Raw genomic sequence first — 110,640 nt, 5'->3', positions numbered from 1 at the left:
CGGCATGCGCGAGACGCTGGAGGAGTCGGGCGTCGAGGCGGTGTCCGTCGGCACGCTGCGCCGCGACGACGGCGGCCTGCGCCGGTTGTGGTCCAGCGCGGCCGAGTTGTGGGTGCGCGGCGTCGACGTCGACTGGGCCCAGGCCTACGCCCCCGCGCGTCCCCGCCGGGTCGACCTGCCCACCTACGCCTTCGAGCGGGAGCCGTACTGGCCGAAGAACATCCAGTCGAACGCCGACCTCACCCAGCTCGGCATGGGCCAGGCCGGACACCCCCTGCTGGCGGCCACCGTGTCGCTGGCCGACGGCGAAGGCGTGCTGCTCACCGGCCGGCTGTCGCTGAAGACCCACCCGTGGCTTGCCGACCACATGGTCAGCGGGCAGGTGCTGCTGCCCGGCACCGCCTTCGTGGAGCTGGCCGTCAGGGCCGGCGACGAGGCCGGCTGCGACCTGCTGGAGGAGCTGACCCTGCAGGCCCCGCTGGTCCTGCCCGAGCGCGGCGGCGTCCAGGTGCAGGTGGCCGTCGGCGCGCCCGACGAGGACGGGCGGCGGGCGCTGACCATCCACTCCCGGCTCGACGACGAGCCGTGGACCCGGCACGCCACCGGCTTCCTCGCCAGGGACACCGGGGCGGCCGCCTTCGCAGAGGCGTCGTGGCCGCCCGCCGGAGCGACCGCCGTCGGCGCCGACGGCGTGTACGAGCTGCTGTCGGGCATCGGCGTCGACTACGGCCCCGCCTTCCGCGGCGTGCGGGCCGTGTGGCGGCGCGACCGGGAGCTGTTCGCCGAGGTCGCCCTGCCGGAAGGCACCGAGACCGGCGGCTTCGGGCTGCACCCCGCGCTGCTCGACGCGGCACTGCAGCCGCTCGCCGTGGGCGACCTATTCCCCGCCCAGGCCACCGGCGGCCCCGTGCTGCCGTTCGCCTGGACCGGCGTGCGCCTGGCCGCGACCGGCGCCGCCACGCTGCGGGTCCGGCTCGCGCCCGAGGGCGCGAACGCGGTGCGGATCGAGGTCGCCGACGCCACCGGCGCGCCCGTCGCCTCCGTGGACTCGCTGGTCGTCCGCGCGATGGCCGCCGCCGACCTCAAGGCCGCCACCGACCCGCTGCGTGACGCCCTGTTCGCCCTCGACTGGGTGCCCGCTGCGCCAGCCTCTGGGCCGGCCGCCGGGCTCGACGGCGCGCGCTACGCGATCGCCGGCGGCGACGGCAGCCGGCTCAGGGCCGCGCTGGAGGCGGCAGGAGCGCAGGTGGACGCGCTCGACCAGGACGGCGCCACGCCGCACCTGGCGTTCTGGGTGTGCGCCCCCGACCCGGCGGGCGATCCGGCGACGGGAGCGCGCAGCGCGACCAGCGAGGTGCTGGCCGCCGCCCAGTCCTGGCTCGCCGAGGAGCGGTACGCCGACGTGCCCCTCGTCATCGTCACCCAGGGCACGATGGCTCAGGGCGGCGACCTGCCGGCCGCCGCGGTGTGGGGGCTGATCCGTTCGGCGCAGTCGGAGAACCCGGGCCGTTTCGTCCTGCTCGACCTCGACGGCACGGACGAGTCGTGGCAGGCGCTGCCCGCCGCGGTCGCGTCCGGTGAACCCCAGATCGCGCTCGCCGGGGGCGAGGCCCTGGTGCCGCGGCTGTCCCGCCAGCGCGCCGCCGCACCCGCGGAAGCGGGGGCGGGCTCCGAGGCGCCCGTGGCAACGCGACCGGCCGCCGCCTCGTGGGATCAGGACGGAACCGTGCTGATCACCGGCGGCACCGGCACCCTCGGCGGGATCGTCGCCCGCCACCTGGTGACCGAGCACGGGATCCGCCACCTGCTGCTGATCAGCCGCCGCGGCCCCGCCGCCGCGGGCGCGGCCGAGCTGATGTCCGAGCTGACCGCGCTCGGCGCGGACGTGACCGTCACCGCCTGCGACGCCGCCGACCGGCAGGCCCTGGCCGACGTGCTGGCGGGTATCCCCGCCGAGCGTCCGCTCACCGGTGTCGTGCACACGGCGGGCGCACTGGACGACGGCGTCCTCGCCGCGCTGACGCCCGAGCGGATCGACACCGTGCTGCGGGCCAAGGCCGACGCCGTGCTGAACCTGCACGAGCTGACCGAGGACCTGCCGCTGACCGCGTTCGTGCTGTTCTCCTCGGCGGCCGGCGTCTTCGGCGGGCCCGGCCAGGGCAACTACGCGGCCGCCAACGCGTTCGTCGACGCGCTCGCCGAGCGGCGCGGAAGGCTCGGCCTGCCCGCGCTGTCGCTGGCGTGGGGTTTGTGGGAGCAGGACAGCGGGCTCACCGGGACGCTCAGCGAGACCGACAGGGCACGGCTGGCCCGCACCGGGGTCGCGCCGCTGTCCACCGCCGACGGGCTCGCGCTGCTGGACGCCGCCTGCGCCGCGGACCGGGCGGCGCTGGTGCCGATCCGGCTGGAGTTCGCCGCGCTGCGGATGGCGGCCCAGTTCGGGGCGCTCCCCACGATCCTGCAGGAACTGGTCCCCACGTCGAAGCGGCGGGTGGTGGGCAACGACCCGGCCACCGCGTCGGAGCTGCGCGAGCGCCTGGCCCGCATGCCGGAGTCCGAGCACGCCAGGGTGCTGCTCGACCTCGTGCTCGGCCAGGTGGCGACCGTTCTCGGCTACCGGGACCCCAGCGCCGTCGAGCAGGACCGCCCGTTCAACGAGGCCGGGTTCGACTCGCTGACCGCCGTCGAATTCCGCAACCGCATGAACGCGGCCACCGGCCTGCGGCTGCCCGCCACCCTCGTCTTCGACTACCCGACACCCGCCGGCCTGGTCGAATATCTGCGGACCCGGCTGCTCGACGGGCCACGGTCGGCCGCCTCGGCCAGGACGCAGTCCGGCGAGGAGGAGCCGATCGTCATCGTCGGCATGAGCTGCCGGCTGCCCGGCGGCGTCACCGACCCGGACGGGCTGTGGAACCTGGTGGCCGAGGGCGGCGACGCGATGTCGATGTTCCCCGCCGACCGCAACTGGAACCTGGACGAGCTCTACCACCCGGACCCGGAGCACCCGGGCACCACGTACACCCGCGAGGGGGGCTTCGTCTACGACGCCACCACGTTCGACCCGGCGTTCTTCAGCATCTCGCCGCGCGAGGCCGTGGCCATGGATCCCCAGCAGCGGCTGCTGCTCGAGGGCTCGTGGGAGGCGATGGAGAACGCCGGCATCGACCCGGGCACGCTGCGCGGCAGCCGGACCGGCGTGTACGTCGGCCTGATGTACCACGACTACGGCTTCCACCTGCAGAACCCGACGAGCGACCTGGAGGGCCTGGTCGGCACCGGCATCTCGGCGGGCGTCGCCTCCGGGCGCGTGTCGTACACCTTCGGCTTCGAGGGCCCGTCGGTCACCATCGACACGGCCTGCTCGTCGTCGCTGGTGGCCCTGCACATGGCGATCCAGGCGCTGCGGCGCGGCGAGTGCTCGCTCGCCCTGGCCGGCGGCGTCACCGTGCTCTCCACGCCCAGCGTGTTCGTCGACTTCAGCCGCCAGCGCGGCCTCGCCCCCGACGGCCGCTGCAAGTCGTTCGCCACGGGCGCCGACGGCACCGGCTGGGCGGAGGGCGTGGGCCTGCTGCTGGTCGAGCGGCTCTCCGACGCCCGGCGCAACGGCCACCCGATCCTGGCCGTGGTGCGCGGCACCGCGATCAACCAGGACGGCGCCAGCTACGGCCTGACCGCGCCCAACGGCCCCTCGCAGCAGCGGCTCATCGAGGAGGCGCTGGCCGACGCGCGGCTGACCACCGCCGACGTCGACGCCGTCGAGGGCCACGGCACCGGCACCACGCTGGGCGACCCGATCGAGGCGCAGGCCGTCGTCGCGACGTACGGCCAGGACCGTCCGGAGGACCGGCCGCTCTGGCTCGGCTCGGTGAAGTCGAACCTCGGCCACACCCAGGCCGCGGCCGGCGTCGCGGGCATCATCAAGATGGTGATGGCCATGCGGCACGGCGTGCTGCCGCGGACGCTGCACGTGGACGAGCCCACCACCCACGTCGCGTGGGACGCGGGCGCGGTCAAGGTGCTCACCGAGGCCGTCCCGTGGCCGGAGACGGGCAGGCCGCGCCGCGCGGGCGTCTCCTCGTTCGGCATCAGCGGCACCAACGCCCACGTCATCATCGAGCAGGCCCCGGAGCGGGACGAACCCGCCGAGGCCGAGGAGACCCCGCGCCCGGTCATCCCGTGGGTGTTGTCGGCCAAGAGCGCGGAGGCGCTGAAGGCGCAGGCCCGCAGGCTCCGCGACCACCTGGGCGCCGACCGGCGGGCCGCGGACGTCGCCTGGTCGCTGGCCACGACGCGGGCCTCGTTCAAGCGGCGGACGGTCGTCCTGGGCGCCACCCGCGACGAGCTCGTCGCCGGGCTGGAGTCCGCGCTCGCCGGCACTCCCGCCGACAACGTGATCTCCGGCTCGGCCGCCCGTGGACGGACGGCGTACCTCTTCACCGGCCAGGGCAGCCAGCGGCCGGGCATGGGAGAGGAGCTGTACGCGGCCTACCCCGAGTACGCCGCGGCCTTCGACGAGGTCTGCGCCCGCTTCGACCGGCACCTCGACCGGCCCCTGCGCGAGGTCATCACCGGCGACGCCGACCTGCTCGCCCAGACCCGGTACACCCAGGCCGCGCTGTTCGCCGTCGAGGTCGCCCTGTTCCGCTGCCTGGAGGCGTGGGGCGTGCGGCCCGACTTCCTGGCCGGACACTCGATCGGCGAGATCGCCGCCGCGCACGTCGCCGGCGTGTTGTCGCTGGACGACGCGGTCACGCTCGTGGCCGCCAGGGGCGGCCTCATGCAGGCGCTGCCGCCCGGCGGCGCCATGGTCTCGGTGCGCGGCGCGACCGAGGAGGACGTGCTGCCGCTGCTGGCCGGGCACGAGGGGCGCGTCGGCATCGCCTCCGTCAACGGCCCGTCGTCGCTGGTCCTGTCCGGCGACGAGGCGAGCGTGCTGGAGCTGGCCGAGCGGCTGGCCTCGCGCGGCTGCAAGACCAGGCGGCTGACCGTCAGCCACGCGTTCCACTCGCCGCTGATGGAGCCGGTGATCGAGGAGTTCGTGAACGTCGCCCGCGGGCTGGCCTTCCAGCCGCCGGAGATCCCCGTCGTCTCCAACGTCACCGGCGAGCTCGCCACCGTCGAGGAGCTGACCTCGCCGGAGTACTGGGCTCGCCACCTGCGCCAGGCCGTGCGCTTCTGCGACGGCGTACGGACCCTGCGCGACCAGGGCGTGTCCACCTTCATCGAGCTCGGCCCCGACGCGGTGCTGTCCGCCATGGTGAAGGACTGCCTGGACGGCTGGACCGGGGTGGCCGCTCCGGCGCTGCGCCGCGACCGGGCCGAGACCGGCACCCTGATCGAGGCCCTGGCCCAGGCGTACACGCACGGGGTCGGCGTCGACTGGGCCGCCGTGATCGGCTCAGGGCGGGCCGTGCCGCTGCCCACCTACCCCTTCCAGCGCCAGCGGTACTGGCCCGACCCTCCTCGCCAGGAGGAGGACGTACGGCCCGACCAGGGGCTCTGGGACGCCGTCGGCCGCGACGACCTCGACGGCCTGCTCGCGGTGCTCGGCCTGGAGAGCGGCGCCACGGTCGCCGACCTGCTGCCCGCGCTGGCCCGGCTGCGCGGCCAGGACGGCGCCGGCCACGGGGACGTGCGTTACCAGCTCGGCTGGCGCCCCCTCACGGATTTGCCCGCCCCCGCGCTCTCCGGTACCTGGCTGGTGGTGGGGGACGACGCCGCACCGGTGGAGGCACTGGCAGCGGGGCTGGCCGCCCACGGGGCGGACACGGTGGTGCTGCCCCAGATGCCCGGCTCTTCCGGCGGAGGCGCGGCTGACACCGTCGTGCTGCCTGGTACCTCCGACGGTGGCGTGGCGGGCATCGTGTGCCTGCTGCCGGACGGCGTGCGGGCTCCGGCGGTCCCCGAGGGTTCGGCGCCGGTCTGGTTCCTCACCCGCGGCGCGATCCAGGTGGTGCCGTCCGACCGCGTGGCCGGACCCGAGACGGCCGCGGGCTGGGGCGGCCTCCGGAGCGCGGCCGGCGAGGGGCTGCTGCGGCGCGGCGGGCTGATCGATCTGCCGGTCAGGCTCGACGACCAGGCCATCCGCCGGTTGTGCGGGGTCCTGTCCGGGCTGACGGGCGAGGCCGAGGTGGCCGTACGCTCCGGCGGGGTCTTCGCCCGCAGGCTGCGGCCCGCGCCGCCGCGCGGCACCCCGGTCGGTCGCGAGTGGCGGCCCGGCGGCACGGTCCTGCTGGCGGGCCACCTCGACGAGACCGCCACGGAACTGGCCAGATGGGCCGCCCGCAACGGCGCGGAACGGGTCGTCCTCACCGAACCGGCCGCCGGCCTCGAAGGCGAGCTGGGCGTGACCGTCCTCACCGGACCGGCCGCCGGCCCTCCGGGGGAGCCGGGCATGACCGGCCTCGCCGCGGCCATGGGCGTCCTGACCCCGGCCGCCGGGCTGAACGGGCACGTGGCCGGCGGCTCCGGGGTGAACGGGCATGCCGGCGGCGGGCCCGGGGTGAACGGGCAGGCAGGCGGCGGGCCCGGGGTGAACGGGCAGGCAGGCGCCGGAGGGGTGTCGGCGGTCGTGTGCACGACGGCGGAGGCGGCTCGCGTGTTGGACGAGCCGGCCAGAGCCGCCGGCGTGGGAATCTTCGTCATGCTGGCCCCCGCGCGGGCCGCCTGGGGCGGGGACGGCGCCGAGGCGTACGAGTTCTTCGCCGCGCTGGCGGACGAGCGGCTGGCCGCGGGACAGCCCGCGCTGGCCGTGGCCGCCGGGCTGAAGGAGCCCGGGGACGCCGCGTCGGCCATCCGCCACGCGCTGCACCAGGGCGACAGGACGCTCGTGCTCGCCGACACCGACTGGGCCGCGCTCAACGCGTCCGGCCACGTCCGGCTGCTGGAGGAGATCCCGCAGGCGGCCGGGGAGGATGACGGCTCCGGCGAGGCCGTCGACGACGCGGCGGCCTTCCGCCGGCTGCTGTCCGGCAGCCCGGCCGAGGAGCACCGGGACATCGTGCTCGGCGTGGTGCGCGGCGAGGCGGCGGCGATCCTGCAGCTGCCCATGCCCGACGCGGTCGAGCAGGACGCGGAGTTCTTCGAGCTCGGCTTCTCCTCGATGGCCGCGGTGGAGCTGCGCAACCGGCTCGTCGAGCTGACCGGCATCGAGGTGGCGGCCGACGCGATCTACGACTACCCGACCCCGGCCGAGCTGGCCGAGCACCTGCTCGCCGAGGCCATGAGCTGAGCCATCCCGGCTGAGATCGCGGTCGGCCCGCGAGGCCCCCGCCGAGGAAAGGACGGACACGTGCTGGATGGATGCACCCCCTGGCCTGAGGAGTTCGCCGAGCGGTACCGTTCGGCCGGCTACTGGCGCGACGAGACCCTGGGCGAGCTCCTGCGCGGGCTGGCCCGCTCGCACCCCGGCAAGACCGCCCTCGTGGCGGGCGGGGAGCGGTGGAGCTATGCCGAGCTGGACGCCAGGACCGACCGGATGGCGGCCGGCCTGCACCGGATCGGCATCGGCGCCGGCGACCGCGTGGTCGTGCAGCTGCCGAACATCCCGGAGCTGGTCACGCTGATGTTCGCGCTGTTCAGGATCGGCGCCCAGCCGGTCCTGGCGCTGCCGGCCCACCGCAGCAGCGAGATCACGTACTTCTGCGAGTTCACCGACGCGGTGGCGTACGTCATTCCCGACGTGCACGTCGGCTTCGACTACCGAGGGCTGGCCGCCGAGGTGACGGCGCGGGTGCCCACGCTCAAGCACGTGCTCGTCGCGGGGGATCCGGGGGACTTCGCCGCGCTTCCCCTGGACGGCGATCCGGTCGACCTGCCGAGGCCCGACCCCGCCGGCGTGGCGCTCTTCCTGCTGTCGGGCGGGACGACCGGCGTTCCCAAGCTGGTGCCGCGCGCCCACCAGGAATGGTCGTACAGCGGGCGCGCGGTGGCCGAGGCGTGCGACTACGGCGAGGAGACCGTTCACCTGGTGAGCCTGCCGCTGAGCCACAACTGGCCGCTGACCCACGGGCTGCTGGCCACCTTCCACGCGGCCGGGACCCTCGTGCTGGCCCCGGGCCCCAGCCCGGACGAGGCTTTCCCGCTCATCGAACGGGAAAGAGTGACCGAGACCGGGCTGATCCCTGGCGCGGCGCTGCTGTGGATGGAGGCGGCGGAGTGGGACGAGTACGACCTGTCCAGCCTGCGGCGGGTCACGATCGGCGGGACGAAGCTCCAGCCCGAGATGGCCCGCCGGGTGGAGCCCGCGCTGGGCTGCCGGCTCCAGCAGGCCTTCGGCATGGCCGAGGGGTTGTGCGGGTTCCACCGGTGGGACGACCCGCAGGACGTGGTCCTCGTCAGCCAGGGGCTGCCCGTCTCCCCGGCGGACGAGGTCCGGGTCGTGGACGAGGACGACAACGACGTCGCTCCCGGCGAGGTGGGCCGGCTCCTGGCGCGCGGCCCGTACACGGTGCGGGGGTACTACCGGGCGCCCGAGCACAACGCCAGGACGTTCACCGCAGACGGCTTCTACCGGACCGGAGATCTGGTACGGCTGCTGCCGACCGGGCATGTGATCTTCGAAGGACGCGTCAAGGACCAGATCAACAGGGGGGCGGAGAAGATCGCGGCCGAGGAGGTGGAGAACCACCTGCTCGCCCATCCCGGTGTCAGGGAGGTCGCCCTGGTCGGCCTGCCTGACGAGGTGCTCGGCGAGCGGACCTGCGCCTGCGTGGTGCCTCGCGGCACGGCGCCGACGCTGGCGGAGCTCGCCGCCTTCCTGCGCGACCGCGGTGTCGCGGCCTTCAAGTTCCCCGACCGCCTGGAGATCGTTCCCCGACTCCCGCTCACCCCGCTCGGCAAGGTCAGTAAGAAGACGCTCGCCGGCATGTTCCACTGACCCCACGCACGCAGAGGACGATCGCCGATGCACGTCGTAGACATCGACCTGCAGGGTTTCCGGGAAGTGCACGCCAAAGCGACCATCGAGGCGCGCAACAACGCGTGCCCCGCCCTGGCGATCTGGCGCCAGGACATCGGCCCCTTCGATCCGGCCGGGCTGCTCAGACCGCTGTTCGAGCGGTCCACGCGCACCTTCGTCTGGGTGTCGCCCGAGACCAGCGTCATCGCCATGGGCAGCGCCACGGACTTCACGCATCTCGGCCGCGACAGGTTCGCCGGCATCCGGCGCGGCTGGGAGAAGGCGGCCAGGACAGCCGTGGCCGACGGTCCCGGAGCGCGTGGCGTTCCTGCGCTGGTCGGCGGCTTCGCCTTCGCGCCGCGTCCCGGTTCGTTGCCGGAGGCCCTGATGTGGGTGCCGCGCGTGCTGATCACGCAGGACCGGGACGGCAGGGCCACGCTGGCGCTCAGCGTGTGCGTCGACCCGCGCGGCACCACGGCCGACGGTCCCGCGCGGACGGCCGCGGACGCCGCCGCCCTGCTCGGCTCCGCCGGGGTGCGGCCATGCCCCAGCCCGCAGCTCGCGGGCACGAACATGATCGAGGTCCCGTCGGCGTCGGAGTGGAAGGCGCTGGTCGCGCACACCGTCGAGCAGATCCGGCGCGGCCGGTTCGACAAGGCGGTGCTGGCCCGGCAGTTGCGGGTCACCTCGCCCTGCGGCTACGACCTGCCCTCGGTCATGGGGACGCTGCTCGACACGCAGCCGGGCAGCACCGCGTTCGCCGTGGCGGCGTACGGGCAGGCTTTTGTCGGCGCGACGCCGGAGCGGCTGGTCAGCCTGCGCGGCGGGCGGGCCGAGTCGATGAGCCTGGCGGCGTCCATGCCCCGCGGCGCGACCCCGGCGGAGGACGCGTGCCTGCGCGCGGCCCTGCTGGAGGACGACAAATCCCGGCGCGAGCAGAAGATCGTCACCGCGACGTTGCGGCGCGCGTTCGAGCAGGTCTGCGGCACTGTCACGGTGCCGGACGAGCCGCACGTGCTCGACCTGCCCAACCTGCGGCACCTGCACACCCGCATCGTCGGCGAGGTAGCCGACCCGGAGTCGGCCAGCGTGCTCGACCTCGTCGAGCGGCTGCACCCGACGCCCGCCGTCGGCGGGCAGCCGCGGCGCGCGGCTCTCGAGTGGCTGGGCGAGGCCGAGCCCTTCGACCGCGGTTGGTACGCCGGCCCTGTCGGGTGGATGAACGACGACCAGGAGGGCGACTTCGCGGTGGCCATCCGCTCGGCCCACCTGGAGGAGGGGACCGCCACGTTGTACGCGGGGTGCGGGATCGTGGCGGGTTCCGACCCGGACGCGGAGCTTGAGGAGACCCGGTTGAAGTTCCGTCCCATGCTTAATGCCCTGGCGGTTCCTTTATCGGAAAGGGCACCCTATAGACGGGTCGAGTGCAAAGATCTTGACTGATGGTGTGGAAGCAGCGCTCCATCTCCCGTCTGTGGAGGGACTGGAAAAATGATCGAAATAACCGATTTGACCAAGCGTTATGGCAATAAGACGGCAGTGGATGGTTTGTCATTCAATGTCCATCCTGGGCGGGTCACCGGTTTTCTCGGACCCAACGGGGCGGGCAAATCGACCACCATGCGGGCGATCCTCGGCCTCGACCGTCCCCATGCCGGGAGCGTGACGGTCAACGGCCGCGCCTACGTCGGCCTGCCCCGGCCGATGCGCGAGGTGGGCGCCCTGCTCGACGCCCGCGCCGTGCACCCCCGGCGCACGGCACGCAACCACCTGCTCTGCATCGCCCAGACCAACGGGATCCCCGCCAAGCGCGTGGACGAGGTCCTGCAGGTGGTCGGGCTGGAGTCGGTGGCGCGCAAGCGCGCTGGAGGCTTCTCGCTGGGCATGGGGCAGCGGCTCGGCATCGCGGTGGCGCTGCTCGGAGACCCGAAGGTGCTGTTATTCGACGAACCCGTCAACGGGCTCGACCCCGAGGGCATCAAGTGGATCCGCGAGCTGATGCGCGGACTGGCCGCCGAGGGCCGCACCGTCCTCGTCTCCAGCCACCTGATGAGCGAGATGGCGCAGACCGCCGACCACCTCATCGTCATCGGCAAGGGAAAGCTGATCGCCGACATCGGGATCGCCGAGTTCATCCGGCAGGGCTCCAACGTGCTCGTACGCGCCGACGACCAGGAGCGGCTCGCCACCAAGCTGACCGAGGCCGGCGGCACCGTGCTCCCCGGCGCCGACGGGGCGCTCATCGTCACCGGCCTGGAGGCCAGGGAAGTCGGCAAGGCCGCGCTCGACGCCAAGGTGGTGCTGACGGAGCTGACGCCGCAACGTTCCCTGGAACAGGCGTACATGGATCTGACCCGTGACAGCATCGAGTTCCAGGCGAGTGTGGCATGAGCGTGGCGTTCGCGGACACCGTCCGCTCCGAATGGACCAAGTTCCGGACGATCCCGTCCAACATCCCCACCATGCTGACCGCCGTCGCGCTCATGGTGTTCCCCGGCGCCCTGACCGCCAACGGCGCCAGCGAGAACTACCAGGCCGCCTCCGAGGCCACCAGGGCGGTGTTCGACCCCGCCTACATCAGCATGTACGGCGGGTTCCTGTTCGCCCAGATCACCGTGGGAGCGCTGGGCGTGCTCGTGGTGACCCACGAGTACGCCACCGGCCTGATCCGCACCAGCACGACCGTGGTGCCGCGGCGCGGCCGGCTGCTGGGCGCCAAGGTGGCCACGTTCGCGCTGATCGCCCTGCTGATGGGCTGGGTGTCCAGCTTCGGCTCGTTCTTCCTCGGGCAGGCCGTGCTCGGCTCCGGCGGCGCCCCCACCGCCTCCCTCGGCGAGCCGGGCGTCCTGCGCGCCGTCGTCGGCATGGGGCTCCTCTGGGTGCTGGTCGGCCTGTCGGGCGTGGCGCTGGGCGGCCTGCTGCGCTCCACCATGAGCGCCACGACCGTGCTGGTCGCGGTCAACTTCATCATCCCGATCATCGGGCCCAGGCTGCTGCCCGACGGGGTCGGCGCCTGGGTGCAGACGTACTGGCCCATCCAGGCCGGCCTGCAGATCACCACCACCGTGCAGAACGCCGAGCGCATGCTCCCGTGGCCGGGGTTCGGGGTGATGGCCGCCTTCACCGCCGTGCTGCTGATCGCGGCGTTCGCCCTGTTCCGCTCCCGCGACGCCTGAGCCGCGTCCATTCCCGCGTCGCCTGAGCCGCTCCCGCTCTCGCCTCGCCTGAGCCGCCTCACCCGGCACCCGGCGCGCCACCCCGCGCGCCGGGTCCGCGGCATGCCCGCGCCCTCCCGCACTGGGGCCGACCGGCCGATTTAGTGGGCTGCTAGGGGTTACCCGCCTTATCCCGTCTCGCAAATACTGATGTCGCTTGACCGGGAAATCCTGGCGGGGAGGAGCGTTAAACAATGGCGCCGAATTTCGCGAACGGTCAGTGCCGGTCCTTTCGGGGCGACGGGCTGCCGGATCTGCTGGTACGTGACACGGAAACCGGCGAGCTCTTCGTTCACCCGCACAGCGGTGAGTTCAACGGGACCGATACGTTCCGCGCGCCGGTGAAGATCGGGGACGGATTCGGCTGGTGGCGGTTCTTCTTCGTCCGCGCCGTGGATGCGTCCGGCGACGGACGCGCCGACATATGCGCTTTCAGCACCAGCGAATACGACATCAATCCCGGCGAGAACGGCGAATTCGGTTTCTTCCTGCTGCGCAACCTCGGCGGGCCCGGCGAGATCGGCCCGTTCGCCGAACCGCTCCGCGTGTCCAGCAAGCGCGACGACGGCCGCGAATGGGAGACCATCGGCTTCGCCGACGTGACGGGCACCGGCACCGACGACACGTTCGGCCGGGGCAAGAACGCCGGCAACATCGACCTCTTCCCGCACCGCGACCAGGGCGTCGTCAGGAACGACACCTACGACAAGGAGCCGGTGCGGCTCGTCGACGTCGACGTCGACGACTTCCCCGTCGCGATGGCCGACTTCACCGGCAACGGCACGCCCGACCTGCTGGTCCGCCGCGCCAACGGCGACATGGACCTGTTCGAGTTCGCCGGCAAGCCGGGCACGACGGCCGAGGGCACGTGGTACACCGTCGCCCGCGGCTGGCAGGACATGCGCATCATGACGCTCACGGACATCGACCTCGACGGGCGGCCCGACCTGCTCGGCCTGCGCCCCGACGGCACGCTCGACGCGTACGCGCACTCCGGCGCCTTCAACCCCTCAGCTCCGCTCGACCTCTTTCGTGAGCCGGTGACCGTGGCCACCGGATTCGGCAAGTACGACGTCGTCAGCTGACCACGCAAGAGCGTTTCCCCGCCCTGTTCCCGCTCCGTCGGAATTTGGATTGGTTCAATGTCCTACGAACTCTCCTCTCGTAGTTTTTCCGACGACGCGGTGGCGATCGTCGGAATTTCGTGCCGGCTCCCCCAGGCTCCGGACCCGCGATCCTTCTGGCGGCTGCTGCGCGACGGCCGCGACGCGATCACCGACGTGCCCAGCGGGCGGTGGAACGCGCCGGAGACGAGTTCCCTGCGCGGCGGCTTCATCGACGGGATAGCGGAATTCGACGCCGACTTCTTCGGCGTCTCCCCGAACGAAGCCGCGATGATCGACCCGCAGCAGCGGCTGCTCATGGAGCTGAGCTGGGAGGCGCTCGAAGACGCCGGCATCGTCCCGGCGAGCCTGCGCGACAGCGCCGCCTCCGTCTTCATCGGCGCCATGGCCGGCGACTACGCCCAGCTGCTCCAGGGCAACGGGCGCGCGGCGCTGACCCGGCACAGCCTCACCGGCATCAGCCGGGCCCTGCTCGCCAACCGCATCTCGTACACGCTGGGGCTCAACGGGCCCAGCATGACCGTCGACTCCGCGCAGTCGGCCTCGCTGACCGCCGTGCACCTGGCGTGCGAGAGCCTGCGCAACGGCGAGACCGGCCTGGCCATCGTCGGCGGCGTGAACCTCAACCTGACCGCCGACAGCACGCTCGCCGCGCTGCGGTTCGGCGCCCTGTCACCCGACGGCAGGTGCTTCACCTTCGACGCCCGCGCCAACGGCTACGTCCGCGGCGAGGGCGGCGGCGTCGTCGTGCTGAAGCCGCTGGCCCGCGCTCTCGCCGACGGCGACCGGGTGTACTGCGTGATCGCCGGCAGCGCCATCAACAACGACGGGGGCGGCGACGGGCTCACCGTGCCCGACCAGCGCGCCCAGGAGGAGGTCATCCGGCTGGCCTGCGGGCGGGCCGGCGTGGAGGCCGCCGACGTGCAGTTCGTCGAGCTGCACGGCACGGGGACCCGCGTCGGCGACCCGATCGAGGCCCGCGCGCTCGGCGCGGCCATCGGCACCGCCAAGGACTCCGGCACGCCGCTGGTCGTCGGCTCCGCCAAGACCAACGTCGGCCACCTCGAAGGCGCTGCGGGCATCGTCGGCCTGCTGAAGACGGTGCTGGCCATCAGGCACCGCACGCTGCCGCCGTCGCTGAACTTCGAGACGCCCAACCCGCAGATCCCGTTCGACGAGCTCAACCTGCGCGTCAACACCGAGACGTCCGCGTGGCCGCGCGAGGACGCGCCGCTGGTGGCCGGCGTCAGCTCCTTCGGCATGGGCGGCGCCAACTGCCACGTGGTGCTCGCCGAACCCCCGCAGGCGGCCCCCGCCGCCTCCTCCACGCACCAGGACAAGCCGCTGGCCGTGTCGCTGGACGCGCCGTCGGACGGGCGGGCGGACCGGCCGTCCGACGGGTCGCAGGTAGGGCCGGTGGCCGTGCCGGTGGTCGTGCCGGTGGCTGGGCAGAGCGAGGCCGCGCTGCGCGCCCAGGCGGGCCGGCTGCGTGACCACCTGCTCGACGGACTGCTCGACGAGCCGGGTGCCGGCCTCGCCGACCTGGCGTACTCGCTGGCCACGACCCGTACGGCCTTCGACCGGCGGGCGGCGCTCGTCGTGGACGAGCCGTCAGCGCCGGCCGACGTGCCGGTCGACGTGCTGGCCGGTGTGCTGGACCGGCTGGCCAAGGGCGAGCCGGCCGCCGGGATCGTGACCGGCCGGCCGAGCACCGGCGACATCGCCTTCCTCTACTCGGGGCAGGGCAGCCAGCGGCCCGGCATGGGCCGCGAGCTGTACGCGGCGCACCCGGTCTTCGCACGGGCGCTCGACGAGATCGCCGCCTGCTTCGACGGCACGCTCGACCGTCCGCTCCTCGACGTGATGTTCGCCGACGAGGGCTCCCATGAGGCCGGCCTGCTCGACCAGACCGGGTTCGCCCAGCCCGCGCTCTTCGCCTTCGAGGTCGCCCTCACCCGCCTGTACGAGCACTGGGGCGTGCGCCCCGCCCGGCTCATCGGCCACTCCATCGGCGAGATCTCGGCCGCCCACGTCGCCGGCGTGTTGTCGCTGGCCGACGCCTGCGCCCTGGTCGCGGCGCGCGGCAGGCTGATGCAGAGCCTCCCGGCCGGCGGCGCGATGGTCGCCGTGCAGGCCACCGAGGAGGAGGTACTGCCCTTCCTGGACACCACGGTCAGCATCGCCGCGATCAACGGCCCGGACTCCACCGTGGTCTCCGGCTCGGAGAGCCGCGTCATGGAGATCGCCGAGGAGTTCCGCGGCCGCGGCCGCAAGACCCACCGCCTGCGGGTCAGCCACGCCTTCCACTCCCCGCTGATGGACCCGATGCTGGCGGAGTTCAGGGAGGTGGCCGAGTCGCTCACCTACCGCGAGCCGGCCATCCCCATCGTCTCCAACCTCACCGGGGCCGTCGCGTCCGCCGAGGACCTGTGCTCGCCGGGACACTGGGTGTGGCACGTCCGCGAGGCCGTACGGTTCTGCGACGGCATCCGCGCCCTGGCCGACACGGGCGTCACCACGTTCGTCGAGGTGGGGCCCGGGTCGGTGCTGGCCGCCATGGGGCAGCACTGCCTGCCCGCCAGCCCGTACACGCAGTTCGTCGCCACGCTGCGCGACCCCGGGGCGGAATGCCGCAGCGCCGCGCTGGCGCTGGCCGGGCTGCAGGTCAGGGGCGCCACGCTCGACTGGGACGCCGTGCTGCCGGGCGCGCGCCGCGTCCCGCTGCCCACCTACGCCTTCCAGCGCACCTACCACTGGCTTCCCGAGGCGGACGGCTCCGCGCCGCCCCCGCCCCCGCACGCGGCTCCGGAGCCGTCCGCCTCGGGAGAGGAGACGCAGTCGCTCGCCGACCGGCTGCGCGGCCTGCCGGAGGCCGAGCAGGAGCAGGCGATCCTCGAACTCGTACGCACCTGCATCGCGCTCGTCCTCGGCCACGCCAACGCCGCTACCGTGGACACCGGCACCGCCTTCAAGGCGCTCGGCTTCGACTCCTTCAGCGCCGTCGAGCTGCGGAACCGGCTCAACACCGCCACCGGGCTCCAGCTGCCCAGCTCGCTGCTGTTCGACTACCCGTCGCCGCAGGCGCTGGCCGGCTTCCTGCGCGCCGAACTGGCCGGCGAGCACGTCACCCAGGCCGTGGTGGCCGCCAGGCCCGTGGCGGACGAGCCGATCGCGATCGTCGGCATGGCCTGCCGTTTCCCCGGCGGCGTGAGCTCCCCTGACGACCTGTGGAACGTCGTGATCCGCGAGCAGGACACGATCCGGGAGTTCCCCGTGGACCGGGGCTGGGATCTGGCGGCGCTGTACGACCCCGATCCGGACAGTCACGGGACCACGTATGCGCGGCATGGCGGGTTCCTGTACGAGGCGGGGGAGTTCGATCCGGCGTTCTTCGGGATCTCGCCGCGTGAGGCGTTGGCGATGGATCCGCAGCAGCGGTTGTTGCTGGAGGCGTCGTGGGAGGCGATGGAGCGGGCCGGGATCGATCCGGCGGGGTTGCGGGGCAGCAGGACCGGCGTGTTCGCCGGCGCCACGGCGCAGGACTACGGGCCGCGCCTGCACGAGGCCACCGGCAGCGCCGAAGGGTACGTGCTGACCGGCACCACGGCCAGCGTCATCTCCGGGCGGGTCGCGTTCACGTTCGGGTTCGAGGGCCCGGCGGTGACCGTGGACACCGCGTGCTCCTCGTCCCTGGTTGCCCTGCACCTGGCCGCGCAGTCGCTGCGGACCGGCGAGTGCGACCTGGCCCTGGCCGGCGGCGCCACCGTGATGGCCTCACCTGGCATGTTCGTGGAGTTCTCGCGGCAGCGGGGTCTGTCGCCTGATGGTCGTTGTAAGGCGTTCTCGGCTGGTGCTGATGGCACGGGGTGGGCTGAGGGTGTCGGGATGTTGCTGGTGGAGCGGTTGTCGGATGCGCGGCGGCTCGGTCATCGGGTGCTGGCGGTGGTGCGTGGTTCGGCGATCAATCAGGACGGTGCGAGTAACGGGTTGACGGCGCCGAACGGTCCGTCGCAGCAGCGGGTGATCCGGCAGGCGTTGGCGAATGCGGGGTTGTCGGCGGCTGAGGTGGATGTGGTGGAGGCGCATGGGACGGGGACGTCGCTGGGTGATCCGATCGAGGCTCAGGCGCTGATCGCTGCTTACGGTCAGGATCGGGATCGGCCGTTGTGGTTGGGGTCGTTGAAGTCGAACATCGGTCATGCGCAGGCGGCTGCGGGTGTGGGCGGTGTGATCAAGATGGTGATGGCGCTGCGGCACGGTATGTTGCCGAAGACGCTGCATGTGGACGAGCCGTCGCCGCATGTGGACTGGTCGGCGGGTGCGGTGGAGTTGCTGACCGAGGCCCGCTCGTGGGACGAGCTCGACCGCCCGCGCCGCGCCGCCGTCTCCTCCTTCGGGATCAGCGGCACCAACGCCCACGTGATCATCGAGCAGGGCGACCCGGTCGTACCCGCCCCCGACGAGGAGTTCGACCTCCCCGCGGTGCCCTGGATCCTGTCCGCCAAGACCCCCGAGGCGCTGGCCGGGCAGGCCGGACGGCTCGCCGCCTGGGCGACGCCCGACATCCCGATCACCGCCGCCGGCGCCGCTCTGGCCGCCGGCCGGGCCGCACTCGACCACCGGGCGGTGATCGTCGGCAGCGAGCGCGACGACCTGCTGGCCGGCCTGCGGGCGCTGGCCGGCGGCTCCGACGCGCCCGGCGTGCTCACCGGCAGCGGCCAGGCCGGCCGGCTCGCCCTGCTCTTCACCGGGCAGGGCAGCCAGCGGCCTGGCATGGGCAGGGAGCTCGCCGAGACGTTCCCCGTGTTCGCCGAGGCGCTGGAGGAGGCGTGCGCCCTCCTCGATCCGCAGCTGCCGTACCCGCTGCGCGAGGTGATGTTCACCGACCCCGGCGGTGTGCTGAACGAGACCGGGATGACGCAGCCCGCCCTGTTCGCCTTCGAGGTGGCGCTGTACCGGCTGCTGGAGTCGTTCGGCGTGCGGCCGGACGTGCTGATCGGCCACTCGGTGGGCGAGATCGCCGCCGCCCACGTGGCCGGGGTCTTCTCCCTCGCCGACGCCTGCACGCTGATCGCCACGCGGGCCCGGCTCATGGACGCGCTCCCCAAGGACGGCGCGATGCTGGCCGTCGCCGCCCCGGAGGCGGACGTCCTGCCGCTGCTCGACGGGTACGAGGACCGCGCCGGCATCGCGGCGGTGAACGGTCCGGCTGCGGTGGTGGTGTCCGGTGACGAGTCCGCGATCGCGGAGATCGAGGGCCAGGTGGAGGCGAGGACGCGCCGGTTGCGGGTGTCGCATGCGTTCCATTCGCCGTTGATGGAGCCGATGCTGGCCGAGTTCGCGGAGGCGATCAGCGGGATCGGCTTCCACGAGCCGGCGATTCCGGTCGTCTCGAACGTGACGGGTCGCCTGGCCGAGCCCGGCCAGCTGACCGACCCGTCGTACTGGGTCGAGCACGTGCGCGTGGCGGTGCGGTTCGCCGACGGCGTGGCCGCCGCCGACGCGGCCGTCCTCCTGGAGGTCGGGCCCGACGGCATCCTCACCGGCATGGCCCAGCAGGCGCTCGCCGACGGTGTCTTCATCCCCGCCGCGCGCAGGGACCGCGAGGAGGCCGGCACCTTCGTCCAGGCCCTCGGACGGCTCCACGCCAGCGGCGTCACCGTCGACTGGGACGCCTACTTCGGCGCCGCCCCCGCGCTCCACGTCGACCTGCCCACCTACGCCTTCCAGCGGCAGCGGTACTGGCTGGAGGCGCCCGGCCCCGCCGAACGGCCCACCGAGCACGTCGGGCTGTTCGAGGTCGACTGGGTCCCGGTGCCCGCCGCCGGAGCCGCGCCTGCTCCTGGGCCCGCGACCGGGTCCGGCGACGTGGTGTTGCCCTGGGAGAGCCCTGCCGACGACGGTGACGAGCCCGCCCGCGCCCGCGCTGCCGTACTGCGCGTGCTGGCCGCCGTCCAGGAGCGGCTCAGCGGGAACCGGTCCGCGTCCGGCCGCCTCGTGATCGTCACCGAGGGCGCGACCGGCGACACCCCCGACCTTGCCGCCACGGCCGTGTGGGGGCTGGTCCGGTCGGTCCAGACCGAGTACCCGGACCGGTTCGTGCTCCTCGACCTCGACGGGCCCATCGACAGCGCCACCGACGGCTCCACCGTAAGGGCCGCCGATGGCATCGTCGCCGCCGCGCTCGCCTACGACGAGCCCCAGCTGGCGATCAGAGCCGGCACGATCCACGTTCCGAGACTGGCCCGCCGGGACCGGCCGGCGGGCGACTCGCCCTGGAACCCCGACGGCACGGTGCTGGTCACCGGCGGCACCGGCGCGCTGGGCCGTACCGTGACCCGGCATCTCGTGGCCACGCACGGCGTACGGAACCTCGTGCTCGTCACCCGCGACCCGCGGTCGTCCGGCGCGGTGGCGCTGGCCGCCGAGCTGGCCGAGCTCGGCGCGCACGCCGAGCTGGTCGCCTGCGACGTCACCGACAGGGACGCGCTGGCCGGGCTCGTCGGCTCCTGCGAGAGCCTGACCGGCGTCGTGCACATCGCCGGCGTCCTCGACGACGGCGTCGTGCCCGCGCTGACCCCTGAACGGCTCGACACCGTGTGGCGTACCAAGGCCGAGACGGCCTGGCTCCTGCACGAGCTGACCCGCGACCGCGACCTGTCCGCGTTCGTGCTGTTCTCGTCGGTCGCCGCCACCGTCGGCAGCGCCGGCCAGGCCAACTACGCCGCCGCCAACGCCTTCCTCGACGCCCTCGCCCGGCACCGCCGCGCGCTGGACCTGCCCGCGACCGCCCTGGCCTGGGGACTGTGGGACAACTCCGCCGGCGGCATGGCCGGCACGCTAGCCACCGCCGACCTCGCCCGGTGGGCCCGGCTCGGCGTCGCCCCGATGCCGCAGGACAAGGCGCTGGAACTCCTCGACTCCGCGCTCGCCGGGAACGCCGTCACGACGGTGCCCGCCCGCCTCAGCCTGGCGGGCGTCGCCGACCCCGCCCCGGTCATGCTGCGCGCGATGTTGCGCAAGCCGATCGAGCGCCGCGCGGCCGGCGGGCCGGACGAGGTGCCGCTGGCGCAGGCCCTGCGCGGGCAGAGCCCCGAGGAGCAGGAACGCACGCTGCTCGACCTCGTACGCGGCCAGGCGGCCCTGGTGCTCGGGCACGTGACGCCGAACGTCATCAGCGCCACGGGCGCGTTCAAGGAGGCGGGCTTCGACTCGCTGACCGCCGTCGAGCTGCGCAACCGGCTCAACACCGCCACAGGCCTGCACCTGCCCAGCTCCCTGCTGTTCGACTACCCGTCGCCGCAGGCGCTGACCGAGCACCTGCGCACCGAGCTGCTCGGCGGCTCCGCCACCGCCGCCACGGCGGTCCGCACGACCGGGCACGACGAGCCGATCGCGATCGTCGGCATGGCCTGCCGCTACCCCGGCGGCGTGCGCTCGCCCGAGGACCTGTGGGAGCTGGTGGCGCAGGCCCGCGACGCGGTGGGCGAGTTCCCGACCGACCGCGGCTGGGACCTGGACCGGCTCTTCGACCCCGACCCCGGCAAGCGCGGCACCACCTACACCCGGCACGGCGGCTTCCTCTACGACGCCGCCGACTTCGACGCGGCGTTCTTCGGGATCTCGCCGCGCGAGGCGCTGGCGATGGATCCGCAGCAGCGGTTGTTGCTGGAGGCCTCGTGGGAGGCCCTCGAAGACGCCGGCATCGACCCCGCCACGCTGCGCGGCAGCCAGACCGGGGTGTTCACCGGCATCGCGCCCATGGAGTACGGCCCCCGCCGGTACGAGGGCGCCGACCACGTGGAGGGTTATCTCCTCACCGGCGGCCTGGCCAGCGTCGCCTCCGGGCGGGTGTCGTACACGCTGGGGTTCGAGGGCCCGGCGGTGACCGTGGACACCGCGTGCTCGTCGTCGCTGGTGGCGCTGCACCTGGCGGCGCAGGCCCTGCGGTCGGGCGAGTGCGACCTGGCGATGGCCGGCGGCGCGATGGTGATGGCCTCGCCGGGCACGTTCGTGGAGTTCTCGCGGCAGCGCGGCCTGTCCCCCGACGGCCGGTGCAGGGCGTTCTCCGCCGACGCCGACGGCACCGGCTGGAGCGAGGGTGTCGGCGTGCTGCTCGTCGAGCGGCTGTCCGACGCGCGCCGCAACGGCCACCAGGTCCTCGCGGTCATCCGGGGCAGCGCGATCAACCAGGACGGCGCCAGCAACGGCCTGGCCGCCCCCAACGGCCCGTCGCAGCAGCGGGTGATCCGGCAGGCGCTGGCCAACGCGGGACTGTCGGCGGCGGACGTCGACGCGGTCGAGGCGCACGGCACCGGCACGAAGCTCGGCGACCCGATCGAGGCTCAGGCGCTCATCGCCACCTACGGCCAGGAGCGGCAGGACCAGCCGCTCTGGCTGGGCTCGCTGAAGTCCAACCTCGGGCACGCCCAGGCCGCCGCCGGTGTCGCGGGGGTCATCAAGATGGTGATGGCCATGCGGCACGGGGTGCTTCCCCAGACGCTTCACGTGGGTGAGCCTTCTCCGCACGTGGACTGGACGGCCGGCGCGGTCGAGCTGCTGACCGAGGCCCGCCCGTGGGACCAGGCAGACCGCCCCCGCCGCGCCGCCGTCTCCTCCTTCGGCGTGAGCGGCACGAACGCTCACGTGATCATCGAGCAGGGCGATCCCGTCGGCGAGACCGTCCACGAGGACCGGCGGCTGCCGGTGGTGCCGTGGCTGGTGTCGGCGAAGGATGTGCGGGCGTTGCGGGCGCAGGCCGGTCGGCTCGCGTCGTGGGTGGAGCCGCGGTCGTCGGTGCCGGTGTCGGATGTGGCGTGGTCGCTGGCGACGGGCCGGGCGGTGCTGGAACAGCGTGCGGTCGTCGTGGGCGGCGATCGGGACGAGTTGGTGGCCGGGTTGCGGGCGCTGGCCGGCGATCCCTCCGCTGCGATCTCGGGTAGCGGTTCTGGCGGGAAGCTGGCGTTGTTGTTCGCGGGTCAGGGTAGCCAGCGGGTCGGGATGGGGGCTTCCCTCATCGAGGCGTTCCCGGTGTTCGCGGAGGCGCTGGAGGAGATCTGCGCTCGGTTCGAGGTGTTGTTGCCGCATTCGCTGCGTGAGGTGATGTTCGCCGACCCGGACGGTGTGCTCAACGAAACCGGGATGACGCAGCCTGCGTTGTTCGCTTTCGAGGTGGCGCTGTACAGGTTGCTGGCTTCGTTGGGTGTGCGGGCGGATGTGTTGGTGGGGCATTCGATCGGGGAGATTGCTGCTGCTCATGTGGCGGGGGTGTTCTCGTTGGAGGATGCCTGCACGTTGGTGGCTGCTCGTGCGCGGTTGATGCAGGCGTTGCCTTCTGGTGGGGCGATGCTGGCGGTGGCTGCCCCGGAGGTCGATGTCCTGCCGTTGCTGGCTGGTCGTGAGGACCGGGTGGGGATCGCGGCGGTGAACGGTCCGGCTGCGGTGGTGGTGTCCGGTGACGAGGCGGCGATCGCGGAGATCGAGGGCCAGGCGCTGGTGCGGACGCGCCGGTTGCGGGTGTCGCATGCGTTCCATTCGCCGTTGATGGAGCCGATGCTGGCCGAGTTCGCGGAGGCGATCAGCGGGATCGGCTTCCACGAGCCGGTGATTCCGGTCGTCTCGAACGTGACGGGTCGTCTGGCCGAGCCCGGCCAGCTGACCGACCCCTCGTACTGGGTCGAGCACGTACGTGGTGCGGTGCGGTTCGCGGATGGGGTGACGGCTTGCGGGGCGGCTCATTTCTTGGAGGTGGGTCCGGATGGGGTGCTGACGGGGCTGGCGCAGCAGAGCGTGGATGCGGTGTTCGTGCCGGCTGTGCGTAAGGACCGGGATGAGGTCCGGGCGCTGGTCGAAGCGCTGGGCCGGCTGCACGTCGAGGGCGTCACCGTGGACTGGACGGCCGCGCTGGCCCCGGGCCGGCTGGTCGATCTGCCGACCTACGCCTTCCAGCATGAGCGGTTCTGGCTGGAGTCGGGCAGGTCGGTCGGTGACGTGACGGCCGCCGGGCTGAGCGCGGTGGAGCATCCGATCCTCAGCGCCGCCGTGCCCGCGCCCGACTCCGACTCCATCACCCTCACCGGGCGGCTCTCGCTGGCCGCGCTGCCCTGGCTCGCCGACCACGTGGTCAACGGCACGGTCATCCTGCCCGGCACCGCCTTCCTCGAGATCGTGTTGCGGGCCGCCGCGGAGACCGAGGACTGCGAGACGCTCTCCGAGCTGGCCATCCAGGCTCCGCTCGTCATCACGCACGAGCACTCCGTACAACTCCAGGTGGTCATCGACGGCCCGGACGACGGCGGGCGGCGCGGCGTCGCCGTGTACTCCCGTACGGAAGGCGACCCCGCATGGCAGCGGCACGCCCAGGGAACCCTCGGCCCGGTCGCCGCCGAGCCCGCTTTCGATCTCGCGCAGTGGCCGCCGCCCGGCGCGCGGCCCATCGACGTCGGCGCCCTCTACGACGACTTCGCGGTGACGGGCCTGGAGTACGGCGACGCGTTCCAGGGACTGGCGGGCGCCTGGCAGCACGACGGCACGGTCTACGCCGAGATCGTGCTGCCCGAGCAGGCACAGGCGGGCGCGGAGCGGTTCGGTTTCCACCCGGCGCTGCTCGACGCCGTGCTGCATTCCATCACGCTGGGTGACCTGCTGCCGCGTACCGAGCCGGGCCAGCCCTACCTGCCCTTCGCCTGGTCCGGCGTCTCCCCGCACGCGGCGGGCGGGACGGCGGCACGTGTCCGTACGACGGTGAAGGGGCCGGGCGAGCTGGCGCTGAGCGTCGCGGACCACACCGGCGCGCCCATCCTCACGGTGGACTCGCTGGTGGTCCGGCCTGTCACGACCGCCCTGCGGGCCGGGAGCACCCCGTACACGCTGGACTGGGTGACCTCGACCGCCGCCGGGCCGGTGCCGGAGCGGGTGCTGATGCTCGACGACCTGTCGTCACTGGGCGATGCGGTCGGATCTGACCAGGCGGTTCCCGACCTGGTCCTGGCGCCGGTCGGGTCCGGCGACGGCCGCGACAGGACGTACGAGGTGCTCGCGCTCCTCCAGGAGTGGCTGGCCGAGGAGCGGTTCGCGCGGTCCCGGCTGGCGCTGGTGACCATCGGCGCGGTGAGCGTGACGGAAGGCGAGGCGCCGGACCTGTCCACCGCGCCCGTCTGGGGGCTGGTGCGCTCAGCCCAGTCCGAGCACGCCGGCCGCTTCGTCATCGTCGACACCGACGAGCACCCCGATTCGGCGGACGCGATGCTGCGTGCCTGCGCGTCCGGCGAGCCGCAGACCGCCCTGCGGCAGGGGCAGATCCACGTGCCCCGCATCGTCCCCGTGACGAGCCCGCCCGCGACCGAGCGTCCGGGTGCGGCGGCGGGTGGAACGGTGCTGCTGACCGGCGGCACAGGAGATCTCGGCGCGCTGGCCGCGCGGCGGCTGGTCACCGAGCACGGCGTACGTCACCTGCTGCTGGCCGGCCGGCGCGGTCCCGCGGCGCCCGGCGCCGGCGACCTGGTGAGCGAGCTGACAGAGCTCGGCGCGCAGGTCACCGTGGCCGCCTGCGACGTGGCGGACCGCGACGAGCTCGCCGCCCTGCTGGCGGGCATCCCCGCCGAACATCCCCTGACGGGCGTCGTGCACCTGGCCGGGATCGTGGCCGACGGCGCCGTGACCTCGCTGACGCCCGACCACGTCGACCGGGTCTTCGGGCCGAAGGCGGACGCGGCCTGGCACCTGCACGAGCTCACCCAGGACCTCGACCTGTCGTTCTTCGTGTTGTACTCGTCGGTCGCCGCCACCGTCGGCAGCGCGGGGCAGGCCAACTACGCGGCCGCCAACGCGTACCTGGACGCCCTGGCCCTGCACCGCCGGGCCCGGGGACTGCCGGCCGTCTCCCTCCAGTGGGGGCTGTGGGAGTCCGACAACGGCATGGCCGGCGCGCTCAGCCAGCTCGACGTGGCGCGGCTCAGCAGGGTCGGGCTCGCGCCACTCCCCGTGGCGGAGGGCATGTCCCTGTTCGACGCGGCGATCGCCCTCGACAAGCCCGTGCAGATCGTGGCCCGCCTGGACACGGCCGCGCTGCGCCGCCAGGACGAGATCCCCGCCGTCTTCCGCGCCCTGGTCAAGGCGCCGGCGGGGAAGACGGCCGCGCCCAGGTCCGCGAGCGCGCGGGCCGACAGGGGCGCGCTGCTGTCCCTCATCCGGACGAACGTCGCGCACGTGCTCGGCCACGCCAACGCCGACACGGTGGACACCGGCACCGCGTTCAAGGACCTCGGCTTCGACTCGCTGAGCTCCGTCGAGCTGCGCAACCGGCTCAACACCGCCACCGGCCTGAGACTGCCCGCCACGCTGCTGTTCAACTTCCCCACCCCCGGCGAGCTGGCCGAGCACCTGTACGCGGAGCTCAGCGGCGCCTCCAGGGCCGAGCAGGCAGCCGTGCGGACCGCGCCCGCCGACGAGCCCATCGCGATCGTCGGCATGGCCTGCCGCTATCCCGGCGGTGTGGCCTCCCCCGAGGACCTCTGGCGGCTGCTCACCCAGGCGGGCGACGCGATCAGCACCTTCCCCGACAACCGTGGCTGGGACCTGGAGGGCCTGTACGATCCCGACCCCGGCCACCACGGCACCAGCTACGCCCGCGAGGGCGGCTTCCTGCACGACGCCGACCGGTTCGACCCCGGGCTCTTCGGCATCTCGCCACGCGAGGCGACCGCGATGGACCCGCAGCAGCGGTTGCTGCTGGAGACGTCGTGGGAGGCGATCGAGCGGGCCGGGATCAGCCCGAAGGCCATGCGGGGCAGCCGCACCGGCGTGTTCGCCGGCGTGATGTACCACGACTACGGCACCCGCCTGCCGCAGGCGCCGGACGGATTCGAAGGGTTCGTGCTCAACGGCAGCGCGGGCAGCATCGCCTCCGGCCGGGTCGCGTACACGTTCGGCCTCGAAGGGCCGGCGGTGACCGTGGACACGGCCTGCTCGTCGTCGCTGGTGGCGCTGCACCTGGCGGCGCAGTCCCTGCGGTCGGGCGAATGCGACCTCGCCCTCGCCGGCGGCGTGACGGTGATGGCCACGCCCAACGTCTTCGTGGAGTTCTCCCGGCAGCGCGGCCTGTCGGCCGACGGCCGGTGCAGGGCGTTCTCCGCTGACGCCGACGGCACCGGCTGGGGTGAGGGCGCGGGCATGCTCCTGGTGGAGCGGCTGTCGGACGCCCAGCGCAACGGGCACCACATCCTCGCCGTCGTACGCGGGACCGCGATCAACCAGGACGGCGCCAGCAACGGCCTGACCGCCCCGAACGGGCCCTCCCAGGAACGCGTGATCCGGCAGGCGCTGGCCAACGCCGGCCTGTCGGTGGCTGACGTGGACGCGGTCGAGGCGCACGGCACCGGTACGAAGCTCGGTGACCCGATCGAGGCGCAGGCCATTCTGGCCACGTACGGGCAGGACCGCGAGCAGCCGCTCTGGCTCGGCTCGCTGAAGTCGAACATCGGTCACACACAGGCCGCCGCCGGTGTGGGCGGTGTGATCAAGATGGTCATGGCCATGCGGCACGGGGTGCTGCCCCAGACGCTGCACGCCGACGAGCCTTCTCCGCACGTGGACTGGACGGCCGGCGCGGTCGAGCTGCTGACCGAGGCCCGCCCGTGGGACCAGGCAGACCGGCCGCGCCGCGCCGGCGTCTCGTCGTTCGGCGTCAGCGGCACCAACGCCCATGTGATCGTCGAGCAGGGCCCGGCCGTTCCCGAGCCCGCCGACGCTCCCGTCCTGCCCGCCGTGCCGTGGTTGGTCTCGGCCAACGACGCCGGCGCGCTGCACGAACAGGCGGGCAGGCTCGCCGCCTGGGCTTCGGCGAACGACGTCGAACCCGCCGTCGCCGGTAAGGCGCTGATCTCCGCGCGGTCCATGCTGGAGCAGCGCGCGGTGGTCGTGGGTGCTGATCGGGACGAGTTGGTGGCCGGGTTGCGGGCGCTGGCCGACGAGGACGCGTCCGGAGTGATTTCCGGAGGTGGTTCCGGTGGGAAGCTGGCGTTGTTGTTCGCGGGTCAGGGTAGCCAGCGGGTCGGGATGGGGTCGGTGCTGGTTGAGCACTTCCCGGTGTTCGCGGAGGCGTTGGACGAGATCTGCGCTCGGTTCGAGGTGTTGTTGCCGCATTCGCTGCGTGAGGTGATGTTCGCCGACCCGGACGGTGTGCTCAACGAAACCGGGATGACGCAGCCTGCGTTGTTCGCTTTCGAGGTGGCGCTGTATCGGTTGCTGGCTTCTCTGGGTGTGCGGGCGGATGTGTTGGTGGGGCATTCGATCGGGGAGATTGCTGCTGCTCATGTGGCGGGGGTGTTCTCGTTGGAGGATGCCTGCACGCTGGTCGCGGCCCGGGCGCGGTTGATGCAGGCGCTGCCTTCTGGTGGCGCGATGTTGGCCGTCGCCGCGCCTGAGGAGCAGGTGCTGGCGTTGCTGGCTGGTCGTGAGGACCGGGTGGGGATCGCGGCGGTGAACGGTCCGGCTGCGGTGGTGGTGTCCGGTGACGAGGCGGCGATCGCGGAGATCGAGGGCCAGGCGCTGGTGCGGACGCGCCGGTTGCGGGTGTCGCACGCTTTTCATTCGCCGTTGATGGAGCCGATGCTGGCCGAGTTCGCGGAGGCGATCAGCGGGATCGGCTTCCACGAGCCGGTGATTCCGGTCGTCTCGAACGTGACGGGTCGCCTGGCCGAGCCCGGCCAGCTGACCGACCCGTCGTACTGGGTCGAGCATGTGCGTGGTGCGGTGCGGTTCGCGGATGGGGTGACGGCTTGCGGGGCGGCTCATTTCTTGGAGGTGGGTCCGGATGGGGTGCTGACGGGGTTGGCGCAGCAGAGCGTGGATGCGGTGTTCGTGCCGGCTGTGCGTAAGGACCGGGATGAGGTCCGGGCGCTGGTCGAAGCGCTGGGCCGGCTGCACGTCGAAGGCGTCACCGTGGACTGGGACGCCTACTTCGCCGGCGTCCCCACCCGATTCGTCGACCTGCCCACCTACGCCTTCCAGCGCCGCCGGTACTGGCTCGACGCCGGTTACGCCACCGGCGACGTCGCCTCGGGCGGCGGGCTGGCGGCCGTGAACCACCCGCTGCTGACCGCCACCGTGCCCGCCCCCGGAACGGGCACCCTCACGCTCATCGGCCGCCTGTCGCTGGCGGAACAGCCGTGGCTGGCCGATCACGTGGTGGCCGGTCAGGTGATCGTGCCGGGGACGGCGCAGGTGGAGCTCGCCGTACGGGCCGGCGACGAGACCGGCTGCTCGATGCTCGACGAACTCACCCTCCAGGCGCCGATGGTCCTGCCGGAGCGGGGGAGCCTGCATCTCCAGGTGGTGGTGACGGAGCCCGGCGAATCCGGCAGCCGCCAGGTGACCATCTACTCCAGGGCGGAGGAGAGCGCCGACTGGCGGCAGAACGCCCAGGGCGTGCTCACCCAGGCCGTCCCCGCGCCGGGCCTCGACCTCGCGCAGTGGCCGCCGCCCGGCGCTCAGCCCGTCGACACCGGCGGCGTCTATGACGACCTGGCCGCGACCGGCATGGAGTACGGCGACACCTTCCGGTGCCTCCAGAACGTCTGGCAGCGGGACGGCGCCGTCTACGCCGAACTCGCCCTGCCGGAGACGGCCCAGGCCGAGGCCCGGCGCTTCGGGCTGCACCCGGCGCTCCTGGACGCGTCCCTCCACGCCATTCCCATGGCCGGTCTGCTGCCGCGGGCCGAGCCAGGACGGCCGTACGTCCCGTTCTCCTGGAACCAGGTGACGCTGCACGCGGATGGCGCGACGGTCCTGCGGGTCAGGATCGCGCCCACGGGCAACGACGGTGTGGTCGCCCTGACCATGGCCGACACCGCCGGGGCGCCCGTCATGGAGGTCGGCTCGGTGACGCTCCGCCCGAGCTCCGCCGTACAGGAGACGGCCCGTCACGACAGCCTGTTCACGGTCGGCTGGGTACGGCCCGCCGGCCGCGCCGCTCGGTCCGAGCCGCCGTACGAGATCTTCGACGTGCCGGTGTCCGAGACGCCGGCCCCGGACACGACCAGGCGGGCCACGCACGACGTGCTGGCCGCGCTGCAGGAGTTCGGCGCCGCCGACGAGCCGGGGCGGCGGCTGGTCGTCGTCACGCGCGGGGCCTTCGCGGTGGGACAGGACGATGTCCCGAACCCGGCGCAGGCGGCGGCGTGGGGCCTGGTGCGGGCCGCGCAGTCCGAGCAGCCGGACCGGTTCGTGCTGCTGGACCTGGACGCGGACACCGACGCCGCGGAAGTGGTGACCCAGGCGCTGGCGACCGGCGAGTCGCAGGTCGCGGTGCGGGACGGTCAGCTGCTGGTGCCGCGTGTGACCCGGGTCGCCGATCCGGCCGATCGCGACCCGGTGTTCGGACCCGACGGCACGGTGCTGGTCACCGGTGGCACGGGTGGGCTGGGCGCGCTGGTGGCCCGCCACCTGGTGGCCAAGCACGACGTACGGCATTTGCTGCTGGTCAGCCGGCGCGGCCCGGACGCGCCAGGCGCGGCCGAGCTGGCGACCGAGCTGTCGGAGCTGGGCGCCCGGGTGGACGTGGCCGCCTGCGACGTGGCCGACCGTGACGCGCTCGCCCAGGTGCTGGAGGGCGTGGACGAGCTGGCGGGCGTGGTGCACACGGCTGGCGTCCTGGACGACGGCGTCATCGCCGCCCAGACCGCCGACCGCCTGGACGCCGTGCTCAAGCCCAAAACCGACGCCGCCTGGCACCTGCACGAACTCACGCAGCACCTCGATCTGAAGGCGTTCGTGCTGTTCTCCTCCATCTCCGGGGTGCTCGGCAGCGCCGGCCAGGGCAACTACGCCGCCGCCAACACCTCGCTGGACGCGCTCGCCCAGCTGCGGCAGGCCCAGGGGCTTCCGGCCACCTCGCTGGCCTGGGGTCTGTGGGCGACCGGCGGCATGGCGGGCGAGCTCGACGCGTCCGACCTGCGCCGCCTCGAACGCGGCGGCATCATGCCCATGCCCGTCGCCGACGGGCTCGCCCTGTTCGACGTCGCAGTACGCGCACAACACCCCGTCCTGGTCCCGGCCGTGCTGAGCATCCCGGCTCTCCAGGCCCAAGCACAGGCGGGTACGCTGCCCGCGCTCCTGCACGGGTTGGTCCGCGTGCCCGCGCGCAGGACGAGCACGGTGGGCACGAACCCGACCGACCTCCTCCAGCTGGTCCGCACCCATGCGGCAACCGTGCTCGGCTTCGACGGCGCGGAGGCGGTCGAGCCGGCCAAACGGTTCCAGGAACTCGGCTTCGACTCCCTCACGGCCGTCGAGTTCCGCAACCAGCTGAACGCGGCCACCGGGCTGCGCCTGCCGGCCACCCTCGTCTTCGACTGCCCGACGGCCGAGGCCGTGGCACAATTCCTGGCCGGCGAGCTGGCCGGTGGGCAGGCCGCCCAGGCCGCCGTGACCGCCACGAAGGTGGTCGACGAGCCGATCGCGATCGTGGGGATGGCGTGCCGCTATCCGGGTGGTGTGCTGTCGCCGGAGGATCTGTGGGAGCTGGTGGCGCAGGCCCGCGACGGGGTGGGGGAGTTCCCCTCCGACCGTGGCTGGGACCTGGACAAGCTCTACGACCCCGACCCCGACAGCCGCGGCACCTCGTACGCGCGGCACGGCGGGTTCCTCTACGACGCCGCCCAGTTCGATCCGGGGTTTTTCGGGATCTCGCCGCGTGAGGCCCTCGCCATGGATCCGCAGCAGCGGCTGCTGCTGGAGACGTCGTGGGAGGCCATCGAGCGGGCCGGGATCAGCCCGACCCGGTTGCGCGGCAGCCGGACCGGCGTGTTCGCCGGAGTCATGTACCACGACTACGCGCCCCAGCTGTCGGCCGTGCCGGGCGAGCTCGAAGGGCTCATCGGCACGGGCAGCTCGGGCAGCATCGCCTCCGGCCGGGTGTCCTACAGCCTGGGCCTGGAAGGCCCCGCCGTCACGGTCGACACGGCCTGCTCCTCCTCGCTGGTGGCCCTGCACCTGGCAGTCCAGGCGTTGCGGTCGGGCGAGTGCGATCTGGCGCTGGCCGGCGGCGTGACCGTGATGGCCACGCCCGGCACCTTCGTGGAGTTCTCGCGGCAGCGCGGCCTGTCCCCCGACGGCCGGTGCAAGGCGTTCTCCGCCGACGCCGACGGCACCGGCTGGGGCGAGGGCGTCGGCATGCTCCTGGTGGAGCGGCTGTCCGACGCGGAACGTAACGGGCATCAGGTGCTCGCCGTGGTGCGGGGCAGCGCGATCAACCAGGACGGCGCCAGCAACGGCCTGACCGCCCCGAACGGGCCCTCGCAGCAGCGGGTGATCCGGCAGGCGCTGGCCAACGCGGGACTGTCGGCGGCGGACGTCGACGCGGTCGAGGCGCACGGCACCGGTACGAAGCTCGGTGACCCGATCGAGGCTCAGGCGCTCATCGCCACGTATGGGCAGGATCGGCAGGAGCCGCTCTGGCTCGGGTCGGTGAAGTCGAACATCGGTCACACGCAGGCCGCCGCCGGTGTGGGCGGTGTGATCAAGATGGTGATGGCGCTGCGCAACGGCATGCTGCCCCAGACCTTGCACGCCGACGAGCCTTCTCCGCATGTGGACTGGTCGGCGGGCGCGGTGAAGCTGTTGACGGAGCCGCAGCCGTGGCAGGAGAACGGGCATGCTCGCCGGGCCGCGGTGTCGTCGTTCGGGATCAGTGGCACGAACGCTCATGTGATCATCGAGCAGGGCCCGGTCGCGGAGCCGGAGCCTGAGCCGGTGGGACAGCTGCCGGTGGTGCCGTGGCTGGTGTCGGCGAAGGATGTGCGGGCGTTGCGGGCGCAGGCCGGTCGGCTCGCGTCGTGGGTGGAGTCGCGGTCGTCGGTGCCGGTGTCGGATGTGGCGTGGTCGCTGGCGACGGGCCGGGCGGTGCTGGAGCAGCGTGCGGTCGTCGTGGGTGCTGATCGGGACGAGTTGGTGGCAGGCCTGCGGGCGCTGGCCGACGAGGACGCGTCCGGAGTGATTTCCGGAGGTGGTTCCGGTGGGAAGCTGGCGTTGTTGTTCGCGGGTCAGGGTAGCCAGCGGGTCGGGATGGGGTCGGTGCTGGTTGAGCACTTCCCGGTGTTCGCGGAGGCGTTGGACGAGATCTGCGCTCGGTTCGAGGTGTTGTTGCCGCATTCGCTGCGTGAGGTGATGTTCGCCGACCCGGACGGTGTGCTCAACGAAACCGGGATGACGCAGCCTGCGTTGTTCGCCTTTGAGGTGGCGCTGTATCGGTTGCTGGCTTCTCTGGGTGTGCGGGCGGATGTGTTGGTGGGGCATTCGATCGGGGAGATTGCTGCTGCTCATGTGGCGGGGGTGTTCTCGTTGGAGGATGCCTGCACGTTGGTGGCTGCTCGTGCGCGGTTGATGCAGGCGTTGCCTTCTGGTGGGGCGATGCTGGCGGTGGCTGCCCCGGAGGTCGATGTCCTGCCGTTGCTGGCTGGTCGTGAGGACCGGGTGGGGATCGCGGCGGTGAACGGTCCGGCTGCGGTGGTGGTGTCCGGTGACGAATCCGCGATCGCGGAGATCGAGGGCCAGGCGCTGGTGCGGACGCGCCGGTTGCGGGTGTCGCATGCGTTCCATTCGCCGTTGATGGAGCCGATGCTGGCCGAGTTCGCGGAGGCGATCAGCGGGATCGGCTTCCACGAGCCGGTGATTCCGGTCGTCTCGAACGTGACGGGTCGTCTGGCCGAGCCCGGCCAGCTGACCGACCCCTCGTACTGGGTCGAGCACGTACGTGGTGCGGTGCGGTTCGCGGATGGGGTGACGGCTTGCGGGGCGACCCATTTCCTGGAGGTGGGTCCGGATGGGGTGCTGACGGGGCTGGCGCAGCAGAGCGTGGATGCGGTGTTCGTGCCGGCTGTGCGTAAGGACCGGGATGAGGTCCGGGCGCTGGTCGAAGCGCTGGGACGGCTGCATGTTCACGGCATCGGCGTGGACTGGGAAGCGGTCCTCGCTTCGGGTCGGTTCGTGGACCTGCCGACGTATGCGTTCCAGCATGAGCGGTTCTGGGTGCCGGTCAGCCCTGACTCCGGTGATGTGGGCGCGGCCGGGCTGGGCGCCATCGACCATCCCATGCTTCGTGCCGCCATTTCCGCACCGGACTCCGACACCCACACCTTCACGGGCCGGTTGTCGCTCGCCGCGCAGCCGTGGCTGGCCGATCACCAGGTCAACGGCCGGGTGGTGGTGCCGGGCGCGGCGCTGGTGGAGCTGGCGCTCCGCGTCGGCCAGGAACTGGACTCCCCGCACCTGCTCGAACTGACCCTCCAGGCGCCCCTTCTGGTGCCGGCCGACGGCGGAGTACACGTCCAGTTGGTGGCCGGGCCATGCGATGAGTCGGGTGGCCGCCAGGTGAGCATCCACTCCCGCAACGCCGGCGCGGGCGAGTGGGTCCAGCACGGGCAGGGCATCCTGGCCGGACAGACGGAGCAGCCGCTGCTCGGGCTGGCGCAGTGGCCGCCGGCCGGTGCCCGGCCGGTTGATGTCGAGCACCTGTATGACGACATGGCGGCGATCGGTCTGGAGTATGGGCCGTTGTTCCAGGGTTTGGTGGCTGCCTGGCAGGACGGGGACGCGGTGTTCGCCGAGATCGCCCTGCCCGAGCAGGGGCACGCCGATGCGGGACGGTTCGGGTTGCATCCGGCGTTGCTGGACGCGTCGCTGCACGCCGCGGCCCTGGGCGGTCTGGTGCCGAGAGCGGAAGGGCGGCCGTATCTGCCGTTCGCCTGGAGCGGCGTGTCGTTGCACGCGGCGGGCGCGACCGGCCTGCGGGTCAAGGTCACCCGCGGCTCCTCCGAGACCAGCATCACGTTGAGCATCGCGGACGAGACCGGCGCCCCGGTGGCCGAGATCGACGCCCTCACCCTGAGGCCCGTGTCGACGGCCGAGCTCAGCGCGGCTGAAAGCCAGGGCCTGCTGCACCAGCTCGAGTGGGCGGCGGCCCCGGCCGCCGCCGAGCAGGACGCGGCCCGGTGGGTCGTGCTGGGGACCGACGACCTGGGCACCGGGGCAGAGATCCACCCGGATCTGGCCTCCATCGACGCGGCGGACGTCCCGGACGCGGTCGTGGCCCGCTGCGCGGGCGCGGACCTGCACGCCACGACCCGCGCGGCGCTGGCCCTGGTACAGGAGTGGCTCGCCGACGAGCGCCTGGCATCGTCGCAGCTGGTGATCGTCACCCGTGGCGGGGTGGCCGTGCAGGCGGACGAGGACGTGGACCTCGGCCTGGCACCCGTGTGGGGCCTAGTACGGGCCACGCAGTCCGAGCAGCCCGGCCGGTTCGTGCTGCTGGACGCCGACACCGAGCTGCTGGACGCCGAGACGGTCGGCCATGCGCTCGCGACCGGCGAGCCGCAGGTCGCGGTGCGGGATGGCCGGCTGCTGGTGCCGCGTGTGGGCCGGGTCGCGGAGCTGGCCGATCGTGCGCCGGTGTTCGGCCCCGACGGCACGGTGCTGGTCACCGGTGGCACGGCCGGGCTCGGCGCGCTGGTGGCGCGTCACCTGGTGGCCGAGCACGACGTACGGCACCTGCTGCTGGTCAGCCGGCGCGGGCTGGACGCGCCTGGCGCGGCCGACCTGGCCGCGGAGCTGTCCGAACTGGGTGCCGAGGTGGACGTGGCGGCCTGCGACGTGGCCGACCGTGACGCGCTCGCCCAGCTGCTGGAGAACGTGGACGGGCTGGCTGGGGTGGTGCACACGGCCGGCGTCCTGGACGACGGCGTCATCGCCTCTCTCACTCCCGAGCGCATGGACGGGGTGTTGAGGCCCAAGGCCGACGCCGCCCACCACCTGCACGAGCTCACCCGGCACCTCGACCTGAAAGCGTTCGTGCTCTTCTCCTCGCTGGCCGGGGTGCTCGGCAGCGCGGGCCAGGCCAACTACGCCGCCGCCAACACCTATTTGGACGCCCTGGCCCACCACCGTCAGGTGCACGGCCTGCCGGCGACCTCGCTGGCCTGGGGGTTGTGGGCGACCGGCGGCATGGCAGGTGAGCTCGACGAGTCCGACCTGCGCCGCATGGAGCGCGCGGGGGTGAAGCCGCTGTCCATCGACGACGGGCTGGCCCTCTTCGACACCGCCGTGTCCTCGGGCAGGGCCGCGCTGATCCCCGCACGGTTCGTCCAGACCCAGGCCGGCAGCCGCGCTGCGGTGCGCCGCGCGGGTTCGTCCGGCGGGCTCGCACAGCGACTGGCCGCGCTGAGCCCGGCAGAACGCCTGGCGGCGCTCTCGGACGTCGTACGCGGCACCGCGGCCACGGTCCTCGGCTTCGCGGACGGGTCGGCGATCGACCGGCAACGCCAGTTCCAGGAACTCGGCTTCGACTCCCTGACGGCCGTCGAGTTCCGCAACCAGCTCACGGCGGCCACCGGGCTGCCGCTTCCGGCCACGCTCATCTTCGACTACCCGACCGCTGAGACGGTGGCGGAGTTCCTGGCGGACGAACTGTTCGGCGGGCAGTCGGCGCAGGCCGTCGTGGCGGCCACCGCGGTCGACGAGCCGATCGCGATCGTGGGGATGGCCTGTCGCTACCCCGGCGGCGTGCTGTCGCCGGAGGATCTGTGGGCGCTGGTCGCACAGGCTCAGGACGCCATCGGAGACTTCCCCGCCGACCGCGGCTGGGACGTCGAAGGAGTGTACGGGCCGGAGCCCGGCACGCCGGGGAAGACCTACACCCGCCAGGGTGGCTTCCTGTATGACGCGGCTGAGTTCGATCCGGGGTTTTTCGGGATCTCGCCGCGTGAGGCGCTCGCCATGGATCCGCAGCAGCGGTTGTTGCTGGAGGCGTCGTGGGAGGCGGTTGAGCGGGCGGGGATTGATCCGGTGGGGTTGCGGGGGAGTCGGACGGGTGTGTTCGCGGGGGTGATGTATCACGACTATGGGTTGGGGACGCCGGCGAATACCAGTGGTGGGAGTTTGGTGTCGGGCCGGGTGTCGTACACGTTGGGGTTGGAGGGCCCGGCGGTGACGGTGGATACGGCGTGTTCGTCGTCGTTGGTGGCGTTGCATTGGGCGGCGCAGGCGTTGCGGTCGGGTGAGTGTGATCTGGCGTTGGCCGGTGGTGTGACGGTGATGTCGACGCCGGGGATGTTCATCGAGTTTTCGCGGCAGCGGGGGTTGGCTGCGGATGGGCGGTGTAAGGCGTTTTCGGCTGGTGCTGATGGCACGGGGTGGGGTGAGGGCGTTGGTGTGTTGCTGGTGGAGCGGTTGTCGGATGCTCGCCGTAACGGTCATCGGGTGCTGGCGGTGGTGCGGGGGAGTGCGGTCAATCAGGATGGTGCGAGTAACGGGATCACGGCTCCGAATGGTCCGTCGCAGCAGCGGGTGATCCGGCAGGCTTTGGCGAACGCGGGTCTGTCGGTCGCCGACGTGGACGCGGTGGAGGCGCACGGCACCGGTACGAAGCTCGGTGACCCGATCGAGGCGCAGGCCATTCTCGCCACGTACGGGCAGGACCGGGAGCAGCCGCTCTGGCTGGGCTCGCTGAAGTCGAACATCGGTCACACGCAGGCCGCCGCCGGTGTGGGCGGTGTGATCAAGATGGTCATGGCGCTGCGTAACGGCATGCTTCCCCAAACCCTGCACGCCGACGAGCCTTCTCCGCATGTGGACTGGTCGGCGGGTGCGGTGAAGCTGCTGACCGAGGCGCAGCCGTGGCAGGAGAACGGGCATGCTCGCCGGGCCGCTGTGTCGTCGTTCGGGATCAGTGGCACGAACGCTCACGTGATCATCGAGCAGGGCCCGGTCACGGAGCCGGAATCGGAACGTCCTGGCGAGCGGCCGGTCGTGCCGCTGCTGGTGTCGGCGAAGAGCCCGGAGGCGCTTGAGGCGCAGGCCGACCGGCTCGCGTCGTGGATCACGGCGCGGCCGGAGCTGGACCCGGCGGATGTGGCGTGGTCGCTGGCGACGGGCCGGGCGGTGCTGGAACAGCGTGCGGTCGTTGTGGGCGGCGATCGGGACGAGTTGGTGGCCGGGTTGCGGGCGCTGGCCGGCGATCCCTCCGCTGCGATCTCGGGTGGTGGTTCCGGTGGGAAGCTGGCGTTGTTGTTCGCTGGCCAGGGCAGTCAGCGGGTCGGGATGGGGTCGGTGCTGGTTGAGCACTTCCCGGTGTTCGCGGAGGCGCTGGAGGAGATCTGCGCTCGGTTCGAGGTGTTGTTGCCGCATTCGTTGCGTGAGGTGATGTTCGCCGATCCGGACGGTGTGTTGAATGAGACGGGGATGACGCAGCCTGCTCTGTTCGCCTTCGAGGTGGCGTTGTATCGGTTGCTGGCTTCGTTGGGTGTGCGGGCGGATGTGCTGGTGGGGCATTCGATCGGGGAGATCGCCGCTGCTCATGTGGCGGGGGTGTTCTCGCTGGAGGATGCGTGCACGCTGGTGGCTGCTCGTGCTCGGTTGATGCAGGCGCTTCCTTCCGGTGGGGCGATGGTGGCCGTCGCCGCCCCGGAGACGGACGTCCTGCCGCTTTTGGCTGGTTGTGAGGACCGGGTGGGGATTGCGGCGGTGAACGGTCCGGCTGCGGTGGTGGTCTCTGGTGATGAGGCGGCGATCGCGGAGATCGAGAGCCAGGTGGAGGCGCGGACGCGCAGGTTGCGGGTGTCGCATGCGTTCCATTCGCCGTTGATGGAGCCGATGCTGGCCGACTTCGCGGAGGTGATCAGCGGGATCACCTTCCACGAGCCCACGATTGCGGTCGTTTCGAACGTGACGGGTCGTCTGGCCGAGCCTGGTCAGCTGACGGATCCCTCGTACTGGGTGGAGCATGTGCGTGGCGCGGTGCGGTTCGCGGATGGGGTGACGGCTTGCGGGGCGACCTGCTTCTTGGAGGTGGGTCCGGATGGGGTGCTGACGGGGCTGGCGCAGCAGAGCGTGGATGCGGTGTTCGTGCCGGCTGTCCGTAAGGACCGGGATGAGGTTCGGGCGCTGGTGGAAGGGCTGGGCCGGCTGCACGTTGAGGGTGTCGCCGTGGACTGGACGGCGGCGCTGGCCCCGGGCCGGTTCGTGGATCTGCCGACGTATGCGTTCCAGCATGAGCGGTTCTGGGTGCCGGCGGCTCTGGAGTCGCAGGATGTGGGCGCGGCCGGATTGGGCGCCATCGACCATCCCATGCTTCGTGCCGCCATTTCCGCACCGGACTCCGACACCCATACCTTCACGGGCCGGTTGTCGCTCGATGGGCAGTCGTGGCTGGTTGATCATCAGGTGGATGGCCGGGTGGTGGTGCCGGGGGCGGCGCTGGTGGAGCTGGCGTTGCGTGCGGGTCTGGAGCTGGGGTGTGCGCGGCTGGTCGAGTTGACGATGCAGGCGCCGTTGGTGGTGGCGGCCGGAGCCGGGGTGGATGTCCAGCTGGTGGCCGGTCCGTGTGATGACGCTGGTGGCCGCCCGGTGGGGTTGTACTCGCGTGAGGGTCAGGCGGAGTGGACGCTGCACGCGCAGGGGTTGCTGGCTGAGGAGGGTGAGCAGCCGGTCGGGGTTGCGGGGCAGTGGCCGCCGGCGGGTGCCCGGCCGGTTGATGTCGAGCACCTGTATGACGACATGGCGGCGATCGGTCTGGAGTATGGGCCGTTGTTCCAGGGTTTGGTGGCTGCCTGGCAGGACGGGGACGCGGTGTTCGCCGAGATCGCCCTGCCCGAGCAGGGGCACGCCGATGCGGGACGGTTCGGGTTGCATCCGGCGTTGCTGGACGCGTCGCTGCACGCCGCGGCGTTGGGTGATCTGGTGCCGAGAGCGGAAGGGCGGCCGTATCTGCCGTTCGCCTGGAACGGCGTGTCGTTGCACGCGGCGGGCGCGACCGGCCTGCGGGTCAAGGTCACCCGCGGCTCCTCCGAGACCAGCATCAGGTTGAGCATCGCGGACGAGACCGGCGCCCCGGTGGCCGAGATCGACGCGCTGACCCTGCGCGCCCTGTCCACCGAACTCACGGCGGGCAATCTGACGTCCCTGCACCAGCTCGAGTGGACCGCGGTCCCGGCCGCCACCGAGCAGGACACGGCCCGGTGGGTCGTGCTGGGGACCGACGACCTGGGCACGGGGGCGGGGGTCCACCCGGATCTGGCCTCCATCGACGCGGCGGACGTCCCGGACGCGGTCGTGGCCCGCTGCGCGGGTGCGGACCTGCACGCCACGACCCGCGCGGCGCTGGCCCTGGTGCAGGAGTGGCTGGCTGACGAGCGCCTGGCGTCGTCGCAGCTGGTGATCGTCACCCGCCAGGCCGTCGCGGCGGCCGGGGACGACGTTCCCGACCCGGCGCAGGCGGCGGTGTGGGGCCTGGTTCGGGCCGTGCAGTCGGAGCAGCCCGGCCGGGTCGTGCTCCTGGACGCCGACGCCGAGCGGCCGGACGCCGACAGCGAGCGGCTGGACGCCGAGACGGTGGGCCGGGCGCTGGCGACCGGCGAATCCGAGATCGCCGTCCGGGACGGCAGGCTCCTGACACCGAAGTTGAGTCGCGCGACGGACCTGGAGCAGCACGAGCCGGTGTTCGGCGCGGACGGCACGGTGCTGATCACGGGCGGCACGGGCGGGCTGGGCGCGCTGGTGGCCCGTCACCTGGTGACCGAGCACGACGTACGGCATTTGCTGCTGGTCAGCCGGCGCGGCCCGGACGCGCCAGGCGCGGCCGAGCTGGCGACCGAGCTGTCCGAACTGGGCGCCGAGGTGAACGTGGCCGCCTGCGACGTGGCCGACCGGGAGGCGCTCGCCCGGGTGCTGGAGAGTGTGGACGAGCTGGTGGGCGTGGTGCACACGGCTGGTGTCCTGGACGACGGCGTCATCGCCGCCCAGACCGCCGACCGCCTGGACGCCGTGCTCAAGCCCAAGGCCGATGCCGCCTGGCACCTGCACGAGCTCACGCAGCACCTCGATCTGAGAGCGTTCGTGTTGTTCTCCTCGCTGGCCGGGGTGCTGGGCAGCGCGGGCCAGGCCAACTACGCCGCGGCCAACGCCTACCTGGACGCCCTGGCCCACCACCGCCAGGTGCATGGCCTGCCGGCGACCTCGCTGGCCTGGGGCCTCTGGACGACCAGCGGCATGGCGGGCGAGCTCAACGCGGCGGACCTGCGCCGCATGGAGCGCGGGGGCGTGAGACCGCTGTCCACCGAGGAGGGGTTGGCGCTCTTCGACCTCGGCGTCCGCTCCGGCCGCCCCGTGCTGGTCCCGGCGAAGTTCACCAAGGCCAGGAACCGCACCAGACCCCGCCGTACCCGGCCTGGCCAAGGGCTGGCGGAACGGCTCGCCACGATGGAACCGGACAGGATCGAGGCCACCCTGTCGGAGGTCGTCAGGGGCCAGGTGGCCGCGGTGCTCGGGTTCGCCGACGAGTCGGCGATCGAGCCGCAGCGCCAGTTCCAGGAGCTCGGCTTCGACTCGCTGACCGCGGTGGAACTGCGCAACCAGCTCAACACGGCCACCGGCCTGCAACTCCCGGCCACGCTCATCTTCGACTATCCGACTCCCCACGACCTGACGCGGTTCGTCCTGGAACAGCTCTTCCCAGCCGTCGCGGCGGGCACGGCCGAACCCGCCGACGCCCGCAGCGACGCCGAGGTGCGGCAGCTCCTGATGACCATCCCGATCGAACGACTGCGTGCGGCCGGACTGCTGGACAGCCTCTTCCGCCTGGCCGGCCCGGAGGACGAGGAGACGAACGGCAGGACCGAGGAGATCGACAGCATGGACGCCGACCTCCTGATTCAGCTCGCCCTTGAAGGCGGGAGTTCCTAGTCAAAGGAAATGATCATGACTCTGGTTACCACTTGGACGACGCTCAAAGAATCCGGCTCGGGAAACCTCGTCCTCTGCGTCGACTTCACGGAGACCGGCCGGGCGGAGGCCGGCTTCCCTGACCTGCTGGCGAAGATGGACTACGACGGGACGTTCTGGCATGTCTCCCCGCCCGCCGTGACACCTGGCTCGGGTGTCGACGGCGCCGCCTACGTGCGTTCGTGGATGGAACCTCTCAAGGCGAGCGGCCGGAAGGTGCACGCGGTGATGGGCTACTGCATCGGCGCCGTCTACGCGGCCGAGCTCGTGGACCTGCTGGAGAAGGAGCAGGGTGAGGCGCCCCGGCTGATCGTCTTCGACCCGGAGCCCACCAGCCTGGAGAACATCTACTTCCAGTTCGGCAAGGTCTTCGGCATCCTCTCCTCGATCCTCAGCGAGGAGGACGTCGCCGAGACCCGCGAGGCGATGGACCGTCCGCTGCAGCAGGAGGGCGTCACGGTCGAGGGCTACGCCGCCCAGCTGTACGCGAAGTTCCGCGACGTCGGGCAGCGCGCGTTCGAAAGAGCCGGGCTCGACCCGGAGTACTCGGAAGAGATGTGGGGCACGTTCAGCGCCTTCCTGTCCTTCCTCACCTACGCCGACACCCTGGATCCCTGGGAGGGGTGGCAGCGCGCCACCGCGGTGAGCTCGAACAACCCGAACAACGGCCTGAACCGGCTGCGCGAGTCGGGCCGCGGCCCCGTCGTGGCCGAGGAGCTCAGGTTCGACAAGGGCCACGACGTGTTGCTCACCGACGACGAGATCGCCAGGGCCGTTACCAAGCTGCTGGAGAGATGATCATGGAGCAGATGCTGGGCCAGCGCGCCACCCGCAAGGAGCAGGCGCTGTGGTTGCTGGAAGAGCTCGTCCCCGGCGCCGGGGTGAACAACCTGGCCGTGGCGTTCAGCGTGACGGGCCGGGCGCGGCGCGACCTCATGCTGGAAGCGGTCAACCGCGTGGTGCACCGCCACGAGATCCTGCGCACGGTGTTCAGGGTCGAGCCCGAGGGCATGGTGCGTGAGGTCGTGCCCCCGGAGCGGGCCATGCTGCGGTTCGAGGAGGCCGGCTGGGACGACACGCGCGAGTGGCTGAGGGAGTTCGTCGCGCGGCCGTTCGAGCCCGGCGGCGAGCTGCTGGTGCGCGCCGCGGTCCTGGAGGAGGACGCGGGCGAGGTCTACTGCCTGGCCGTCCACCACTCGGTCTTCGACGGGCTGTCGACGGCGCTGCTGACGAACGAGCTCGTCACGCTCTACGACGCGCTGGTGGCGGGAGAGCCGCCGGCGCGCGACGTCGTACCGGCCTGGGAGGAGCCGGAGCCCGACCCGCGCAGCGGCGCGTTCTGGCGCGACAAGCTGGACGGGTTCCACGCCGGCGACCTCGACCTGTGGTGCGAGCAGGCCGAGACCTCCCAGACGACCCTCGTGGGCGACGTGATCAACTGGGAGCTGTCGCCCGCCGCGCGCGAGGCGGCCCGGCAGATGCAGCGCGAGCTGCGGGCGCCCGAGTCGGTCATCCTCCTGGCCGCGTACGGCGTGCTGCTGGCCGCCCACGGCGCCGGCCCCGACCTCACGATCGGCTCGCCCGTCAGCGTGCGCACGCCCGAGGCCGCCATCCGGATCGGCTACCACATCAACGTGCTCACCCTGCGCACGCGGGTCCACTGGGCGAGCACCTTCCGCACGCACGCGCGCAACACCCGCCGCACGTTCATGGAAGCCATGTCGCACGCCGACTACCCGGTGGACGACCTGCTGGAGATCGTGCCGCGCGACGGCTGGCGCAACAACCTGTTCCGGCACACGTTCAACTACGTGCCCGCCGACCTGACGGCCGGGTTCACGCTGGGCGGCCTGCCGGCCGAACAGGTGGTGATCGAGAACGGCTTCAGCAAGTTCGACCTGGAGTTCTTCGTCACCTCCACCCCGGACAGCATCAAGATCAGGACCGCGTTCTGCGTGGACGTGCTCGGCCGGTCCGACGTGGAGCTGCTGCTGGCCCGCTACGACGAGCTGCTCGTCACGCTCGCCGAGCAGCCCGACCTGCCGCTCGCGGACATCCCCGTCTGGTGCTACCAGGACCGCGCGGCCATCGAGATGGCCAACGCCACCGAGCACACCGTGACGCCCGCGACCGTGCTGGAGAAGATCGCCCGCAAGGTGTCCGCCGCGCCGCCCGAGGACGTCGTGGCCGTGGTGGACGGCGACCGGCACGTCGGCCTGCGCCGGTTGTGGGCCGCCGCCGAGGCCACCCGCGACGCGCTCCAGGCCGCGGGGGTGGGCAGGGGCGACGTCGTCGCGCTGCTCGCGCGGCGCTCACCCGAGCTGGCCGCGGCGGCGCTCGGCGTGTGGCTGGCCGGGGCGGCGTACCTGCCGCTCGAACCCGACCACCCGCAGCAGCGCCTCGACTACCAGCTCGACGACGCCGGCGCGGCCGTGGTCCTCGCGGGCGACGGCATCACCGTCTCCGGCGAGCGCACGGTCCTGCCGCTCGTGTCCGTCGACGCGGTCACGCCGGTGTCCGGGCAGGTGTCGTCGTTCAGCCCCGTCCGGCCTGAGGACTGCGCGTACCTCATCTACACCAGCGGCTCGACCGGGCTTCCCAAGGGCACCCTGATCGACCACTACAGCCTGGCCAACCTGATCGCGCACTTCGCGCACCAGCTGTCGGCGGGGCCGCGCGACACCGTGCTCTGGCTGACCACGTTCAGCTTCGACATCTCCGCGCTGGAGTTGTTCCTGCCCCTGACGACGGACGCCCGGCTGGCCATCGCGCCCGACGACGCCCGCACCCAGGGCGAGCCGCTGGCCGAAGCCCTGCGGCGCTACGACGTCACCATCGCCCAGGCCACGCCGACCACCTGGCGGCTGGTCGTGGACCAGGCGTCCGGCGAGCTGGCGGGCTGCCGCGTGTTGTGCGGCGGCGAGCCGATGCCCGCCGTCCTGGCCGAGCGGCTGGCCGCCACCGGCTGCGAGCTCTACAACGTGTACGGCCCCACCGAGACCACGATCTGGTCCACCGCCGGACGCATCGACCCCGCCGCGGACCGCATCGACGTCGGCGTGCCCATCGCCAACACGAAGGTGTACGTGGCCGCCCCCGACGGCCGCCCGCTGCCCATCGGCACCCGCGGCGAGCTCTGCATCGCCGGCGACGGCGTGGCCATCGGTTACCACAGCCGGCCGGAGCTGACCGCCGAACGGTTCGGCGAGCACCCCGTCTACGGCCGGTACTACCGCACGGGCGACCTGGCCCAGTGGACCTCCGACGGCAAGCTGGAGATCCTCGGCCGGCTCGACCGCCAGATCAAGCTGCGCGGCAACCGGATCGAGCTCGCCGAGGTCGAAGGCGTGCTGCTGGCACACCCCGACGTGCGGGCCGCCGCCGTCGTCGTCGTCGGCGACCCCAGCGCGGACGCCGTCCTGTGGGCGTTCGTGGTGGCGCCCGACCGGCCTGAGGTCACCTCGGAGCTGTGGGAGCACGCCAGCGCGTCGCTCCCGTACGCGGCGACCCCCCAGGAGTACGTCGCGGTGGACGCCTTCCCGATGACCGGCAACGACAAGGTCGACTACCCGGCCCTGCGCAACCTGGCCACGGAGCTGCGCAGCACCGCCGAGACCACCGCGGACGAGGCCGACCTCCCGGCCGGCACCGGGGACGCGCTGGTCGACTCCCTGGTGGCGCTCTGGAAGGCCATGCTGAACCGTGCCGATCTCGGCCCCGACAGCCACTTCTTCGCGCTCGGCGGGCACTCGCTGCTGGCGGTCAAGCTGCTGCAGGAGATCAAGAAGGCGACCCAGATCCGGCTCAAGCTGAAGGACATCTTCGAGGAGCCGACCCCGGCCGGTCTCGCCCGCAGGCTGCAGGCCGCCGACACAAATTCCTGACGAGGCGCGGCCGGGCGACCCCGCCCGGCCGCCGACACGACGTAAGCGGCACTAGTGGATAGGCGGGTTGTCTCGTGTTGGAGAAAGTCGAGGAAGTACGGGCTGTTCCGTCCGCGCGGCCGGGCCGCTCCCCCGGCGCGCCACCGACCATGGAATCGATGCGCGCCGACATCGCCGCCCAGCTCGACCTCGACCCCTCCGAGGTCACGGACGGCGCCGACCTGATCAGCCTCGGCCTCGACTCGCTCCGCGCGATGCGGCTCGCCGGGCGGTGGCGGCGGGCCGGGGCCCGGCTCGTCTTCGCCGAGCTGGCGACGGAGTTCACCCTCGCGGCCTGGTGGTCGCTGGTCCGCTCCCGGCTGACCGAGGCCGCCGCTCCGGAACAGGAGCCGGAGCCGGCCGTGGACGAGACGGCGCCGTTCCCGCTCACCCCCGTCCAGCTGGCCTACTGGATCGGCCGCGGCGACGGGCAGGTCATCGGGGGCGTCGGCTGCCACGCCTACCTGGAGTTCGACGGCTCGGGCGTCGAGCCGGACCGGCTGGAGCGGGCCGTACGCGCCCTCGTCGCCCGTCACGGAATGTTGCGGGCGATCTTCCACGACGACGGCACCCAGCAGATCATGGACACCAGCCCGTGGCCCGGCCTGACCGTCCACGACCTGTCGGAGCTCGGCGAGGACGCCGCCGAGGACATCAGGGAGCAGCTGTCGCACCGCCGCTTCGACGCCTCCCGCGGCGAGGTGTTCGACGTGCGGCTGTCGCTGCTGCCAGGCGGCCGGTCGAGGGTGCACTTCGAGGTGGACTTCCTCGTCGCCGACGTGCTCGGCCTCCAGATCCTGCTGAAGGACCTGGCCCGGCTCTACCTGGAGCCCGACGCGCCCATGCCCGCCCTGGCTTGCTCGTTCCCCCGCTACCTCGCCGCGAGGGGCGCGGAGCGGGCGGCACGGCGTACCCGCGACCAGGAGTACTGGCGCGGCCGGCTGGGCGAGCTGCCCGGCGCGCCACAACTCCCTCTCGCCACCGAACCGGCCATGATCGCCCGGCCCCGCTTCGCCCGCCGCGAGAGGTGGCTGTCGACCAGCGCGTGGCAGCGCATCCAGGAGCAGGCCCGCGTGCACGGGCTGACCCCCGCCATGGTGCTCGCCGCGGCCTACTGCGAGGTGCTGGCCGCGTGGAGCGGCGAACCACGGTTCCTGCTCAACCTGCCGCTGTTCGACCGGGACGACACCGTCCATCCGGACGTCGCCCACCTGGTCGCCGACTTCACCAACCTGATCCTGGTGGCCGCCGACCTCTCGGAGCCGCAGCCGTTCGCCGAGCGCGCCAGGACCCTGCAGGCCCGCTTCCGCGCCGACGCTCGGCACACCGGATACTCCGGCGTCGAGGTGCTCAGGGACCTGGCCCGGAACGGGGAGCACTCGGGCGCGCCGGTCGTGTTCGCCTGCAACCTGGGGACCGAGCTGATCGTCCCTGAGGTGCGCGAGGCGTTCGGCGAACCCGGATGGATGATCACGCAGACCCCGCAGGTCTGGCTCGACCACCAGATCAACGAGTACGACCACGGGCTCCACCTGGCTTGGGACGCGGTGGAGGAGTTGTTCGCGCCGGGGGTGCTGGATGCGATGTTCGGGGCGTATGGGGGGTTGCTGGAGTGGTTGGCGGAGGGTGATTGGTCGGGTGAGGTGCCTGCTCTGCTTCCTTCGGAACAGAGCATGGTGCGGGAGCGGGTGAATGCCACGGCTGGTTCGGTGCCGGATGGGGTGTTGCATGGTGGGTTCTTCGCGCGTGCGGTGAGTGAGCCGGATCGGGTGGCGTTGATCGTTGAGGGTGGGTCCGTTTCTTACGGTGAGTTGGCGGATCGGGCGTTGGGGGTGGCGGGTCATCTGGTGGGGGTGGGGGTTCGGCCGGGTGATGCGGTGGGTGTGGTGGTGCCCAAGGGGCCGGATCAGGTTGTGGCTGTGTTGGGGGTGTTGGCTGCTGGTGGTGTGTATGTGCCGGTGGGGGTGGATCAGCCGGTGGCGCGTCGGGAGCGGATTCTGGCGCGGGCGGGTGTGTGTCATGTGTTGACCGAGGTGTCGGTGGGGGAGCGGTTGTCGGGTCCGGTGGTGGTGTCGCCGGATGTGTCGGCGTATGTGATTTTCACGTCGGGGTCGACGGGTGAGCCGAAGGGTGTGGAGGTTTCTCATCGGGCGGCGTTGAACACGGTCGTGGACGTGAACGAGCGGTTCGCGGTGGGTGCGGAGGATCGGGTGCTGGCGGTGTCGGCGCTGGATTTCGATCTGTCGGTGTACGACATCTTCGGCCTGCTGTCGGCCGGCGGCGCGCTCGTCCTGCTGCGGGAGGACGAACGGCGCGACCCCCAGCGCTGGGCGGAGTTGTGCGCCGCCCACCGGGTGACGGTGTGGAACACGGTGCCGACCCTGCTGGACATGCTCCTGGTCACCACCCAGGAGCTGCCCCCGAGCCTGCGCGTCGCGCTGGTGTCGGGTGACTGGGTGGGTCTGGACCTGCAGGCGCGGCTGGCGGCGCAGAGTGGGGGGCGGTGCCGGTTGGTGGCGTTGGGGGGCGCTACGGAGGCGGCGATCTGGTCGAACGCGTTGGTGGTCGATCGGGTGCCGGCGCACTGGACGTCGGTTCCGTACGGGTTCCCGCTGCGTAATCAGCGGTATCGGGTGGTGGATGGCCGGGGTCGTGATTGCCCGGACTGGGTGGCGGGGGAGTTGTGGATCGGTGGTGCGGGGGTGGCGGTCGGGTATCGGGGTGATCCGGAGACGACGGCGGTCAAGTTCGTGGAGGGTGCGGGCGGGCGCTGGTATCGGACGGGGGACATGGGCCGGTACTGGCCGGACGGCACGCTGGAGTTCTTGGGCCGGGCGGATCATCAGGTGAAGGTTCGCGGGCATCGGATCGAGTTGGGTGAGGTGGAGGCCGCGCTGGAGGCGTTCCCGAAGGTGGGGCGTGCGGTGGCGGTGGCGGTGGGGGATCGGCGGCAGCGGCGGCTGGCGGCGTTCGTCACTCCTGGCGACGTGGACCAAGGCAAGCTGCGCGCGTTCCTGGCCGACCGGTTACCGGGTTACGCGATCCCGCCGGCGATCACCATGCTGGACGAGCTGCCCCTGACGGCCAACGGCAAGATCGACAGATCCGCGCTCACCGCACTCGTCGCCGACACACCGGAGACCACGGCGTACGAGCCGCCCGTCGGCCCCGCCGAGACCGTGCTCGCCACCATCTGGGCCGACCTGCTCGAACGCCCGGCGGTGCGGCGCAGCGACAACTTCTTCACCCTCGGCGGCGACTCGCTGCTCGCCACCCGCATGATCGCCCGGCTGCGCGCGGAAGGCGTCACCGACGCCAGGCTGAGCGTGCTGTTCCAGACGCCGGTGCTGGCGGACTTCGCGGCCACCCTCACCCTCGGTGAGGCGGCCCCGCCGGTCCCCGCGCTCGCCCCCGACGTGGCGCACCGGCACGACCCGTTCCCGCCCACCGAGGTGCAGCGGGCCTACTGGCTCGGCCGCGCCGAGCACTTCACGCTCGGCGGCGTCGGCTGCCACTTCTACACCGAGTTCGACGGCGACATCGACCTCGACCGGCTGGAAACCGCATGGAACCTGCTGATCGAGCGGCACGAGATGTTGCGTGCCGTCTTCGACCAGGACGGGCTCCAGCGGATCCTGCCCGAGGTGCCGCGCTTCGCCATCGCCGCCGCCGACAGCGTCGAGGCCATGCGCGAGCGGATGTCGCACCAGGTGCTCGACGTCTCGGCGTGGCCGCTGTTCGACGCGCGGGCCGTACGCCACGAAAGCGGGGTGCGGCTCGGCGTCAGCTTCGACAACATCATCGTCGACGCGCTGAGCATGATGGTCTTCTTCGCCGAGCTCGACCAGCTCTACCACGACCCCGACACCGTCCTGCCGCCGATCGGGGTGTCGTTCCGCGACTACCTGCTCGCGCAGGACCCCGATCCCGCCGTCTTCGAGACGGCCAAGGACTACTGGGCGGCCCGGCTCCCCGAGTTGCCGCCCGCCCCGCAACTGCCGCTCCGCGTCGACCCGGCGCTGGTCGACCGGCCCAGGTTCGCCCGGCGCGAGCTCCGGCTGCCCGCCGCCCGGTGGCGGGCGATCACCGACCTGGCCCGCCGGTACGAGCTCACCCCGGCCACCGTGCTGGCGGCGGCGTTCGGCGAGGTCCTGGGCACGTGGAGCGCCCAGCAGGAGCTCACGCTGAACCTCACGCTGTTCGACCGGCGCGAGGTGCACCCCGACATCCACCGCGTGCTCGGCGACTTCACCTCGCTGCTGCTCGTCGGCTACCGGCAGGGCGCCGGCTGGCTGGACGGAGCCCGCAAGCTCCAGGAAGAGGTCTGGCGCGGCCTGGAGCACGGCGAGGTCTCGGCGGTCTGGGTGATGCGCGAGCTAGCCAGGCGGAACGCCGCGATCGAGATGACCATGCCGGTGGTGTTCACCAGCACGCTCGGGGTCGGCGGCGAGGGCATGGCCGGGCCGTCGTTCGCCGAACAGGTCTGGGGCGTGTCGCAGACCCCGCAGGTCTGGCTGGACAGCCAGGTCGGCGAGATCGACGGCGAACTGCTGGTCCGATGGGACGCGGTGGAGGAGTTGTTCGCGCCGGGGGTGCTGGATGCGATGTTCGGGGCGTATGGGGGGTTGCTGGAGTGGTTGGCGGAGGGTGATTGGTCGGGTGAGGTGCCTGCTTTGTTGCCTGAACGGCAGGGTGTGGTGCGGGAGCGGGTGAATGCCACGGCTGGTTCGGTGCCGGATGGGGTGTTGCATGGTGGGTTCTTCGCGCGTGCGGTGAGTGAGCCGGATCGGGTGGCGTTGATCGTTGAGGGTGGGTCCGTTTCTTACGGTGAGTTGGCGGATCGGGCGTTGGGGGTGGCGGGTCATCTGGTGGGGGTGGGGGTTCGGCCGGGTGATGCGGTGGGTGTGGTGGTGCCCAAGGGGCCGGATCAGGTTGTGGCTGTGTTGGGGGTGTTGGCTGCTGGTGGTGTGTATGTGCCGGTGGGGGTGGATCAGCCGGTGGCGCGTCGGGAGCGGATTCTGGCGCGGGCGGGTGTGTGTCATGTGTTGACCGAGGTGTCGGTGGGGGAGCGGTTGTCGGGTCCGGTGGTGGTGTCGCCGGATGTGTCGGCGTATGTGATTTTCACGTCGGGGTCGACGGGTGAGCCGAAGGGTGTGGAGGTTTCTCATCGGGCGGCGTTGAACACGGTCGTGGACGTGAACGAGCGGTTCGCGGTGGGTGCGGAGGATCGGGTGCTGGCGGTGTCGGCGCTGGATTTCGATCTGTCGGTGTACGACATCTTCGGCCTGCTGTCGGCCGGCGGCGCGCTCGTCCTGCTGCGGGAGGACGAACGGCGCGACCCCCAGCGCTGGGCGGAGTTGTGCGCCGCCCACCGGGTGACGGTGTGGAACACGGTGCCGACCCTGCTGGACATGCTCCTGGTCACCACCCAGGAGCTGCCCCCGAGCCTGCGCGTCGCGCTGGTGTCGGGTGACTGGGTGGGTCTGGACCTGCAGGCGCGGCTGGCGGCGCAGAGTGGGGGGCGGTGCCGGTTGGTGGCGTTGGGGGGCGCTACGGAGGCGGCGATCTGGTCGAACGCGTTGGTGGTCGATCGGGTGCCGGCGCACTGGACGTCGGTTCCGTACGGGTTCCCGCTGCGTAATCAGCGGTATCGGGTGGTGGATGGCCGGGGTCGTGATTGCCCGGACTGGGTGGCGGGGGAGTTGTGGATCGGTGGTGCGGGGGTGGCGGTCGGGTATCGGGGTGATCCGGAGACGACGGCGGTCAAGTTCGTGGAGGGTGCGGGCGGGCGCTGGTATCGGACGGGGGACATGGGCCGGTACTGGCCGGACGGCACGCTGGAGTTCTTGGGCCGGGCGGATCATCAGGTGAAGGTTCGCGGGCATCGGATCGAGTTGGGTGAGGTGGAGGCCGCGCTGGAGGCGTTCCCGAAGGTGGGGCGTGCGGTGGCGGTGGCGGTGGGGGATCGGCGGCAGCGGCGGCTGGCGGCGTTCGTCACTCCTGGCGACGTGGACCAAGGCAAGCTGCGCGCGTTCCTGGCCGACCGGTTACCGGGTTACGCGATCCCGCCGGCGATCACCATGCTGGACGAGCTGCCCCTGACGGCCAACGGCAAGATCGACAGATCCGCGCTCGTCCTGGAGACGGAGCCACCACCGGACGGGGACGACCCCCCACGCCCGGGCGTGGAGCAGCAGCTCGCCGAGCTGTGGGCCGAGCTTCTGGAGATCCCGCCGCCAGGCCGTGGCCAGAGCTTCTTCGCCCTCGGCGGCGACTCGCTGCTCGCCACCCGCTTCGCCGAGATCGTCCGCCGCAGGCTCGGCGTCGAGCTGTCCCTGCGCCGTTTCTTCACCACTCCCACCATCGCGGACTGCGCCGAGGCGATCGGCCTGACGACGGACGACACCGAAGAGGAGGGCGTGCTGTGACCCAGGCACCGGCCGCACCAGAGCCGACCGTACGAGACCTGATCGCCGACATGGAAGCGGCGGGAATCCGACTGTGGGAGGACGGCGGTGGCCTGCGCTTCCGCGCCCCCAAGGGAGCGCTGACCGAGGAACGCCGGGCGGCGCTGCTCGGCGCCAAGCCCCAGATCATCGCCCACCTGCGCCGCGAGGCCGAGGCCGAGACCGTGCGCCCCGATCCGGGACACCGCCTCGACCCCTTCCCCCTCACCGACGTGCAGCAGGCCTACCTGCTCGGCCGCAACGACGCCTTCGGCTACGGCGGGGTCGCCTGCCACGGCTACGTCGAGGTCGCCTTCCCCGAGCTCGACCCCGGGCGGGTCCAGGCGGCGTGGCGCACGCTGATCGAGCGGCACGACATGCTCCGCGCCGTCATCCACCCCGACGGCCACCAGCAGGTGCTGGCCGAGGTGCCCGCCTACGACGTGCAGGTGAGCGACCTGCGCGGCACCGACCCCGAGCAACGGCTCGCCGCCATCCGCGAGGAGATGGCGCACACGCTCTACCCCGCGGGCAGCTGGCCCCTGTTCGAGCTGCGGATCTCGCTCACCGACCGCGGCGCGCTCCTGCACGCCTCGATCGACCTGCTCATCGCCGACTACGTCAGCATCCAGCTGCTGCTGGCGGAGCTGCACACCCTGCACGAGAGCCCCGGCGCCGACCTGCCGCCCGTCCCGGTCGGCTTCCGCGACTGCGTGCTGGCCCTGCGCGCGCAGCGCGAGAGCGGCCGGTACGACCGCGACCGCGCCTACTGGTGGGCCCGCGTCGACGACCTGCCGCCGGCGCCCGAGCTGCCCGCGCTCGACCAGCAGGCGGAGGCCAGGTTCCAGCGCTGGGAGAGCCGGGTCGAGCCGGAACGGTGGAGCAGGCTGCGCGCCAGGGCGTCGGCGGCCGGCACCACGCCGTCGCAGGCCGTGCTGGCCGCCTACGCCGAGGTCATCGGGCGGTGGAGCCGCCGGCCCAGGTTCACGCTCAACCTGACGCTGCTCGACCGCCCGCCCCTGCACCCGTCGATCGACCAGGTGGTGGGAGACTTCACCACGCTCAACCTGCTCGCCGTCGACACCACGCCCGACCGGCCGTTCGCCGACCGCGCCCGCGCCATCGGCGAGCAGCTCTTCGCCGACATGGAGCACCGCCGGTGCGGCGGCATCGAGGTCATGCGCGAGCTGGCCAGGAGGCGCGGTCGCGACGCCGCGCTGATGCCGGTGGTGTTCACCAGCGCCATCGGCCTCGGCCAGGACGAGGCGGAGCACGGCAGACCCGAGTACGGCATCAGCCAGACGCCCCAGGTGTGGATCGACTGCCAGGTCAAGGAACACCGCGGCGCGCTGCTGGTGAACTGGGACGTGCGCGCGGGCGTGCTCCCCGACGGGCTGGTGGACGACATGTTCGCTGCCTTCACCGCGCTCCTCGGCGACCTGTCGGCGGAGGAGACGTGGGCCTCCACGTCCCCCGTCGGCCTGCCCGCCGCCCAGGCCGGCAGCCGCGCCCGGGCCAACGACACGGCCGCGCCGCTCCCCGGCGGGCTGCTGCACGACGAGGTCGTGGCCCAGGCCCGCCGCACCCCCGGCCGCACCGCCGTCGTCACCTCCGAGGGCTCGCTCACGTACGGCGAGCTGCTCGGCCGGGCGACGGCGGTGGCGCGGGCGCTCGGCGCGGCCGGTCACGAGCCAGGACAGATCGTCGCCGTCGTCATGGACAAGGGCGCCGAGCAGGTCGTGGCCGTGCTGGGCATCCTCATGGCCGGCGGCGCCTACCTGCCCGTCGACACCGGCCAGCCGCCCGCCAGGCGCGACCGCATCCTCGCCGACGCCTCGGCCCGCCTGGTGCTGACGCAGTCGTGGCGCGCGGAGGACGGCTGGATCGCCGTCGACACCCTGCAGCCCGTCGACGCGGCGCCGCCCGGGGCCCGGCGACGGCCAGGCGACCTGGCGTACGTCATCTACACCTCCGGCTCCACCGGAGTGCCCAAAGGCGTGATGATCAGCCATCAGGCCGCCCGCAACACCATCGACGACATCAACACCCGCTTCGGCGTCGGCCAGGACGACCGCGTGCTCGGCCTGGCCAACCTGGGCTTCGACCTGTCCGTCTACGACATCTTCGGGCCGCTCGCCACCGGCGGCGCGCTGGTGCTGCCCGACCCGGCGCGCAGGGGAGACCCCGCGCACTGGGCCGACCTCGCCGCCAGGCACGCGGTCACCGTGTGGAACTCCGTGCCCGCGCAACTCCAGATGCTCCAGCACTACCTGGACGCCGAGCCGGCGGCCGAGCTGCCCGAGCTGCGGCTGGCGATGGTGTCCGGCGACTGGGTGCCCGTGGCGCTGCCCGGCCAGATCCGCCGCCGGCTGCCCGGCCTCGACGTGGTCAGCCTGGGCGGCGCCACCGAGGCCGCCATCTGGTCCATCCACCACCCCATCGGCGACCCGCTGCCCGGCTGGGTGAGCGTCCCGTACGGCAGGCCGCTGGCCAACCAGACCTTCCACGTGCTCGACGCCTCCATGCGGCCCAGCCCCGACTGGGTGCCGGGAGAGCTGTACATCGGCGGCGCCGGGGTGGCCATCGGCTACCTCGGCGACGAGGCCAAGACCGCGGAGCGGTTCGTCCAGCACGCGGGCGAGCGCCTCTACCGCACCGGCGACCTGGGCCGTTACCGGCCCGGCGGCACGATCGAGTTCCTGGGCAGGGAGGACTCCCAGGTCAAGATCCGCGGCCACCGCATCGAGCTCGCCGAGGTGGAGACCGCGCTGCAGGCGCACCCTGCGGTCGCCGCCGGCACCGTGATCGTCGACGGCGACCGGGCCCTCGAACGCCGCCTCGTCGGCTTCGCGCAGGCCGTACGGAAGGAGGATGGCGGCGGCGACGAGCCGGACGTCGCCGCGGCGGCCGAGGCGGCGGCCCGCGCCGCGCTCGAAGGCGTCGACCTGCCGCGCGTGGTGGCGGTCGCCGAGACGCTCGACGAGATCGCGCTCACCTCGATGGCGGCGGCGCTGCGCACGGCCGGGTTGTTCGCCGGCGGCGCCCGCCACGACCTGGCGGAGATCCTGGAGAGCGCCCGGGTCGCGCCCGACCATCACCGGCTGGTCCGGCGCTGGCTCGCCGCGCTGCACGAGCGCGGCCGGCTCGGCCGCGACGACGCCGGCCGCTACCACGACCTGCGCGAGCCCGCCGCCCTCGAACCGCTCTGGCAGCGCGTCGAGAACCTCACGACAGGGCTCGACTACGGCGCCGAGCTGGTCAGGTTCCTGCGCGTCAGCACCACGCACCTGCCGGAGCTGATGCGCGGCGAGCTCGACGCCCGCGAGCTGCTGTTCCCCGAGGGGGAGATGGAGACCGCCGAGGGCGCCTACAAGGACAACGTGCTCAGCAGGTACGTCAACCGCATCGTGCGCGCCGTCGTCGGCCGCGTCGCCGAGCGGCACGCGGGCGGGCCGCTGCGCGTCCTGGAGGCCGGGGCGGGCGTCGGCGGCACCAGCGCCGAGCTCATCCCCGAGCTGGCGGGGCACCACGTCGAATACCTGTTCACCGACCTGTCGCGGTTCTTCCTCGGCCAGGCCGCCGAACGGTTCGCCGAGCACCCATGGGTGCGCTACGGCCTGTTCGACATCAACGCCGACTACCGCGCCCAGGGATACGAGCCCAACTCCTTCGACGTCATCCTCTGCGCCAACGTGCTGCACAACTCGCACGACGCCGCCGCCGTGCTCGCCAGGTTCCGCGAGCTGCTGGCGCCGGGCGGGTGGCTGGTGTTCATCGAGACGACCCGCGAACACGTGCAGATCATGAGCTCGATGGAGTTCCTGATGAACCCGCACGACTACGCCGACGTGCGCCAGGGCCGCGACCGGACGTTCGTCGCCCGCGAGGAGTGGCTCGACCTGCTCGCGGCCTCCGGCGCCATCACCATGGCCTGCCTCCCCGGGCCCGACGACGCGCTCGCCTCGCTGGGGCAGTGCGTGTTCGCCGCCCGCTTCCCCGCCGACCGGGAGCACATCGACCTCGCGGAGTTGCGGGCGTTCCTGGGCGAGCGGCTGCCCGGCTACATGATCCCGACCCACGTCCAGGTGGTCGACGAGCTGCCGCTGACCGACAACGGCAAGATCGACCGGGCGCGGCTGCGCTCCCTGCTGCCCCGTACGGCCGGCGAGAGCACGCCCGCCGGCGAGGAGCCGCGCGACGACCTCGAACGGCGGCTCGCCGCGCTCTGGGCCGAACTCCTCGGCCTCCAGCAGGTCGGCAGGGACCAGGACTTCTTCGCGCTGGGCGGCGACTCCCTGCTGGTCACCCGGCTGGCCGGGCGCGTCCGCGAGGAGCTGCCCGAGGCGCACAACTTCTACTGGGACAGCCTCGTCCGCCAGCTCGTCAACCAGCCGACCGTCGCCGCGCTCGCCGCCCACCTCCGCCAGGCCCGCGACGACCGCGACCGCGGCCTGTCCAGGACGGACGTCAGCCCGCTGGTGCGCCTGTCCGGCGGGCAGGGCCCGGTGCGGGTGCTGCTCCACGACGGCACCGGCACGCTGACCCCCTACCGGGCGCTCACCCCGGAGCTGTCCGGCGGCCCTCTGCTCGGCCTGGTGATCAACGACGCGGGACACTACCTGGAGCTCGATCCCGCCGCCGCCGTGGAGTCGCTGGCGGGATCGTACGCCCAGGCGCTGCTCAAGGAGGACGCGCCCAGCTACCACATCATCGGCTACTGCATGGGCGGGCTGATCGCCACCGAGGTCGCCCGGCGGCTCACCGAGGGCGGCGCCACCGTCGACGAGCTCACCGTCATCAGCAGCTCCCGCTTCCCGTACCGGATCAGCGACGAGCTCATGCTCGAGTACGGCTTCGCCCAGGCGTGCGGGCTCGACCCCGTCCGGCTCGGCTACCCCGGGGAGGACCTGGCCCGCGCCCTGCGGGCCGTGCTGGAGTCCTCGCCGGGACACGTGGGCGAGGGCGCACTCGCCGCGCTCGCCGGCTCCGCCGACCCGGGCCTCGCCGCCATCGGCGGCCGCTTCGCCGAGCTGTCCGCCACCTCGGCCGCCGACCGCCTGGCCGCCGTCGCCCGTGGCCTCGACCATCCGCCCGAGCGCGTCGACCTCGCCTACCGGGTCTTCAGGCAGAGCTTCACCGCCGTCACCTGCTACGACCCCGAGCCGTACGCGGGCGACATCACGTTCCTGCGCCAGCGCGGCGTCACCAACCTCGTACCGACCCTCCAGGACGACATGACGGAGTTCTGGCAGGACCTCTGCCTGGGACGGCTCGCCGTGCGCGACGTCGGGGGCGACCACTTCACCTGCCTCGACCAGGGCCACGCCGCCGGAGTCGCCAAGCTGATCACCGGGACGACCGCGTGATCGGCGTCCTCGGCGGCTACGGAGCGGTCGGCGCCGCCGCCACCCTCCTTCTCGCGGGCCGCGCCGCGCGCGTGCGGGTGGGTGGGCGCGACGGTGCGGCGGCGCGGCGGTTCGTCGCCGGCGCTCTGGGCGGGGAGGGCGAAGCGTGGCAGGTGGACGCCTTCGATCCGGACGCGCTCGCCCGGTTCTGCCGGGGCTGCCAGGTCGTCGTCAACTGCGCGGGCCCGTCGTACCTGCTGCGGGACCGGGTGGCACGGGCCGCCTTCGAGGAAGGAGCCGACTACGTGGACGCCGCCGGCGACGCGGCGTCCTTCGCCGGGCTGGCCGCGACCGGCACCGGCGGCCGTACAGCGGTGATCTCCGCCGGGATGCTCCCCGGCCTCACCGGCCTGCTGCCCCGCCACCTCGCCGCCCTCTCCTCCGCGCACAGCGGCCCGGCGGTAAGGCTTGACGTCTACACCGGAGGGCTGGACCGGCTCACCCCCGCGGCGGCCGGGGACTTCCTGCTGGCCGGTGAGGAGGAGCGGGGCGCGGCGCTGGCCGGGTGGCGTGACGGCGGCAAGGTCGCCCGCGCCCTCACCCCCGCTCACGACGTCGAACTGCCCTACTTCCCCGGGCCGGTCACCGCCTACCCCTACCTGAGTGCCGAGGCGGAACGGGTCGCCGCCGACCTGGGGCTGGCCGAGGCCCGCTGGTACAACGTGATCGCCGGCGACCGCGTCCTCGCCACCGCGAGCACCGCCACGTCGGCCGCCGACCTGGCCCGCGTCGCCGAGCTCGAACTGGCCGGGCGCACGCCGTACTATGTCCTGCTTTTTCAGCTCAGCGGCCCGCACAACACCAGCACCCTCGTGGTGCGCACGGCGGACTCCTACGCGCTGACCGCCGCCGTCACCGCCCACGCCGCGCGGGCGGTCCTGGCGGGTGAGGTCCCGGACGGGCTGCACCACGCCGACGCCGTGCTCGACCCGGCCAGGATGCTGGCGGACCTCGAGGGCGTGGCGACGGCCGAGATCACGGACGCGGTCGCCCCCATCGACCTGGCCGCGCCGGCGTTCGAGGAGGGCGCGCTGTGAAACGAGTCGTGGTGTGCGGCACCAAGTTCGGCCAGATCTACCTGTCGGCCATGCGGGACGGCCCCTTCGAGCTCACCGGCATCCTGGCCCGCGGCAGCGCCAGGTCCGCCGCGTACGCCAGGGAACACGGCGTCCCGCTGCTCACCGACCCCGACCAGGTGCCCGAGCTCGCGGACCTGGCCTGCGTGGTCGTACGGTCGGGAGTCGTCGGCGGCGAGGGCAGCGAGCTGGCCGCGGCGCTGCTGTCCCGGGGCGTGCACGTGCTCCAGGAACATCCGGTCCACGCCGACGAGCTGGCCCGCACCCTGCGCACCGCCAGGGCCGCGGCCGCGGTGCACCACGTGAACACCCTGTACGTCCACCTGGACCCCGTGCGCCGCTTCATCGAGGCCGCCCGCCGCCTGCGCGAACTCCAGGAGCCGCTCTACGTGGACGCCGCCTGCAGCGTCCACGTGGCCTGCGCCCTGTTCGACATCCTCGGCCAGGCCCTGGGCGGTCTGCGCCCCTGGGCGTTCACCGCCACGGCCCCGGGCACGCCCTTCTCGTGCGTCACGGGTACGGTCGGAGGAGTGCCCCTCACCCTCCGGGTGCAGAACCAGATCGCGCCCAACGACCCCGACGCCCACCTCCACCTCCTGCACCGCATCACGGTGGGCACGGAGGGCGGCAACCTCACGCTGGTCAACACGCACGGCCCGATCGTGTGGACCCCGCGGATGTACGTCGCCCGCGACGCCGACGACCGCTTCGACACCGGCGCCGACCACCTGCGCCTGCCGAGCGCCACCACCATCGGGCCGGAGCAGGCGCCCACGTTCGCCGACATCGTCACCAAGGTGTGGCCGGACGGCGTGCGCCGGGCGCTGACCGGGCTGCGCGAGGCCGCCGAGGACGGCCGCGACCCGCTGCGGCAGGGCCAGTACCACCTGACGCTCAGCCGCCTATGGCAGGACGCCACCGCGGCGATCGGCCGGCCCGAGCTGCTGGTCCAGACGGCACCCCGCCCCCTGTCCGCGACGGAGCTCGCATGAACTGGTTCCACTGCTACCAGCCCAGGCCGTACGCGTCGTTACGGCTGTTCTGCTTCCCCCACGCCGGCGGCTCGGCGAGCTTCTACCGAGGCTGGCACGCGGCGGCGCCGCACTCCGTCGAGGTGCGCGCCGTGCAGTACCCGGGGCGGGGCGACCGCCGCGCCGACCCGTTCGTCGACGACGCCCACCACCTCGCGGGGTTCGTCGCCGACGCGATGGCGCCGCTGCTCGACCGGCCGGTCGCGCTGTTCGGGCACAGCATGGGAGCGCTGATCGCGTACGAGGTGGCGCGCACGCTGGAGGCCAGGGGCAGGGGCGTGACGCACCTGTTCGCCTCCGGCCGGCACGCGCCCCACGAGCACCGCCCCGGCGACACGCACGCCGGCTCCGACGACGAGCTGATCGACGAGATCGTCGCGCTCGGCGGCGTCGAGCCCGAGCTCATGGCCGACCCCGACATCCGCGAGCTGGCGTTGCCGGCCATCCGCAACGACTACCGGCTCGACGAGACCTACCGGCACCGCCCCGGCGGCGTGCTCGCCTGCCCCGTCACCGCCCTGCTCGGCGGCGACGACCCGGAGGTCACCCCGGAGCAGGCGGCGCGGTGGGGCGAGCTGACCAGGGCCCGCTGCACCGTCCGCACGCTGGACGGCGACCACTTCTACCTGGTGCCACGCCAGGACGAGGTGATCGCGGAGCTGTCCCGCGCCGTCACCACGGCCTGGGCGTCCACCCCCTGACCCCCTAGGAAGGACACGATGGACCAAGAGCTGATGCGCATCCTCACCGGAGGATGGGTGGCGCAGGCGACCTTTGTCGCCGTCCGGCTCGGGGTCGTGGACGCGCTCGACGGGCGCCGCCTGACCCCCGGTGAGGTCGCCGACGAGGTCGGCGCGCACCCCCAGGCCCTGCACCGCCTGCTCCGCCTGCTGGAAGGGGTGGGGCTGGCCGCCGCCGACGACGGCAGGTACGCGCTCACCCCGATGGGGGCGCGGCTGCGCCGCGACGACCTGGGCCCGCTCGCCGCCCTCTATGGCGAGGACTTCTTCGCCGCCGCGTGGAACGGCCTGGAGCAGTCCGTACGCACCGGCGAGGCGGCGTTCGAGCACGTCCACGGCGAGCCCGTCTTCGCGCACCTGGCCGCCGATCCCGGCAAGGCGGCGGTGTTCAACACGGGGATGGCGGCGGGCGCCTCCTTCTTCCGCGGGGTCCCCGACGCGTACGACTTCTCCGGGCCGCGCCGCGTGGTCGACCTCGCCGGCGGCACGGGAGCCCTGCTCGGCACGATCCTGCGGAGCAACCCCGAGGCCACGGGCGTGCTGTTCGACCTGCCCGAGGTGGTCGCCGCCGCGCCCGGTCACCTGTCGCGGATGGGGGTGCTGGACAGGTGCGAGCTGGCCGCGGGCGACCTGTTCTCCTCCGTGCCGGAGGGCGGCGACGTCTACCTGCTCTCGCGCATCCTGCACGACTGGGACGACGAGCGCTGCGCCGCCCTGCTGGCCACCTGCGCCAAGGCGATGGAGCCCGGCGCCGAGCTGCTCGTCATCGAACGCGTCGTCGGGCGCGGATCGTACGTGCCGCTCGCCTTCGACCTGCACATGATGGTGATGACCGGCGGGCGGGAGCGCACCGAGGAGGAATACCGCGCGCTGCTGGAGGACGCGGACCTGACTCCTGGCCGGCTGATCGACTTGCCGCTCGGGATGCGCATGCTCACCGCGACCCGCTGAGAGCAGCGAAAGGCGCCGGGCTCCCCGTCGAGCCCGGCGCCTTTCGCGCGTCCTCCGACGTTCAGCTCATCACGAGCTCGCCGGCCCGCTCCCGGATCACCTCGACGGTGCCGGCGCTCCCGTCGACGCGGATCCGGTCGCCGTCCCGCAGCAGCATGGTGGCGTTCCTGGTGCCGACGACCGCGGGGATGCCCAGCTCGCGCGCGACGATAGCGGCGTGCGACAGCGGCGCGCCGACGTCGGTGACCACCGCCGCGGCGCGCGGGAAGAGCAGCGTCCAGCCCACGTTCGTCACGGTCGTCACCAGGATCTCGCCCTCGCCCAGCCGGTCGCCGTCCGCCACGGAGGCGAGCACCCTGGCGGTCCCCTCCACCACGCCCGACGCGCCGGGGAAACCGCTGATGGTCCGCGACGGGGGCACCACGGTGGCGGCGGCGTCGAACACGTCACCGCGCCGGCCCGGGTCGGCGGCCCACCGCTCCGGGTCGAACCGGCCGCGGATGATGCCGGGGTACGGAGGCAACGACCGGTACAGCTCGTACGCCGCCCGGCGCCCGGCCACCCGCGTCAGCGGCCGTCCCGAGCCGCGCAGCACGTCGATGATCTCGCCGATCGTCAGGAAGAACAGGTCGTCGCCGTGCCCGGTCACCTCCCCGGCCCGGACCACGAAGTCGCGCACCATCCAGAAGCCCCGCATCATCTCCGACCGGGTCTCCTCGCGGGAGCGGACGATGGCCTCCCAGCGGTCGATCCTGCGCCGGAACTTCTCGGCCTTCCTCGGATGGCGCTCGCGGAAGCGCCGCCAGGCGGCCTCGCTCGCCTCGATCTGGCGGTCGAGCAGCTCGGCCGGGTCGACGGTGAGCCCGGCGAGCTGGTCGTCGAGCCACGCCGGATCCTCCACGGGCCGGGCCACCGAGATCTCGAACTCGTCGGGGCAGCGGTGGCCGTAGGAGCGGACGTACTCGTCGCGGGTGATCTCGCCCCGCTTGAGCCGGGCCAGGCCGAGCAGCGGGCCGAGGCTCTCGAGCCGGCCCTCTCCCGACTGGATGCCGGACATCAGCACGGTGGCGTCGGCCTCACCGACCAGCTCGGCCAGCTGGGCGCCGAGGTAGATGAGCGAGCCGGCGTCCTGGCGGGCCGCGGCGGCGAGCATGCGGTTGCACTGGCTGAATCTCGGCTCGACGTCGCTCTCCCACAGCGCGACCAGGTCGTCGCCGGCGGCGATCGCGGCGCGGATCTCCTCCGTACGCCGCTCCGCGTCCGCGATGTAGGCCGGGATGTGCTCCACGAGCTTCTGGATCTCGCGGCGGCCGCCCAGCATGGGCCTGGCCGCCCTGAGGGTCTGCCAGCGCGTCATCGGCAGCAGCGGCGTCTCGACACCTTCCGGCAGCCTGCCGTAGATCGGCTCCTGGGTGGCCTCGATCTTCTTGGTGATGCCGAGGGCCTTGCCGAGGGAGGCGTTCACGCTCATGTTCATGTAGACGCGGCCGCCGATGTTGCCGCACATGGGGTGGCCGCCGAGGTCGCCGACGACCATGATCTCGGCGATGAACGCCTGCACGAGCGACCAGGTGCACGGCGTCATGACGCTGGGGATGGCCTCGCCCAGGTTGCCGTTGCTCCACAGGTAGTCGCCCTTGACGGAGTCGTTCCACACCTCGCGCCTGCCGGTGATCGGCCGGGCCTGGAGGATGTGGGGACGCCCGTCGTGCAGCGCCCACTCGACGTCCATCGGGCGGCCGTACAGCTCCTCGATCGTCATCCCCAGCTCGGCCAGCCGCTCGGCCTGCGCCCAGGTGAGGACGGGCTCGTCGCGCAGGCCGGGCGGGACAGGGTCCTCGCGCGTGCCGTCAGGCGTGCGCACGGTCATGACGGTCTTGGACGCGATCGTCTCGTCGACGACCGTGCGCTCGGCGCGGTCGAGCGTGATCGTGTCGGGCGTGACCAGGCCGCCGACGACCGCCTCGCCCAGGCCCCACGCGGCGTTGATGGTCAGCCGGTCGCGGTCCTCGGTGAAGAGCACCCCCGCGGCGTCGGCGGGAACCAGCTCCTGGACGACGACCGCGATGGCCACCTCGTCGCGCGGGATGCCGTGCCGGTCGCGGTAGGCGATGGCCCGGTCGGTCCACAGGGAGGCCCAGCAGCGCTTGACCGCGTCGAGGAGCTGCGCGGCGCCGCGGATGTTGAGGTAGCTGTCCTGCTGGCCGGCGAACGACATCCCCGGCAGGTCCTCCGCGGTCGCCGATGACCGCACCGCGACCGCGGGCTCGTCGCCCAGCTCGGCGTACGCGGCCAGGATGTCGCCGGCGATCTCCGGCGGCAGCTCGCGGGCCGCGAACAGCGTCCGGATCTGCTCGGCGTCGCCGGTGAGGATCGCGTCCCGCAGGCCGTGGCGGTCCACGAACGCGCGGTAGGCGCCGGTGGTGACATGGAAGCCCGCAGGCACCGGCAGGCTGGCCCTGGCCAGGTGGGCGAGCGATTCGCCTTTTCCGCCGACGACGTCGAGTTCGGCCCTCGGATCAGCCAGGGCAAGCGTGTTCATACGCGATCTCCATTCCGATTCGGCGGCAGGCCGAAGACGCGAGTCAGGGAAGGGAAAAGCCGGAGGTCAGGCTCTGACCACTTACCTGACTCGTCGCTGGGAAAAAGGGAAAAGAGGGAACGGCCGCCTCTTCAACGGTAGGAAATCGCCGGCGGGCGGCCCACCCCTAGGCGCCCTTAATCAGCCGTCGGCGCCGGGCCTGAGCAGGCCGGTCTCATAGGCCACCGCGACGGCGGCGGCGCGGTCGTTCACCTCGAGCTTGGCGAAGATGTGCAGCAGGTGGGTCTTCACGGTGGCCTCGGTGATGAACAACTTCCTGGCGACGTCGCGGTTGGTCGCGCCCCGCGAGATCAGCGACAGGACCTCCAGCTCGCGGCGGCTGAGCATCTGCTGCTGCGGCGCGCGGATCTTCTGCGTCAGCACCCCCGCCACGGACGGCGACAACACCGTCTCGCCGCGCGCCGCGGCCTGCACCGCGCTGCGCAACTCGGCGCGCGGGGTGTCCTTCAGCAGGTAGCCGGTCGCGCCCTCCTCGATGGCGGGCAGGACGTCGACGTCGTTGTCGAACGTGGTCAGCACGAGCACGCGCACGCCGGGCGACTGCTCACGCAGCCGGCGGATGAGCTCGGCGCCATTCATCTTCGGCATGCGCAGGTCGGTGAGCACGACGTCGGGGTTGGTGCGCTGGACCACCGCCAGCGCCTCGAAGCCGTCGCCCGCCTCGCCGACCACCTCGAACTCGTCGTCGGTGAAGATGCCCCGCAGTCCGTCGCGGACGACCGGATGGTCGTCCACGATGATCAGGCGAATCGGCATGGTCACCCGGCGTCTCTCAGGCGGTCGGACGGTTCTGACATGGCGTCGGACATGGCGTCGGACACGGCGGCCGCGGGGATGGCCGGCACGGTCGCGGAGATGCCGGTGCCCTCGCCGGGCGCCGACTCGATCTCGAAGTCGCCGGCCAGCCTGGTCACGCGCTGGCGCATCGCGATGAGCCCGAACCCGCCGGCCTCGGAGGCGGGCGCGTGGGAGGAGATGTCGGGCGGCCCGGGGACGAATCCGGCTCCGTCGTCGCGTACATCCAGCACCACGACATCTTCCATGTACGACAGGGTGAGAGCAACTCGTCCGGCCGAGGCGTGCTTGGCGACGTTGGACAGCGCCTCCTGCGCCACCCGCAGCAGCGTGATCTCGACCTCGGCGTGCAGCGGCCGGGCGTCGCCGTTGACCGACAGGGAGGCGGCCACGCCGGTCGTCTCCGACCACCTGTCGGCGACGTCGCGCACGGCGGCGGGCAGCTGCGAGCCGGCCAGCGGCGCGGGGCGCAACGCCTGCACCGACCTGCGGGCCTCGTTGAGGTTCTCCCTGGCCAGGGTGCGTACGGTGTCGAGGCGGGCGAGCGCGGCCGGTGTGTCGTCGATCGCCTCCTCGGCGGCCTCGATCTGGGTGACGATGGCGGTCAGCCCCTGGGCGATGGTGTCGTGGATCTCCCTGGCCATGCGCTGCCGCTCGCCGAGCACCCCCGCCTCGCGCGCCTGGGTGAGCAGCCGGGCCTGCAGGCTGGCGTTCTCCTCGGCGAGCGCGGCCAGCTTGGCGCCGGTCTCCCGCAGCTGCTCGATCATCACCTTGCGGCTCTCGTTCTGGTCGGAGATCGTCTGGATGACCAGCCCGATCGCGGAGGCGATCAACGCGGCTATCAGGAAGGAGAAGAGCATCTCGCCCGGGCTGCGCCCGGCCTCCGGCCGCATGGAGACCAGCACCCCGGCCGTCGCGGCCACCCCGCCGTAGGCCCACCAGCGGGGCAGCAGCCTGAACGACTGGATGAACGCCGCCGGGCCGGTCACCGTGAAGACCGAGTCGATGCTGACCAGCGCCCCGATGGCGGCGAGCAGGACGGCGAAGTAGACGATCGCCACCACCGGGTGCCTGGTCCAGTCGGGGTGCACGCCGATCAGGAACCAGTGCCAGGCCATCGCGAACGACGCCAGCACCAGCGTGTCGAGCCGCCAGTTCTGGGCCAGCGAGAAGGCGGCGGGCAGCAGGATGAACAGGTAGGGGAGCGCGGGCCAGACCCGGTCCCAACGCGAAAGGCCGGGTCCGGTGGAGGCGACCACCGATCCCGACCCTTCACGGCGGGCGCTGCTTACCACCGGAACGCCTTGACCGCGATGCTGGCGGTGACCAGGCAGATCCCCATCATGACCAGCATCGCCACGGGGGAGGCCGCGTGGCCCTCCCAGCCGTTGCGGATGGTCTGCACGGCCGGTGCCATGGGCAGCATGTCGCCGATGGCTCGCATCGAGCCGCCCATCGACTCGCGGGGGATCACCGCGCCGGAGATGAAGACCATCGGGAAGAAGACGCTCAGCCCGAGCACGGTGGCCGTGCGGCCGGAAGGGACGACGGCGCCGAGCAGGAAGCCGATGCCGCTGAGGCTCAGCGCGCCGAGCACCCACGCCAGCACCACGATTCCCGGGTTCGCGGGGGCGGACAGGTCGTAGCCGATGGCGCCGATGGCGATGAGCAGCACCGTGCCGAGAAGGGCCATCAGCATGTGGGCGATCCACTGGGCGCCGAACAGCATGCCGGGGGAGGCGGGGGTGGCGAGCAGCCGCTTCAGCACCCGGCGCTCGCGGTACTGCGCCAGGGTGGCCGGCAGGATGACCAGCGTGGCCAGCCCGATGACGAAGATGCTCAGCATCGGCACGTTGGCGTCGACCGACGGCAGCCCGCCGGGAAGGGGCTTGCCGTTGCGCAGCTTGACCCAGATCATGATCGTGGGGAAGGCCAGCGCGAAGAACGCCGACATCGGGTCCCGGATGATCAGCTTGAGCTCGACCGCGATGACCTGTGTGATGCCTTTCATGCCGCCTGCCCTCCCGTCAGAGCGAAGTAAGCGTCCTCGAGCGATTCCGTGCGGCCCTGGGTGATCAGCTCGCCCGGGGTTCCGTGGGTGATGACGCGGCCCTGGTCGATGATCGCCATGCGGTCGCACAGCGCCTGGGCCTCGTCCATGAAGTGGGTGACCAGCACGACGGTCACGCCGCGGTCGCGGACCTCGCGGACCAGGCCCCACGTCATGCGGCGGGCGGACGGGTCGAGGCCGGTGGTGAGCTCGTCGAGGAAGACGACCTCCGGGTTGCCGACCAGGGCCAGCGCGATGAACAGGCGCTGCTTCCAGCCGCCGGACAGGCTCGCGAAGCTGGATCGCTGCCGTTCGGTCAGGCCCCACTCGTCCATGAGCTTGCGCCAGTCGGCCGGCTTGTCGTAGAAGGAGGCGTACATCTTCAGTGCCTCGCCCACCTTCAGCGCGTCCGGCAGGGCGGCCTCCTGGAGCTGGACACCGATGCGGGGAAGCAGTTCGCGACGGTCGCTCTGGGGGTCGAGGCCCAGGACCCGCAGGACGCCGCCGTCCCGCTCGCGCAGGCCCGACATGCACTCCACCGTGGTGGTCTTGCCCGCTCCGTTGGGGCCGGCGATGCCGAAGATCTCGCCTTGTTCCACCTGCAGGGACACGTCCGTCAGCACCTGGCGGCCTTTGTAGCTTTTACTCATGCCCTCGATTTCGATGACTGTCATGTTTAAAGAATCATCGGGATCAGCCGCGTGCGACATCCCCCGAACGGTTGATAGGGGGTCAGCCTCCCGATTCCGGGTCCGACCTGCGGAATGGCTTCACGACCAGGTGAAACCCTAAATAGGGGTGTCGTACGCGGCGCTGATCCCCAACTCTGAATGCATGAGCGATACAGCGGTGCGCGTGCGTGAGCTGCGCAAGCGATACGGCGACCTGGTCGCCATCGACGGCGTTGACCTGGATATCGCCCGTGGCGAGGTGTTCGCGCTCCTCGGCCCCAACGGCGCAGGCAAGACGACCACTGTTGAGATCCTGGAAGGCCATCGCCGGCGAGACGCCGGCGAGGTCAGCGTGCTCGGCGAGGACCCCGGCGTGGCCGGCCGGGCGTGGCGCTCCCGTCTCGGGATGGTGCTGCAGTCGGCCACCGACGCCGCGGAGATGACCGTGCGCGAGATGGTCCATCACTACGCCCACTACTACCCGAGGCCCCGCGACCCCGAGCACGTGATCGAACTCGTCGGGCTCGCCGGCAAGGCGGACGCCCGCACGCGCAACCTCTCCGGAGGTCAGAGGCGCAGGGTCGACGTGGCGCTGGGCGTGCTCGGCAACCCCGAGCTGCTCTTCCTCGACGAGCCGACCACCGGTTTCGACCCGGAGGCCCGCCGCCAGTTCTGGAGCCTGATCTCCCGGCTGGCCGACGAGGGCACCACCATCCTGCTGACCACGCACTACCTGGACGAGGTCGAAGCGCTGGCCAACCGGGTCGGCGTGATCGTGCAGGGCAAGGTCGTGGCACTGGGCGAGCCGGCCACGCTGGCCGGACGCGCGCAGGCCATGGCGACCGTCAGCTGGACCACCGCCGACGGCGACCACAGCGTGAAGACGGCGACGCCGACGCAGGTCGTCGCCGAGCTCAGCGGCCAGTTCGACGGCGAGATCCCCGAGCTGACCGTGACACGTCCGTCTCTCGAAGACGTCTACCTCGGCCTAATCGGAGATCACTCGTGACCACCACGTTGTCAAGACCACCGGCCCGGACGGCCGCCGCGACGGCGGCGCCCCTGCCCAGCGCCGGCCGGCTGGCTCTCAAGCGAGGTGCGCTGGAGCTCAAGAGCTTCTTCCGCACCAAGGGACAGTTCATCGTCATCTTCTCGCTCCCGGCGATCATGCTGATGCTGCTCGGCGCGATGCAGTCAGGCAAGCCGGACTTCAACGGCGTCACCGGCGCCCAGATCCTCACCGCCGGCATGATCGGCGCGGGCATCATGGGCACGACCTTCCAGAACCTCGGGATCAACGTCGCGCTGGAGCGCCACGACGGCACGCTGAAGCGGCTCTACGGCATGCCCATGCCGCGGATCGCCTATTTCGGCGGCAAGGTCATCCAGGTCCTCGTGTGCATGGTCGCCGAGGTCGCCCTCCTGGTCGTGGTCGGGGTGCTGATGTTCGGCGTGCAGGTGCCCGGCACGCTCGACCGGTGGCTGACCCTCGCCTGGGTCCTCCTCCTCGGCGGCGTGGCCTGCACCCTCCTCGGCATCGCGGTCGGCAGCCTGCCGAAGTCGGCGCGCGGCGCGAACGCCATCATCACGCTGCCCTTCCTCATCGTGCAGTTCATCTCCGGCGTCTACATGCCCTTCTCCGACGTGCCCGCCTTTCTCCAGTTCATCGCGTCCCTGTTCCCGCTCAAGTGGATGACCCAGGGCATGCGTTCGGTGTTCCTGCCCGAGCACGCGGCGGCGCTCGAACCGGCCGGCTCGTGGCAGCTCCCGCTGATCGCCCTCGTGCTCGCCGCCTGGTGCGTCGGCGCGTTGCTGCTGTGCATGAAGACGTTCCGCTGGACCGCCAAGGACAGCTGACCGTAGTGGCAGGACAGGATTGCGCGGATTTGCTGACGAGGGGAGGGGAGCGCGGCGCGGACGAGTCCGGGTGACGGTGGCGGGTCCTTGAGGACGCCACCGTCATCCTCATGTCCGGCCGCATGAACGGCGGTGCTCGTACGCGGTGCGGTGTCCCTGGACGGGATACGGCGCCGCCTTCCGCTGCGGGGGCGTGGCCGCCGGCCCTTCACAGCCGGCGGGACGCCCTGGGACGGGCGCTGGAGAAGGTCCCCCGGACGAGCGCGCCGGAGAGGATCCTCGGACAGGACGCCGCAGAAGGGCGCGGACCCGGGGCCGCGGAATGGCGCCAAGGCGGGCGCGGGGGCGGGAGCCGGGGCTGCAGAAGGGCGCGGGACCGGGCGCCCGGGCCGGGCATGGCGGGCGTCGGGTACGGCCTGCCGCGCCTCCCGGCCGGGTCAGGTCCTGACGGCGGCCGCGTACGGCGCGTCAGGCCCTGACCGGCTGCGGCACGGGTCGCCTGAGCACCGGGCGGTGGCGGCGGGAGGCCGTGCTGGCGGCCATGACGATGGCGGTGAGGAGCAGCCCGTCACGGGCCATGTACTTGCCGGTGAAACCCGTCAGCTGCTGCCCGCCCACGTGCGGGCCGGTGACCAGGAGCCGGGCGGAGAAGGCGCCCAGGACGGGGTTGAAGGACAGGATCGCGTCCTCGAAGTCCAGCCACCGCTTGGCCAGCGGGAACCAGGCCTTGTAGACCGACTCCTTGGCGGAGAACAGCAGGCGGTCCCAGGCGACCTCTGGGTGGTCGGCGGCGAGCGCGCGCAGGGCTTTGCGCTCCTCGGCCAGGGAGACCGCCTCCAGGACGCCGTTCGACAGCGGCTCGTTGGGTTCGGCGTCGATGCCGATCGTGATGGTGTCGCCGCCGGGGCTGACGACGGCTCCGCGGTAACCCGCGCAGTGCGTGATGCTGCCCACGAAGCCCTTGGGCCACTGGGGCTCGCCACGCAGGCCGGGCAGGAGGGGCTGCGCCGGCAGGCCGAGCAGGCTCATGGCCTGCCTGGCGCACATGCGCGCCGTGACGAACTCCTTGCGCCGGGTCTCCACCGATCGGCTGATCACCTCTTCTTCAGCGGGGAAGAGCATCGCGTCGTGGTCGTCGAACGTGTCCACGGCCACCACCCACGGGGGGAGGATGCTCCCGATCAAGGCATTGGTGTTCACCCTTCCAAGCTAGATACGGCCTTGCCGGGAGAGAACGTTTGACCAGGTCTTCTCGGGCCGTCCGGAGCCGGTTGCGGGGTGAACCCGCCCTCAGAAGGGGGTGCGATCGACGCAAATTGTCCACATTTATGGTCAATTGTCGGATCGTGCCCGCGATGGCGTGATCAGCGAGGCGTCGATCGCGCGGTTGACGGCGTCGATGCGCGACGCGGCCCCCAGCTTGACGAAGATGTTCCGCAGATGGCGCTTGACCGTGGCCTCGGTGGTGTTGATGCGGGCGGCGATCTGCCGGTTGCTGAGCGCCTGCGCCGCCAGTTCGAGGACCTCGCGCTCCTTGCTCGTCAGCACCTCGGCGGGCGCGCTCTCCATCTGCGCCAGGCTTTCGCGGGAGACGGCCAGGACGATGCGGTCCGGCTCGTCGTGCACGCTCCGGATCGCCGACACCAGCTCGTGCCAGTGGACGCTCTTGAGCAGGTATCCGCGGATGCCGGCGGCGAGGAGCCTGCGCAGCAGCTGCGGGCCGTCGTACATGCTGAGGATGATGATCTGCGTGTTCGGGACCTGGCTGCGCAGCCGCGTCACGGTGTCGGTGGCCGAGTCGCCTGGGATCTCCACGTCCAGCAGGAGGATGTCCGGCTTCTTGTCGGCGACCAGGCGGAGGGCGTCGTCGGAGGTGCCCGCCTCGCCCACCACGGCCAGCCCTTCCTGGGCTTCCAGGATCTCCCTGAGTCCTTCGCGGAACAGGGCGTGGTCGTCCACGATGGCGATCGTGGTGGGCGGGTCACTCCTGATCATCGAGGCGCCTCTGGATGGGCACGGCGAGATCGACCCTGGCGCCCCTGCCGGGCTTGCTGGCGATCGTCACCGTGCCGCCGAGTAACTGGGTGCGCTCCCTGATGGACGACAGCCCGAGGCTGCCCTTCGGCGGCTGGCCGTCCGGATCGAAACCGCAGCCGTTGTCGATCACGCACGCGACCAGTTCGTGCGGCGCGACGTCGATCCTGATGAGGATGGCCGACGGGTCCCCGTGGGTGAGCGCGTTGCGCGCCGCCTCACGCAGGATCAGCAGGCACTCCTCGCTGACGGTCGGGGGCGCCCAGGTCTGGTCGCCGTTCACGATCAGCTCGATCTGCACGTCGTCCGTCCCGATGATGTCCAGGTAGCTGAGCAGCCCCTTCTCCAAGGTGCTGCCCCCTGGGGGATGGAGGTCGGAGGTGACCTGGCGCAGGCTGTACATGGTCTCCTGGATGGCCTGCTGGGCCATCTCCAGCTTGGCCAGTGCCTTCGCCGGTTCCCCCGGGCGGTACATGTTCGACAGCTCCAGCTGGCGCTGGGCCACGCTGAGGCTGTGGCCGATGCGGTCGTGCAGCTCCCTGGCGATCCGCCGGCGCTCGGCCATCTGCGCCTCGGTCACCTTGTTGAGCAGGATGCCGGTGTAACTGTTCGCGGCCTCCCTGATGCGCAGGGAGATGCTCTGTTCCAGTGCCGTCACGACGAGCCTGAGCATGTGAGCGGCATGGGTGTCGTCCTGGAGCCGCTGGCTCAGCGTGGCGAACGCCGCGCGGAAGAACACCGAGGCCGCCATCAGCGACTCTCTCGGATGGACGCCCGCCGACGCCCGTGCCACGCCGATGTCCCAGGCCAGGAAACGGGACGTCTCGTCGTCGTCCTGCAGGCGTCCCGCACGCAGTGCCCCCGCCATCTCCGTCAGGATCTGGCCTGCGTTCGTCATGACCTGGGCTTTCGTCACCTGATCATTGATCAGCACGCTACCGATGGCCGCAAGTCCCTGCTCGTACTTGCTCAGTATGTCCGCTCGGCACTCCTCGATAAGGCTCGCCGGCCCCGTAGCGTCTTGCTCACCCGTATGCGCAATTTCTCCCACCGTGTCCCCTTGGAGAGTGCACGAATGCTTACATCTTGGGTCAACACTGGTGAGTAGGCAACTGTATGCCGATGGCGGGCATACGCGGAGTGTCCTCCGAGCGACCCTTGTCGGCCCCGTGACCTGCTGAAACGGGGCGCGACATGGAAATGTCAATATTGCGTGAACGGCGCGCCGCAGGCCCTGGCTGGCGCGCCAGCCCGTCGGAGTGGCGCGACGGGGCAGCGGTACACATGAGCGCGACTCGTATTAGCGCGATTCACGTTAATGACTCATAACGATACTCGTCGGTAAGGTTTGGGGCCTCTCCACCCCCTCCCGCGTGCGCCGGCGGCGGGGCCCGCGGGCCCGGGGATCCGCCGGGGGCGCGCCGCCCGGCGCGGGCCCGCGATGACTCGGACCTGGGCGTGGTCCGAAAGTTGAAGACCGGCTGGTCCATACGGAGCGACCCGCGTTATTAAGGATAAGCCGTATTGTGAGCCCCCAGAGCCGCACCTAACGTGATGAACGTCAACCCAGAAACGGGTGCGGAAGGGGTTGAGGTCATGCGGCGGGTGCGACAGTCCAAGACATCGAAGCCGAGAAAAGAGCAGAAAAGCTCGTTGGACCTCAGAACTCCTTCCGGTCGTAAATTGCCTTTCTAAAAGGGGTGTCCAATCATGGGGCTGTTCGAGAGAGATGCGGCCATGACCTCCATGCACGGCCTCCTCGCCGAGGCCGTTGGCGGCAAGGGCAGGGTCGCGATGGTGACGGGGGTCGTCGCGACCGGCAAGAGTGAGCTTCTGCATGCCTTCGCCGAACAGGCACTCGAACGGGGTGCTCTGCCGCTGGTGGCGTCCGCCACCCAGGCGGAGAGCGATATTCCGCTGGGCGTGCTCGGCCAGCTCTTCCAGAACGCGCCGCTGCGCGAGGACGTGCGCGCGGTCGCGGCCGACCTGCTGCGGGAGGGCGCGGAGATGGCCTCGCCCGCCAAGGGGGACCGCGTCGAGCAGGTGGACGTGCAGATCGTGCACTCGCTCTGCGCGGTCCTGCTCTCGCTGGCCGAGCGCCATCCGCTGGCGATCGTCGTCGACGACGTCCACCTCGCCGACAGGGCCTCGCTGCTCTGCCTGTCCTACCTCGTCCGCAGGTCCAGGTACGCGCCGCTGGTAGCGGTCTTCAGCCAGGCCGAATACCGCCAGCACATGCACGGCTTCTTCGCCACCGAGATGCTCCGCCAGCCCCACTGCACCGCCGTCAGGCTGGCGCCGCTGTCGTACGGCGCCGCGCTCAGCATGACGGCCGAGCGCCTGGGTGAGGCGGCGGCCAAGGAGGTGACGCCGGAGTGGCACGCGCTCAGCGGCGGCAACCCGCTCCTGCTCCGCGGGCTGATCGAGGACCACGAGAGCGGCGGGAGCGCTCCCGCCGAGCGCTACGGCGAGGCCGTGCTGTCGTGCCTGCACCGGGCCGACCCCGGGCTCATGCAGGTCGCCGGCTGGCTCGCGGTGCTGGACGACCCGGCGCTCCTCGAGCGCCTGCTCGGCTCCGACTCCGCGACGATGGCGCACGCCATGCACTGGCTGGAGACCGCAGGCCTGCTGGAGTCGGGCCACTATCGGGCCGAGATCGCCAGGAGGACCGTGCTGGCCGAGCTGAGCGACGAGGTGCGCCGCAGCGTGCACCGGCGGGCCGCCGAGCTGCTGCACGAGGAGGGCGCCGACGACATCGCGATCGCCGAGCACCTGCTCGGCGCCGACGCGACCGACCTGCCGTGGGCCGTGCCCGTGCTGGAGGCGGCGGCGCTGAGCCGGCTGGACGGCGGGTCCGTCACCTCGGCTGTCGACTACCTGAAGCTCGCCTGGCGCGGCTGCACCGACGAGCGGCACCGCACCACCATCGCCACGGTTCTGATGCGCGCCGAGTGGCGCATCAACCCCAGCACGCCGGCCGAGCACATCGCCGAACTGACCGACGCCCTGCACAACGGGACCCTGCGCGGCAGCGACGCGGTCGTGCTGGCCAGGGCGCTGCTGTGGCACGGCAAGGTCGACGACGCCTGCCAGGTGCTCGAGCACCTGAAGGAGAGCGGCGACACCGAGCCGCAGACCGTGGCCGAGCTCATCGGCACCCGGCTGTGGCTGCGCTGCTCCGCGCCGCCGCTGCTGGCCCACGTCAACAGGTCGACCAGCGAGCAGGCCAGGGAGGCCGTGCTGCCGGTACGCGTGAGCCGGCGGCTCGAGTCGATCAACGCGCTGATCTCGGTGCTCACCCGCGGGCCGCGCGAGCGCGTTCTCGGCACCGTCGAGCGCATCCTGCACAGCTCCCGCCTGGACGAGATGTCCATGGACACGGTCGAGAGCTCCCTGCTCGCGCTCACGTACGGTGGCTGGCCGGACAAGGCCGTGCCCTGGTGCGACGCCTTCATCGAGGAGGCGCAGTCCCGCAGCGCCCCTGCCCGGCGCGCCCGGCTGACCGCGATCCGCGCCGAGATCGCCATGCGCCGCGGCGACCTCGAGACCGCGGCGTCGTGCGCCCGGCAGGCCCTGGAGATCATCCCGCCCGCCAGCTGGGGTGTCACCGTGGGCGGCCCGCTGGCCAACCTGATGCTCGCCAGCACGGCCATGGGGCAGTACGACCAGGCGCTCGCCCAGGTCAACACGCCGGTGCCGGACGCCATGCTGCAGACCCGCTTCGGACTGCACTACCTGCACGCCCGCGGCCGCTACCACCTCGCGGTCGACCACCCGGCGGCGGCGCTGCGCGACTTCCGGTTCTGCGGCGAGCTCATGGCCGAGTGGGAGATGGACACGCCGGGATTCATCGCCTGGCGTACCGACGCGGCCGAGGCGCTCATCAGGATGGGCGAGCAGGCGGAGGCCCGCGCCCTGATCGAGGAGCAGCTCTCCCGGTGCGGCCCGATGGCCTCCCGTACGCACGGGATCGCGCTGCGCCTGCTGGCCGCCACGAGCGAGCTCCGGCACCGGCCCATGCTGCTGCGGCAGTCCACGGACCGCCTGCAGGCCTGCGGTGACCGCTACGAGCTCGCCCGGTCGTTGTTCGACCTCACCGAGGCCTTCCACAGCGTCGGTGAGTTCCGCCGGGCGGGGATCATCGCCAGCCGTACGCGCATCCTCGCGCAGGAGTGCGGCGCCCAGCCGCTGAGCCACGCGCTGGACGGCGACGGAGCCGCCGCCGAGGGGCAGGGCTCCGAGATCAGCAAGGTGGTGGCCATCCTCAGCGACGCGGAGCGACGCGTCGCCGGCCTGGCCGCGGTCGGCTACACCAACCGGGAGATCGCCGCCAAGCTGTTCATCACGGTGAGCACGGTCGAGCAGCACCTGACCCGCATCTACCGCAAGCTCGGGATCACTCAGCGCTCCGATCTCCCTCCCAATCTGGAGCTCAGCCCCACCCTGCGCTGACCTCTTGAGCTCCTCGAGCTGCCCACCGCGCGGATCCCGCGTGGTGGGCAGCGACATTAACAATGTGTATAACGAAGAGTTGCGTACAGTGTCAAGTGCGGATAAAGCGCAATGAGGTTTCCCATATTCGCCCGGTGTTCCCGGGGGATAGGGGTTGTGGCGCGAACTTGGCCCACAGATCGTATGTAGCAACGGTGAGGGCCAATGGGAGGGGGTGTCGTGGACAGCAGAAGGCTGGGCGACACAGGGCCGATCACCTCGTGTCTGGGCTTCGGATGTCTGGCTCTCTCCGGCGTGTACGGCGAAGCGGACCGTTCGGAGTCGCTGGCGTTGCTCCACAACGTGCTCGACACAGGTGTGACCTTGCTCGACATGTCCGACGACCACGCCCACGGTGAGATCGAACGGCTCGTCGGCGAGGCCGTCAGGCCCTGGCGCGACGACGTCCTGCTCTCGACCCGCACCCTCCAGCGCCGCTCGGGACACGTGCCGCTGCGGCACGCGTGCGAGGCCTCGTTGGAACGGCTGGGCGTCGACCACGTCGACCTCTACGTCGTCGGCAGGGAGCCGGGCGCCGTGCCCGTCGAGGAGACCGCGGGCCGGCTCGGCGAGCTGGTGGCGGCGGGCAAGGTGCGCTACGCGGGCCTGACAGGGGTGACGGGGGACGAGCTGCGCCGGGCGCACTCGGTCCATCCGATCACCGCCCTGGCCATGGAGTACTCCCTGTGGCACCGTGACGCCGAGCTCGACCAGCTGCCGGTGGCGCGCGAGCTCGGCATCGGGCTGATCGCCGGCCGGCCGCTGGGCCGCGGCTTCCTGGCCGGGCGCGGCGGCTCCGCCCGCGAGCTCGACCCGGGAGACGCCCGCCGTACCGACCCCCGGTTCGACCCGGCCAACCTGCCGGGCAACATCGCCAGGCTCAGGAAACTGGAGGCCGAGGCGGCGACCATGGACGTCAGCACCGGCCGGCTGGCGCTGGCCTGGCTGCTGGCCAGAGGGCCCGACGTGGTGCCCGTGCCCAGCACCCGCGACCCGGTCCACCTGGAGATGAACGCGGGTTCCGTCAGGCTGCTGCTGACCGACGCGACGTGCCGCCGGCTGGAGGCGGCCTTCCCGCACGGCGCGGCCGCCGGAGCACCGCTGCCCGGTTAGCCGGGCCGATCGGTCAGGCCCCGTCAGTCAGGCGGGACTCGCCGGCGGCCACGGTCAGAGGGCTCAGACGAGGGTCAGGATCACCAGGCCGTGCAGGGCGTACTGCGTGGCCATGAAGGCGCCGTACGGCTCGCGGCGGCGCCCCTGGACGCACAGGACCGTGATGGCGATCGCACCGGCGACCATGGCGAGAGCGCTGGGCCACAGCGGCAGCTCCAGCAGCAGCACCGCCGCCGTGAACGCGAGCGCCAGGCCGATGGCGACGGCGCAGATCGCCCGCCGCAGGGCGTCCTCGCCGTGCGTGACCGCGAAGGTCGTCCGGCCGGCCTGCGTGTCGCCCTCGATGTCGGGCAGGTCCTTGGTCGTCGACCCCACCAGCGCGGTCCAGAGCGACGCCGCCGGCACGAAGACGACCAGCATCAGGGAGACATGGAACTCGCTGGCGTAGGAGAGCGCGCCCGCGACGTAGGTGAGCACGGTGGCGGCGCCTCCGGTCAGGACCGTGCCGCCCGAGCTGCGCTTGAGCGGGAACGGCGGGCCCGAGTACAGGTAGCCGAGCACCAGCACGACCGTGAGCAGCAGGCCCATCCGCGGGTCGAGCGCGAAGCCGCTGAGCAGGCTGACCAGCGCCGCGCCCACCGCCACCGCGGTGGCGAAGGTGGGCGGCAGGTCGCCTCTGCAGATGGGCCTGCGCGAGCCGTTGAGGCGGTCCTCGGAAACGTCCATCACGCCGTTGAAGAGATAGACGGAGAAAATCATCAGCACCCATGTCAGGGCGCCCCAGGCCGTTCTGCCGAGATGCCCGTCGGCGCCGGCGACCTGCGCGCACAATGCGGTGCCGGTCAGAAAACGCAGTAAGAAGATTATTTGCACAGAAGGGCGAGACTCTGCCAGACACAGACCGCCGCGCCGCAGCGCCACGGTTTCGATGGTCGCCATGATCGGATTGTGCGCGACCGCCGGGAGGCGGAGAAGGGGGGTGCGCCTAAAGATACCGGGGTGGGCACTCTCGATACCCGGGCGGATATCTATGGGTAAGGACCGGCACTCTCATGATCCTCGCCCTATTCGGCGGCGCCCGGCCGATTGTACGTTGTGATCGGAGATCTCCTACAGGCAGACCATGACCAAGGCGAAGGAGATTCAACCATGGTCCCGACCCGCCCCGTAGAGCGCTATTCGGACTTTACTCCGTTGGCCCTGGCCGACCGTACGTGGCCGGACAAGAAGATCGTATCAGCGCCGCGCTGGCTGTCGACGGACCTGCGCGACGGCAACCAGTCACTGGCCAATCCCATGTCGCCGGCCAGGAAACTCCAGATGTTCGAGCTGCTCGTCGACATCGGCTACAAGGAGATCGAGGTCGGATTCCCGGTGGCCAGCCAGGACGACTACGACTTCGTACGCCTGCTCATCGAGGAGAACCGCATCCCCGACGACGTGTGGATCTCGGTGCTCGTGCCGGCGCGGGACGAGCTGATCGAGCGTTCGGTGAGCGCGCTCGCGGGGGCGCCGCGCGCCACTTTCCACCTTTACAACGCGACCGCGCCGCTGTTCCGGCGCGTGGTGTTCGACATGGACCGCGCGCAGTGCAAGGACCTGGCCGTGCAGGGCACCCGGATGATGATGAAGTACGCCGAGCGCGACCTGGCCGGCTGCGACCTGCGCTACCAGTACTCGCCGGAACTGTTCAACGAGACCGAGCCCGACTTCGCCCTCGAGGTCTGCGAAGCGGTCATGGACGTGTGGGAGGCCGGCCCGGGACGCCCGATCATCCTGAACTTCCCCACCACCGTGGAGCGTTCCCTGCCGTCGGTGTTCGCCGACCAGGTCGAGTGGCTGGACCGCCACCTGTCCCGCAGGGAGCACGTGTGCCTGTCCATCCACCCGCACAACGACCGCGGCACGGGGGTTGCCGCGGCCGAGCTGGCGATGCTGGCAGGCGCCGAGCGGATCGAGGGCTGCCTGTTCGGCAACGGCGAGCGGGCCGGCAACGTGTGCCTGGTGACGCTGGGCATGAACATGTTCACCCACGGCGTGGACCCCGAGATCGACTTCTCCGACATCGACCGCATCCGCGGCACGGTCGAACACTGCAACGAGATCCCCGTGCACCCCAGGCACCCGTACGGGGGCGAGCTGGTCTACACCGCCTTCTCCGGCTCGCACCAGGACGCGATCAAGAAGGGGTTCGACGACCTGGAGCGCCGGGCCGCCGGGTCCGGCGTCGGCGCCGACGAGATGCCGTGGACCATGCCGTACCTGCCGGTGGACCCCAAGGACGTCGGGCGCACGTACGAGGCGATCGTGCGGATCAACAGCCAGTCGGGCAAGGGCGGCATCGCGTACATCATGAGCGCCTGGCACGGGATGGAGCTCCCTCGCGAGCTGCAGCGGGAGTTCGCCAGGCTCGTGCAGGAGCGGGCCGACCTGCGGGGCAGCGAGCTCTCGCCCGACCAGGTGTGGGAGCTGTTCCAGGAGGAGTACCTCTCCCGCGACGAGCGGTCCGGCGCGCTGGGCGCGGGCGGCGACCGGATCACCGCGACGCTGCACATGGACGGCCAGCGCGAGCAGGCCGTGCGGGCCATCGGCGCCACGCTGGCGCCCCTGGGCGTGGACGTGCGCGCGGTGCACCGGTCCGGCGGCGCCGAGCGGGTCGCCAGCATGGAGACGACGGTGTACGCCGAATGCAAGGTGGACGGCGAGACGGTCTGGGGGGTCGGCGTCGCCACCAACGTGGTGGACGCGACCCTGATGGCGGTCGGCTCGGCCGCCAGGAGGAGCGGGCGGACGGAGGTCAGGCTCGCGAATGCAAGCTGACGCCCAGCGCGCGACAGAAGCCCGGCAGCGGCCGCCATCAGGCGGCCGCTGCGGCGTTTCCACGGCGCGGCGCGCTCGGTGGCCGATGATTCCCGGGCACGACGAAAGCCACCGCTCATTTTCTCGATGAGCGGTGGCTTTCGTTCTCGGAAGGCCTCGCAAAAGGGGTACGACGTCTAGCTCAATGCCTCACCTCGCCGGCGGGATAAACACCTTCAAAACTGTGTTACCTGTATTCAAGCGCCGCCCGGAGGCTTTTCCCACCCCTAGCTCACCCTTAGGGTGGACACGAATTCCCCGGTCAGCTTATTCGCCGCGGACGGCCCGGCTCGGTGGGCCGCGGGCGCCATTCGCGGGGATATCCCAGCGAGACCTCCTCGAAGCGCACGCCGTTGTGCCAGGTGGTGCGGGGAATGTGCAGGTGCCCGTAGACGACCGTGCGCGCGTTGAACCGCACGTGCCAGTCGGCGGTGCGCTCGGTGCCGCACCACAGGGCGAAGTCGGGATAGCGCAGGACGTCGGTCGGCCGGCGTACCAGGGGATAGTGGTTGATCAGCACGGTCGGCAGGTCGGCGGGCAGCTCGCCCAGCCGCCGCTCGGTCAGCTCGACCCGGGCCGCGCACCAGGCCTGCCGGGACGGGTACGGGTCGGGATGCAGCAACATCTCGTCCGTGCACACCACGCCACGCTCGTAGGCCTGCGCCAGCGCCTCGGCCCGGGAGTGCACGCCGGGGACCCGGAAGGAGTAGTCGTACAACACGAACAGCGGCGCCACGACGAGCGAGCCCTCCCAGACCGGGTAGGGATCTTCGGGCGTGACGATGCCCAGCTCGCCGCAGAGCCGCACCAGATGGTCGTAACGCTCGACGCCGCGCAACCGCACGGGGTCGCTCGGATGGGTCCACAGCTCGTGGTTGCCCGGGGCCCACACGACCTTGGCGAAGCGCCCGCTGAGCAGGCGCAGCGCCCATTCGATGTCGGCCATGAGCTCGGCGACGTCGCCCGCGATCAGCAACCAGTCGGTGGCGGACCGGGGCCGCAGTGCCTCCACGATCTCCCGGTTGTCCGCATAGCCCACGTGGAGATCGCTGATGGCGAGCAACGCCGACATTCTTACTCCGCGATGGCCGTCCGCATGATCCAGGTGTAGACGGGAAGCTCCTGCCCGTCCACGCGCGTTCGCTCACCTCTGTGGAGGAAGTGCTCGTACCCACTGCCGAAAGGCAGTTTGATCTTCTCGCAGCCCGGCGCGACGGTCAAGAACCGCCGTTCGGTCGGCAGGTGGTTCGGTCCCCCGATGAGCATGACTTTGACGTACGACATGGGTCACCTCGTTTCATAGCGGGATGTTGGAGTGGCAGCCGCGGGACTGCGGCGCCCGTGCGAGTGCTTCCGCCAGCCGGAGCCGGGTCTCGGAGGGGGAGATGACCTCGTCCACCACGCCGAGTGCCATGGCCCGCTCGACCCCGCCGGCCGTGCGCTGGTGCTCCTCCACCAGGCGCGCGTGCAGGTCCGCCCGCTCGGGCTCGGGCACCGCGGCCAGCTTCTTGCGGTGCAGGATGCCGACCGCCGCCTCGGCCCCCATCACCGCCACCTCCGCGTCGGGCCAGGCGTACACCGCGGTCGCGCCCAGCGACCTGGAGTTCATGGCGATGTAGGCGCCGCCGTACGACTTGCGGGTGATCAGCGTCACCCGGGGGACGACCGACTCGGCGAAGGCGTGCAGCAGCTTCGCGCCGCGCCTGACCACGCCGCCCCACTCCTGCTGGACGCCGGGCAGGTAGCCGGGAACGTCGACCACGACCACCAGGGGGACGCCGAGCGAGTCGCACATCCGCACGAAACGCGAGGCCTTCTCCGCCGAGAGCGAGTCGAGGCAGCCGCCCTTGCGCAGCGGGTTGTTGGCGATCACGCCGACGGCCCGGCCGCCGAGCCGCCCGAGCCCGACCACCATGTTGGGGGCCCATCGCGGCTGCAGCTCCAGAAAGTCGGGGTCCAGCACGGCGCGGACCAGCGGCCGGACGTCGTAGGCGCGCCGTGGCATGTCGGGGAGCAGCGCGCGCAGGTCGCGCGGCTCGCTCAGCGCGGCGAAGTCGTAGCCGCCCGGCCGGGTGAAGAACCCCGTCAGCAGGCGGGCGCGGTCGTACGCGGCCTCCTCCGAGTCGACCGTGACGTGCGCGACGCCCGACTTGGGGCCGTGCGCGTCCGGGCCGCCCAGCCCGGCCATGTCGATGTTCTCGCCGGTGACCGTACGGACGACGTCGGGGCCGGTGATGAAGACCCGGCCGGCGTCCGACATGATGATCACGTCGGTCAGCGCGGGCCCGTACGCGGCCGCGCCCGCGGCCGGCCCGAGCACGACCGAGATCTGCGGGATGAGGCCCGAGGCGGCCGTCATGGCGGCGAACATGCGCCCCACACCGTCCATCGACTCCACGCCGTCGGCCAGCCGGGCGCCGCCGGAGTGCCACAGCCCGATCACCGGGCAGCGCCGGCGCACGGCCAGCTGGATGGCCTCGACGATACGGTTCGCGCCCGCCCAGCCCAGCGCGCCGCCCATGATTGTCGCGTCGGTGCAGTAGGCGATCAGGGGCGAGCCGTCGATCTGCCCGTGCACGGCCTGCACGCCGCTGCCGTCGTCGCCGTGTATCGGCACCACCGAGCCGGGATCCAGGAGCCGCGAGAAGCGCACCGATGGAGTCCTCGGATCGAGTATTGCCTCCGTGGGAAAAGCGGTCAGGACCGTCATCGTTGTCCTTTCGCCGGAATCTGTCCTTCGAAATGTCCCGGGCGACCCCTATCGCGGACAACCCCTATCGCCTCGTACCTCTAGCAGGGGAGGTCTCGGACGTAGGGGGTGCGTGGGGTGACCGGTAAATGGACGCCGTGTGACACTCGGCTTGTGTTGTTCGCCGAATTCCAGCGTGCCGGCCGGTGTACGGCAGGCGCAGAAAGGTGCGCAAATCATGAAACGCACACAGCTCAAGAAAAGCCGGCAGACCTCACGTGATCCCAGGTTCGAGGCGCCGGACACGCGCACCCCGTCCGGCCGGCTGCTGCGGTTCTAGGAGCATGACATGACTACCGAAATCACCGCACCGGCCATCGGCCTCGCCGCACTCCTCGACCAGGACCCGGCCTTCCGCCTGCACGAGGGCGGCAAGCTGGAGACGCGCCCGTCCGTCCAGGTGCGCGACCTGGACGATCTGTCCCTCGCCTACACGCCGGGGGTGGCCCGCGTCTGCACCGCCATCGCCGAGCGGCCCGAGCTGGCCGACGAGTACACCTGGCGCTCCAACGTCGTGGCGGTCGTCACCGACGGCACCGCCGTGCTCGGGCTCGGCGACATCGGGCCCACCGCGGCGATGCCGGTCATGGAGGGCAAGGCGCTGCTGTTCAAGCAGTTCGGCGGCGTGGACTCGGTGCCCATCTGCCTGGACTGCACGGACGTCGACGAGCTCGTGGAGACGATCGTCCGGATGGCCCCGTCGTTCGGCGGCATCAACCTCGAGGACATCAGCGCGCCGCGCTGCTTCGAGGTGGAGCGCCGGCTCAGGGAGGTGCTGGACATCCCCGTCTTCCACGACGACCAGCACGGCACCGCCATCGTGGTGCTGGCCGCGCTGCGCAACGCGGCACGGGTGACCGGCCGGCGGTTGTGGGATCTCCGCGCCGTCGTGGCGGGGGCGGGCGCCTCCGGCCTCTCCGTCGCGAGCATGCTGCTGAACGCCGGCATCGGCGAGGTCGCCGTGTCGGACAGCAAGGGCGTCCTGCACACCGGCCGCGACGACCTCAACCGCCACAAGGCCATCATCGCGGGCTGCACCAACCGGTCCGGCCGCACCGGCACGACCGAGGAGGCCCTGGCCGGGGCCGACGTCTTCATCGGCCTGTCGGGCTCGACGATCAGCGAGCGGGCCATCGCCTCCATGGCGCCCGGTTCTATCGTCTTCGCGCTGTCCAACCCCGAGCCGGAGATCCACCCCGGGATCGCCCAGGAGCACGCCGCCGTCGTGGCCACCGGGCGCAGCGACTTCCCCAACCAGATCAACAACGTGCTGGCCTTCCCCGGCGTCTTCAGGGGCGCCCTGTCGGCCCGCGCCTCGGCCATCACCGAGAACATGAAGATCGCCGCGGCTCACGCCCTGGCCGCCGTGGTCGAGGAGGAACTGTCGGCCGACCGGATCATCCCGGAGCCGTTCGACCCCCGGGTCGTGCCCGCCGTCGCCGCCGCGGTCGCCGACCAGGCCCGCCGCGACGGCGTGGCCCGGCTCCCCGGCCTCTGACCCGCCTGTCCCCGCTGGTCAGCGGTAGTAGCCCTCGACCGGTACGCGGGCCTCGGCGTAGAGGGCGGGCCCCTCGCCGGGAGGGTCGGTGAAGGCGGTGCCGGGCGGCTTGAGCCCGTCGAGCTGCTCGCCGGACAGCGCGTAGACGACCCGGCCCAGGCCCGAGCGCGCGATGGCGCCCGCGCACATGCCGCACGGCTGGCAGCTCGTGTACATGGTCGTGGCGGCCGCGGTGGCCGGGTCGAGCTCGCGGCCGGCCCAGCGGGCCAGCTTGAGCTCCGGGTGGGCGGTGATGTCGCGGTCGGTGAGCGAGGAGTTGCGCTCCTCGGCCAGCACGGTCCCGTCGGGCCCGGCCAGCAGCGAGCCGAACGGCGGATTGCCGCCGGCGCGGGCCTCGGCGGCCAGCGCGATGGCGCGGCGCAGGAGTTCTTCTTCGTCGGGTGTCATGGTTTCTCCTCGGACCTTCGCCTACGGCTCCAGGCGGCGGATCACGGCCTGCTTGGCCGTGGTGAACTCCTCGTCGGTCAGCACGCCGGCGCGGTGCAGCTCGCCGAGCTCGGCCAGGCGGCGCAGCACGGCGTCGTGCACGTCGTCGGAGGCGGGCGCCGGCGCGGGCGGCAGCTCGGGCACGTCGCGCGGCAGCCGGGCGAGCACGGCGGCGGCGACCAGGGCGGTGGCGCCGCCGAAACGCTGGATGCCCCAGGACACGCAGCGCAGGTCCTTCTGCGGCGGCTGCTGGATGGGCCGTTCGCCCTTGATGCGGAAGCGCAGCGTGCCGGAGCCCATGCCGGACTGGGGTTTCCACTCCACCCCGGCGATGTCGGACAGCGGGAACTCCTGCGGCCCCGCCTTCTCCTTGTCGGTGCTCGCCCAGCCGGTCCACTCCAGCCGCACCCGCTCGCCGTCGAACAGCGCGGTGCCGTCGCCGGCGGTGGCGGAGATGGGCACCGGAGGGGGCGGCAGCAGGTAGTCCTCGCAGGGTGCGCTCGGCGTCTGGTAGACGAGCAGGGTGTCACGAACCTCATCGGCGAAGTATTCGCCCGCGCCCGCGCGGTTCTTCGGCACCGTCAGCCGGTAGGGGTCGGCGGGCGGCTCCAGCAGGCCGGCGACGACGTCGGACAGCGCGTCGGCCCCCTTGCGCAGGCGCAGGCGTACGTGCCCGCCCTTGCGCCCCGGTTCGTACGTCACGCCCGCGATCGCCGTCATCGGGACCACGACCTCGCCCAGCGTCCTGCGCAGCTCGTGGACGTCCTTGTCGCTGCCGGGCACGATGCGCAGGACTTCTCCGTTGAACGTCCACGACCCGTCGGGGACGGCGATCTCGGCCATAGTGTTCAGCCTAAGACACCTCGGGGCACGGCCATATCGAGAGGAACGGGATGGAGACCTTCACGAGCTGGACGTCCTGGAGGCAGGCGGAGGGGCCTCTCCGTGCGGCGCTCCCGCCGGAGACCGTGGGCGCCCTGCGCGACGCGGTGACGTTCGCGCGGAGGTGGCACGGGGCGCAGCAGCGGCCCACCGGGCGACCGTACCTCGACCATCTGCTGGAGGCGCTGGAGGTGGCGGTGGCGGGCGCCGGGGTGGAGGACAGGGACGTGCTGGTGGCGATCGTGCTGCACGACGTGCTGGAGGACACGTCGTGCACCGAGGCGGAGATCGCGGGCAGGTTCGGGCCCCGCGTGGCCGCGCTCGTGCGCTGGGTGACCAAGCCGCGCGGGGGGAGGAAGGCCGACTACCTGGCTTCTCTCGTCAAGGCCCCGCCGCAGGCCGTGCTGGTGAAGCTGGCCGACCGGGCGAGCAACGTGCAGGAGCTGCAGCGGATGCCGTGGCGCTTCCAGCGGAGCTACTACCTGGAGACGGTCGCCTACGTCATGCCGCTGGCCGGGTCTCATCCCTGGTTCGCGAGGTGGTACGCGGACTGGCGCGAACGCTGGCGCCGCGTCGAGCGCTGGCGCCGCGTCGAGCGCTGGCCCGCGCACTGACCCCGCCGCGCCCCCTGCTGGTCCCGCACCGTACGGCTAGCCGCTGATCCTGCCCACGCGGTTGCGCACGCCCTTGAAGTGGGCGAGTACGGCGGCCACCGCGGCGGCCCGGTCGCCCGCGAGCACGGCGGTGTAGATGTCGCGGTGCCGCGTGACCACGTCGTCGGGCGACTCGTCCGGCACCCCGAGCTGGTCGCGCAGCTGGTAGTAGACGTCCCAGAACGCGCCGAGCAGCTGGCCGACGAGCGGGTTGCCGAGCGGCCGGTAGAGGAGGTCGTGGAAGAGGCGGTCGGTCTCCGGCGAGACGGGCCCGGCCTCCGCCTCGGCCTCCATCCTGACGATGACGTCGGCCACCGGGGTCAGGTCGGCGGCGGGGTCGAGCTCGATGAGGCGTTCGACGAGGCCGCTCTCCAGGATCTCGCGGATCTCGATGAGGTTCGCCAGATGGTTCTTGCCGTTCTGCAGCGTGATGCGGCTGTGGAAGGTCAGTTCGTTGACGAGCCCAGCGAGCGACATCCGTCCCACGAACATGCCGAAGCCGTGCCGGATGTCGACGATGCCGACCGCCTGCAGGGCTTTCAGCGCCTCTCTGATCGAGTTGCGGCTGACCTGGAGCTCTTCCATGAGCTCCGACTCGGTGGGCAGGGGGTCGCCCGCCACCAGCCCGCGCCTCACGATGAGGTCCTTCACGCCCTCCTGGGCCTCCACGGCCCTGCTCGGACGTACCGGGCGCGGGACTGTCGTCATGAAGAGTCACCTTCTCTTAGCCACTTACGTAACATTACGGAAATCTTTGGTTGACCTCAGGCCGGATTGCCATCTAGCGTCCCACTTACGCAAAAGATAGGACATGGGACGTCCCATGTTCTACCCTCAGGAGGCATCCGTGAGCTCTGACTTCAGCCGCCGCGACTTCCTGCGTTACAGCGGAGCGACGGGTGCGGCGGCGTTCATCGCGGCCACCCTCTCCGCCTGTTCCGGAGGCCCGGCGTCGACCGGCTCGGTCGGCGCCGGAACCAACAAGGACCTGATCACCGCCGTCATCGGCTACGGCAACGATCAGAGCTGGGACCCGACGCAGACCGCGTCCGCCTTCGCGATGGCGGGGATCAGCCACGTCTACGAAGGGCTGCTCGACACCGATCCGATCACCCGCGAGCCGTACGCCGCGCTCGCCACCGAGCTGCCGTCCGACCTGGACGCGACCTCATGGAAGTTCACCCTCCGAGAGGGCGCCACGTGGCACGACGGGAAGCCGGTCACCGCCGACGACGTCGTCTTCACCTTCGAACGGGTCCTCGACCCCGAGGCCAACGTGCTGATCGGCAACTTCTTCAGGTCCTGGCTGAAGGAGGTGAAGAAGATCGACGACCGGAACGTCGAGCTGGTCTTCACGTTCCCCTTCGCCGACGCCGCTCCCCGGCTGACCATCGCCAAGATCATGCCCAAGCACGTGTTCTCCCAGGCCGGCGCCTGGGACCAGGCCAAGGGCGGCAAGGCCGTGGGGTCGGGGCCGTACAAGCTGGCCGCGCACAACCCCAAGTCCAACACCTCCTTCGAGGCGTACGACGGCTACAACGGCCCGCGCCCCGCCACGGTCAAGAAGATGAACTGGCTGACGATCGTCGACGCCGCCGCCCGCGTGGCCAAGATCTCCGGCGGCTCGGCCGAGGCGCAGATCGCCGACAACATCCCCTACGCCAACGTCGACCAGCTCAAGCAGCAGGGGCTGACGGTCGAGGGCGGCAAGGGCATGAACCACATGTTCCTGATGTTCAACACGGAGGCCAAGCCGTTCGACGACGTACGGGTGCGCCAGGCGCTGCACTACGCGATCGACAAGCAGAAGATGATCGACGTGGCGCTCAAGGGCCACGGCACGGCCTCCAGCTCCTTCCTCAACGAGGGCCACCCCGACCACAAGCGGGCCTCCGTCGTCTACGACTACGATCCCGACAAGGCGAAGGCGCTGCTGAAGGAGGCGGGCGTCAGCGACCTGACGGTCAACCTGATGGCCGTCAACGTGAGCTGGATCGCCGACTGCCTGCCGACCATCGCCGCCTCGTGGGAGGCGGTCGGCATCAAGACCACGCTGGAGCCGCAGGACACGGCGGCGTTGTTCACCAAGATGGACCAGGACCAGGACTACCAGGTGGTCGCCGCGGCCTCGAACCCCAACCAGTTCGGCATGGACGCCGACCTGATCTGCCGCTACAACTTCGTCAAGGGCGGCCTGTGGATGAAGTACGCCGGCTACGACGGCAGCAAGGACGCCGATGCGCTGTTCGCCCTGATGGACGAGGCGACCAAGGAGCCGGACAAGGAGAAGAAGAAGGCGACGGTCCACAGATACCTGGATGTGATCGCTGAGCAGGCCGTGCTCTACCCGGTCGTCCACACCGAGCTCATGACCGCCTGGGACGCGAAGAAGCTGTCCGGCGTCGAGGCCCAGCCGTACCCCGGCATCAACCTCCTCCAGGCCAAGAGGACATGACGCTCGTCGCCCGGATGCTGCTGCGGCGGCTCCTCATCCTGATCCCGCTGATGCTCGGCGTGATCGCGTTCGTGTTCATCGTGATGCGCTTCTCCAACAGCAAGCCGGAGTACGCGTACTTCCAGGGCGCGAACCCGACCGCCGAGCAGATCCGCCAGTTCCAGCTCGAGAACGGGCTGCTGGACCCGCTCCCCGTGCGCTACGTCCGCTTCGTCATGGACCTGGCGCAGGGCGACATGGGCACCGGCGTGCTCACCAGGAAACCGGTCATCGAGTCGGTGACGACGGCCCTGCCGCTGACGCTGCAGCTGACGCTCCTCGGCCTGGTCGTGGGGCTCGTGCTGTCGTTCGTGTTCGGCGTGGTCGCGGCGCTGTACCGCGACCGCTGGCCGGACCAACTCGTCCGCCTGGTGTCGCTGATCGGGGTGGCGGCGCCGTCGTTCTGGCTGGCGCTGCTGATGATCCAGTGGCTGGCGGTCGGTGAAGGGCTGTTCCCCACCAGCGGCTACATCAACCCGGCCGACTCGTTCGCCGGCTGGCTGCGGTCGATGACGCTGCCCGCCCTGTCGTTGTCGTTGCCGATCGCCGCCCAGCTCACCCGCATCATCCGCACGTCGGTGGTGGAGGAGCTGGACCGCGACTACGTACGCACCGCGTACGGCAGCGGACTGCCGCCGATCGTGGTCATCGGCAGGAACGTGCTGCGCAACGCGCTGATCAACCCGCTGACCGTGCTCGGCCTGCGCATCGGCTACCTGATCGGCGGCACCGTGGTCATCGAGACGATCTACGGGCTGCCCGGCATGGGACAGCTCATGATCAACGCCGTGCGCGACGGCGACCCCGCCGTCGTCCAGGGCGTGGTGCTGACCATCGCCGTCGGCTTCATGATCGTCAACCTGGCCGTCGACGTCCTCTACCTGCTGGTCAACCCCCGCCTCAGGAGCGCCTCATGAGACGCGGACTCACCGACCGCCTGGCCCGGCCGGGCGTGACGTTCCGCAGGCTGAAGCCGCTGTCGTGGATCTCGCTCGGCCTCATCGCCGCCGTCGTGCTGGCGGCGGTGCTGGCGCCGCTCATCGCGCCGCACTCGCCGTTCTTCCAGGAGGCGTCCGGCGGCGGCCCGTCGGCCGAGCACTGGATGGGGCTCGACAGCGCCAACCGCGACATCCTGTCCAGGCTCCTGTACGGCGCCCGCTGGTCGCTCATCATCGGCCTCGGCGCGACCGGGCTCGCCCTGGTGGCCGGCGCGGCCATCGGCGCCGTCGCGGCCACCTCGCGCAGGGCCGTCGACGAGACGATCATGCGCCTGCTCGACGTCATCATGGCGTTCCCCGGCATCGCGCTGGCGGCCGTGCTCGTGGCCGTGTTCGGCGGCAGCATCCCCGTCCTGGTCATGGCCATCGCCTTCCTCTACATGCCGTCCGTGGCCAGGGTCGTACGGGCCAACGTCCTCGCCCAGTACGGCGAGGACTACGTCGCGGCCGAGCGCATCATCGGCGCCCGCACCCCGCACATCGTCATCAAGCACGTCGCGATCAACTGCGCGGCGCCGGTGCTGGTGTTCTGCACGGTGATGGTGGCCGACGCCATCGTGTTCGAGGCGTCGCTGTCGTTCATCGGCGCCGGCGTGCGGCCGCCGGACCCGTCGTGGGGGAGCGTCATCGCCGACGGCAAGAACCTGGTGCTGCTCGGCGGCTGGTGGGGCACGGTCTTCCCCGGCCTGCTGATCCTGCTGACCGTGCTCGCCCTGAACATCCTCTCCGAAGGCATCTCCGACGCCTGGGCCGCGCCCGCCGCCCGCAAGGCGCCGGTCAGGAAGGACGAGGACGCCTTCGAGCGGGCCCAGCCGGGCTCCGGCGAGGTCGTCGAGCTGCCCGGGCTGGCCGAGGCCGCGCGCCGGCTGGCCGAACGCGCCCGCCCGCTGCCCCAGGGGCGGCCGATCCTCACGGTGGAACGGCTGCGCATCGGGTTCGCCGAGGGCGTGGACATCGTCGACGGCATCGGCTTCGAGGTGCGCCCCGGCGAGGTGCTCGGCCTGGTGGGCGAGTCGGGCTGCGGCAAGTCGCTGACCGCGCTGACCATCATGGGCCTGCAGCCCCGCGACGCCCGCGTCAGCGGCCACGTGCGCTTCGACCAGCGGGAGCTGCTCTCGCTGCCGCGCCGCGCCCGCCGCCGGCTGCTCGGGCACGAGATGGCGATGATCTACCAGGACGCGCTGTCCTCCCTCAACCCCGCCATGACCATCAACGCCCAGCTCAAGCAGCTCACCCGCCGCGGCGGCCGGCGCACCCCCGCCGAGCTGCTCGAACTCGTCGGCCTCGACGCCCGCCGCACCCTGACCTCCTACCCGCACGAGCTGTCGGGCGGGCAGCGGCAGCGGGTGCTCATCGCGATGGCGCTGTCGCGCGAGCCCAAGCTGATCGTCGCCGACGAGCCCACCACGGCGCTCGACGTGACCGTCCAGGCGCAGGTCATCGAGCTGCTGCTGAAGCTGCGCGAGGAGCTCGGGTTCGCGCTGATCCTCGTCTCGCACGACCTCGCCCTCGTCGCCGACGTCACCGACCGCGTGGTCGTCATGTACGGCGGCCAGATCGTCGAGACCGGCGCCACGCCCTCCCTCGTCGGCGCGCCCGCCCACCACTACGCCCGCGGCCTGCTCGGCTCGGTGCTGTCTCTGGAGGCCGGGGCCGAGCGGCTCACGCAGATCCGCGGCGTCGTGCCCGCCCCCGCCGACTTCCCCAGCGGCTGCCGGTTCGCCGACCGGTGCCCGATGTCCACCGACGTGTGCCGTACCGAGGCCCCCGTCCTGCGGGGCCCGCTCAACGGGGACGCCACGCACGCGGTGGCCTGCCACCACCCGGTGACCGCCGCACCGGACCCGAACCGCGAGACGAGGAGTGAACAGCGTGCTTGAGCTCGACGACGTGCACGTCGTGCACAAGGCCCGCTCCGGCGGCCTCTTCACGCGGGACCGCGTCTACGCTCTGACCGGCGCGAACCTCACCGTCGCCGCCGGCGAGACCGTCGGCATCGTCGGCGAGTCGGGCTGCGGCAAGTCGACGCTCGCCAAGGTGCTGGTCGGCCTGCAGCGGCCGACCTCCGGCACCGTGACCTTCCGCGGCAAGGACCTGTGGGGCCTCAAGGAGGCCGACCGGCGCGCACTCGTCGGGTCGAGCGTCGGCATGATCTTCCAGGACCCGTCCACGGCGCTCAACCGGCGCCTGCCCGTCCGGCAGATGCTGCGCGACCCGCTCAACGTGCACCGCCGCGGCACGCCCGCCCAGCGCGACGCCCGCGTACGCGAGCTGATCGACCTGGTCGGGTTGCCGTCCAGCGCCGCCGAAGCGCTGCCCAGCCAGCTCTCCGGCGGCCAGCGCCAGCGCGTGGCCGTGGCCAGGGCACTCGCCCTCGAACCCGAGCTGGTCGTGGCCGACGAGCCCACCAGCGCGCTCGACGTGTCCGTCCGCGCCCAGATCCTCAACCTGCTGCTCGACCTCAAGGAACGGCTCGGGCTGGCGCTGGTGTTCGTCTCGCACGACATCCAGACCGTACGCAGGATGAGCGACCGCGTCGTCACCATGTACCTGGGCCGGATCGTCGAGCAGACACCCGCGCAGGCCGTGCCGCTGAGCGCCCGGCACCCGTACACGCGGGCGCTGTTCTCCGCCACCCCCGGGTTGATCTCGCCGATCAACCCCATCCCGCTCGTGGGCGCCGTGCCGTCGGCCACCAGGCCGCCGAGCGGCTGCCCGTTCCGCACGCGGTGCTGGCGGGCGGACGACGCCTGCGCGGCGGAGATGCCCGCGGCGCAGACGGACGACGACCATCTGTTCCACTGCCACCATCCGGTGGCGGCAGGAGCGACCGACCTCGAACTGATCCAGGAGCGCCCATGAGGCTTACCGGTGTGATCCCCCCGGTGTGCACCCCCATGACCCCCGACCACCAGGTGGACACCGCGTCGCTCACCCGGCTGGTCGACCACCTGCTGGCCGGGGGAGTGGACGCGCTGTTCGTGCTGGGCTCCTCGTCGGAGGTGGCGTACCTGACGGACGCGCAGCGGCGGGTCGTGCTGGACACCGTGGTCGGGCACGCGGGCGGTCAGGTGCCGGTGCTGGCCGGGGTGATCGACATGACGACGCCGCGGGTGCTCGAACACGCCCGCGTCGCGCGCGAGGCAGGGGTGTCGGGGCTGGTGGCGACCGCGCCGTTCTACACGCGCACCCACCCCGACGAAATCCGCACGCATTTCCGTACGATCGCCGCGCGGGGCGGGCTGCCGGTCTACGCCTATGACCTGCCCGTCTCGGTGCACACCAAGTTGAGCGCAGAGCTGGTGCTCGGACTGGCCGCGGAGGGCGCGCTGGCCGGGGTCAAGGACTCCAGCGGCGACGACGGCGGCCTGCGCGAGGTCATCATGGGCCGTACGGCGCCGTTCAGCGTGCTGACCGGGTCGGAGGTGACCGTGGACTCGGCCCTCTGGATGGGCGCCGACGGAGTGGTGCCCGGGCTGGGCAACGTCGACCCGCACGGCTACGCCGAGCTCTACCGGTGCGCCTCCCGCGGCGACTGGGAGGCGGCCAGGGTCGAGCAGGAGCGCCTGGTCAGGCTGTTCGAGATCGTCCGCGTGGGTGGCTCGCGCATGGGCGGCAGCTCGTCCGGCCTTGGAGCGTTCAAGGCCGCGCTGCACCTGCGCGGGATCATCGACTGCCCGGTCACCGCGCTCCCGCAGACCCCGCTCAACGACGACGAGACCGGCGAGATCGGCAAGCTCCTGGCCGCCGCCGGCCTGCTCTAGCCCTGGTGAGACGGCCGGCCAGGCCGGCGGGTCAGGCCCTGGCAGCTGGACAGGGCCGGCTGGACAGGGCCGGTCAGGCTGGGCCGGTCAGGCAGTGCCGGACAGCTGGGCGACGTCCTCCGCGCCGTCCTGGATGAGCTTCGCCGACAGGTCGGACAACGCCCGCCCGACGGCCAGCTCGTCCCCGATCCCGGGTACGGGCCGGTCGACGGGATTGCGCCGGGCGCGCCCGACGCTCTCGTGCCGCTTGCCGTCCGCCGTGAACAGGACCACCGTGGCCGTGGTCACGGCGTCCTCGTCGTCCTCATGGATCCAGATCTGCACGTTCCACTGCTTGTCATCCATCGTGGGCACCTCCCTATGCCCGAGCCCTACCCCAGAGGCCCGGACATAAAGTGGCAGGTCAGCGCTCGGCGTGCGCGGCGCGCCCGTTCGGCACGCAGTGCGTCATCTTCAGCCCCTCGACGTCGCGAGGGCCGTTCCTGCCCAGCTTGGCCAGCCGGTCACGGTCCTCGTCGGTGAGGTCCTGGCTCTTCAACGGCTCCAGCCCCGCCACGTCGTCGGGGCTGATGCCCAGCCCCTCGCCCACGCGCAGCCCGAGCTCGTCCTCGGCGAGCAGGAAGTGCCAGACCATGCGCTCCTGGATGCCCCGGTCGCACTGCCGCAGCGCGGAGACGAAATTGTGCACGAGGTCGTCGCGCTCCCACTGCTCCATGAGCAGGTAGCGCTGCCCCGGCTGGACGTAGTCGTTGGCGCGCGGGATGCGCTTGCGGGTGAGCCTCCCGCTGACCTCGGGGCCGACCTCGTCCGGATGCGGGTACTCGGCCTCGCGCAGGCCGCCGCGCAGCGACGGCTCGTAGTTGATGTGCGGGTCCTCGCCCCCGGTGTCGACGAAGTACGTCATCAGCCCGTCGCGCTGGTTGGTGCGGATGGCGGCGTTCCTGGCCTGGTTGACCGGCAACTGGAGGTAGTTGGGCCCGACGCGGTAGCGCTGGGTGTCACTGTAGGAGAACGTCCGGCCGATGAGCATCTTGTCGTCGGAGAAGTCGAGCCCGTCCACGAGCACGCCGGTGCCGAACGCGGCCTGCTCGTTCTCGGCGAACTGGTTGTCCACGTTCCTGTCGAGCACCAGCCGGCCGACCGGCAGGGCGGGGAACTCGTTCTCCGGCCACACCTTGGTGTCGTCCAGCGGGTCGAAGTCGAGCTCGGGATGCTCGTCGTCGTTCATCAGCTGGACCAGCAGCTCCCACTCCGGATAGTCGCCGCGCTCGATGGCGTCGTGCAGGTCCTTGGTGGCATGCCCGAGGTCGTTCCCCTGGATGACCGAGGCGTCGGCCTCGGTCATGCTGCGCACGCCCTGCTTGGGCATCCAGTGGTACTTCACCAGGAACGACTCGCCCTGCCGGTTGACCCACTTGTAGGTGTTCACGCCGAACCCCTGCATGTGCCGGTAGCCGGCGGGGATGCCGCGCGGGCTGAACAGGTTGACCAGCATGTGCAGGCTCTCGGGCGTCTGCGACATGAAGTCGAAGATGCGGTTGGGATCCTGCCGGAACGTGACCGGGTCCGGCTTGAGCGAGTGGATCACGTCAGGGAACTTGATGGCGTCCCTGATGAAGAAGACCGCCAGGTTGTTGCCGACAAGATCCCAGTTGCCGTCCTCGGTGTAGAACTTGACCGCGAAACCGCGCGGGTCACGGGCGGTCTCCGCGGAGTCCCGGCCGCCGATCACGGTGGAGAAGCGCAGGGCGACGTCGGTGCGCTTGCCCGCCTCCTGGAAGAGCTTGGCCCTGGTGAACCGGCTGATCGGCTCGTCGCCGAGCTTGCCGTACGCCTCGAAGAAGCCATAGCTGGTCGTGCCCCTGGCGTGCACCACGCGCTCGGGAATGCGCTCCCGGTCGAAGTGGCTGATCTTCTCCAGGAACTGGTAGTTCTCCAGCGTCGCGGGGCCGCGCGGGCCGATCGTCCGCTGGTTCTGGTTGTCGTAGACCGGGTGTCCCTGCCGGTTGGTGAGCACCTCGCGCTCGTCGTTCGGCCCGGAACCCATGCCGGAAACATCAGTCATCATCGTTCCTTCCCCCGGACGAGTCCTCCCCGCCTGCCCCCAAGCCCGTAGCGGAAACAGGGAAAGGAATGGCCCCGATGACGCGGGCGCCGGATCCGGCCCGGGGCTGCTCGCTAGGCCCGGTGGCCCTTGGGGGACAGACCCGCAGCGCGGCCTCCAGCGCGGTGGCCTCCTCGGGCGTGAGCCGCTCCAGGAAGTGGACCAGAGTGGCGGCCTGGTTGCCGCTGGCGGCCAGCGCGTGCCGCATCAGCTCCGCGGTGTAGGCCTCCTTGGTGAAGATCGGCTCGTAGACGTAGGCCCGGCCGACCGGCTCGCGCTTGAGCAGGCCCTTGGTGTGCAGCTTGTCCATCACGGTCATGACCGTGGTGTAGGCGATCTCGCGCTCCCGGCGGAGGTCTTCGAGAACGTCACGGACGGAGGCGGGCCGGCGGTAGGACCACATCCTGTCCATGATCGTGGACTCGAGCTCTCCCAGCGGGCGCTTCATGGAGGCCATGCTACGGGCCGGCGTACGAGTCAACCGTTTGACAACCGGCGGCGAGGTGGCGTGATCACCTGCTCACACCGTCGGCGGGCCGCCGCAGCAGGTTCAGGTCGGCCCGCCGCGGCAGGCTCTCCCAGTCGCCCTGCGAGGTCACGGCGAACGCCCCCGCCGCGCACGCCGTGCTGAGCCGTTGCGCGGGCTCCGCCCCAGCCAGCCAGTCCGCCAGCCAGCCGGCCGCGAACGCGTCGCCGGCCCCCACGGAGTCGACCTCGGTCACGGCGTAGGGCTCCGCCCGCCGCTCGACGCCGTCGGACAGCTCCATCGCGCCCTCGGCCCCGAACTTGATCAGCACGTGCCGCGGGCCGAGCTTCGCCAGCGCCCCGGCCAGCTCGGTGGCGCCTTCGACGTCGGCGATCAGCCGGCCCTCGGCCTCGGTCGCGAACAGCACGTCCACGTCGCCGACCGTCTCGCGCAGCCACGCCCCCGCCTCGGCGGGCGTCCACAGCGCCCTGCGGTAGTTGACGTCGAGCGAGACGAGCACCCCCGCGGCCCGGGCTTCGGCGATCGCGTGGTGTACGGCCTCGCGGGCCGAGCCGGAGAGCGCGGGCGTGATCGCGGAGACGTGCAGCACGCGGGCCGACCGGATGAGCTCCGGGTCGAGGTCGGCGGCGCGCAGCCGCGAGCCCGCGCTGTCCTTGCGGTAGTAGCGCACGTCGATGAGGTCGGCCGTGCGCCTGCCCTTGATCATCAGTCCGGTCGGCGCGTCGGGGTCGGCGATGGCCCGCGCGTCCACGCCCTCGCCCTGCAGGGTCGAGCGGATCAGGTCGCCGAACTCGTCGGCCCCGACCCTGCCGATCCAGGTCGCGCGGTGGCCGAGCCGGGCGACGCCGATCGCGACATTCGACTCGGCGCCGCCCAGACCGAGGTCGAAGTCGCGGGCGAAGCGCATCGGCCCCGTGCGGCGGGCGGCGAACAGCGCCATCGTCTCGCCGAAGGTCACCAGCTCGGTCGTCGGCCCAGTCGTCGGCCCAGTTCTGCGTTCTGGCACGTGGGCCAACATACCGACAGAACCACCTTTGCAGCACATCGTCCTCACATGCGGGGCGGCCCGCCGGCCCTCAGGACGACGTCACGATCGGGAGGGGCCGTCCGCGACCGCGATCGCGTGCTTGTCGTCAGGGGCCAGGAACTCCAGCAGCCGCCGGCCCTCCTCCTCGGCCTCCTCGATGACGGAGATCGGCTCCCACTGGTGGAGGGTGAGCGTGGAGGTGCCTCTGGCGCGGGTGACCGTCCAGTCGCCGGCCGTGACACCGTCCACGAGGATGATCCGCGGCAGGATCGCGTTCCTGCCCATGCACCCCTTGTTGACGGCGGCGCCGCGCTCCGTGATGACCCTGGACCGGTCGGCGTGCGACAGGAACAGGTTGTCGAAGTCGTACATCAGGCGGACCGGCGCCGAGGCGCCTTCGGAGGGGCGGGCCGCGCCGCGATGGACCGCATCGGCCGTTCGGCGCGGTGCTGCCGTACCGTGTCACCATCGTGCTGACCTTCCGCGTGCTCGGCCCGCTCGCCGCACACCTCGACGGCGAGCCGGTCGCGCTGGGCAGGCCCCGCCAGCGTTCCGTGCTCGCCCGCCTGCTGGCCGCCGGTGGCCAGGTGGTGCCGGTCGACCGCCTCATCGACGACCTCTACGCCCACGAGGTGCCGCCCAAGGCGCTCGCGGCCGTGCAGTCGTACGTGTCGAATCTGCGCCGGGCCCTGGAGCCGGGCAGGTCGCCCCGGGCGCCCGCCGGCGTGCTCGTCACCCAGCCGCCCGGCTACGCGCTGCGCCTGGAGGCGGGGGCGGTGGACGCGTGGAGGTTCGAGAGCATCGTGAGCGACCCGGCGGCCGGCCACGAGCGGCTGGCCGAGGCGCTGGCACTCTGGCACGGCCCCGCCTACCAGGAGTTCGCCGGCGCCCACTGGGCCGACGCCGAGGCGGGACGGCTGGAAGAGCTGCGGCTGTCCACGATCGAACGCCACGCCGACGCGGTCATCCGGCTGGGCCGGGCGGCGGGGGCCGTACCCGATCTCGAACGGCTGGCGGGGGAGCACCCGCTGCGCGAGGCGGTGTGGGCGCTGCTGGCCAGGGCGCTCTACCGGTGCGGCCGGCAAGGTGAGGCGCTCGGCGCGTTGCGCAGGGCCCGCGCCCACCTGGCCGAGGAGCTCGGCGTCGACCCGGGTCCCGAGCTGCGGCGGCTGGAGGAGGACATCCTCGCCCAGGCCGCGCACCTCAGCGAGGCTGCGCCGCCGCCCGCCCCCGCGGCGCGGCCCGCCGCGGTCGCGCAGCCGTACGTCGGCAGGCGCGCCGAACTCGCCGGCGTGACCGCGCTGGACGGCGGCGTCGTCCTGGTCAGCGGGGAGCCGGGCGCCGGAAAGACGGCGTTCATGGAGCAGGTGCGCGACGCGCTGGAGGGCAGGGGCTGGACCGTCGGGTGGGGCCGCTGCCCCGAGCACGAGGGCGCCCCCGCGGGCTGGGCCTGGGCCGAGCTCCTGCGCGAGCTCGCCGCCCGCTTCCCGCCCGGAGATCCTGAGGCGCTCGCGCCGCTGCTGTCCGACACCCCGGTACGCGGTGACGTCCCGGGGGCCAGGTTCCGGCTGCACCGGGCGGTCGGCGCGTTCGTCACGTCGATCGGGCGGCCACTGCTGCTCGTGCTCGACGACCTGCACCGGGCCGACGCCGAGACGCTGGCCATGCTCACCCACGTGATCGGCGCCGCCGCCGGGCTGCCGGTCCTGGTCGCGGGCGGCTACCGGCACACCGAGCCGAACGACCACCTCGCCGACGCGCTGGCCGCCATCGCCGCCCGCGAGCCGCACAGGGTGGAGCTCGACGGCCTGGCGGCGCCCGAGGTGGGCGAGCTGATCAGCCTGACCTGCGGCCGTCCGGCGGACGCCGCCACGGTCGCGCAGGTCGCCGAGCGCACCGGCGGCAACCCGTTCTTCGTCAGGGAGACCGCGCGCCTCCTCGACGCGGAGGGCGTGGCCGCGGTGCCCGCGGGCGTGCGTGACGTGCTGCGCCGCCGCGTGGCCAGGCTGCCCGCGCAGGCCCAGACGATCCTGCGGCAGAGCGCGGTCATCGGCCGCGAGAGCGACATCGACGTGCTGACCGCCGTCAGCGGCGCCGACGAGGAGTCCGTGCTGGCGGCCATCGAGTCGGGGCTGGTCACCGGGCTGCTGACCGAGCCGGAGGCGGGGCGGCTGAGGTTCGCGCACGTGCTCATCCGCGACACCCTCTACGACGACCTGTCCCGCATCCGCAGGGCCCGCCTGCACCTGCGCGTGGCCCGGGCCATCGAGGAGCACGACCCGGGCGACGTGGCCGCGCTCGCCCACCACTACGCCGCCTCGGCCGCCGACCCGGCCAGGGCCGCGCGCTACGCCGGGCTCGCCGCCGAGCAGGCCGAGCGCCGCTTCGCCCACCACGAGGCCGCCGCGCTCTGGCAGCAGGCGCTCGACGCGACCGGCGACCCGCGCCGGCGCCTGGAGCTCACCCTGTCCCTGGTGTCCGCCCTCGCCAACACCGGCCGGCTCGTCACGGCCCGCACCCACAGGGAACGCGCGCTCCGCGACGCGCTGCCGCTGGACGACCCCGACCTGCTGGCCCGGGTGATCGTCTCGTTCGAGGTGCCGACGTTCTGGAGCAGCCGCGAGTACGGCACCCTCGACACCACCCTGATCGAGGCGGTCGAGCGGGCGCTGACCCGGCTGCCGCCCGGCGACGGCACGACCCGCTGCCGGCTGCTCACCACGCTGGCGTTCGAGCTGGAGGGCGAGCCGACCGAACGCGGTTACCTCGCCTCCCAGGAGGCCGTCGCGATGGCCCGCCGCCTCGGCGACCCCGCCCTGCTCGTGCTCGCCCTCAACGGCCGCCTGCACCAGACCTTCCGGTACGGCGGCCACGCGGAACGCGCCCTGATCGGCGCCGAACTGCTGCGCCTGTCGGGCTCCGACGTGACCGTCGAGGTGCTCGGCCACCTCATCCTCATGCAGGCCGCCATCAACCGCGCCGAGCTCTCCGTCGCCGACCGGCACGCCGCGAGGGCCAGGCAGCTGGCCGACCTTCACGACATGCCGCTGCCCCTCGCCGTGACCGGCTTCTACGACGGCCTGCGCGCCGCGCTCGCCGGTGACTTCGACACCGCCGAATCCCGTTACCGTGCCGCCGCCGAGCTCGCGGGCCGGCTCGGCATGTGGCAGCACGAGGCGGGGCTGCTGCTGCTCAGCAGGTACGCCATGTGCCTGATGCGCGGCGACCTCACGCCGATCCTGCCCGACCTGGAGCCGTTCGCGACGGCGGGGCCGTGGCGCGAACAGTGGCTGGAGCTGTACGCGCTCGCGCTCTGCCGCGCGGGCCGGGCCGGCGAGGCTCGCGCTCTGGTGCCCGCCGAGCCGCCTCCCGTGCGGCGCGACTACTTCTGGCACCTGCTGACCGCGGTCCGGGGGCTGCTCGGCGTCGCCCTCGGTGACCGGGGGCGGGCGCAGCGGGCGTACGACGCGTTGCTGCCGCTCTCGGCCGAGCCGGTGGGGAGCACCGGCTATCTGGCTGTCTGGCCCACCGCCCAGGTGCTCGGCGACCTGGCCGCCTTCCTGGGGCGCCCGGCGGAACCCCACTACAGGGAAGCGCTGGAGGTGGGTGAACGGGCGAACGTCAGGCTCTGGATCGACGCCGCCCGCGCACGGTTGACCTCGCCACCCTCCTGAGCAGTATGGGAGCTCTTGTGGTGAAACGCTAAGATCGGATCACCGTCGGGGGGAGCGTCATGACTGAGGTGCGGCCGAAAACCCTGCTCGCCATGGGGCGGCAGGTGGCGGGAAGGCTCTTCACCGGGCAGGCGCGCGACCGGCTGACCGCCGTCGCCGACACCGACCCCGGCCTGGTCGCCGACGACTTCGCCGACCCGGCCGTGGCCGGCGCGCTGGCCGAGGCCGAGATGCTCTGCACGAGCTGGTGGTGCCCGCCGATCACCGGCGACGTGCTGGCCAGGGCGCCGAGGCTGCGGGCGATCGTCCACGCGGCGGGCAGCGTGAAACACCACGTCACCGAGGCGTGCTGGGAGCGCGGCATCCTCGTCTCCTCCGCGGCGGCGGCCAACGCCGAACCCGTCGCCGAATACACGCTGGCCTCGATCCTGTTCGCCAACAAGCGCGTGCTGGACATCGCCAGGCTCTACCGCGAGCAGCGGACCTCCCTCGACCTGGAGGGCCTCTTCCCCGGGTTCGGCAACTACCGGCGCACGATCGGCATCGTCGGCGCCTCCTGGATCGGCCGGCGGGTCATCGAGCTGCTGCGGCCGTTCGACCTCGACGTGCTCGTCGCCGACCCGTACCTGACGGAGGACCTCGGCGTGCCCCACGTCGAGCTGGACGAGCTGTTCGAGCGGTGCGACGTGATCAGCCTGCACGCGCCCGCGATCCCCGAGACCAGGCACCTCGTCGCCGCCGCCCGCCTCGCGCGGATGCGCGACGGCGCGACCCTGATCAACACCGCCCGCGGCGCGCTCGTCGACCACGACGCGCTCGTCGCCGAGCTGTCCAGCGGCCGGCTGTACGCGGTGATCGACGTGACCGAGCCCGAGGTGCCGCCCGCCGGCTCACCCCTCTACGACCTGCCCAACGTGCTGCTCACCCCGCACATCGCCGGCTCGCTCGGCGGCGAGCTGGGACGCATCGCCGACCTGGCGCTCGACGAGCTCGCCAGGTACGCCCAGGGCCTGCCCTTCCGGTACGGGATCGAGGCGGACGCGCTGGCCACGAGTGCCTGACCGCGGAAGGATAATCTGCTCCTCATGCACAGACGGGTGATCGACGGCCGTTTCGAGCTCGTCGAGCGGCTCGGCGGCGGGGGCATGGGCCTGGTGTGGCGGGCCTGGGACGTGGCCCTGCACCGCGAGGTCGCGCTCAAGGAGGTACGACCGCCCGACCCCGTCATGGACGAGCACAATCCCGCCGGCGCCCGCGAGCTGCGCGCCAGGGTGCTGCGCGAGGCCAGGGCGCTGGCCCGGCTCAACCACCCGCACGTGGCCGTCATCCACCACATCGTCGACCCGGGAGAGCACGACTACCCGTGGATCGTCATGGAGCTGGTCCCCGGCGGTTCCCTGCAGGACCGCATCCAGCACGGCCCCATGCCTCCCGACGCGGTGACCCGCCTCGGCCGCGAGGTGTTGTCCGCCTTACGCGCCGCGCACGCCGTCGGCATCCAGCACCGCGACGTCAAACCCGCCAACGTGCTGCTGCGCGAGGACGGCCGGTCGGTGCTCACCGACTTCGGCATCGCGGCGGTACGCGAGTCCACGACCCTGACGGCCACGGGCGCGTTCATCGGCTCGCCCGAGTACATGGCGCCCGAGCGCATCAACGGCGTCGAGGGCGAGCCGGCCTCCGACCTGTGGTCGCTCGGCATGATGATGTACGTGGCGGTGGAGGGGCGGCATCCGCTGCGCAGGAGCACGGCGCTGGCCACGCTGGCGGCCGTGCTCAACCAGGAGGTGCCGCCGCCCGAGCGCGCCGGGCCGCTCGCGCCGGTGCTCGCCGCCCTGCTCGTACGCGACCTGGAGGCCAGGCCGGACGCCGCGACCCTGGACCGCATGCTGGAGTCGGCCGGCGGAGCGCCACCCGGCTCCTACCCGCCGGCGTTCTCGGACACGCCCGGCCCCGGCGCCCCCTCCGGCCCGCCGGCACCGCATGCCCCGATGTCCTCAGGACCGCAGCTGTCCGGGTCGCACTCGTCGGGGTCCTGGGCTGCACGTCCGATGGCGGGTGGTGCCGGCACCGCGCCGCCCGGGCACGGCGGGGCGCCGCACCCGCCCCCGCAGGGTGGGACGCCGGTCGCGAAGGCCGGCGCCCGTCCGCGCAAGGGCGCCCGCACCGTGGCGATCACGGCGTCCACCGCTGTGGTCGTGGCGGCCGGGGTGCTGGTGTGGCAGTGGTTCCCGTCGCTGGGGACGGCCGGCCCCGGTGCTTCGCGCTCGCTCGGGAACGCTCCCGTGACCGAGCCCTCAGACCGGGAGCCCTCCGGCGGCGACTCCTCCGGCCGCCGGCCCACAGCTTCCGGGTCCCCGAGCGCCGGCACGCAGGCCGCGAAGGAGAACCTGCTCACAACCGCCGGTGTCCGCGCCATGATCGCCAAGGTCAAGCCCGTCATCGGCGGGACCAAGGTGGTCAAGATGGTCGTATATCCGGAATATGCCTCCGTCGACGTGCCGGTGAAGGGCGACCCGGAGATCTACCGCAGCTTCTCCTACCGCGACGGCGAGGTCAGCCAGTCGCCCATGGGCGGCAAGGTGCGCGGCCCCACGGTGGACCTGTCCACGTACAACTGGGACGCCCTGCCCGCGCTGGTCAGGAAGGCGACCAAGGACCTGGGCGTGCCCAAGCCCACCTCGCGCTACGTGATCGTGGACCCCGACTACGGGTTCGACGGCATCCGGCAGGCGCTGCTCGTCTACGCGTCCGACGGGATCCGGTCCGGCTATCTGGTCGCCAACCGGAAGGGCAAGGTGCTCAGGATGTTCCCTGACGACTAGCCGAAGGCCGCGCGCTCGCGCCTGGCGTACCGGCCTCTGGTCAGGGCGACCAGCACCCGCAGCGGCGCGCCGGCGCCCGCCAGCAGCCGCTCCGCCTCGTCCTCTGTGGCGTGGCGCAGCAGCCACGGAGCCGTGAACGTCAGCTGCCCGAACGACGCCCGCTTGGCGACCTGCCTCTCCGTCCAGGCGTAGGCCTCGTAGGGCACGAACCTGGAGATGATCGGGAAAAGGTCGGACTCCTCCTCCGCGATGTGCTCGTCCAGGAAGCCGAGCAGCTCGGCCAGGTCGCGCTTCAGCACGTGGCGCTCGCCGTGCAGCGCGGCCCGGCAGCGGTCGAGCACGGGGCCGAGCGCCTGGTGGTCGTCGGTGTACGGGCTGAGGTCCACGGCGTGGCCGGCCGTGCGCTCCACGATCGGCCACAACAGGTCGTCCTCGTTGGCATGGTGGTGGTGCACCTCGGCCAGGACCGAGGCCGCGTACGCGCGGGCGGCCCGGTTCCTGCCGCCGGTGAGCGGGGCGGTCCCGCCCAGCACGCCGATGAGCCGCCGCAGGTCCGCGAGCATGGCGCGGTGGATGACGTACATCGATGTGAGGTCGGGTTCGCGCTCCCCGTCCTCGCGGGGGGAGACGGCTGGGATTCGCACGGTTTCCATGCGTCCAGCATGGGCGGGAGCACTTTGCGTTCTCTGGTCGCCGGCTTGTCGTCGAGTCAGCAGATGTCTCTGTAGCCGCTCTCCGGGATCAGGCGGCTCCACTCCTCCTCGCTCAGCGGGCCGTCGGCTCTGGCGCACACCTCCTGCGCCGTGAGCGCGGGATCGACCGGGGTCTCGCGAACGGTGCCGTCGAGTGCCACCCCGCGCAGCCGCCTGCCGTCCTGGCTGAACGCCGGCCCGGCGGCCCAGGATCCCAGCTCGCCGACCTCGCGCAGCGTGCGCACGTCCCAGAGCGACGTGCGGGCGGCGTCGATCGCGAGCAGGTCGCCCTGCGGCGAGAAGCGCAGCTCGTCCACCGGTGTCGTGCCGGTGCCGATGGTGCCGCGCGGCTCGCGCTCGTGCACGTCCCAGAGGAGCACCCGGCCGCCCTCCAGCCCGAACGCCAGGGTGCGGCCGTCGGGGGAGAAGGCGAGGGCGGTCGGCGTGGTCCGGGCGTTCCGCGCCGCCGCGAGGTCGAGCGGGGTGATCCCGCCGGTACGGAGATCGAGCAGGTTGGCGCCCGCGGCCAGCGTCGAGCCGTCGGGGGAGAAGGCCAGCGCCGGGTCTCCCGCGCCCTCGTACACCTTGATCCGCCGCCCCTCGCGCACGTCCCACGTCTCCAGGGTGCTGCCGCGGGCGGTGGCCAGCGTGCCGCCGTCGGGGGAGAGCGCCACGGCGACAACGTCGCCGCCCGCGTCGATGGAGGTCACCTGCCTGGCGCCGGCCACCTCCCACACGGTCACGGGGTCGCCCGTGACGGCGAGCAGGCGCCCGCCCGCGTCGAAGGCCAGGTCGCCGGCGGCGGCGATCCGGCCGAGCGTCCTGCCCGCGACGGTGTCGGTGAGCTCGATCGCGTCGCCGACCTCCTTGGCGGCGAACCGGCCGTTGCCGCTGAAGGTGGCGGTGCGGCCCGCGTCGGAGGGGGCGGGGAGACCTGCGACGTCCAGCGAGACGACCGAGCCGGTGCCGCTCAGGTAGCGCAGGCTGCGCCCGTCCGGGGAGAACGCCAGGCCCTGCCCGGGAGCCTTGAGCGGGTAGGAGCCGGAGACCCGGCGTTCGGCCACGTTCCAGACCCGCACCTCACCGGCGCCCGGCAAAGCCAGCAGGCGGCCGTCCGGGCTGAAGACGGGCGGGCCGTCCAGCGGGCCATCCACCGTGCCCAGGGCCAGGGTGCCGGTCTCGGTCGGTGCCCGCTGCTCCTCCGCACGGAACATCTCCGCGCCGTTCTCGGGGCTGGGACTCCTGACCCTGTCCACACCGCCAGGCGTCGTGCCCTCATCGCCGGGCACCTTCACCTGCGAGAACCGCGCACTGTCCGCACCCGGCCGCCCGCCGCCGGGAAGGGCACCGGTGGAGGGACGTCCGTCGCCCGCCGCCGGCGGTTTCTCGACCGAGGAGGGCCGGGTGGAGGGCGGGGAGGAAGGCAGGGCGGAGGGGTGCGAGGACGGCGGGGTGGAGGGCAGGGTGGAAGGCGGGGTGGAAGGCGCAGGGGACGCCGGGGCCGTGGCGGTGGTCAGCGGCGCGGAGGGCTGGGAGCGCGGTGTACGGGCGGTGTCGCGGCCGGCGGCGACGAGCGTGACCCCCTCGCGCCCCGCCACGGCCAGCGTGGTCCCGTCGGGGCTGAACGCGAGGGCGGGCGCCGCGGCGTCCGGGCCGGTGAGCGGCTGGACCTCGATCGTCCCCGTCCGGGCCTTCGGCGCCAGCTCCCAGATCTCGACCCGCCCGTCCAGCCGGGAGAACGCCGCCCTTGACCCGTCGCGGGCGAGCGCCACCGTGCGGTCGGCGACGTCGAACAGCACCTGCGACCCCCGGTAGACCCGCGTCCTGCCGGCTCCGGCGATCGCGAACGTGGCGGCCGGGGACGGCGGCCGGCCGGTCGCCACGTCGAACGGCCGCCCACCCGCCCCCTCGGCGTGGCGCCCGTCGTCGCTCAGCGCCACGATCCCCGCCGGCAGCCGGTACGAGGCGAGCCGCCGCCCCCGGGCCACGTCCCAGACGGTGACCGTGCCGGTGTCCCACCGGACCAGCTCGTCCCCGCGCAGCAGGTAGCGGGCGCGCAGGTCGGCGGCCGGGTCGGTGAACACGCCCAGCTCCGGCTGGACGAGCGAGGCCTGCAGCGCGGCCCGCGCCTCGAAGACGGGTGACAACCGCCAGGCGGCCACGCTGAGCCGCATCGCCGTGCGCGGGTCGCTCGACCGCATCGCCTCGGCCCTGGCGGCCACGGACCGCGCGTCGGCGTCGAGGAGCCGGTCGCGCAGGTCGTACTGGCCGTACACGGACACCACGGACATCGTCACCGCCGCGGCCAGCAGCGCGCCGAGCGTCGCCACGGAGGGGGCGAGGAGCTTCCTGCGCTGCTTGGACAGGGCCACGCTGTCGTTGATGAAGTCGCGTTCGAGCTGGTTGAGCCGCAGGTGGCGGCGCTTGGTCGCGGCCCAGCCGAGCGCCGAGTCGAGGGCCTTGCCGCGCATGAGCCGGCTTCGGCCCCGCTGGTGCTCCGACCACTGCCGGGCGGCCACCCGGATCCGGCGGTGCACGTGCATGCTCTCGCGCTCGTCCGCGGCCCAGCCGCGCAGCCTGGGCCAGGCGCGGTAGAGGGCGGCGCTGGCCGGGGCCACCCGGTCGTCGCTGAGGGCCACGAGCTTGCCCATGGACGTCTCGACCGGCGCCACGCGCACGCTCCGGCGTACCAGCAGGCCGGCGTCCATGAGCGGGCCGAGCACCTCGCCCTCGTCGTGCGGGTTGTCGCCGTCGAGCAGGCGCAGCAGCAGCCCGGGCACCTCCTCCTGCTGCCGGGGCGTGAGCGACTGGTAGACCTCCTCGGCCACCTCGCCGAGCGAGCGCGGGCGCGCGTGGCCTTCCGGGGGGCGAAGCACCTCTCCTGCCCCGATCAGCAGCTCGGCCGCCGCGGGCCGGTCGGCGGGATCCTTGGCCAGGGCCCGTCCGACCAGGTCGCGCAGGGGTTCGGGCAGGTCGCTCAGGTCGGGGTCGAAGGTGAGCAGCCGGTGCATGATGCCGCCCAGGCTCTCGCCGCGGAACGGATCGCGCCCGGTGGCCGCGTACACCACCACCGCGCCCCAGGCGAACACGTCGGCCGGCGCGCCCGCCTCCTCCCCGGTCAGGACCTCGGGAGCGAGGTAGGTGCACGTCTCGCCCACCGGCCGGCAGGAGGGAAGGCCGAGCTCGATCACCTTGAGACCCCCGGCGGCCAGGAGCACGCATTCCGGGTTGATCCCCTGGTGCGTCAGCTTCTCCTCGTGCAGCGCGTCGATCGCGGCCCCCAGCGAGCCGGCCAGCGCCAGCAGCTCGTCGCGTTCGTACGGCCCGTGCAGGGCGATCGCCTGCCGCAGGTCGGGCCCGTCGACGAACTCGCTCACCACGTAGGGGACACCGCCGTCGACCCCCGCGTCGACCACCTCGGCCAGGTGGCGGCAGGTCACCCGCTCGAACCGGCGCCCCGCCTCGCCCCGCGACTCGGGCGCCGCCTCGCCGCGCGGCACCGTGACGGCGAACCTGCGCCCGTCGTCGTCGTAGGCGTCGTAGACGACGCCGCGCCCGCCCGCGCCGAGCCTGGCGGCCAGCCAGTAGCCGCCAAGCCTCTCGGGGTCACCAGGCACCAGGCGCATCGTCACTGAGGCTTAGATGCACGACACCGTCCAATGGTTGTCCGAAATGACGCGACAGGTCCCCCGCGCGCCTCGGGGGACCCATGCGTCATGATCATTATGCCAGGGTTCCGGATCTTGCCTGCCACCCGGGGCGGAGCATCGCCATGATCACGCAGTCGTGCCATGCGCCGCCCCACAACAAGGAGTCACGTTTCACGCCCTCCTCCACGAAGCCGATCTTCTTGTAGACGTGTCGTGCGCGGTCGTTGAAAGCGTAGACCTCCAGCGCGATCCGGTGCAGTGGGGTCGTGCCGAAGGCGTGTCCGAGGACCAGCTCGATGGCCTCCGTGCCGTAGCCCCTGCCGAACGCCCGGGGGCCGATCAGCGCGATGCGCAGGTTGCACGACAGGTTGGCGCGGTCGAGGGCGTTGAGGACCACCTCGCCCGCGTAACCGTCGCCGGTCATGATCGCCAGGTCGAGCCGGTCGGCGTGCTGCGCCCGGCTCGCGCACCACCGGCGGGCGCCCTCGAAGTCGAACTCGCCGTGCGAGCCGGTCAGCCGCCGCACCTCCGGGTCGCGAACCAGCTCGTACAGGCCTTCCGCGTGCTCGGGACCGACCGGGCGCAGCGTCACGCGCGCGCCCTCCAGGACGGGTTTCTCGGCGAACATCTCCCTTGCCTATCGGTCGCGATCACCGGCGGGCAAACCCATTTCCCGCACAACCTTGTCGCGCACCTGCTCGGGGCTGAGCTCGCTGACGTCGCACACCGTGTCCGCCACCTCACGGAAATAGCCCTCGCGGCGGGCTCGCATGGCCGCCGGGTCGAAGTCGGGACGGTGGTCGCTCGAACGCATCCGCTCGGCCAGCACCTTGTCGGGGGCGTCGACCCAGACCACGAACGCGGCCCGCAATGCCGCCCGGACCTCGGGGTCCTCGACCGTGCTCGCCGCCGCCGCGATCACCTTGGGCGGGCTGGCCAGTTCGCGCAGCACGTGCTCGGCCTCGTAGAGGTGCAGCGCGGCCGCGCCCTCGCGGGCGGCGATCTGCGCGGCGGTGCCGCCGTACCTCGACTTCAGAAACGGATCGCTGTCGCTGAACTCCCGCCCCAGCGCCTCGGCGATCAGCACGCCCGCCGTCGTCTTGCCCGATCCCATGAGCCCGATCACCACGACTGGTTTGTTTTTCGACATGTGGATAGAGGTCCTTCGTGTTAAGGAGGTAAATCAGATGACCATCGCCGGAAGCATCATCCTCATCATGCTCGGTGCGATCCTCACCTGGGCCGTCGAGTTCGACCTCGCCGGTCTCGACATCAACGTAGTGGGTCTGGTCCTCATGCTCGGAGGCCTGGTCGGACTCGGGTTCGGCATCTACCGGATCAGCGTCACCCGCCGGGCGGTCGGCCCCATCGACGAGCCGGTCCACCGTCACGAGATCTACGAGGAGCCCGAGGCCAGGAGGACGACCGTCTACGAAGAACGGCGTCACTACGACGAACCACCGCTGTAGGAGGTGAAGCGACATGCCAGCAGTCGAAGAACTGCCGTCGACCATCAGGCGCTCGCCGAAGAAGGCACAGAACACGTGGATCAAGGCGCACGACTCGGCAGTGCAGGAGTACGGCGAGGGGCGGCGCGCCCACATGACGGCGTTCGCGGCGCTGAAGCACTCCTTCGAGAAGGTCGGCGACCACTGGGAGCCGAAGTCGAAGAAGGGTCCTTCCGACAAGGGCGCCACGGACCGGTCCGGCAGGACGGCCGAGGGCGTCGACGCCAACGCCAGCAAGGAACACCTGCAGGGCGTGGCCGCCAAGCTGGGCGTGCGCGGCCGGTCGAAGATGACCAAGCAGGAGCTGGTGTCGGCGATCAAGAAGGCCAACAGGAAGGCCACGGCGAAGGCTCGCTGACCGGCGCGCAGTCCGGAGGCGGCCGGCTCGTCACGAGGCCGGCGGGAGAGGGAGGCGGCACCGCGCCACCCCCTCGACCGCCGGCCTTTCCATGCCCCGCCTAACACCCGGCCGCCCGGCCGCGCGAGCACCCGGCCGCGCGAGCAGCTCGGCCTGAGCGGGTCACAGCACCCGCTTGACGGCCTCCACGATCGCGCGGCGGTCGATGCCGGCGTCGGCGAGCTGCTCCTCCGGTTTGGCGGACCCCGGCAGCCCGGTCACGGCCAGCTTCACCACTCGCGGCCCGAGCTCGCTGACGGCGTCCAGCACCGCGTCGCCCAGCCCGCCTTCGAGCCGGTGGTCCTCCACGGTGATCAGGTTGCCCGTGGTGGTGGCCGCCTCCACCAGCACCGCCGAGTCGACCGGCTTGACCGAGTACAGATCGATCACTCCCACGGGGACTCCCGCCGTCTCCAGCTCGCCGGCCGCCGCCAGCGCCTCGTGCACGGTCACCCCGGCGGCCACGATCGTGGCCCGGTCGCCGCTCGACTGCCGCAGCACCCGTGACCCGCCGACGGGGAACCGCTCGCCCGGCGGATAGATCACGGGCGTGCTGCCGCGCGTGGTCCTCAGGTAGGACACGCCCTCGACGCCGGCCATCTCGGCGATCAGCGAGGCGGTCTGGTTGGCGTCGCACGGGTAGAGCACGGTGCTGCCGTACAGGGCCCGCATCATGGCCAGGTCCTCCAGCCCCATCTGCGAGGGGCCGTCCTCGCCGATCGACACCCCGGCGTGCGACCCGATCAGCCGGATCGACGCCCGGCTGACCCCGGCCATCCTGATGAAGTCGTGCGCCCTGGTCAGGAACGCGGCGAACGTGGCGGCGTACGGGATCCATCCGCGGATCTGCATCCCGACGGCGGCGGCGACGAGCTGCTGCTCGGCGATGTACATCTCGAAGAACCGCTCGGGGAAGCGCTGCGCGAAGGACTCGGTCCTGGTGGAGTCGGCCACCTCGCCGTCCAGCGCCACGACGTCGCCGCGGGCCGCGCCGAGCGCCGCCAGCGCCTCCCCGTACGCCGTCCGCGTCGCGACCTGCTCGCCCACCTCGTACGCGGGCGGCTCCAGCGGGCCGGAGCCGAACCGGTACGGCTCGGCGGCCGCGTCCGGCCTGCGCACGGTGACGCGTACGTCCCGCGGCCCGCCCAGCTCGTCGACGGCCTTGTCGGCGTCCTTGAGCGGCTTGCCGTGGGCGCCCTCGCGGTTCTCGACCTCCAGCACGCCCTCGCCCTTGCGGGTCTTGGCCAGGATGGCGGTGGGGCGCCTGCGCGTCTTGCAGGCGTCCTGCAGAGCGAAGTCGATCTCCCCGGGGTCGTGCCCGTCGATCTCGATCGTGTGCCAGCCGAACGCCGAGAAGCGCCGCGCGTACGCGCCCGTGTCCCACCCGTGCCGGGTGGGTCCCCTCTGCCCGAGCCTGTTGACGTCGACGATCGCGGTCAGGTTGGCCAGGCCCTCGCCGCCCGCGTGCTCGGCGGCCTCCCAGATGGACCCCTCGGCGAGCTCGCTGTCGCCGCAGAGCACCCACACCCGGTACGGCATGCGTTCCAGCCGCCCGGCCATCGCCACCCCGACGCCCACCGGCAGCCCCTGCCCGAGCGAGCCGGTGGCCACGTCCACCCAGGGCAGCCGAGGTGTCGGGTGCCCTTCCAGCCGGCTGCCGCGCCGCCTGAACGTCAGGAGCTCCTCGTCCCCGATGACA

General features: G+C 72.1%; 56 protein-coding genes and 1 pseudogene (1 of these 57 cut by a window edge). 32 read left to right on the top strand and 25 right to left on the bottom strand.

Going from position 1 to position 110,640, the window contains the following annotated elements; all coding sequences use genetic code 11:
* The first annotated feature begins 40 nt into the window (after positions 1-40).
* From ACTWPV_RS41175 to ACTWPV_RS41105, 15 genes are all read left to right on the top strand, one after another.
* Positions 41-7,234 carry an SDR family NAD(P)-dependent oxidoreductase gene (locus tag ACTWPV_RS41175; RefSeq protein ID WP_443155944.1) on the top strand — a complete coding sequence of 2,398 codons (7,194 nt, stop codon included), beginning with the start codon at positions 41-43 and terminating at the stop codon, positions 7,232-7,234.
* Positions 7,235-7,294: 60 nt separating this feature from the next.
* Positions 7,295-8,881 (top strand): (2,3-dihydroxybenzoyl)adenylate synthase, encoded by a 1,587-nt coding sequence (locus ACTWPV_RS41170; RefSeq protein WP_443155943.1) that lies wholly within the window; start codon positions 7,295-7,297, stop codon positions 8,879-8,881.
* A gap of 27 nt (positions 8,882-8,908) precedes the next feature.
* A complete protein-coding gene (locus tag ACTWPV_RS41165; RefSeq protein ID WP_443155942.1) occupies positions 8,909-10,345 on the top strand; it encodes an isochorismate synthase in 1,437 nt (478 codons plus the stop codon).
* Positions 10,346-10,393: 48 nt separating this feature from the next.
* Complete coding sequence (locus ACTWPV_RS41160; RefSeq protein ID WP_443155941.1) at positions 10,394-11,293, top strand: ABC transporter ATP-binding protein; 900 nt, start codon at positions 10,394-10,396, stop codon at positions 11,291-11,293.
* The gene (locus ACTWPV_RS41155) at positions 11,290-12,078 is read left to right on the top strand and encodes an ABC transporter permease (protein WP_347650448.1); all 789 of its coding nucleotides are present in this window, start codon (positions 11,290-11,292) and stop codon (positions 12,076-12,078) included. The genes ACTWPV_RS41160 and ACTWPV_RS41155 overlap by 4 nt, the downstream gene beginning before the upstream one ends.
* Before the next feature lie 233 nt (positions 12,079-12,311).
* Positions 12,312-13,202, top strand: a complete 891-nt coding sequence (locus tag ACTWPV_RS41150; protein WP_443155940.1) for an FG-GAP repeat domain-containing protein — start codon at positions 12,312-12,314, stop codon at positions 13,200-13,202.
* A 99-nt stretch (positions 13,203-13,301) separates the two neighbouring features.
* Positions 13,302-40,970, top strand: coding sequence for an SDR family NAD(P)-dependent oxidoreductase (locus ACTWPV_RS41145; protein WP_443155939.1), 27,669 nt, complete (start codon positions 13,302-13,304; stop codon positions 40,968-40,970).
* Positions 40,971-40,985: 15 nt separating this feature from the next.
* Positions 40,986-41,807, top strand: a complete 822-nt coding sequence (locus ACTWPV_RS41140) for a hypothetical protein (protein ID WP_347647002.1) — start codon at positions 40,986-40,988, stop codon at positions 41,805-41,807.
* Between the two features lie 2 nt (positions 41,808-41,809).
* Entirely contained in the window at positions 41,810-44,893 is a 3,084-nt protein-coding gene (locus ACTWPV_RS41135; RefSeq protein ID WP_443155938.1) for a non-ribosomal peptide synthetase, read from the top strand.
* A 158-nt stretch (positions 44,894-45,051) separates the two neighbouring features.
* Complete coding sequence (locus ACTWPV_RS41130; RefSeq protein WP_443155937.1) at positions 45,052-51,360, top strand: AMP-binding protein; 6,309 nt, start codon at positions 45,052-45,054, stop codon at positions 51,358-51,360.
* A complete protein-coding gene (locus tag ACTWPV_RS41125; RefSeq protein WP_443155936.1) occupies positions 51,357-56,744 on the top strand; it encodes an amino acid adenylation domain-containing protein in 5,388 nt (1,795 codons plus the stop codon). The genes ACTWPV_RS41130 and ACTWPV_RS41125 overlap by 4 nt, the downstream gene beginning before the upstream one ends.
* Positions 56,741-57,820: a saccharopine dehydrogenase NADP-binding domain-containing protein gene (locus ACTWPV_RS41120; RefSeq protein ID WP_443155935.1), complete on the top strand. Its 1,080-nt coding sequence runs from the start codon at positions 56,741-56,743 to the stop codon at positions 57,818-57,820. The genes ACTWPV_RS41125 and ACTWPV_RS41120 overlap by 4 nt, the downstream gene beginning before the upstream one ends.
* A complete protein-coding gene (locus ACTWPV_RS41115) occupies positions 57,817-58,851 on the top strand; it encodes a Gfo/Idh/MocA family oxidoreductase (protein ID WP_443155934.1) in 1,035 nt (344 codons plus the stop codon). The genes ACTWPV_RS41120 and ACTWPV_RS41115 overlap by 4 nt, the downstream gene beginning before the upstream one ends.
* Entirely contained in the window at positions 58,848-59,591 is a 744-nt protein-coding gene (locus tag ACTWPV_RS41110; RefSeq protein ID WP_443155933.1) for a thioesterase II family protein, read from the top strand. Before ACTWPV_RS41115 ends, ACTWPV_RS41110 begins: the two co-directional genes overlap by 4 nt.
* Before the next feature lie 18 nt (positions 59,592-59,609).
* The gene (locus ACTWPV_RS41105; protein WP_443155932.1) at positions 59,610-60,581 is read left to right on the top strand and encodes a methyltransferase; all 972 of its coding nucleotides are present in this window, start codon (positions 59,610-59,612) and stop codon (positions 60,579-60,581) included.
* A gap of 61 nt (positions 60,582-60,642) precedes the next feature.
* Here ACTWPV_RS41105 and ACTWPV_RS41100 read toward each other — a convergent pair whose 3' ends face one another.
* The 5 genes from ACTWPV_RS41100 to ACTWPV_RS41080 all read right to left on the bottom strand — a co-directional run bounded on the left by ACTWPV_RS41100 (position 60,643) and on the right by ACTWPV_RS41080 (position 66,702).
* Complete coding sequence (locus ACTWPV_RS41100) at positions 60,643-63,123, bottom strand: PEP/pyruvate-binding domain-containing protein (protein ID WP_443155931.1); 2,481 nt, start codon at positions 63,121-63,123, stop codon at positions 60,643-60,645.
* 180 nt (positions 63,124-63,303) lie between these two features.
* Positions 63,304-63,939, bottom strand: a complete 636-nt coding sequence (locus ACTWPV_RS41095; protein WP_132604903.1) for a response regulator — start codon at positions 63,937-63,939, stop codon at positions 63,304-63,306.
* A gap of 2 nt (positions 63,940-63,941) precedes the next feature.
* Entirely contained in the window at positions 63,942-65,237 is a 1,296-nt protein-coding gene (locus ACTWPV_RS41090; RefSeq protein ID WP_443155930.1) for a sensor histidine kinase, read from the bottom strand.
* 29 nt (positions 65,238-65,266) lie between these two features.
* On the bottom strand, positions 65,267-65,989 hold the full coding sequence (locus ACTWPV_RS41085; RefSeq protein WP_443155929.1) for an ABC transporter permease: 723 nt from the start codon (positions 65,987-65,989) through the stop codon (positions 65,267-65,269).
* Entirely contained in the window at positions 65,986-66,702 is a 717-nt protein-coding gene (locus tag ACTWPV_RS41080; protein ID WP_347647013.1) for an ABC transporter ATP-binding protein, read from the bottom strand. The genes ACTWPV_RS41085 and ACTWPV_RS41080 overlap by 4 nt, the downstream gene beginning before the upstream one ends.
* A 160-nt stretch (positions 66,703-66,862) precedes the next feature.
* Here ACTWPV_RS41080 and ACTWPV_RS41075 point away from each other — a divergent pair, with 160 nt between their 5' ends.
* The gene (locus ACTWPV_RS41075) at positions 66,863-67,708 is read left to right on the top strand and encodes an ABC transporter ATP-binding protein (RefSeq protein WP_347647014.1); all 846 of its coding nucleotides are present in this window, start codon (positions 66,863-66,865) and stop codon (positions 67,706-67,708) included.
* Positions 67,705-68,556: an ABC transporter permease gene (locus tag ACTWPV_RS41070; RefSeq protein WP_347647015.1), complete on the top strand. Its 852-nt coding sequence runs from the start codon at positions 67,705-67,707 to the stop codon at positions 68,554-68,556. The genes ACTWPV_RS41075 and ACTWPV_RS41070 overlap by 4 nt, the downstream gene beginning before the upstream one ends.
* 468 nt (positions 68,557-69,024) lie before the next feature.
* Here the strand turns inward: ACTWPV_RS41070 and ACTWPV_RS41065 are convergent, their stop codons facing one another.
* From ACTWPV_RS41065 to ACTWPV_RS41055, 3 genes are all read right to left on the bottom strand, one after another.
* On the bottom strand, positions 69,025-69,756 hold the full coding sequence (locus tag ACTWPV_RS41065; RefSeq protein WP_443155928.1) for a 4'-phosphopantetheinyl transferase family protein: 732 nt from the start codon (positions 69,754-69,756) through the stop codon (positions 69,025-69,027).
* Between the two features lie 132 nt (positions 69,757-69,888).
* On the bottom strand, positions 69,889-70,551 hold the full coding sequence (locus ACTWPV_RS41060; RefSeq protein ID WP_347647017.1) for a response regulator transcription factor: 663 nt from the start codon (positions 70,549-70,551) through the stop codon (positions 69,889-69,891).
* Positions 70,538-71,524, bottom strand: coding sequence for a sensor histidine kinase (locus ACTWPV_RS41055; protein WP_347647018.1), 987 nt, complete (start codon positions 71,522-71,524; stop codon positions 70,538-70,540). The genes ACTWPV_RS41060 and ACTWPV_RS41055 overlap by 14 nt, the downstream gene beginning before the upstream one ends.
* A 776-nt stretch (positions 71,525-72,300) precedes the next feature.
* Between ACTWPV_RS41055 and ACTWPV_RS41050 the strand changes: the two genes are divergently transcribed.
* Positions 72,301-75,042, top strand: a complete 2,742-nt coding sequence (locus tag ACTWPV_RS41050) for an AAA family ATPase (protein WP_443155927.1) — start codon at positions 72,301-72,303, stop codon at positions 75,040-75,042.
* Between the two features lie 219 nt (positions 75,043-75,261).
* Positions 75,262-76,194, top strand: coding sequence for an aldo/keto reductase (locus tag ACTWPV_RS41045; RefSeq protein WP_443155926.1), 933 nt, complete (start codon positions 75,262-75,264; stop codon positions 76,192-76,194).
* 63 nt (positions 76,195-76,257) lie between these two features.
* Here ACTWPV_RS41045 and ACTWPV_RS41040 read toward each other — a convergent pair whose 3' ends face one another.
* A complete protein-coding gene (locus ACTWPV_RS41040) occupies positions 76,258-77,133 on the bottom strand; it encodes a UbiA family prenyltransferase (RefSeq protein WP_347647021.1) in 876 nt (291 codons plus the stop codon).
* A gap of 210 nt (positions 77,134-77,343) precedes the next feature.
* Here ACTWPV_RS41040 and leuA point away from each other — a divergent pair, with 210 nt between their 5' ends.
* Positions 77,344-79,014, top strand: a complete 1,671-nt coding sequence (leuA, locus tag ACTWPV_RS41035) for a 2-isopropylmalate synthase (RefSeq protein ID WP_443155925.1) — start codon at positions 77,344-77,346, stop codon at positions 79,012-79,014.
* Positions 79,015-79,315: 301 nt separating this feature from the next.
* Here leuA and ACTWPV_RS41030 read toward each other — a convergent pair whose 3' ends face one another.
* From ACTWPV_RS41030 to ACTWPV_RS41020, 3 genes are read right to left on the bottom strand one after another with little or no spacing between them, the layout of a single operon-like run.
* Positions 79,316-80,125, bottom strand: a complete 810-nt coding sequence (locus ACTWPV_RS41030) for a metallophosphoesterase family protein (RefSeq protein ID WP_347647023.1) — start codon at positions 80,123-80,125, stop codon at positions 79,316-79,318.
* A gap of 2 nt (positions 80,126-80,127) precedes the next feature.
* Positions 80,128-80,337: a DUF5988 family protein gene (locus ACTWPV_RS41025; protein WP_132338046.1), complete on the bottom strand. Its 210-nt coding sequence runs from the start codon at positions 80,335-80,337 to the stop codon at positions 80,128-80,130.
* 13 nt (positions 80,338-80,350) lie between these two features.
* The gene (locus ACTWPV_RS41020; protein ID WP_443155924.1) at positions 80,351-81,763 is read right to left on the bottom strand and encodes an acyl-CoA carboxylase subunit beta; all 1,413 of its coding nucleotides are present in this window, start codon (positions 81,761-81,763) and stop codon (positions 80,351-80,353) included.
* A gap of 328 nt (positions 81,764-82,091) precedes the next feature.
* On the opposite strand from ACTWPV_RS41020, the gene ACTWPV_RS41015 reads away from it, so the two are divergent.
* Positions 82,092-83,300 carry an NAD(P)-dependent malic enzyme gene (locus ACTWPV_RS41015; RefSeq protein ID WP_347647025.1) on the top strand — a complete coding sequence of 403 codons (1,209 nt, stop codon included), beginning with the start codon at positions 82,092-82,094 and terminating at the stop codon, positions 83,298-83,300.
* An 18-nt stretch (positions 83,301-83,318) separates the two neighbouring features.
* On the opposite strand, the gene ACTWPV_RS41010 is transcribed toward ACTWPV_RS41015, so the two are convergent.
* Positions 83,319-83,747 (bottom strand): nucleoside deaminase, encoded by a 429-nt coding sequence (locus tag ACTWPV_RS41010; protein WP_347647026.1) that lies wholly within the window; start codon positions 83,745-83,747, stop codon positions 83,319-83,321.
* Between the two features lie 21 nt (positions 83,748-83,768).
* Positions 83,769-84,629, bottom strand: a complete 861-nt coding sequence (locus tag ACTWPV_RS41005) for a DUF4429 domain-containing protein (protein ID WP_443155923.1) — start codon at positions 84,627-84,629, stop codon at positions 83,769-83,771.
* A 50-nt stretch (positions 84,630-84,679) separates the two neighbouring features.
* Here ACTWPV_RS41005 and ACTWPV_RS41000 point away from each other — a divergent pair, with 50 nt between their 5' ends.
* A complete protein-coding gene (locus ACTWPV_RS41000; protein WP_443155922.1) occupies positions 84,680-85,282 on the top strand; it encodes an HD domain-containing protein in 603 nt (200 codons plus the stop codon).
* A 36-nt stretch (positions 85,283-85,318) separates the two neighbouring features.
* Here the strand turns inward: ACTWPV_RS41000 and ACTWPV_RS40995 are convergent, their stop codons facing one another.
* On the bottom strand, positions 85,319-86,029 hold the full coding sequence (locus ACTWPV_RS40995) for a FadR/GntR family transcriptional regulator (protein ID WP_347647029.1): 711 nt from the start codon (positions 86,027-86,029) through the stop codon (positions 85,319-85,321).
* Between the two features lie 139 nt (positions 86,030-86,168).
* Between ACTWPV_RS40995 and ACTWPV_RS40990 the strand changes: the two genes are divergently transcribed.
* Genes ACTWPV_RS40990 through ACTWPV_RS40970 form a run of 5 tightly spaced genes read left to right on the top strand, consistent with a single transcriptional unit; the run spans position 86,169 to position 92,577 of the window.
* Positions 86,169-87,776 carry an ABC transporter substrate-binding protein gene (locus tag ACTWPV_RS40990; protein WP_443155921.1) on the top strand — a complete coding sequence of 536 codons (1,608 nt, stop codon included), beginning with the start codon at positions 86,169-86,171 and terminating at the stop codon, positions 87,774-87,776.
* Entirely contained in the window at positions 87,773-88,732 is a 960-nt protein-coding gene (locus ACTWPV_RS40985; RefSeq protein WP_443155920.1) for an ABC transporter permease, read from the top strand. Before ACTWPV_RS40990 ends, ACTWPV_RS40985 begins: the two co-directional genes overlap by 4 nt.
* Positions 88,729-90,693 (top strand): dipeptide/oligopeptide/nickel ABC transporter permease/ATP-binding protein, encoded by a 1,965-nt coding sequence (locus ACTWPV_RS40980; protein ID WP_443155919.1) that lies wholly within the window; start codon positions 88,729-88,731, stop codon positions 90,691-90,693. The genes ACTWPV_RS40985 and ACTWPV_RS40980 overlap by 4 nt, the downstream gene beginning before the upstream one ends.
* Positions 90,686-91,675 carry an oligopeptide/dipeptide ABC transporter ATP-binding protein gene (locus ACTWPV_RS40975; RefSeq protein WP_443155918.1) on the top strand — a complete coding sequence of 330 codons (990 nt, stop codon included), beginning with the start codon at positions 90,686-90,688 and terminating at the stop codon, positions 91,673-91,675. Before ACTWPV_RS40980 ends, ACTWPV_RS40975 begins: the two co-directional genes overlap by 8 nt.
* Positions 91,672-92,577 (top strand): dihydrodipicolinate synthase family protein, encoded by a 906-nt coding sequence (locus ACTWPV_RS40970; RefSeq protein ID WP_443155917.1) that lies wholly within the window; start codon positions 91,672-91,674, stop codon positions 92,575-92,577. Before ACTWPV_RS40975 ends, ACTWPV_RS40970 begins: the two co-directional genes overlap by 4 nt.
* An 87-nt stretch (positions 92,578-92,664) precedes the next feature.
* Here ACTWPV_RS40970 and ACTWPV_RS40965 read toward each other — a convergent pair whose 3' ends face one another.
* The 5 genes and pseudogenes from ACTWPV_RS40965 to ACTWPV_RS40945 all read right to left on the bottom strand — a co-directional run.
* The gene (locus ACTWPV_RS40965) at positions 92,665-92,922 is read right to left on the bottom strand and encodes a DUF1876 domain-containing protein (protein ID WP_443155916.1); all 258 of its coding nucleotides are present in this window, start codon (positions 92,920-92,922) and stop codon (positions 92,665-92,667) included.
* A gap of 58 nt (positions 92,923-92,980) precedes the next feature.
* Complete coding sequence (locus ACTWPV_RS40960) at positions 92,981-94,642, bottom strand: catalase (RefSeq protein WP_443155915.1); 1,662 nt, start codon at positions 94,640-94,642, stop codon at positions 92,981-92,983.
* Complete coding sequence (locus tag ACTWPV_RS40955) at positions 94,635-95,129, bottom strand: BlaI/MecI/CopY family transcriptional regulator (protein ID WP_443155914.1); 495 nt, start codon at positions 95,127-95,129, stop codon at positions 94,635-94,637. Before ACTWPV_RS40955 ends, ACTWPV_RS40960 begins: the two co-directional genes overlap by 8 nt.
* 64 nt (positions 95,130-95,193) lie before the next feature.
* Entirely contained in the window at positions 95,194-96,174 is a 981-nt protein-coding gene (locus tag ACTWPV_RS40950; RefSeq protein ID WP_347647040.1) for a sugar kinase, read from the bottom strand.
* 81 nt (positions 96,175-96,255) lie between these two features.
* Positions 96,256-96,609: pseudogene (locus tag ACTWPV_RS40945) on the bottom strand (DNA glycosylase AlkZ-like family protein); the annotation flags it as partial.
* A gap of 32 nt (positions 96,610-96,641) precedes the next feature.
* On the opposite strand from ACTWPV_RS40945, the gene ACTWPV_RS40940 reads away from it, so the two are divergent.
* From ACTWPV_RS40940 to ACTWPV_RS40930, 3 genes are read left to right on the top strand one after another with little or no spacing between them, the layout of a single operon-like run.
* Positions 96,642-99,869, top strand: a complete 3,228-nt coding sequence (locus tag ACTWPV_RS40940) for a BTAD domain-containing putative transcriptional regulator (protein WP_443155913.1) — start codon at positions 96,642-96,644, stop codon at positions 99,867-99,869.
* A gap of 59 nt (positions 99,870-99,928) precedes the next feature.
* The gene (locus tag ACTWPV_RS40935; RefSeq protein WP_443155912.1) at positions 99,929-100,930 is read left to right on the top strand and encodes a hydroxyacid dehydrogenase; all 1,002 of its coding nucleotides are present in this window, start codon (positions 99,929-99,931) and stop codon (positions 100,928-100,930) included.
* A 24-nt stretch (positions 100,931-100,954) separates the two neighbouring features.
* Complete coding sequence (locus ACTWPV_RS40930) at positions 100,955-102,694, top strand: protein kinase domain-containing protein (protein ID WP_443155911.1); 1,740 nt, start codon at positions 100,955-100,957, stop codon at positions 102,692-102,694.
* Here the strand turns inward: ACTWPV_RS40930 and ACTWPV_RS40925 are convergent.
* The 4 genes from ACTWPV_RS40925 to ACTWPV_RS40910 all read right to left on the bottom strand — a co-directional run bounded on the left by ACTWPV_RS40925 (position 102,691) and on the right by ACTWPV_RS40910 (position 108,186).
* Positions 102,691-103,347 (bottom strand): hemerythrin domain-containing protein, encoded by a 657-nt coding sequence (locus ACTWPV_RS40925; RefSeq protein WP_443155910.1) that lies wholly within the window; start codon positions 103,345-103,347, stop codon positions 102,691-102,693. The genes ACTWPV_RS40930 and ACTWPV_RS40925 overlap by 4 nt on opposite strands.
* A 56-nt stretch (positions 103,348-103,403) precedes the next feature.
* A complete protein-coding gene (locus ACTWPV_RS40920) occupies positions 103,404-107,003 on the bottom strand; it encodes a WD40 repeat domain-containing serine/threonine protein kinase (RefSeq protein WP_443155909.1) in 3,600 nt (1,199 codons plus the stop codon).
* Between the two features lie 106 nt (positions 107,004-107,109).
* Positions 107,110-107,664: a GNAT family N-acetyltransferase gene (locus ACTWPV_RS40915; RefSeq protein WP_347647047.1), complete on the bottom strand. Its 555-nt coding sequence runs from the start codon at positions 107,662-107,664 to the stop codon at positions 107,110-107,112.
* A 9-nt stretch (positions 107,665-107,673) separates the two neighbouring features.
* A complete protein-coding gene (locus ACTWPV_RS40910; RefSeq protein WP_443155908.1) occupies positions 107,674-108,186 on the bottom strand; it encodes a shikimate kinase in 513 nt (170 codons plus the stop codon).
* Between the two features lie 37 nt (positions 108,187-108,223).
* On the opposite strand from ACTWPV_RS40910, the gene ACTWPV_RS40905 reads away from it, so the two are divergent.
* Positions 108,224-108,505 carry a hypothetical protein gene (locus ACTWPV_RS40905; protein ID WP_347647049.1) on the top strand — a complete coding sequence of 94 codons (282 nt, stop codon included), beginning with the start codon at positions 108,224-108,226 and terminating at the stop codon, positions 108,503-108,505.
* Between the two features lie 13 nt (positions 108,506-108,518).
* The gene (locus ACTWPV_RS40900) at positions 108,519-108,902 is read left to right on the top strand and encodes a ChaB family protein (RefSeq protein ID WP_347647050.1); all 384 of its coding nucleotides are present in this window, start codon (positions 108,519-108,521) and stop codon (positions 108,900-108,902) included.
* A 162-nt stretch (positions 108,903-109,064) separates the two neighbouring features.
* On the opposite strand, the gene ACTWPV_RS40895 is transcribed toward ACTWPV_RS40900, so the two are convergent.
* Positions 109,065-110,640 carry the 3' portion of a transketolase gene (locus tag ACTWPV_RS40895; protein ID WP_443155907.1) on the bottom strand. The gene runs 254 nt beyond the window's last position, so only the last 1,576 of its 1,830 coding nucleotides appear in the window; its start codon lies beyond the right edge, outside the window — the gene reads right to left on this strand; the stop codon is at positions 109,065-109,067.

It is taken from the genome of Nonomuraea sp. KM88, assembly GCF_052245635.1.
Taxonomy (GTDB): domain Bacteria; phylum Actinomycetota; class Actinomycetes; order Streptosporangiales; family Streptosporangiaceae; genus Nonomuraea.
The sequence above is the reverse complement of the archived record's forward strand: the minus strand, read 5'-3'. Positions and strand labels throughout refer to the sequence as shown.

What these genes read in the sequence shown, in the direction of transcription:
- ACTWPV_RS41020 (WP_443155924.1), bottom strand. Translation starts at nt 81,763, where the DNA reads ATGACGGTCCTGACCGCTTTTCCCACGGAGGCAATACTCGATCCGAGG.
- ACTWPV_RS40910 (WP_443155908.1), bottom strand. Translation starts at nt 108,186, where the DNA reads ATGTCGAAAAACAAACCAGTCGTGGTGATCGGGCTCATGGGATCGGGC.
- ACTWPV_RS41135 (WP_443155938.1), top strand. Translation starts at nt 41,810, where the DNA reads ATGGAGCAGATGCTGGGCCAGCGCGCCACCCGCAAGGAGCAGGCGCTG.
- ACTWPV_RS41165 (WP_443155942.1), top strand. Translation starts at nt 8,909, where the DNA reads ATGCACGTCGTAGACATCGACCTGCAGGGTTTCCGGGAAGTGCACGCC.
- ACTWPV_RS41000 (WP_443155922.1), top strand. Translation starts at nt 84,680, where the DNA reads ATGGAGACCTTCACGAGCTGGACGTCCTGGAGGCAGGCGGAGGGGCCT.
- ACTWPV_RS41005 (WP_443155923.1), bottom strand. Translation starts at nt 84,629, where the DNA reads ATGGCCGAGATCGCCGTCCCCGACGGGTCGTGGACGTTCAACGGAGAA.
- ACTWPV_RS41060 (WP_347647017.1), bottom strand. Translation starts at nt 70,551, where the DNA reads ATGATCAGGAGTGACCCGCCCACCACGATCGCCATCGTGGACGACCAC.
- ACTWPV_RS41085 (WP_443155929.1), bottom strand. Translation starts at nt 65,989, where the DNA reads ATGAAAGGCATCACACAGGTCATCGCGGTCGAGCTCAAGCTGATCATC.
- ACTWPV_RS40925 (WP_443155910.1), bottom strand. Translation starts at nt 103,347, where the DNA reads ATGGAAACCGTGCGAATCCCAGCCGTCTCCCCCCGCGAGGACGGGGAG.
- ACTWPV_RS41025 (WP_132338046.1), bottom strand. Translation starts at nt 80,337, where the DNA reads ATGTCGTACGTCAAAGTCATGCTCATCGGGGGACCGAACCACCTGCCG.
- ACTWPV_RS41015 (WP_347647025.1), top strand. Translation starts at nt 82,092, where the DNA reads ATGACTACCGAAATCACCGCACCGGCCATCGGCCTCGCCGCACTCCTC.
- ACTWPV_RS41010 (WP_347647026.1), bottom strand. Translation starts at nt 83,747, where the DNA reads ATGACACCCGACGAAGAAGAACTCCTGCGCCGCGCCATCGCGCTGGCC.
- ACTWPV_RS41030 (WP_347647023.1), bottom strand. Translation starts at nt 80,125, where the DNA reads ATGTCGGCGTTGCTCGCCATCAGCGATCTCCACGTGGGCTATGCGGAC.
- ACTWPV_RS40995 (WP_347647029.1), bottom strand. Translation starts at nt 86,029, where the DNA reads ATGACGACAGTCCCGCGCCCGGTACGTCCGAGCAGGGCCGTGGAGGCC.
- ACTWPV_RS41040 (WP_347647021.1), bottom strand. Translation starts at nt 77,133, where the DNA reads ATGGCGACCATCGAAACCGTGGCGCTGCGGCGCGGCGGTCTGTGTCTG.
- ACTWPV_RS40930 (WP_443155911.1), top strand. Translation starts at nt 100,955, where the DNA reads ATGCACAGACGGGTGATCGACGGCCGTTTCGAGCTCGTCGAGCGGCTC.
- ACTWPV_RS41075 (WP_347647014.1), top strand. Translation starts at nt 66,863, where the DNA reads ATGAGCGATACAGCGGTGCGCGTGCGTGAGCTGCGCAAGCGATACGGC.
- ACTWPV_RS40980 (WP_443155919.1), top strand. Translation starts at nt 88,729, where the DNA reads ATGAGACGCGGACTCACCGACCGCCTGGCCCGGCCGGGCGTGACGTTC.
- ACTWPV_RS40955 (WP_443155914.1), bottom strand. Translation starts at nt 95,129, where the DNA reads ATGAAGCGCCCGCTGGGAGAGCTCGAGTCCACGATCATGGACAGGATG.
- ACTWPV_RS41095 (WP_132604903.1), bottom strand. Translation starts at nt 63,939, where the DNA reads ATGCCGATTCGCCTGATCATCGTGGACGACCATCCGGTCGTCCGCGAC.
- ACTWPV_RS41150 (WP_443155940.1), top strand. Translation starts at nt 12,312, where the DNA reads ATGGCGCCGAATTTCGCGAACGGTCAGTGCCGGTCCTTTCGGGGCGAC.
- ACTWPV_RS40905 (WP_347647049.1), top strand. Translation starts at nt 108,224, where the DNA reads ATGACCATCGCCGGAAGCATCATCCTCATCATGCTCGGTGCGATCCTC.
- ACTWPV_RS41100 (WP_443155931.1), bottom strand. Translation starts at nt 63,123, where the DNA reads ATGAACACGCTTGCCCTGGCTGATCCGAGGGCCGAACTCGACGTCGTC.
- ACTWPV_RS40900 (WP_347647050.1), top strand. Translation starts at nt 108,519, where the DNA reads ATGCCAGCAGTCGAAGAACTGCCGTCGACCATCAGGCGCTCGCCGAAG.
- ACTWPV_RS41155 (WP_347650448.1), top strand. Translation starts at nt 11,290, where the DNA reads ATGAGCGTGGCGTTCGCGGACACCGTCCGCTCCGAATGGACCAAGTTC.
- ACTWPV_RS40960 (WP_443155915.1), bottom strand. Translation starts at nt 94,642, where the DNA reads ATGACTGATGTTTCCGGCATGGGTTCCGGGCCGAACGACGAGCGCGAG.
- ACTWPV_RS40985 (WP_443155920.1), top strand. Translation starts at nt 87,773, where the DNA reads ATGACGCTCGTCGCCCGGATGCTGCTGCGGCGGCTCCTCATCCTGATC.
- ACTWPV_RS41140 (WP_347647002.1), top strand. Translation starts at nt 40,986, where the DNA reads ATGACTCTGGTTACCACTTGGACGACGCTCAAAGAATCCGGCTCGGGA.
- ACTWPV_RS41080 (WP_347647013.1), bottom strand. Translation starts at nt 66,702, where the DNA reads ATGACAGTCATCGAAATCGAGGGCATGAGTAAAAGCTACAAAGGCCGC.
- leuA (WP_443155925.1), top strand. Translation starts at nt 77,344, where the DNA reads ATGGTCCCGACCCGCCCCGTAGAGCGCTATTCGGACTTTACTCCGTTG.
- ACTWPV_RS41105 (WP_443155932.1), top strand. Translation starts at nt 59,610, where the DNA reads ATGGACCAAGAGCTGATGCGCATCCTCACCGGAGGATGGGTGGCGCAG.
- ACTWPV_RS40965 (WP_443155916.1), bottom strand. Translation starts at nt 92,922, where the DNA reads ATGGATGACAAGCAGTGGAACGTGCAGATCTGGATCCATGAGGACGAC.
- ACTWPV_RS40935 (WP_443155912.1), top strand. Translation starts at nt 99,929, where the DNA reads ATGACTGAGGTGCGGCCGAAAACCCTGCTCGCCATGGGGCGGCAGGTG.
- ACTWPV_RS40915 (WP_347647047.1), bottom strand. Translation starts at nt 107,664, where the DNA reads ATGTTCGCCGAGAAACCCGTCCTGGAGGGCGCGCGCGTGACGCTGCGC.
- ACTWPV_RS41110 (WP_443155933.1), top strand. Translation starts at nt 58,848, where the DNA reads ATGAACTGGTTCCACTGCTACCAGCCCAGGCCGTACGCGTCGTTACGG.
- ACTWPV_RS41050 (WP_443155927.1), top strand. Translation starts at nt 72,301, where the DNA reads ATGGGGCTGTTCGAGAGAGATGCGGCCATGACCTCCATGCACGGCCTC.
- ACTWPV_RS40970 (WP_443155917.1), top strand. Translation starts at nt 91,672, where the DNA reads ATGAGGCTTACCGGTGTGATCCCCCCGGTGTGCACCCCCATGACCCCC.
- ACTWPV_RS41160 (WP_443155941.1), top strand. Translation starts at nt 10,394, where the DNA reads ATGATCGAAATAACCGATTTGACCAAGCGTTATGGCAATAAGACGGCA.
- ACTWPV_RS41130 (WP_443155937.1), top strand. Translation starts at nt 45,052, where the DNA reads ATGCGCGCCGACATCGCCGCCCAGCTCGACCTCGACCCCTCCGAGGTC.